103 protein-coding genes and 3 tRNA genes (2 of these 106 running past the window's edge) are annotated in these 115343 nt (G+C 71.9%); 42 read left to right on the forward strand and 64 right to left on the reverse strand.

The window, feature by feature from the left end:
• On the forward strand, positions 1-252 hold the 3' end of the coding sequence (locus IE311_RS12300) for an adenosine deaminase (RefSeq protein ID WP_189831658.1). It extends 768 nt beyond the left edge of the window; 252 of the gene's 1020 nt are visible here — the last part of the coding sequence; its start codon lies off the left edge, out of view; the stop codon is at positions 250-252.
• Between the two features lie 58 nt (positions 253-310).
• Here the strand turns inward: IE311_RS12300 and IE311_RS12305 are convergent, their stop codons facing one another.
• Positions 311-919: a TetR/AcrR family transcriptional regulator gene (locus IE311_RS12305; RefSeq protein ID WP_189831659.1), complete on the reverse strand. Its 609-nt coding sequence runs from the start codon at positions 917-919 to the stop codon at positions 311-313.
• An 87-nt stretch (positions 920-1006) separates the two neighbouring features.
• On the opposite strand from IE311_RS12305, the gene IE311_RS12310 reads away from it, so the two are divergent.
• Positions 1007-1639 carry an NAD(P)-dependent oxidoreductase gene (locus IE311_RS12310; RefSeq protein ID WP_189831660.1) on the forward strand — a complete coding sequence of 211 codons (633 nt, stop codon included), beginning with the start codon at positions 1007-1009 and terminating at the stop codon, positions 1637-1639.
• A 38-nt stretch (positions 1640-1677) separates the two neighbouring features.
• On the opposite strand, the gene IE311_RS12315 is transcribed toward IE311_RS12310, so the two are convergent.
• The 6 genes from IE311_RS12315 to IE311_RS12340 form a co-directional block, all read right to left on the reverse strand.
• On the reverse strand, positions 1678-2736 hold the full coding sequence (locus IE311_RS12315; protein ID WP_189831661.1) for a UDP-N-acetylmuramate dehydrogenase: 1059 nt from the start codon (positions 2734-2736) through the stop codon (positions 1678-1680).
• Between the two features lie 152 nt (positions 2737-2888).
• Positions 2889-3317, reverse strand: a complete 429-nt coding sequence (locus tag IE311_RS12320; protein ID WP_189831662.1) for a MaoC family dehydratase — start codon at positions 3315-3317, stop codon at positions 2889-2891.
• Positions 3318-3319: 2 nt separating this feature from the next.
• On the reverse strand, positions 3320-3772 hold the full coding sequence (locus IE311_RS12325) for a MaoC family dehydratase N-terminal domain-containing protein (protein ID WP_189831663.1): 453 nt from the start codon (positions 3770-3772) through the stop codon (positions 3320-3322).
• Positions 3773-3854: 82 nt separating this feature from the next.
• Entirely contained in the window at positions 3855-4019 is a 165-nt protein-coding gene (gene rpmG / locus IE311_RS12330) for a 50S ribosomal protein L33 (RefSeq protein ID WP_003956487.1), read from the reverse strand.
• An 86-nt stretch (positions 4020-4105) separates the two neighbouring features.
• Positions 4106-4178, reverse strand: a tRNA-Met gene (locus IE311_RS12335).
• A gap of 43 nt (positions 4179-4221) precedes the next feature.
• Positions 4222-4294 (reverse strand) — tRNA-Thr (locus tag IE311_RS12340).
• Between the two features lie 208 nt (positions 4295-4502).
• On the opposite strand from IE311_RS12340, the gene IE311_RS12345 reads away from it, so the two are divergent.
• The 4 genes from IE311_RS12345 to IE311_RS12360 all read left to right on the forward strand — a co-directional run bounded on the left by IE311_RS12345 (position 4503) and on the right by IE311_RS12360 (position 7728).
• Positions 4503-5780, forward strand: coding sequence for an amidohydrolase family protein (locus IE311_RS12345; RefSeq protein WP_189831664.1), 1278 nt, complete (start codon positions 4503-4505; stop codon positions 5778-5780).
• Positions 5781-5782: 2 nt separating this feature from the next.
• Complete coding sequence (locus tag IE311_RS12350; RefSeq protein ID WP_189831665.1) at positions 5783-6439, forward strand: NAD(P)H-binding protein; 657 nt, start codon at positions 5783-5785, stop codon at positions 6437-6439.
• Between the two features lie 347 nt (positions 6440-6786).
• Complete coding sequence (locus IE311_RS12355) at positions 6787-7347, forward strand: DUF6313 family protein (protein WP_229901870.1); 561 nt, start codon at positions 6787-6789, stop codon at positions 7345-7347.
• A 3-nt stretch (positions 7348-7350) separates the two neighbouring features.
• Positions 7351-7728 carry a hypothetical protein gene (locus IE311_RS12360; RefSeq protein ID WP_189831666.1) on the forward strand — a complete coding sequence of 126 codons (378 nt, stop codon included), beginning with the start codon at positions 7351-7353 and terminating at the stop codon, positions 7726-7728.
• Positions 7729-7974: 246 nt separating this feature from the next.
• Here IE311_RS12360 and IE311_RS12365 read toward each other — a convergent pair.
• Positions 7975-8056, reverse strand: a tRNA-Tyr gene (locus IE311_RS12365).
• A gap of 168 nt (positions 8057-8224) precedes the next feature.
• Between IE311_RS12365 and IE311_RS12370 the strand changes: the two genes are divergently transcribed.
• From IE311_RS12370 to IE311_RS12385, 4 genes are all read left to right on the forward strand, one after another.
• Entirely contained in the window at positions 8225-8716 is a 492-nt protein-coding gene (locus tag IE311_RS12370; RefSeq protein WP_189831667.1) for a YajQ family cyclic di-GMP-binding protein, read from the forward strand.
• Positions 8717-8819: 103 nt separating this feature from the next.
• Positions 8820-9317 carry a methylated-DNA--[protein]-cysteine S-methyltransferase gene (locus tag IE311_RS12375; RefSeq protein ID WP_189831668.1) on the forward strand — a complete coding sequence of 166 codons (498 nt, stop codon included), beginning with the start codon at positions 8820-8822 and terminating at the stop codon, positions 9315-9317.
• Positions 9314-9970 (forward strand): alpha-ketoglutarate-dependent dioxygenase AlkB family protein, encoded by a 657-nt coding sequence (locus tag IE311_RS12380; RefSeq protein WP_189831669.1) that lies wholly within the window; start codon positions 9314-9316, stop codon positions 9968-9970. Before IE311_RS12375 ends, IE311_RS12380 begins: the two co-directional genes overlap by 4 nt.
• 10 nt (positions 9971-9980) lie before the next feature.
• Entirely contained in the window at positions 9981-11219 is a 1239-nt protein-coding gene (locus IE311_RS12385) for an APC family permease (protein WP_189831670.1), read from the forward strand.
• Here IE311_RS12385 and IE311_RS12390 read toward each other — a convergent pair.
• From IE311_RS12390 to IE311_RS12455, 14 genes are all read right to left on the reverse strand, one after another.
• On the reverse strand, positions 11185-12201 hold the full coding sequence (locus IE311_RS12390) for a barstar family protein (RefSeq protein ID WP_189831671.1): 1017 nt from the start codon (positions 12199-12201) through the stop codon (positions 11185-11187). The genes IE311_RS12385 and IE311_RS12390 overlap by 35 nt on opposite strands.
• 7 nt (positions 12202-12208) lie before the next feature.
• Positions 12209-12616: a YccF domain-containing protein gene (locus IE311_RS12395; RefSeq protein WP_189831672.1), complete on the reverse strand. Its 408-nt coding sequence runs from the start codon at positions 12614-12616 to the stop codon at positions 12209-12211.
• Complete coding sequence (gene htpX / locus IE311_RS12400; protein ID WP_189831673.1) at positions 12613-13476, reverse strand: zinc metalloprotease HtpX; 864 nt, start codon at positions 13474-13476, stop codon at positions 12613-12615. The genes IE311_RS12395 and htpX overlap by 4 nt, the downstream gene beginning before the upstream one ends.
• A 185-nt stretch (positions 13477-13661) precedes the next feature.
• Positions 13662-14117, reverse strand: coding sequence for a large conductance mechanosensitive channel protein MscL (mscL, locus tag IE311_RS12405; protein WP_189831674.1), 456 nt, complete (start codon positions 14115-14117; stop codon positions 13662-13664).
• Between the two features lie 34 nt (positions 14118-14151).
• Positions 14152-15690, reverse strand: coding sequence for an NADH-quinone oxidoreductase subunit N (locus IE311_RS12410; RefSeq protein WP_189831675.1), 1539 nt, complete (start codon positions 15688-15690; stop codon positions 14152-14154).
• Entirely contained in the window at positions 15687-17240 is a 1554-nt protein-coding gene (locus tag IE311_RS12415; RefSeq protein WP_189831794.1) for a complex I subunit 4 family protein, read from the reverse strand. Before IE311_RS12415 ends, IE311_RS12410 begins: the two co-directional genes overlap by 4 nt.
• Positions 17241-17267: 27 nt before the next feature.
• The gene (locus tag IE311_RS12420) at positions 17268-19247 is read right to left on the reverse strand and encodes an NADH-quinone oxidoreductase subunit 5 family protein (RefSeq protein ID WP_189831676.1); all 1980 of its coding nucleotides are present in this window, start codon (positions 19245-19247) and stop codon (positions 17268-17270) included.
• Positions 19244-19627: an NADH-quinone oxidoreductase subunit NuoK gene (gene nuoK / locus IE311_RS12425; RefSeq protein WP_189831677.1), complete on the reverse strand. Its 384-nt coding sequence runs from the start codon at positions 19625-19627 to the stop codon at positions 19244-19246. Before nuoK (IE311_RS12425) ends, IE311_RS12420 begins: the two co-directional genes overlap by 4 nt.
• Positions 19627-20229, reverse strand: a complete 603-nt coding sequence (locus IE311_RS12430) for an NADH-quinone oxidoreductase subunit J family protein (RefSeq protein ID WP_189831795.1) — start codon at positions 20227-20229, stop codon at positions 19627-19629. The genes nuoK (IE311_RS12425) and IE311_RS12430 overlap by 1 nt, the downstream gene beginning before the upstream one ends.
• 2 nt (positions 20230-20231) lie before the next feature.
• Positions 20232-20843, reverse strand: coding sequence for a NuoI/complex I 23 kDa subunit family protein (locus tag IE311_RS12435; RefSeq protein ID WP_189831678.1), 612 nt, complete (start codon positions 20841-20843; stop codon positions 20232-20234).
• Positions 20843-21811: a complex I subunit 1/NuoH family protein gene (locus IE311_RS12440; protein WP_055599902.1), complete on the reverse strand. Its 969-nt coding sequence runs from the start codon at positions 21809-21811 to the stop codon at positions 20843-20845. Before IE311_RS12440 ends, IE311_RS12435 begins: the two co-directional genes overlap by 1 nt.
• The gene (locus tag IE311_RS12445) at positions 21808-23472 is read right to left on the reverse strand and encodes an NADH-quinone oxidoreductase subunit C (RefSeq protein ID WP_189831679.1); all 1665 of its coding nucleotides are present in this window, start codon (positions 23470-23472) and stop codon (positions 21808-21810) included. Before IE311_RS12445 ends, IE311_RS12440 begins: the two co-directional genes overlap by 4 nt.
• A complete protein-coding gene (locus IE311_RS12450) occupies positions 23469-24080 on the reverse strand; it encodes an NADH-quinone oxidoreductase subunit B (protein WP_189831680.1) in 612 nt (203 codons plus the stop codon). Before IE311_RS12450 ends, IE311_RS12445 begins: the two co-directional genes overlap by 4 nt.
• The gene (locus IE311_RS12455; protein ID WP_030208884.1) at positions 24071-24472 is read right to left on the reverse strand and encodes an NADH-quinone oxidoreductase subunit A; all 402 of its coding nucleotides are present in this window, start codon (positions 24470-24472) and stop codon (positions 24071-24073) included. Before IE311_RS12455 ends, IE311_RS12450 begins: the two co-directional genes overlap by 10 nt.
• Before the next feature lie 240 nt (positions 24473-24712).
• Here IE311_RS12455 and IE311_RS12460 point away from each other — a divergent pair, with 240 nt between their 5' ends.
• The 5 genes from IE311_RS12460 (at position 24713) to IE311_RS12480 (ending at position 31712) form a co-directional block, all read left to right on the forward strand.
• Positions 24713-25948, forward strand: a complete 1236-nt coding sequence (locus IE311_RS12460) for a sensor histidine kinase (RefSeq protein WP_229901871.1) — start codon at positions 24713-24715, stop codon at positions 25946-25948.
• Between the two features lie 283 nt (positions 25949-26231).
• Positions 26232-27518 (forward strand): sensor histidine kinase, encoded by a 1287-nt coding sequence (locus IE311_RS12465; protein ID WP_189831681.1) that lies wholly within the window; start codon positions 26232-26234, stop codon positions 27516-27518.
• A 249-nt stretch (positions 27519-27767) separates the two neighbouring features.
• A complete protein-coding gene (locus IE311_RS12470; protein ID WP_189831682.1) occupies positions 27768-28427 on the forward strand; it encodes a response regulator transcription factor in 660 nt (219 codons plus the stop codon).
• Between the two features lie 302 nt (positions 28428-28729).
• Complete coding sequence (locus IE311_RS12475) at positions 28730-30667, forward strand: 2-oxoacid:acceptor oxidoreductase subunit alpha (RefSeq protein ID WP_189831683.1); 1938 nt, start codon at positions 28730-28732, stop codon at positions 30665-30667.
• On the forward strand, positions 30660-31712 hold the full coding sequence (locus tag IE311_RS12480; protein ID WP_189831684.1) for a 2-oxoacid:ferredoxin oxidoreductase subunit beta: 1053 nt from the start codon (positions 30660-30662) through the stop codon (positions 31710-31712). Before IE311_RS12475 ends, IE311_RS12480 begins: the two co-directional genes overlap by 8 nt.
• 15 nt (positions 31713-31727) lie before the next feature.
• Here the strand turns inward: IE311_RS12480 and IE311_RS12485 are convergent, their stop codons facing one another.
• From IE311_RS12485 to IE311_RS12500, 4 genes are all read right to left on the reverse strand, one after another.
• Positions 31728-33911, reverse strand: a complete 2184-nt coding sequence (locus tag IE311_RS12485) for a bifunctional serine/threonine-protein kinase/ABC transporter substrate-binding protein (RefSeq protein ID WP_189831685.1) — start codon at positions 33909-33911, stop codon at positions 31728-31730.
• A gap of 2 nt (positions 33912-33913) precedes the next feature.
• Entirely contained in the window at positions 33914-36169 is a 2256-nt protein-coding gene (locus IE311_RS12490; protein ID WP_189831686.1) for a bifunctional serine/threonine-protein kinase/ABC transporter substrate-binding protein, read from the reverse strand.
• Positions 36166-36975: a hypothetical protein gene (locus IE311_RS12495; RefSeq protein WP_229901872.1), complete on the reverse strand. Its 810-nt coding sequence runs from the start codon at positions 36973-36975 to the stop codon at positions 36166-36168. Before IE311_RS12495 ends, IE311_RS12490 begins: the two co-directional genes overlap by 4 nt.
• Positions 36976-37060: 85 nt before the next feature.
• On the reverse strand, positions 37061-37462 hold the full coding sequence (locus tag IE311_RS12500) for a winged helix-turn-helix transcriptional regulator (protein ID WP_229901873.1): 402 nt from the start codon (positions 37460-37462) through the stop codon (positions 37061-37063).
• A gap of 107 nt (positions 37463-37569) precedes the next feature.
• On the opposite strand from IE311_RS12500, the gene IE311_RS12505 reads away from it, so the two are divergent.
• Positions 37570-38445: an SDR family oxidoreductase gene (locus IE311_RS12505; RefSeq protein ID WP_189831687.1), complete on the forward strand. Its 876-nt coding sequence runs from the start codon at positions 37570-37572 to the stop codon at positions 38443-38445.
• A gap of 104 nt (positions 38446-38549) precedes the next feature.
• Entirely contained in the window at positions 38550-39614 is a 1065-nt protein-coding gene (rarD, locus tag IE311_RS12510; RefSeq protein ID WP_189831688.1) for an EamA family transporter RarD, read from the forward strand.
• A 57-nt stretch (positions 39615-39671) separates the two neighbouring features.
• On the opposite strand, the gene IE311_RS12515 is transcribed toward rarD, so the two are convergent.
• On the reverse strand, positions 39672-39989 hold the full coding sequence (locus tag IE311_RS12515) for a DUF6401 family natural product biosynthesis protein (RefSeq protein WP_189831689.1): 318 nt from the start codon (positions 39987-39989) through the stop codon (positions 39672-39674).
• Between the two features lie 95 nt (positions 39990-40084).
• Here IE311_RS12515 and IE311_RS12520 point away from each other — a divergent pair, with 95 nt between their 5' ends.
• On the forward strand, positions 40085-40852 hold the full coding sequence (locus tag IE311_RS12520) for a DUF4291 domain-containing protein (protein ID WP_189831690.1): 768 nt from the start codon (positions 40085-40087) through the stop codon (positions 40850-40852).
• On the opposite strand, the gene IE311_RS12525 is transcribed toward IE311_RS12520, so the two are convergent.
• From IE311_RS12525 to IE311_RS36670, 3 genes are all read right to left on the reverse strand, one after another.
• On the reverse strand, positions 40765-41448 hold the full coding sequence (locus tag IE311_RS12525; protein WP_189831691.1) for an NADPH-dependent F420 reductase: 684 nt from the start codon (positions 41446-41448) through the stop codon (positions 40765-40767). The genes IE311_RS12520 and IE311_RS12525 overlap by 88 nt on opposite strands.
• 174 nt (positions 41449-41622) lie before the next feature.
• On the reverse strand, positions 41623-42240 hold the full coding sequence (locus tag IE311_RS12530) for a GNAT family N-acetyltransferase (protein WP_189831692.1): 618 nt from the start codon (positions 42238-42240) through the stop codon (positions 41623-41625).
• Between the two features lie 150 nt (positions 42241-42390).
• Positions 42391-44109: an FG-GAP repeat domain-containing protein gene (locus IE311_RS36670; protein ID WP_229901874.1), complete on the reverse strand. Its 1719-nt coding sequence runs from the start codon at positions 44107-44109 to the stop codon at positions 42391-42393.
• Between the two features lie 160 nt (positions 44110-44269).
• On the opposite strand from IE311_RS36670, the gene IE311_RS12540 reads away from it, so the two are divergent.
• Positions 44270-45055, forward strand: a complete 786-nt coding sequence (locus IE311_RS12540; protein WP_189831693.1) for a HEAT repeat domain-containing protein — start codon at positions 44270-44272, stop codon at positions 45053-45055.
• Positions 45056-45249: 194 nt separating this feature from the next.
• Positions 45250-46551: a M28 family metallopeptidase gene (locus tag IE311_RS12545; protein ID WP_189831694.1), complete on the forward strand. Its 1302-nt coding sequence runs from the start codon at positions 45250-45252 to the stop codon at positions 46549-46551.
• A gap of 89 nt (positions 46552-46640) precedes the next feature.
• On the opposite strand, the gene IE311_RS12550 is transcribed toward IE311_RS12545, so the two are convergent.
• Both IE311_RS12550 and IE311_RS12555 read right to left on the reverse strand, forming a co-directional pair.
• Entirely contained in the window at positions 46641-47858 is a 1218-nt protein-coding gene (locus IE311_RS12550) for a LolA family protein (protein WP_189831695.1), read from the reverse strand.
• A 186-nt stretch (positions 47859-48044) separates the two neighbouring features.
• Positions 48045-49055 (reverse strand): polyprenyl synthetase family protein, encoded by a 1011-nt coding sequence (locus IE311_RS12555; protein ID WP_189831696.1) that lies wholly within the window; start codon positions 49053-49055, stop codon positions 48045-48047.
• 198 nt (positions 49056-49253) lie between these two features.
• Between IE311_RS12555 and IE311_RS12560 the strand changes: the two genes are divergently transcribed.
• Positions 49254-50759, forward strand: coding sequence for a peptide MFS transporter (locus IE311_RS12560; protein WP_189831697.1), 1506 nt, complete (start codon positions 49254-49256; stop codon positions 50757-50759).
• A gap of 9 nt (positions 50760-50768) precedes the next feature.
• Positions 50769-52766, forward strand: coding sequence for a CocE/NonD family hydrolase (locus IE311_RS12565; RefSeq protein WP_189831698.1), 1998 nt, complete (start codon positions 50769-50771; stop codon positions 52764-52766).
• A gap of 52 nt (positions 52767-52818) precedes the next feature.
• Here IE311_RS12565 and IE311_RS12570 read toward each other — a convergent pair whose 3' ends face one another.
• Complete coding sequence (locus tag IE311_RS12570) at positions 52819-54159, reverse strand: peptidase (protein WP_189831699.1); 1341 nt, start codon at positions 54157-54159, stop codon at positions 52819-52821.
• 290 nt (positions 54160-54449) lie between these two features.
• Between IE311_RS12570 and fahA the strand changes: the two genes are divergently transcribed.
• Positions 54450-55676, forward strand: coding sequence for a fumarylacetoacetase (gene fahA / locus IE311_RS12575; RefSeq protein WP_189831700.1), 1227 nt, complete (start codon positions 54450-54452; stop codon positions 55674-55676).
• An 18-nt stretch (positions 55677-55694) separates the two neighbouring features.
• On the opposite strand, the gene IE311_RS12580 is transcribed toward fahA, so the two are convergent.
• The 16 genes from IE311_RS12580 to IE311_RS12655 all read right to left on the reverse strand — a co-directional run bounded on the left by IE311_RS12580 (position 55695) and on the right by IE311_RS12655 (position 73620).
• Complete coding sequence (locus IE311_RS12580) at positions 55695-56519, reverse strand: dioxygenase family protein (protein WP_189831701.1); 825 nt, start codon at positions 56517-56519, stop codon at positions 55695-55697.
• A 42-nt stretch (positions 56520-56561) separates the two neighbouring features.
• Positions 56562-57491: a helix-turn-helix transcriptional regulator gene (locus IE311_RS12585; protein WP_189831702.1), complete on the reverse strand. Its 930-nt coding sequence runs from the start codon at positions 57489-57491 to the stop codon at positions 56562-56564.
• Positions 57492-57694: 203 nt separating this feature from the next.
• A complete protein-coding gene (gene nuoN / locus IE311_RS12590; protein WP_189831703.1) occupies positions 57695-59356 on the reverse strand; it encodes an NADH-quinone oxidoreductase subunit NuoN in 1662 nt (553 codons plus the stop codon).
• Positions 59353-60924: an NADH-quinone oxidoreductase subunit M gene (locus IE311_RS12595; protein ID WP_189831704.1), complete on the reverse strand. Its 1572-nt coding sequence runs from the start codon at positions 60922-60924 to the stop codon at positions 59353-59355. The genes nuoN and IE311_RS12595 overlap by 4 nt, the downstream gene beginning before the upstream one ends.
• A 5-nt stretch (positions 60925-60929) precedes the next feature.
• Entirely contained in the window at positions 60930-62825 is a 1896-nt protein-coding gene (gene nuoL / locus IE311_RS12600; RefSeq protein WP_189831705.1) for an NADH-quinone oxidoreductase subunit L, read from the reverse strand.
• 10 nt (positions 62826-62835) lie between these two features.
• Positions 62836-63135 (reverse strand): NADH-quinone oxidoreductase subunit NuoK, encoded by a 300-nt coding sequence (nuoK, locus tag IE311_RS12605; RefSeq protein ID WP_030693539.1) that lies wholly within the window; start codon positions 63133-63135, stop codon positions 62836-62838.
• The gene (locus IE311_RS12610; RefSeq protein WP_189831706.1) at positions 63132-63974 is read right to left on the reverse strand and encodes an NADH-quinone oxidoreductase subunit J; all 843 of its coding nucleotides are present in this window, start codon (positions 63972-63974) and stop codon (positions 63132-63134) included. Before IE311_RS12610 ends, nuoK (IE311_RS12605) begins: the two co-directional genes overlap by 4 nt.
• Positions 63971-64567 carry an NADH-quinone oxidoreductase subunit NuoI gene (gene nuoI, locus IE311_RS12615; RefSeq protein WP_189831707.1) on the reverse strand — a complete coding sequence of 199 codons (597 nt, stop codon included), beginning with the start codon at positions 64565-64567 and terminating at the stop codon, positions 63971-63973. The genes IE311_RS12610 and nuoI overlap by 4 nt, the downstream gene beginning before the upstream one ends.
• Positions 64542-65933, reverse strand: a complete 1392-nt coding sequence (nuoH, locus tag IE311_RS12620; protein ID WP_189831708.1) for an NADH-quinone oxidoreductase subunit NuoH — start codon at positions 65931-65933, stop codon at positions 64542-64544. Before nuoH ends, nuoI begins: the two co-directional genes overlap by 26 nt.
• A gap of 127 nt (positions 65934-66060) precedes the next feature.
• Positions 66061-68559, reverse strand: coding sequence for an NADH-quinone oxidoreductase subunit G (locus IE311_RS12625; protein WP_189831709.1), 2499 nt, complete (start codon positions 68557-68559; stop codon positions 66061-66063).
• Positions 68556-69908: an NADH-quinone oxidoreductase subunit NuoF gene (gene nuoF / locus IE311_RS12630; protein WP_189831710.1), complete on the reverse strand. Its 1353-nt coding sequence runs from the start codon at positions 69906-69908 to the stop codon at positions 68556-68558. Before nuoF ends, IE311_RS12625 begins: the two co-directional genes overlap by 4 nt.
• Positions 69905-70645 carry an NADH-quinone oxidoreductase subunit NuoE gene (gene nuoE / locus IE311_RS12635; RefSeq protein WP_189831711.1) on the reverse strand — a complete coding sequence of 247 codons (741 nt, stop codon included), beginning with the start codon at positions 70643-70645 and terminating at the stop codon, positions 69905-69907. Before nuoE ends, nuoF begins: the two co-directional genes overlap by 4 nt.
• Complete coding sequence (locus IE311_RS12640) at positions 70642-71964, reverse strand: NADH-quinone oxidoreductase subunit D (RefSeq protein WP_189831712.1); 1323 nt, start codon at positions 71962-71964, stop codon at positions 70642-70644. Before IE311_RS12640 ends, nuoE begins: the two co-directional genes overlap by 4 nt.
• A complete protein-coding gene (locus IE311_RS12645) occupies positions 71961-72692 on the reverse strand; it encodes an NADH-quinone oxidoreductase subunit C (RefSeq protein ID WP_189831713.1) in 732 nt (243 codons plus the stop codon). Before IE311_RS12645 ends, IE311_RS12640 begins: the two co-directional genes overlap by 4 nt.
• Positions 72689-73243 (reverse strand): NuoB/complex I 20 kDa subunit family protein, encoded by a 555-nt coding sequence (locus tag IE311_RS12650; protein ID WP_024756031.1) that lies wholly within the window; start codon positions 73241-73243, stop codon positions 72689-72691. Before IE311_RS12650 ends, IE311_RS12645 begins: the two co-directional genes overlap by 4 nt.
• A 17-nt stretch (positions 73244-73260) precedes the next feature.
• A complete protein-coding gene (locus tag IE311_RS12655) occupies positions 73261-73620 on the reverse strand; it encodes an NADH-quinone oxidoreductase subunit A (RefSeq protein WP_019888619.1) in 360 nt (119 codons plus the stop codon).
• A gap of 670 nt (positions 73621-74290) precedes the next feature.
• On the opposite strand from IE311_RS12655, the gene IE311_RS12660 reads away from it, so the two are divergent.
• Complete coding sequence (locus IE311_RS12660; protein ID WP_189831714.1) at positions 74291-75172, forward strand: C40 family peptidase; 882 nt, start codon at positions 74291-74293, stop codon at positions 75170-75172.
• A gap of 91 nt (positions 75173-75263) precedes the next feature.
• On the opposite strand, the gene IE311_RS12665 is transcribed toward IE311_RS12660, so the two are convergent.
• On the reverse strand, positions 75264-76316 hold the full coding sequence (locus tag IE311_RS12665) for an NAD(P)-dependent oxidoreductase (RefSeq protein ID WP_308439805.1): 1053 nt from the start codon (positions 76314-76316) through the stop codon (positions 75264-75266).
• Here IE311_RS12665 and IE311_RS12670 point away from each other — a divergent pair.
• Positions 76213-77208, forward strand: coding sequence for a helix-turn-helix domain-containing protein (locus IE311_RS12670; RefSeq protein WP_189831715.1), 996 nt, complete (start codon positions 76213-76215; stop codon positions 77206-77208). The genes IE311_RS12665 and IE311_RS12670 overlap by 104 nt on opposite strands.
• Here IE311_RS12670 and IE311_RS12675 read toward each other — a convergent pair.
• Positions 77174-78460, reverse strand: coding sequence for a geranylgeranyl reductase family protein (locus tag IE311_RS12675; RefSeq protein WP_189831716.1), 1287 nt, complete (start codon positions 78458-78460; stop codon positions 77174-77176). The two genes, IE311_RS12670 and IE311_RS12675, sit on opposite strands and share 35 nt — an antisense overlap.
• A gap of 179 nt (positions 78461-78639) precedes the next feature.
• Between IE311_RS12675 and IE311_RS12680 the strand changes: the two genes are divergently transcribed.
• Both IE311_RS12680 and IE311_RS12685 read left to right on the forward strand, forming a co-directional pair.
• A complete protein-coding gene (locus IE311_RS12680) occupies positions 78640-79380 on the forward strand; it encodes a peptidase inhibitor family I36 protein (protein ID WP_229901876.1) in 741 nt (246 codons plus the stop codon).
• Complete coding sequence (locus tag IE311_RS12685; protein WP_189831717.1) at positions 79377-80756, forward strand: phosphodiester glycosidase family protein; 1380 nt, start codon at positions 79377-79379, stop codon at positions 80754-80756. The genes IE311_RS12680 and IE311_RS12685 overlap by 4 nt, the downstream gene beginning before the upstream one ends.
• A 27-nt stretch (positions 80757-80783) precedes the next feature.
• Here IE311_RS12685 and IE311_RS12690 read toward each other — a convergent pair whose 3' ends face one another.
• The 4 genes from IE311_RS12690 to IE311_RS12705 all read right to left on the reverse strand — a co-directional run bounded on the left by IE311_RS12690 (position 80784) and on the right by IE311_RS12705 (position 84528).
• Positions 80784-81479, reverse strand: a complete 696-nt coding sequence (locus IE311_RS12690; RefSeq protein ID WP_189831718.1) for a demethylmenaquinone methyltransferase — start codon at positions 81477-81479, stop codon at positions 80784-80786.
• Between the two features lie 82 nt (positions 81480-81561).
• A complete protein-coding gene (locus tag IE311_RS12695) occupies positions 81562-82161 on the reverse strand; it encodes an imidazolonepropionase-like domain-containing protein (protein ID WP_189831719.1) in 600 nt (199 codons plus the stop codon).
• A 7-nt stretch (positions 82162-82168) separates the two neighbouring features.
• On the reverse strand, positions 82169-83368 hold the full coding sequence (gene mqnC, locus IE311_RS12700; protein ID WP_189831720.1) for a cyclic dehypoxanthinyl futalosine synthase: 1200 nt from the start codon (positions 83366-83368) through the stop codon (positions 82169-82171).
• A 287-nt stretch (positions 83369-83655) separates the two neighbouring features.
• Positions 83656-84528: a menaquinone biosynthetic enzyme MqnA/MqnD family protein gene (locus IE311_RS12705; RefSeq protein WP_189831721.1), complete on the reverse strand. Its 873-nt coding sequence runs from the start codon at positions 84526-84528 to the stop codon at positions 83656-83658.
• Positions 84529-84789: 261 nt separating this feature from the next.
• On the opposite strand from IE311_RS12705, the gene IE311_RS12710 reads away from it, so the two are divergent.
• Positions 84790-84993 (forward strand): cold-shock protein, encoded by a 204-nt coding sequence (locus IE311_RS12710; protein WP_015035453.1) that lies wholly within the window; start codon positions 84790-84792, stop codon positions 84991-84993.
• Between the two features lie 121 nt (positions 84994-85114).
• Here the strand turns inward: IE311_RS12710 and IE311_RS12715 are convergent, their stop codons facing one another.
• On the reverse strand, positions 85115-85951 hold the full coding sequence (locus IE311_RS12715) for a M23 family metallopeptidase (protein ID WP_189831722.1): 837 nt from the start codon (positions 85949-85951) through the stop codon (positions 85115-85117).
• A gap of 140 nt (positions 85952-86091) precedes the next feature.
• Between IE311_RS12715 and IE311_RS12720 the strand changes: the two genes are divergently transcribed.
• From IE311_RS12720 to IE311_RS12745, 6 genes are all read left to right on the forward strand, one after another.
• Positions 86092-86490, forward strand: a complete 399-nt coding sequence (locus tag IE311_RS12720; RefSeq protein WP_189831723.1) for a DnaJ family domain-containing protein — start codon at positions 86092-86094, stop codon at positions 86488-86490.
• Positions 86491-86532: 42 nt separating this feature from the next.
• Positions 86533-87039 (forward strand): mycothiol transferase, encoded by a 507-nt coding sequence (locus tag IE311_RS12725; protein WP_189831724.1) that lies wholly within the window; start codon positions 86533-86535, stop codon positions 87037-87039.
• 103 nt (positions 87040-87142) lie between these two features.
• Positions 87143-89413 carry an FG-GAP repeat domain-containing protein gene (locus IE311_RS12730; protein ID WP_189831725.1) on the forward strand — a complete coding sequence of 757 codons (2271 nt, stop codon included), beginning with the start codon at positions 87143-87145 and terminating at the stop codon, positions 89411-89413.
• Positions 89414-89601: 188 nt separating this feature from the next.
• Positions 89602-91833: an FG-GAP repeat domain-containing protein gene (locus tag IE311_RS12735; protein ID WP_189831726.1), complete on the forward strand. Its 2232-nt coding sequence runs from the start codon at positions 89602-89604 to the stop codon at positions 91831-91833.
• A gap of 60 nt (positions 91834-91893) precedes the next feature.
• Positions 91894-94113: an FG-GAP repeat domain-containing protein gene (locus tag IE311_RS12740; RefSeq protein ID WP_189831727.1), complete on the forward strand. Its 2220-nt coding sequence runs from the start codon at positions 91894-91896 to the stop codon at positions 94111-94113.
• 73 nt (positions 94114-94186) lie between these two features.
• Positions 94187-96445, forward strand: a complete 2259-nt coding sequence (locus tag IE311_RS12745; protein WP_189831728.1) for an FG-GAP repeat domain-containing protein — start codon at positions 94187-94189, stop codon at positions 96443-96445.
• A 4-nt stretch (positions 96446-96449) separates the two neighbouring features.
• Here the strand turns inward: IE311_RS12745 and IE311_RS12750 are convergent, their stop codons facing one another.
• On the reverse strand, positions 96450-96860 hold the full coding sequence (locus IE311_RS12750) for an ATP-binding protein (protein WP_189831729.1): 411 nt from the start codon (positions 96858-96860) through the stop codon (positions 96450-96452).
• Positions 96861-96950: 90 nt separating this feature from the next.
• Here IE311_RS12750 and IE311_RS12755 point away from each other — a divergent pair, with 90 nt between their 5' ends.
• Together IE311_RS12755 and IE311_RS12760 are read left to right on the forward strand one after the other, a co-directional pair.
• A complete protein-coding gene (locus IE311_RS12755; RefSeq protein ID WP_189831730.1) occupies positions 96951-97814 on the forward strand; it encodes a helix-turn-helix domain-containing protein in 864 nt (287 codons plus the stop codon).
• Complete coding sequence (locus tag IE311_RS12760) at positions 97811-98047, forward strand: DUF397 domain-containing protein (RefSeq protein ID WP_189831731.1); 237 nt, start codon at positions 97811-97813, stop codon at positions 98045-98047. The genes IE311_RS12755 and IE311_RS12760 overlap by 4 nt, the downstream gene beginning before the upstream one ends.
• A gap of 31 nt (positions 98048-98078) precedes the next feature.
• Here IE311_RS12760 and IE311_RS12765 read toward each other — a convergent pair whose 3' ends face one another.
• Entirely contained in the window at positions 98079-99383 is a 1305-nt protein-coding gene (locus tag IE311_RS12765) for a hypothetical protein (RefSeq protein WP_189831732.1), read from the reverse strand.
• Between the two features lie 127 nt (positions 99384-99510).
• Positions 99511-100830, reverse strand: coding sequence for a hypothetical protein (locus IE311_RS12770; RefSeq protein WP_189831733.1), 1320 nt, complete (start codon positions 100828-100830; stop codon positions 99511-99513).
• Positions 100831-100988: 158 nt separating this feature from the next.
• Between IE311_RS12770 and IE311_RS12775 the strand changes: the two genes are divergently transcribed.
• A complete protein-coding gene (locus IE311_RS12775) occupies positions 100989-102962 on the forward strand; it encodes a serine/threonine-protein kinase (RefSeq protein WP_229901877.1) in 1974 nt (657 codons plus the stop codon).
• Here IE311_RS12775 and IE311_RS12780 read toward each other — a convergent pair.
• On the reverse strand, positions 102951-103343 hold the full coding sequence (locus IE311_RS12780) for a Zn-ribbon domain-containing OB-fold protein (RefSeq protein ID WP_189831803.1): 393 nt from the start codon (positions 103341-103343) through the stop codon (positions 102951-102953). The two genes, IE311_RS12775 and IE311_RS12780, sit on opposite strands and share 12 nt — an antisense overlap.
• Positions 103344-103438: 95 nt before the next feature.
• On the reverse strand, positions 103439-103891 hold the full coding sequence (locus IE311_RS12785) for a DoxX family membrane protein (RefSeq protein ID WP_189831734.1): 453 nt from the start codon (positions 103889-103891) through the stop codon (positions 103439-103441).
• A 159-nt stretch (positions 103892-104050) separates the two neighbouring features.
• On the opposite strand from IE311_RS12785, the gene IE311_RS12790 reads away from it, so the two are divergent.
• Complete coding sequence (locus IE311_RS12790; RefSeq protein WP_189831735.1) at positions 104051-105229, forward strand: flavin-containing monooxygenase; 1179 nt, start codon at positions 104051-104053, stop codon at positions 105227-105229.
• Between the two features lie 90 nt (positions 105230-105319).
• On the opposite strand, the gene IE311_RS12795 is transcribed toward IE311_RS12790, so the two are convergent.
• Positions 105320-107053, reverse strand: a complete 1734-nt coding sequence (locus IE311_RS12795; RefSeq protein WP_189831736.1) for a VCBS repeat-containing protein — start codon at positions 107051-107053, stop codon at positions 105320-105322.
• 306 nt (positions 107054-107359) lie between these two features.
• Here IE311_RS12795 and IE311_RS12800 point away from each other — a divergent pair, with 306 nt between their 5' ends.
• The 4 genes from IE311_RS12800 (at position 107360) to IE311_RS12815 (ending at position 113384) form a co-directional block, all read left to right on the forward strand.
• Positions 107360-109582, forward strand: a complete 2223-nt coding sequence (locus tag IE311_RS12800) for an acetate--CoA ligase family protein (protein ID WP_189831737.1) — start codon at positions 107360-107362, stop codon at positions 109580-109582.
• A gap of 11 nt (positions 109583-109593) precedes the next feature.
• Complete coding sequence (locus IE311_RS12805) at positions 109594-110379, forward strand: enoyl-CoA hydratase/isomerase family protein (protein WP_189831738.1); 786 nt, start codon at positions 109594-109596, stop codon at positions 110377-110379.
• Between the two features lie 165 nt (positions 110380-110544).
• Positions 110545-112695 carry a hypothetical protein gene (locus IE311_RS12810; protein ID WP_189831739.1) on the forward strand — a complete coding sequence of 717 codons (2151 nt, stop codon included), beginning with the start codon at positions 110545-110547 and terminating at the stop codon, positions 112693-112695.
• A gap of 107 nt (positions 112696-112802) precedes the next feature.
• Positions 112803-113384, forward strand: a complete 582-nt coding sequence (locus IE311_RS12815) for a flavin reductase family protein (RefSeq protein ID WP_189831804.1) — start codon at positions 112803-112805, stop codon at positions 113382-113384.
• A 214-nt stretch (positions 113385-113598) separates the two neighbouring features.
• Here IE311_RS12815 and IE311_RS12820 read toward each other — a convergent pair whose 3' ends face one another.
• Both IE311_RS12820 and IE311_RS12825 read right to left on the reverse strand, forming a co-directional pair.
• Positions 113599-114141, reverse strand: coding sequence for a hypothetical protein (locus IE311_RS12820; protein WP_189831740.1), 543 nt, complete (start codon positions 114139-114141; stop codon positions 113599-113601).
• A gap of 22 nt (positions 114142-114163) precedes the next feature.
• A protein-coding gene (locus IE311_RS12825; RefSeq protein WP_229901878.1) for an MFS transporter crosses the window boundary here: on the reverse strand, positions 114164-115343 show its 3' portion. It continues 146 nt past the right edge of the window; only the last 1180 of its 1326 coding nucleotides appear in the window; its start codon lies off the right edge, out of view; the stop codon is at positions 114164-114166.

Raw genomic sequence — 115343 nt, forward strand, 5'->3', positions numbered from 1 at the left:
GTGTACGAGAAGCACGAGGACGTACCGCTGCGCACCCTCTTCGACGCGGGGGTGCCGATGGCTCTGGGCGCGGACGACCCGCTGCTCTTCGGCTCACGGCTCGCGGCGCAGTACGAGATCGCCCGCCGGCACCACGGGTTCACGGACGGGGAGCTGGCGGAGCTGGCCCGGCAGTCGGTGCGGGGCTCGGCGGCGCCGGAGGACGTACAGGCGAAGCTGCTCGCGGGGATCGACGACTGGATCGCGGGCTGATCCCGCCCAGCGGTCCCTCCGGCCGGCTCCGCTCAGCGGTTCGTCCGGCCGACCCGGCTCAGTCGGTCCTCCGGCAGATCCCCGCCGTCAGGGTGCGCGCGATGCCGCGCGCGAAGTCGTCGAGGGAGTCCGGCGGTCGGCGGTCCGGGCTCATCTCCCAGACGAAGGCGCGCTGGACGCACGCCCCCAGGAGCAGGGCGGCGGCGGCCGCCGGATCGGCGTCGGCGGCGATGCGGCCGTGCCGCTGCTCGGCCCGCAGATAGGCGGTGAGGCCCTCGACGGGCTTGTGGGGGCCCTTGCCGTAGGCCCGCATGGCCTCCTCGTGGCGCTGCTTGAGCTGCGGTTCCGCGTAGAGGGAGGCGACGACCGGGAAGGTCTGCTCGTAGAAGAGGGCGGCCTGCCTGGCGATCTCCGTGAGGTTCTGCTCGACGGTACGGCCGCCGGGGTCGGCGGCGAGTGTGTCGAGGAGCCCGCCGAGCCGGGGAAGCCGCTCGTCGAGGACCGCGAGGAAGAGCTCCTCCTTGCTGGAGAAGTACTTGTAGAGCGCGGCTTCCGAGCAGCCGGCGGCCTTGGCGATCTCCTTGGTCGTGGTGCGGGCGAGGCCCACGGTCCGCATGAGGTCGCGGGCGGCGTCCACGATCCGCACCCGGGTCGGCTTCTGTTCCATGCATCCTCCAGCCACGCTTGACGCGTGAGTGAGTATCCACCCACCCTGGGGGTGAGTGAACACTTACCCACCCCTGGAGGGTGCGACATGAAGCTCACAGTCTTCGGCGCGACCGGCGGCATCGGCCGGGAGATCGTCGGCCAGGCACTGGCCTCGGGCCACGAGGTGACGGCGGTCGTACGGGACCCGGCGCGGCTCACGGCGACCGGCGGACGGCTGACGGTCCTCCGCGCCGACCTCTCCGACCCGGAGAGCCTGCGCGGGGCGCTCACCGGCCGGGACGCGGTGCTCTCGGGCCTCGGCGCCCGGAGCCGCGCGGACGCGGGCGTGGCCGCCCGGCTGACCCGCTCGGTGCTCACGGCCATGGAGGCGGAGAAGGTGCGCCGGCTCCTGGTGGTCAGCGCGGCCCCCGTCGGCCCGGTACCGGACGGCCAGGGCCTCGCGGACAAGGCCGTCCTCGCGATCGTCAACGCGGTCCTGAAGGACGTCTACGCCGATCTGCGGGCCATGGAGTCGGACCTCGCCGCGAGCACCGCGGACTGGACGTCCGTACGCCCGCCCAAGCTGACGGACAAGCAGGGCACCGGCCGCTACCGGACGGTCGTCGGCGGCACCCCGCCGCGGGGCCGGTCCCTCGCCCGCGCGGACGTGGCGCACGCGATGCTGGCGATGATCGACGACCCGGCCACGGTCAGGCAGGGCGTGGGCGTCGCGTACTAGCCGGGCCACGCGGGCCGGTCACGATCCGGAGAAGCGGCCTACAGCTCGACGCCCACCGTGACGGGTTCGTTGACGAGGGTGATCCCGAAGGCCTCGTGGACCCCGGCGACGACCTCGCGGGCCAGCGCCAGCAGGTCCTCGGTGGTCGCCTCGCCCCGGTTGGTCAGGGCGAGCGTGTGCTTGGTGGAGATCCGCGCGGGCCCGGAGCCGTACCCCTTGGTGAACCCGGCCCGGTCGATCAGCCAGGCGGCGGAGGTCTTCACCGCGCCGTCCTCGCCCGCGGGGAAGGCCGGCGGGGTGACGTCCGCGCCGAGCCGCCCGGCCACGCGCGCGAGGAAGGTCTCGTACTCCCCGGCCGTGAGGATCGGGTTGGTGAAGAAGGAGCCCGCCGACCAGGTGTCGTGGTCCTCCGGGTCCAGGACCATGCCCTTGCCGGCGCGCAGCCGCAGCACGGTCTCGCGGGCCTCGGCGAGCGGCACCCGGTCCCCCGCCCCGACGCCGAGGGCGCGGGCGGTCTCGGCGTACTTGATCGGCGCGGACATCCCGTCCGCGTCCTCCAGCTCGAAGCGGACCCGCAGCACCACATACCGCTCGGGGTGCTCCTTGAAGAGGCTGTGGCGGTACGAGAAGGCGCACTCGGCGTTGGTGAGGGTGACGGTCTCCTCCGTGCGCCGGTCGTAGGCGACGACCTCGGTCACGGTGGCGGAGACGTCCTGCCCGTAGGCACCGACGTTCTGGATCGGGGTCGCACCGGCCGAGCCGGGGATGCCGGCCAGGCACTCGATCCCGGCGAGTCCGGCCTCGACGGTCCGGGCGACGGCGTCGGTCCAGACCTCGCCGGCGGCGAGCTCCAGCTTCGTCCCGTCGAGGGCGAAGCCCTCGGTCGCGATCCGCAGCGCCGTGCCGTCGAAGCCCTTGTCCCCGATGACGAGGTTGGAGCCGCCGCCGACGACCAGCAGCGGCGTCCCCGTGGCGTCGGCCTCGCGGACGGCCGCGACCACTTCGTCGTCGGTGGTGGCGGTGACCAGCCGGGTGGCGGGACCGCCGAGCCGGAAGGTGGTCAGGGGCGCGAGGGGGGCGTCGAGGAGAGGCTGCACGGGCTCAAGGGTACGGGCCCGTCGCCGCGGCGACGGGCCCGTGACGCCCGTGAGGCGGGCTCGTGGCGCCGGACTCGGGGAGCCCGGATCGTGAGGCAGAGCTCGGAGTGCCCGGCTCGTGAGACAGGGCTCGTGGTGCCCGGCTCGTGGGATCAGGCGAGGCGGACGACGGCCCGGGACATGCCCAGCACCTTCTGCCCCGCGCACATCGCGGTCAGGTCGACCCGCACCCGCTGGTCGTCCAGCTTGGCGGCGACCTTGGCGCTGACCTCGATCAGCGCGCCCTCGTCGTCGTTGGGGACGACGACGGGCTTGGTGAAGCGGACGCCGTACTCGACGACCGCGGCGGGGTCGCCGGCCCAGTCGGTGACGACGCGGACGGCCTCGGCCATGGTGAACATGCCGTGGGCGATGACGTCGGGGAGGCCGACCTCCACCGCGAACTTCTCGTTCCAGTGGATGGGGTTGAAGTCCCCCGAGGCGCCGGCGTACCGGACGAGTGTGGCGCGCGTCACGGGGAAGGACTGCGCGGGCAGCTCGGTGCCGACCTCGACCTCGTCGTAGGCGATCTTGGCGGTCATGGTCAGGCCCCCTCGGGTGCGCGGGAGACGAGCTTCGTCCAGGCGGTGACGACGTGCTCGCCGGAGGCGTCGTGGACCTCGCCGCGGATGTCCAGGATGTCGTTGCCCGCCATCGACTTGATCGCCTCGATGGTGGAGGTGACCGAGAGACGGTCCCCGGCGCGTACGGGCCGGGTGTAGGCGAACTTCTGGTCGCCGTGGACGACCCGGCTGTAGTCGAGACCCAGCTGCGGATCCTCGATGACGGCGCCGGCCGCCTTGAATGTGATGGCGAACACAAACGTGGGCGGGGCGATCACATCGGAATGCCCGAGACCCTTGGCCGCCTCGATGTCGGTGTACGCGGGATTGGCGTCCCCGATCGCCTCGGCGAACTCGCGGATCTTCTCGCGGCCGACCTCGTAGGGCGGGGTGGGCGGATAGGTCCGGCCCACGAAGGACTGGTCGAGCGCCATGGACTCGATACCTCCTGGATTTGTTGCCGACAAACGACACGAGGCCGCCCCCGAGTGGGGACGGCCTCGTGTACGAGCCTGATTAGCGCGTCTCGCGGTGCGCAGTGTGCGAGTTGCAGCGGGGGCAGTGCTTCTTCATCTCAAGACGGTCCGGGTTGTTACGCCGGTTCTTCTTGGTGATGTAGTTCCGCTCCTTGCACTCCACGCAGGCCAGCGTGATCTTCGGGCGGACGTCGGTGGCAGCCACGTGAGTGCTCCTTGGACGGATGGGACGGATGAACGCATGAAAGAGTAGCCGATCGAAGGACCGACCCCACAATCGGCTACTGTGTGTAGCGGTGACCGGACTTGAACCGGTGACACAGCGATTATGAGCCGCTTGCTCTACCGACTGAGCTACACCGCTTTGATGATCCGGATCCCGCCCGAGGACGGGTCCTTCTCACCAGAGCCCCAATACGGAATCGAACCGTAGACCTTCTCCTTACCATGGAGACGCTCTACCGACTGAGCTATTGGGGCGAGCGAGGAAGACATTACACGGTCTCCCGCCCATCACCCAAATCCGTTTCCCGGCGCCCGTCCGACGGCCCTCACCAGGCGTCCCGTACGCCACTCGTGGCCTCATCGGTACGACTATTGCGCTCCTCCTCGAAGGTCGGTCCGAGCGCCCCTAGGCTCGGCCCCACGCTTCGTGATCTTGATCTGAGGAGCCTTGAAGGAGCCCCCGATGTCAGCCGAAAGCAAGCAGCCCCAGCCGCCCGAGGACGGGGCCGCCACGGCCGACTCGACCTCGCTCCTGCTCTCCCACGCCCGGCTCACCGACGGACGGAACGTCGACGTACGGCTCGCCGGCGGCCGGATCGAGGCGGTCGGGACGGCCGGCAGCCTCGCCGCCGTGGGCGCGCGCGTGGACCTGGCCGGCTATCTGCTGCTGCCCGCCGCCGCCGAACCCCACGCGCACGCCGACACCGCGCTCTCCGCCGACTCCCCCGGGCCGGTCTCCTACGCCCCCGAGGACGTCCAGCGCCGCGCCACCGAGGCGGCGCTCCTCCAGCTCGGCCACGGCGCCACCGCGCAGCGCGCGCACGTGCGGATCGGCGACGTGCACGCGCTCGGCCCGCTCGAAGCCGTCCTCCAGGCCCGGCGCTCCCTGCGCGGCCTGGTGGACCTGACCGCGGTCGCGGTGCCCCGGCTGCTCACCGGGGTGGCGGGCGCCGACGGTCTCGCGATGCTCAGGGACGCGGTGAAGATGGGCGCCGGGGTGGTCGGCGGCTGCCCGGACCTCGACCCCGATCCGGCCGGATACGTGGAGGCGGTCCTGGAGGTCGCGGCCGAGCACGGCGTCCCGGTCGACCTGCACACCGACGGCGACGACCCGGCCAGGCTCGCCCGGCTCGCCGCCATGGCCGGCGGGCTGCGGCCCGGTGTGACGATCGGCCCGTGCGCCGGGCTCGGCCGGCTCCCCGCCGACGCGGCACGGCGGACGGCGGACGGACTCGCCGCGGCCGGGGTGACCGTGGTCTGTCTGCCGCAGGGCGGCTGCGGAAGCACGGAACGGCGGGGCGCGGCCCCGGTACGGCTGCTGCGGGCGGCCGGGGTGCGGGTCGCGGCGGGCAGCGGGGCGATGCGGGACGTGGCCAACCCGGTGGGCCGCGGGGACCCGCTGGAGGCGGCGTACCTGCTGGCCTCGCTCGGCGGGTTGTCGCCGGAGGAGGCGTACGCGGCGGTGAGCGCCGAGGCGCGGTCCGCGACGGGCCTGCCGGAGGTACGGGTGGAGGCCGGCTTCCCGGCCGAGCTGCTCGCGGTGCGCGGCGAGCGCCTCTCGGGCGTGCTGTCCCTCGCGTACAGCCGGATCGTGGTGCACCGGGGGCGGGTGGTGGCCAGGACCAGCGCGGTGCGGGAGTACTGCGACTCGGCGGCGGCGCTCGATCTGCCGCGCCAGGCCCGCCCGGAGCGGCCCCCCGAGCCGGGAAGCCCTCCGGCCGGTCCCGTCGTACGGTCGTGAGTATGCGCATCGTCATCGCTGGAGGACACGGACAGATCGCCCTGCGCCTGGAGAGGCTGCTCTCGGCGCACGGGCACGAGGTCGCGGGAATCATCCGCAGACCGGAACAGGCCGGAGACCTGCGGGACGCGGGGGCCGAGCCGGTGATCCTGGACCTGGAGTCGGCGTCGGTCGAGATGGTCGCCGCCGTCCTCCAGGGCGCCGACGCGGCCGTCTTCGCCGCGGGCGCGGGGCCGGGCAGCGGCGTGGACCGCAAGGACACGGTGGACCGCGCGGCGGCGATCCTCTTCGCGGACGCGGCCGAACGGGCGGGCGTGCGGCGCTACATCGTCGTCTCGTCGATGGGCGCGGACGCGACGCACACGGGCGACGGGATCTTCGACGCGTACCTCCGCGCCAAGGGGGCGGCGGACGACGCGGTCCGCTCCCGCACGACCCTGGACTGGACGATCCTGCGCCCCGGCCAGCTGACGGACGACGCGGGCACCGGCCTGGTCCGCCTGGAGGCCCGCACGGGCCGTGGCCCGGTCCCCCGCGACGACGTGGCCGCGACCCTCGCCGAACTCCTGGACACCCCGGCGACGGCCGGCCTGACCCTGGAGCTCACCACGGGCCCGACCCCGCTGTCGGTCGCGGTGAAGGACGTGGCCGGCAACTGACCGACGGAACGGCGGCCGAGGCCCACGGGGGCGGGGCAGAGGCTCCTGGGAGGCCCAGGCGGCCCCGTCGGCCGCCGCAGGAACCCGCGAGACACGGAAGGTCCCCGGCGCACCGCGCCGGGGACCTTCCGCCGTCGTTTCCCTCCGCCCACCCCTCTGCGGCACAATCTGCCCACGCGTCACGCGAGTTGCTCGCGGCACGCGTGCGGGATTCACGACAGTCCGGGGGGTACGACGTGATCAATGGGCCTATTCCGATCCCACCCCAGCTCAATCTGCCACCCGGGCGCCGGCGCCTCCTCAAGCGTCTGCGTCGCGCCTGGCGGTCACGCAAGGCACTGAAGGGCGTGACCCAGTGGATCCTGGACTGGGGCGTGCCCATCGCCGCCGTCCTGGCGCTGGTGTACGTCCTGGCGGCGCGGGCGACCAGTCCCAGCCACGTCTATCGCTCGTTCACCCTGATCGACCCGCCGAAGCACGGCCTTCTGTGGACGTCGTCGCTGATCGGCTGGCTCGTCGTCCCGGCCATCATCGGTGGATTCGCCGGCCATGTGATCGCCGAGCGCATCAGCCGGGTGAAGTCCATCTCGACCAACACGCTCTTCCAGCAGCGGAAGTTGAGCCAGCGTCTCCGGCCGCCGGGCCTCATCGACGACCTGAGCTCGTACTTCCACGGCTCGTACGCGCGGCAGGAGTTCGTGGACGGCTGGGTTCGCGTCGCGCACCGCAACGACTGGGCCAAGGCCCAGGACCACTGGGAGGTCTACATCAGGGACATGATGTCGACGCAGCAGTACGCTCATCTCGACCGGCACGAGTGCCTCAGGCAGGCTCAGAACACGGGCAAGCTGGCCCTTGGCTACACGGCCCACACCGGGCTCTGCATCGTGTGCGAAAGAAGGCGGTGAGCCGTGCGTTCCGAAGACGCGGTCGAAATCGTGCGCGCCTCGCTCGCCCTGGCCTTTCCGACGGCCACCGCGGAGGGTCTGACCCGGGCGGCGGAGACCGTCATCCGCTGGGGCGCCGAGGACGTCGCGGACCACATGAACGGCCCGCTGACCAGTCAGATGCTGGTGGACCTGCTCGAAGTCGCCGGTGTCCCCGAGGAGGAGTTCCGCCCCGCGGAGCCGGAGACCTATCTCCCCGCCGAGCCGGCCGGCTACCGGACCTGGACCCGCACGGAGGGCATGACACCGCTGCCCATCCTGCCGAGACCGCCCGACGAGCCCCTGCCGTCGCACAACCCGGATAACCCCGACAACCCCGACAACCCGAACCGCCGGCGGTGAGCGTTGCCGCAGGTCGCAGCCGGTGTGTACTCGGACCGCAGTCAAAGGAGATACCGCCCGCCATGGCCGTGACCGTCTCCCCGGCCGCGGCGCGGCGGGCCGGAATTCCCGTCCACGGCCCGTCCGGACACGCTGGTGGACAGGGTGATTCAGCGGAACAGGGCGAGACAGTCGGCCCCGGTCACACCTTTACACGCAAACGGCCCCTGATCGCGTTTCCGCAGATCAGGGGCCGTTCATATCGCGTGGCGACGCCAGGATTCGAACCTGGGTAGGCTAAGCCGACGGATTTACAGTCCGCTCCCATTGGCCACTCGGGCACATCGCCATGAGATTGCTGCCGTGGAGCCGCTTTGCTGCGGTGTTCCGTGGCAACGACGTAAACAATACCTGATCCCGGGGGGTGCTACGCCACCGGATTGATCAGCCGTTCGGGCCGTGGTGCACCCCCTAGGCTTTGGGGGTACCCCAGCATCCGAGCAAGGAGCCACGAGTCATGGCCGACTCCAGTTTCGACATCGTGTCCAAGGTCGAGCGGCAGGAGGTCGACAACGCCCTCAACCAGGCCGTGAAGGAGATCTCGCAGCGTTACGACTTCAAGGGAACCAACGCCTCGATCGCGTGGTCGGGCGAGAAGATCCTCATGCAGGCGAACGGCGAGGAGCGCGTCCTGGCGATCCTCGACATCTTCCAGACCAAGCTGATCAAGCGCGGCATCTCGCTGAAGACGCTGGACGTCGAGGGTGACCCGCAGCTGTCCGGCAAGGAGTACAAGCTCTTCGCCTCGGTCACCGAGGGCATCTCCCAGGAGAACGCCAAGAAGGTCGCGAAGACCATCCGGGACGAGGGCCCCAAGGGCGTCAAGGCGCAGGTCCAGGGTGACGAGCTGCGGGTCAGCTCGAAGAGCCGGGACGACCTGCAGGCCGTGCAGGCGCTGCTCAAGGGCAAGGACTTCGACTTCGCGATCCAGTTCGTGAACTACCGCTGAGCTCTCGGCAGGTCCTGAGGCTCGTGTCCGAATTCCGCCAGCCCGAGGCTCGGCGGGCCCCGCACACTGGACGTGGAAGACCCGTGCGGGAGAGGAACCAGCCATGACCGTGTACGCGTACGCCGACGGCCCCCTGGGCGAGATGCTGCTGGTCGGGCAGCTCGCCGAAGGGGGCCGTGCCGTGCTGCGCTCGCTGTCCCTGCCGGGGCAGAAGGGCGCCGTCGAGGTCGAGGACGGGTGGACCCGGGCGCCCGAGGCGTTCGGCGAGGTCGTCGAGCAGCTCGGGGAGTACTTCGACGGGCGGCGGGACCGGTTCGAGCTGCCGCTCGCCACCGACGCCGGGACCGACTTCCAGCGGCGCGTCTGGCGGGCCCTGGAGGAGATCCCGTACGGCACGACCGTCTCGTACGGGGAGATCGCCCGGCGGGTCGGCTCCTCCGGCGCCGGGGTGCGGGCCGTGGGGACCGCCATCGGACGCAATCCGCTGCTCGTGGTCCGGCCCTGTCACCGGGTGGTCGGGGCCGACGGGTCCCTGCGCGGGTACGCCGCCGGGCTGGAGCGCAAGGAGCGGCTCCTCGGCCTGGAGGGAGCCCCGGTGTGACCGAGGGGCTCTTTCCCCGCGAGCGGGCCATGGTCGCGCCCGGCGCCGTGCACGTGCCCGGGTGGCTGCCGCCCGGGCGGCAGCGGGAGCTGGTGGACGCCTGCCGGGAGTGGGGGCGCGGGCCGGTTCCCTACCGGCAGACCGTGCTGCCCGGCGGCGGTGTCATGTCGGTCCGGTCGCTGTGCCTGGGCCGGCAGTGGGTGCCGTACCGCTATCTCGACTCCGTCGGTGTTCCCCTGCCCGAGTGGCTGGTCGCCCTCGGGCGGGAGGCGCTCGTCGAGGCGTACGGGGACGAGGCGTACGGCGGCGGTGACGGCGGCGCCTTCGCGCCCGACACCGCGCTCGTGAACTTCTACGCGCCGGGGGCGCGGATGGGGATGCACCAGGACCGCGAGGAGCGTTCGGGCGCGCCGGTGGTGTCGCTGAGCCTCGGGGACCGGTGTGTCTTCCGGTTCGGCAACGAGGAGGGCCGGGGGCGGCCGTACCGGGACGTCGAGCTGGCCTCCGGGGACCTCTTCGTGTTCGGCGGGCCGTCGAGGTGGGTGCACCACGGCGTGCCCAAGGTCTGGCCGGGGACGGCCGATCCGGCGCTCGGGCTCACCGGCCGGCTCAACATCACCCTCCGCGAGACCGGGCTCCGGGACTCCCCCTAGGCTGCGGCGCATGAGTGCTGAGCTGCGGCGGTCCCTCGGTCTTCTCGACGCTGTCGTGATCGGGCTCGGCGCCATGGTCGGCGCCGGGATCTTCGTCGCGCTCGGGCCGGCCGCGGGGGCGGCCGGGTCCGGGGGCGGGCTGCTCGTGGCGCTCGGGGTCGCCGCCGTGGTGGCGTACTGCAACGCGATGGCCTCGGCCCGGCTCGCGGCCCGGTACCCCCGTTCCGGCGGCACCTATGTGTACGGTCGCGAATGCCTGGGGTCGTTCTGGGGGTATCTGGCCGGCTGGGCGTTCGTGGTCGGCAAGACGGCCTCGTGCGCGGCCATGGCGCTGACCGTCGGGGCGTATGTGTGGCCGGAGCAGGCGCACGCCGTCGCGGTGGCCGCCGTGGTGGCCCTGACGGCCGTCAATTACAGGGGAGTTCAGAAGTCCGCGCTGCTCGTGCGGGTGATCGTGGGGCTCGTTCTCGCGGTGCTCGCCGCGGTCGTCGTGGTGACCCTGGAGGCCGGCGGGGCGGCACCGCTCGCGCCCGGCGGGGAGCTCACCGCCGGCGGCGTCCTCCAGGCGTCGGGTTTGCTCTTCTTCGCATTCGCGGGGTACGCGCGGATCGCGACGCTCGGCGAGGAGGTCCGAGATCCGGCCCGGACGATCCCCCGGGCCGTGCCGGTGGCGCTCGGGATCACGCTCGTGGTCTATGTGCTCGTCGCGGTGGGCGTGCTCGGTGTCCTCGGTGCCGACGCCCTCGCCGACTCCTCCGCCCCGCTGACGGACGCGGTCCGCGCGGCGGGCGCCGACGGGCTGGTGCCGGTGGTCGCGGTGGGCGCGGCCGTGGCGGCGCTCGGCTCGCTGCTCTCGCTGATCCTCGGGGTGTCCCGTACGACCCTGGCGATGGCCCGGGACGCCTATCTGCCGACCGCGCTCGCCGTGGTGCACCCCCGGTTCCAGGTGCCGCACCGGGCCGAGCTCGCGGTGGGCGCGGTGGTGGCCGTGGTGGCCGCGACCGTGGACGTGCGGGGTGCGATCGGCTTCTCGTCCTTCGGGGTGCTCGTCTACTACGGGATCGCGAACGCCGCCGTCTGGACCCTGGGCCCCGCCCACCGGCCGCTCGCGGCGGTGGGCCTCGCCGGGTGCGCGGCGCTGGCGTTCGCGCTGCCGCTCGGGTCCGTCCTCGCGGGGTCGGGGGTCGTCGCGGCCGGCGTGGTGGCGTGGGCGGTCAGTCGAGGACGAGCCGTACCCCCGCGTCCCTGAGTCCGTCGACGAACTCCTGGAACGTCGCGGGGCGGCGATCGCTCCACGGCTGGACTCCCAGGCATCTCCGGGCCACGTCCGCGTGCCGCCAGACGAGGGTGGTGCCCGCCAGCAGCTCGCCCACCGCCCGGGGCGCCCCGACGGCGAGGCCGCGGCCGGGGCCGAGGACGGCCTCTCCCAGGGCGCACAGGAAGGAGTCCTCGTCGACGACGTCGCCGCCGTCGAGGTGGTACGTGGCGTCCGGGGTGATCTCCGGGGCACCGTACGACCGGCGGGCGGCCTGGTTCAGCCACTCGCCGCGCGCCGCTCCGGTGAACCGCCGCCAGGTGCCGGGTTCGGCGGGCCGGTCGCGGTGCCACAGGTCCCAGACCTCGCGGGACTGGTGCGGGATCAGACCGGCCAGGGGGAAGGACACCGTCAGGTCGAGCAGTCCGTGGTGATGGGCGGAGGTGTCCCAGCCGGTGACGTGGCCCGCCTCGGCCTCGTGGTGGGTGTTCCCCACGTGATCGAGGACCTGGTAGCGGACGGCGGCGAACTCCTCCTCGCCGGCCGCCAGGGCGTCGCGGAGCTCCCCGCGCGGGGAGCAGCCGACGAAGGTGACCTCGGTGCGGGTCGGCTCCGGCGGTTCCGGGGGCGGGACGGGGACCAGGTTCCCGCAGGGGTGGGCGGCGGCGCCCGTGTACGACCGGCGGGGGCCCGAGGACTCGACGGTGACGACGTCGCCGCGGGCGCCGAGCACGCGGGCCTCCTCGAAGAGCCACGTGTGGCCGTCGGGCGTCCGGACGTGGAGCGTGCCGAGGGGGGCCGAGCCCTCGACGACGGCCTGGGTGACGGCGCGGGCCAGCTCGCCGCGCGGTTCGCAGCCGCGCAGCTCGTGGACCGAGCGGGGCGGCGGGACGGGGTTCCCGTACAGGCCGTCGACGTCCTTGCAGAGCGCGACCGCGTACGTGCCGGAGACCAGGGCGTACTTCGGGTGGTGCACCGGGCCCTCAGCGGCCCTGGTAGGTGTACCCGGCGTACGCCTGGTCCGTGGGGACGATCTCCTTGCCGAGGGGCAGCAGCGAGATCGGGATCATCTTGAAGTTCGCGATGCCCAGCGGGATGCCGATGATCGTGATGCAGAGGGCGATGCCGGTGGTGATGTGGCCGAGGGCGAGCCACCAGCCGGCGAGGATCAGCCACAGGACGTTGCCCACGCAGGAGGGCGCGCCCGCGTCCGCCCGGTCCACGACCGTGTGCCCGAAGGGCCACAGCGCGTAGATGCCGATACGGAAGGCGGCGAGACCGAAGGGGATGCCGATGATCGTGATGCAGAGCAGGACGCCCGCGAGCATGTAGCCCAGGAACATCCAGAATCCGCAGAGCACCAGCCATATGACGTTGAGGATCGTTTTCACGGGCGTCGACCTGCCATCTGTTCGAGCCGGGCGATCCGCTCGGCCATCGGCGGGTGGGTGGAGAACATCTTGGAGAGGCCCTTTCCCGGCCGGAACGGGTTCGCGATCATCATGTGGCTCGCGGTCTCGATCCTCGGCTCGGGGGGCAGCGGAAGCTGCTTGGTGCCCGCCTCCAGCTTCCGCAGGGCGCTGGCCAGGGCGAGCGGGTCGCCGGTGAGCTGGGCTCCGGAGGCGTCCGCCTCGTACTCGCGGGAGCGGGAGATGGCCAGCTGGATGACGGAGGCGGCGATCGGGCCGAGGATGAGCACCAGGAGGTAGCCGAGGATGCCCGGGCCGTCGTCGTCGCTGGAGCGGCCGACCGGGATCAGCCAGGCGAAGTTCACCAGGAACATGATCACGGAGGCGAGCGCTCCGGCCACCGACGAGATCAGGATGTCCCGGTTGTAGACATGGCTCAACTCGTGGCCGATGACTCCGCGCAGCTCCCTCTCGTCGAGGATCGCGAGGATGCCCTCGGTGCAGCAGACGGCGGCGTTGCGCGGGTTGCGGCCGGTCGCGAAGGCGTTCGGCGCCTGGGTCGGCGAGATGTAGAGCCGGGGCATGGGCTGACGCGCCTGGGTGGAGAGCTCCCGCACCATCCTGTAGAGCGCGGGCGCCTCGAACTCGCTGACCGGACGGGCGCGCATGGCCCGCAGTGCCAGCTTGTCGCTGTTCCAGTACGCGTACGCGTTGGTGCCGATCGCCACGAACAGCGCGACGATCAGCCCCGTACGACCGAAGAAGCTGCCGATGAGAATGATGAGGGCGGAGAGCCCTCCGAGGAGTACGGCGGTCCTCAGCCCGTTGTGCCGGCGGTGCACGGTACGCCCTCCAAGTGGTGCGGCAGGGGAACCCTTTACGTCGTGGTCGTCCTCCCCCGGACTTCTTCCGGGAGGGACCTCCAGGTCCAGTGGACCCTTCCGTACTGGTCAACGCCAGGCGGGAGGTTCGGGTTCCCCCGGCCGTACCGGGGGCCGCCGCGGGCGGGTGTGGGCCGTTCGGGTGATCAGCGGGGCGTCGGGACGCCGAACTTCTCCAGGGTGACGGCCACGGGCTCGACCTCGCTGGTGCAGTGGGCGCAGCGGGAGGCGATGGCCGGGATCTCGGTGAAGCAGCGGGGGCAGTCGCGCTTCTCGGTCTTGGGGTCGGCGGCCTCCTCCTTGGCGAACTTCGCCTGGACCTTCGCCAGCGGGGCGACGATCAGGAAGTAGAGCACCGCGGCGGTGATGACGAAGGCGATGGTCGCGGAGATCGCGAGGCCGTAGGGGAAGACGGTCTTGCCGACGTGGAACTGCGCGTCGTTGAAGTTGCCGACGGAGCCGGTGGCGAGTCCGATGAGGGGGGTGATGAAGGCCTTGCTGAAGCCGGTGACGACAGCGGTGAACGCCGTTCCGACGGCCAGACCGATGGCCATCGAGATGACGTTCCCGCGCAGTATGAAGTCCTTGAATCCGTTCAGCACGGGGTGTTGCTCCTCGGTGTCGCTCGTGGGGGGGTCAGAACAGGCTGTTCGCCGCGAAGCGAAGGGCGAACTGCGGGTAACCCGACAGCACGACTCCGGCGGCGGCGGTCAGCGCGATCGCCAGAGTGATCGACACGGGGGCCGTGTGGGGGACGGGGGCCCCGGCCGGTGCCTCCTCCACCGCGCCTTCCGGCGCGCGGAACAGCAGTGCCGTCCAGCGGAGGTAGTAGTACAGCGCGATCACGACGTTCACGGCCATGACCACGGCCAGCCAGCCGAGGCCCGCGTCGACGGCCGCCGAGAAGACGGTCACCTTGGCGAAGAGGCCGATGATACCCGGGGGCAGACCGGCCAAATTCAGGAGGAAGAACCCGAACGCCAGAGCCGTGGCGGGGCTCGTCGCGTACAGGCCGCGATAGTCCGCGACCCGGTTCCCGGGGTGTCTGCGGGCGACCAGCGCGACGACCGCGAAGGCGCCGAGGTTCACCACCGCGTACATCAGGGCGTACGCGACGGTCGCGCCGATCTGGTCGTCGCTGGAGTACGCGGCGGCCGCGATCGGCACCAGCAGATAGCCCGCCTGGGCGACCGAGGACCAGGCGAGCAGCCGGACCGCGCTCCACGCGCGCGTGGAGACCTGGCGGAGGGCGGCCACGTTGCCGGCGGTCATGGTCAGGGCGGCGAGCACCGCGAGCGCCGGACCCCACACGTCCGCGTACGAGGGGAAGGCGACGACCGTCACCAGGATCAGCCCGGTGAAGCCGACGGCCTTGCCGACCACCGAGAGGTAGGCGGCGACCGGCAGCGGGGCGCCGACGTACGTGTCGGGCACCCAGAAGTGGAAGGGAACGGCCGCGGTCTTGAAGGCGAAGCCGACGAGGGTGAGGGCCACGCCCGCCTCGGCGAGCGTCTGGAGCTGCCCCGGCACGTCGTCGAGGCGCTGGGCGAGCTCCGTGAGGTGGAGGGTGCCGGTCGCCGCGTACACGAAGCTGACGCCGAGCAGGGTGACGGCGGTCGCGGTCACCGAGGAGAGGAAGAACTTGAGCGCCGCCTCGCCCGACCTGCGGTCGCCGCGCTTGAGGCCGACGAGCGCGAAGGCCGGCAGCGAGGCCACTTCGAGGGCGACGACGAGGGTCGCGAGGTCACGGGAGGCCGGCAGCAGGGCGGCGCCCGCCGCCGAGGCGAGCAGCAGGAACCAGAACTCGCCGGCCGGGAGCCTCTCCCGGGTCTCCGTCAGCGACAGCAGCGCCGTGAGGAGCGCGCCGCCGAGGACGAGCAGCTGGATGACGAGGGTGAAGTGGTCGGCCGTGTAGCTGCACGCCCCCACCCCGGTGTCCGCGGTGAGGCAGAAGGTGGAGCGGTCACCGGCCCGCAGCGGTACGAGGAGGGCGAGGGCCGCGACGAGGCCGCCGATCGCGGTCAGGCCGAGGAACCGCTTGTGCTCCTCGGGGACGAAGAGGTCGGCGACGAGCACGACGAGGGCGACCACGGCCGTCAGGGTCGGGGGCGCGATCGTGAGCCAGTCGACGGACTGGACGAGCGAGTCGCCGGCGAGCGCCGTCACTGGGGTCATCGGGTGCCTCCGGCGAGGAGCTTCTGGACGGCCGGGTCGGTGAGGCCGAGGAGAACCGCGGGCCAGAGTCCGGCCAGGACGGTGAGGGCGACGAGCGGGGTCCAGGCGGCGAACTCGTAGCCCTGGACGTCGGCGATCGGTGTCTCCCCGGCGGGCCGTGGGCCGCCCATGCAGACGCGGCGGACGACGAGGAGGAGGTACGCGGCGGTGAGGAGGGTGCCGAAGGCGCCGATCGCCATGAAGGTGAGGAACGCGGGCCGGCTGAGGCCCTCGGCGGGCTCGAAGGCGCCGAACAGGGCGAGCATCTCGCCCCAGAAGCCGGCCAGCCCCGGCAGTCCGAGGGAGGCGACGGCGGCGAAGGCCAGCAGGGCGCCGAGGCGGGGGGCACGGCCGTAGAGGGCGGCGCCGGTGGCGCCCGCGAGGGTGTCGAGGTCGGCGGTGCCGTACCGGTCCTTGACCGCGCCGACCAGGAAGAAGAGCAGGCCGGTGACGAGGCCGTGGGCGACGTTGGCGAAGAGGGCGCCGTTGACCCCGGTGGGCGTCATGGTGGCGATGCCCAGGAGGACGAAGCCCATGTGGCCGACGGAGGAGTACGCGATGAGGCGCTTGAGGTCGCCCTTGCTGCCGGGCCTCACGAGGGCGAGGCAGGCGAGCGATCCGTAGATGATCCCGGCGACGGCGAAGGCCGCGAGGTACGGGGCGAAGGTCCGCATCCCGTCGGGGGCGACCGGCAGCAGGATGCGGACGAAGCCGTACGTGCCCATCTTCAGGAGGACACCGGCGAGGAGGACCGAGCCGACCGTCGGGGCGGCGGTGTGGGCGTCCGGCAGCCAGCTGTGCAGCGGCCACATCGGGGTCTTCACGGCGAGCCCGAGACCGATCGCGAGAACGGCGATGACCTGCACGGACGTGGTCAGTCCACGGCCGTTGTCGGCGGCCAGCGCCACCATGTCGAACGTGCCCGCCTTCACTCCGACGAGGAGCAGGCCGAGCAGCATGACGACGGAGCCGAGCAGCGTGTAGAGGATGAACTTCCAGGCCGCGGCCTGCCTCCCCTCGCCGCCCCAGCGGGCGATGAGGAAGTACATCGGGATGAGGACCGTCTCGAAGGCCAGGAAGAACAGGATCAGGTCGAGGACGGCGAAGGTGGCGAGGGTGCCGGACTCCAGGACGAGGAGCAGTGCGACGAAGGCCTTGGGGGACGGGCCCGCCGGCATCTTGAAGTAGCTGTACAGCGCGCAGAGGAAGCTCAGGAGCGCGGTCAGGACCAGGAGGGGCAGGGAGATGCCGTCGACACCGAGGTGGATCCGCACGTCGAGTGCCCGGATCCAGCTGACGTCCGTCGTGGCCTGCATCCTCGACGGCCGGTCGTGGTCGAAGCCGAGCGCGAGGACGATCGCGGCCAGCAGGATCACACCGGTGACGACGACACCGTGGCGGAGCACGGCCTGGTCCGGGGACTTCCCCTTCAGCCCCGGCGGAGCCGGCAGGAGGGCGGCGGCCGCGCCGAGGAGCGGTCCGGCGACGATCGCCACCAGAAGGAACTGCATCACGGATTCGCTGATATCGATCACGGCTCACGCTCCGGCGGCGGCGTTGGCGAGGGCGACGGCGACGATCGCCAGGACGACGGAGCCGGCGAGCAGGGCGCTGAGGTAGGTCTGCACATTGCCGGTCTGGGCGCGGCGGACGAGCCAGCCGAGTCCCTTGGCCGAGTTGCCCGCGGCCTGCACATAGGTGTCGACGACCTCGCGGTCCAGGAAGCGGACCAGGGAGGCGGCGGCGAGGACGGGCCGGACGAACGCCGCCCGGTAGACGGCGTCCAGGTGGAAGCCGTCGGCGGCGGGGCCGTGCAGCGGGCCGAGGAGGGCGCGGCCGGGGTCGGCCGGGTCCTCCGCGGGGTGCGGCAGACGCAGCGCCTCGGCCTCGACGAGACCCGCTTCGGCGTCCGGGTGGGCGACGTGCGGGGCGGCGGCGCCCACCGGGGTCCTGGCGGCCAGGGTGCGCCAGACCGCGTAGGTGATCACGGCTCCGGCGGCGGCGAGGCCCGTACCGAGGACGGCCGTGGTCAGGGTCGGGGTGAGGGCGTTCCCGTCGAACCAGTCGTCGAGGTACGTGACGGTCAGACCGAAGCCCAGGGAGGGGATCGCGAGCACCCACAGGACGGACGTCATCGCGAGGGGCTGACGGCCGTGGTCGGGGGCCTCCGCGCCCCGGCCGTGGAAGGTCCGCAGCCACAGGCGGAGCGCGTATGCGGCGGTCAGCAGCGCGGTCAGCAGACCGGCGACGAGGACGGTCCAGCCCGCCCCGGCGGGGGCGACCGTCCGGTCCCCGAGCGCGGTGTGCTCGGCGGCCACCAGCACGGCCTCCTTGGAGAAGAAGCCGGCGAACGGCGGGATCGCGGCGAGCGCGAGCAGGGCGACGGTCATCGTCCAGTACGCGTCCGGGATGCGCTTCGCGAGGCCGCTCATGCGGGACATGGCGGTCAGCGAGTTCGTACCCGCGGCGTGGATGACCGTACCGGCGGCGAGGAAGAGCAGCGCCTTGAACGCGGCGTGCGAGAGGAGGTGGAAGACGGCGGACCCGCGGTCGCCGACGGCGAGGGCACCGGCCATGTAGCCGAGCTGGCCGATCGTCGAATAGGCCAGGACCCGCTTGATGTCGTCCTGGGCGAGTGCGGCCAGCGCCGAGCCGACCATCGTGATCGCGGCCATCACGGCGAGCACCGTCATCGCGGCGGCGGACTCGGCGAAGACGGGCAGCAGCCGGGCCGTGAAGTAGATGCCGGCGGCGACCATCGTCGCCGCGTGGATGAGCGCGGAGACGGGGGTGGGACCGGCCATGGCGTCGGGGAGCCAGGTGTGCAGCGGGAACTGCGCCGACTTGCCCGCCACACCGGCGAGCAGCAGCAGCGCGATCAGGGTGGGGTGGTCGATGCCGCCGCTCGCGACGGCGCCGAGGACCCCCGTGATCCGGAAGGTGCCCGCGTCGGTGGCGAGCGCGAAGAGACCGATCAGGAAGGGGACGTCACCGAGCTTGGTGACGAGGAAGGCCTTCAGGGAGGCGGCCCGCGCCTCCGGGGTCTCCCAGTAGTGGCCGACGAGGAAGTACGAGCAGATGCCCATGATCTCCCAGCCGACCAGGAGCACCATCAGGTCGCCCGAGTAGACGACGAGCAGCATCGCGGAGGTGAAGAGGGAGACGAGCGCGGCGTACGAGGGGTAGCGCGGGTCCTCGCGGAGGTAGCCGGTCGAGTAGATCTGCACACAGGTGGCGACGACGCCGACCAGGACGGCGACGAGCGCGGCGAAGCCGTCGATGTACAGGGCCAGGTCGATGGGGACCGAGCCGGTGGGGGTGAGCTCGGTGGCGGCCTCGATCGCCTTCCCGCCGCCCTGGCGGACGGCCACGACCACGGCGAGGGCGGCGGCGGCGAGCGTCGGGAGTACGGCCAGCGGGCGGACGAAGCCGGGCGCGGTGCGGCCGAGCAGCAGTCCGGCGACGGCGCCGAGGAAGGGAAGGAGGGGGACGAGGACGGCGAGGGTCGTGGTGGTCACGCGGTGGCCTCGGCCTTCTCGCCGGTGGGCGTCTCGTCCGCGGACGCGTCGTCCGGGGAGTCCTGGGAATCCGGGCGCTCCGCCGTGTCGCGGAGGCGGTCGATGTCCGCGGTGCCCCTGTTGCGGTGCACCATCAGGACGATCGCCAGACCGATGCCGATCTCGGCCGCGGCGATGGCGATGGTGAAGAGGGTGAGGGCCTGGCCGGCGTGAAGGGTGTCGCGGAGCCAGACGTCGAAGGCGACCAGGTTGAGGTTGACGGCGTTGAGCATCAGCTCGACGGACATCAGGACCAGGATCGCGTTGCGGCGGGCGAGGACGCCGTACACGCCGACGGCGAAGAGGAGGGCGGCGAGGACGGCCGGGTAGGCGAGGTGCATCAGCGCCGCTCCTCGTTCTGGTCCGAGGGCTTCTTGCGGGAGAGCACGATCGCGCCGACCAGGGCCGCCAGGAGGAGGACGGACAGCGCCTCGAAGGGCAGCACCCAGTGGCGGAAGAGGCTCTCGCCCGAGACCTCGGTGGACCCCTGCACCGCTCCGTCCAGGTCGATCCACGTCGTACGGAACGCGTCGACGACGACCCAGACGAGCGCGGCCGCGGCGGCCAGGGCGACCGCGGCGGCGACCGGCTTGTTGCGGGAGTCGGCGTCCGGGGAGCGGCCGATGGGCGCCTTGGTGAGCATGAGCCCGAAGAGCAGGAGGACGACGACGGAACCGACGTAGATCAGGACCTGGACCCAGGCGATGAACTCGGCCGTCAGGAGCAGGTACTCGACGGCGAGCCCGCCCAGCGCCACGACCAGCCAGAGCGCGGCGTGGACCAGCTGGCGGGTGGTGACCGTGACGAGGGCGGCGCCGAGGGTCACGAGACCGACGAGGACGAAGGCGATCTCGACGCCGGTCGGCGAGAGGAAGCCGTGCTCCTCCGCCGCCCCGGCCGCCCGCACCGCCTGTGCCGCCGCTTGAGTTGTGTGTGCTGCCAGGATCACTGCTGCTCCCCCTCGGCGGGCCGGGCCTCGGCCTCGGCGGCCGCCGCCGCTTCCGCGGCCGCGGCGGTGGCGGCCTTCTCCGCCGCCTTGCGGGCCGCCGCGATCTCCTTCGGTTCCTCCGCGCGCGGATCGAGGGCGGGCGGCTCGGGAACCGTCCACATCCACTCGCGGAGCTTGTCGCGCTCGTGGGTGAGCTCGTGGATGTCGGTCTCCGCGTACTCGAACTCGGGCGACCAGAACAGCGCGTCGAACGGGCACACCTCGATGCAGATACCGCAGTACATGCAGAGCGAGAAGTCGATGGCGAACCGGTCGAGAACGTTCCGGCTGCGCTCGCGGCCGCCCGGCACCGCCGCCGGCACCGTCTCCTTGTGGGAGTCGATGTAGATGCACCAGTCGGGGCACTCACGGGCGCACAGCATGCAGACCGTGCAGTTCTCCTCGAACAGCCCGATCACCCCGCGCGTACGGGGCGGCAGCTCGGGCTGGACGTCCGGGTACTGCGCGGTGACGGTCTTCTTCGTCATCGTGCGGAGCGTGACGGCGAGGCCCTTGGCGAGGCCGGAGCCGGGGATGCCGGGCCGGGAGGGAGGGAGGAGGGGGGCCATTACTGGATCGCCACCTTCACGATGCCGGTGAGCGCGATCTGCGCGAGCGCGAGCGGGACGAGAGTCGTCCAGGCGAGCTTCTGGAGCTGGTCCTCACGCAGGCGCGGGTAGCTCACCCGCAGCCAGATCACGACGAACGCGAGGACCGCGGTCTTCAGGAGGGTCCAGACCCAGCCGAGCCCGTCCCCGCCGAAGGGGCCGTGCCAGCCGCCGAGGAACAGGACGGTGGTGAGACCGCACAGGACGACGATGCCGGCGTACTCGGCCAGCAGGAACAGCGCGAAACGGAGACCCGTGTACTCGGTGTACGCGCCGAAGATGATCTCCGAGTCGGCGACCGGCATGTCGAACGGCGGCCGCTGGAGCTCCGCCAGACCCGCCACGAAGAAGACGAGCGCGCCGACGATCTGCCAGGGCACCCACCACCACTCGAAGGCGTTCAGGATGCCCGGCAGGGACACCGTGCCGGCGGCCATCGCGACCGAGGCGGCGGCCAGCAGCATCGGGAGCTCGTACGCGAGGAGCTGGGCGGCGGTACGGAGACCACCGAGCAGCGAGAACTTGTTCGCGGACGCCCAGCCGGCCATGAGACTGCCGAGCACGCCGACGCCCATGACGGCGAGGACGAAGAAGATGCCCGCGTCGACGACCTGACCGACCGCGCCCTCGCTCGGCCCGATGGGGATCGCGACGAGCACGAGGAGATACGGCAGAAGGGCGACGGCCGGCGCGAGCTGGAAGACCCGCCGGTCGGCGTCCTTGGGGACCACGTCCTCCTTCTGCGCGAATTTCACCCCGTCGGCGACGAGCTGCGCCCAGCCGTGGAAGCCACCGGCGTACATCGGACCGAGACGGCCCTGCATATGAGCCATGACCTTGTGCTCGGTCTGCCCGACGACAAGCGGCAGAACGAGAAAGACGGCGAAGACGACGAGCAGCCGGAGGGCGACGTCGAGTACGTCGTTCACGCGGGATCGCCTCCGGCGGGGGTGGTGGGGTCGGTGTCGTCGGTGTCGGCGTCGCCCTGCGGGGCGGCGGGTCCGGGCTCCTGCCCTGCGGGCCGGGCGGCCGTCGCGGGACCGTCGTCCCCGCCATCGGGCCGCGCGGCCTCCGGCGACGCTTCCGGGGCCTTCGGCCCGGTGCCGGGCTGCGCCGGCTGCGGACCCACCGGCTTCGCCTCGGTCGAGGCGCCGGGCTTCGCCCCCGTGGCGGGAGTCGAAGCGCCGGGCTCGGCCTTCGTGGCGGGAGTCGTAGCGCCGGGCTCGGCCGCCGACGGCTCCGCCGGCGCGGTGCCGGAGCTGCCCGGCTCCGCCGGAGTGCCCGGCTTCGCCGGGGTCCGCGGGGTGGAGGGCTCCTCGTCGAAGGCCGGGCGGGCGTGGTGCCAGGGGGCGTCCGAGCTGCGCGTGCGCGGGGGCGTGGCCTCCGCGCGCGGCGCGGGGCCGTCCGGGGCCGCCTGGCTCGCCGAGCCTTCGGCGGCCGAGCGGGTGCGGCGCGGAGGGCGGCCCGCGGTGGGCGGGGTGGTCGTCGACCCGCCCGGCTCCTGGGCTGCGGCATCCGGCTCGGGAGCCGCGCCGGGCTCTGGGGACACCTGACTCGCCGAGCCGTCCGCCGCCGAACGGCTGCGGCGCGGCGGACGAGCCGCAGGTGCGGCAGCCTCACCCTCCGACTCGACGACCGGCTCGGGGGTCGCCTGGCTCGCCGAACCGTCCGCCGCCGAGCGACTACGGCGCGGCGGACGAGCCGCAGACCCCGAGGTCTCAGCCGTCTCCGCGCCGGGCTCCGGGGACACCTGGCTCGTCGAGCCGTCCGCCGCCGAGCGGCTGCGGCGTGGTGCGGGGGCCGTGGTCCCGGTGGGCTTCGTGGTCTCCGCGCCGGGCTCCGGGGGTGTCTGGCTCGCCGAGCCCTCGGAGGCCGTGCGGGTGCGGCGCGGCGTGGTCGGGGCCGGCGTCGGGGACTCCGGTCCGGTAGCCGAGCCCTCCGTCACCGAGCGGGCCCGGCGGACCGGGCGGTCGCCGGCCGCCGCGCGGGCGGGGCGGGTGGGCGCCGGGGGAAGCTGGCCCTTGAGGGGGCCCCATTCGTTGGGGTCCGGGACGCCGGGGGGCAGCATCTGCCGGCGCTTCGGGCCGCCGCCATCGTGGGACTCGCCCGGTTCCTTCGCTCCCGGCCACGCCTTGGCGACCCGCGCGGCGAGGACGAAGTCCTTGCGCAGCGGGTGGCCCTCGAAGTTCTCGGGGAGGAGCAGCGGCACCAGGTTCGGGTGGCCCGTGAAGACCACGCCGAACATCTCGTGGGTCTCCCGCTCGTGCCAGCCCGCGCCCGCGTACACCCCGAGCGCCGTCGGGAGGACGGGCTCGGAGTGCGGGACCGTCGTACGGACGAGGAGGCGACGCGGGCGGCCTTCCGCCAGGGCCACCACGTGGGCGCAGACACGGAAGCCCGTGCCGGGCTCGTCGACCGCGCTCAGCCAGTCGAAGTAGGTGCACCCGAGGGTGTCCCGGGCCGTTTCGAGGGCCGTGATCCAGGAGCCCGGCGGCACGTCGACCGTCAGCAGGTCGTACGCGTGCTCCGCCGTCGCCCCTTCGCCGAAGATCTCCGTCACGGCCCCGGGAAGGGAGTCGTACGTGGTCATGCCGTGCCTCCCGGCGGGGCCACCAGGGGGCTCGTGAGCTGCGAGACCGACGCGGCGGTCGCGTACCGCTCCGCCAGGCTCTCGCGCGCGATCTTCTCCTGGAGCTTGAGGATGCCCTGGAGCAGCGCTTCGGGGCGCGGCGGGCAGCCCGGCACGTACACGTCGACGGGGATGATCTGGTCGACGCCCTTGGTGACCGAGTACGAGTCCCAGTAGGGGCCGCCGCAGTTGGAGCAGGCGCCGAAGGAGATGACGTACTTCGGCTCCGGCATCTGCTCGTAGAGCCGCTTCACCGCCGGCGCCATCTTGTCGGTGACGGTGCCGGAGACGATCATCAGGTCGGCCTGTCGCGGGCCGGGCGCGAAGGGGATGACACCGAGGCGGATGAAGTCGTGCCGGGCCATCGACGCGGCGATGAACTCGATCGCGCAGCACGCGAGCCCGAAGTTGAAGACCCACAGGCTGTAGCGGCGGCCCCAGTTCAGGACCACCTTCATCGGCTCGGGCGCCAGACGGGCCAGCAGCCCCAGCTTCGGAGCGGGCACAGGATCCGGCAGAGCGGTCGGCTGGGCGGTCGGCCGGTCTGCGGGCAGGGGTGTTACGTCCATGCCAGGACGCCCTTCTTGTACGCGTAGAGCAGCCCCACGGCCAGGAAGCCGAGGAAGACGAACATCTCGACCAGGGTCGTGGCGCCGTAGCCGGGCGCGGCGAAGACCGTCGCCCAGGGGAAGAGGAAGATCGAGTCGACGGCGAAGATGACGTAGAGGAAGGCGTACACGTAGTAGCGGACCTGGGTGTGCGCCCAGCCCTCCCCCACGGGGTCGACACCGCACTCGTAGGTGAGGAGTTTCTCGGGCGTCGGCACGACGGGCCTCAGCAGCCGGCCCGCGCCGAACGCCACGGCGACGAAGAGCACGCCGACGACGGCGAGCAGGCCGACGACGGAGTACGTCTGGAAGTAGTCCGCCGCGTCGGCCGCGACAACGGTCGGTTCCCGCACGTCCGCCCCTCGGTCTCGTGTCTCATGAGTCACTTCTGTACGAACGCGAGTCTAGGCCCTGCTAAAGAGACCGTAAGCAGTCGCGCACGGGGTGCGTACGCGCGGTACGCCCCGGGAACGGACGCGGTCCGCGCGCGGTGCGCCGCCGGTGCGCCCGCGGTGCCGGTGGGGATATCCCCCCTGCCGCTCACCCACCTCCCCCATGGCGTCGCGCCGTCCCCGACCGGCAGTCTGGGGAACATGACCGCTGATCATGACTCCGTCGCCTTCTCCGGGAACCCCGGGGCCTCCGCGGCCTCCGCGGCTGCCGTGTCCGGCGGATCCGCCGGATCCGCCCTCGCCCCGCCTCCGCCGAAGCGCACCGCCTACGGGAAGGAGACCTGGAAGGAGATCGCCTTCCTCCTCTCCAATCTCTTCACCGCGCTGATCGGCTTCGTCTACGCGGTCGTGAGCGTGCTCCTCGGCGTCGGCCTGTCGGTCACCGTGATCGGCCTTCCCCTGCTCGCCCTCGGGCTGGGCGGCGCGCGCCTCGTCGGCCGGTCGGAGCGGGCGCGGGCCCGGGCGCTGCTCGGGCTCGAGATCGCCGAACCGTCCCCGCTGCCCGTACGCGGCGGTTTCTTCGGCTGGCTGTGGACCACGCTGAAGGACCCGGTGGCCTGGCGGACCCAGCTGTACGGGTTGATCCGGCTGCCCTGGGGGATCGTGACGTTCACGGTGGCCCTGGTCTCGCTCATCGTGCTCTGGCCCGTACTGCCCTTCATCGCCCGTGGTCTGGCGAGCGCCGACCGCGGCATGGTCCGGGGCCTGCTCTCGCCCTCGGACGAGCTGGAGCGGCGGATCGCCGAGCTGGAGTCGGACCGGGGTGTGGTCGTCGACACCGCCGCCGCCGACCTGCGGCGCATCGAACGCGACCTCCACGACGGGGCGCAGGCCCGGCTCGTCGCCCTCGCGATGGGCCTCGGCCTGGCGAAGGAGAAGCTCCTCGACGACCCCGAGACCGCCGCGGCGATGGTCGACGAGGCGCACGGCGAGGTGAAGCTCGCGCTTCAGGAGCTGCGGGACCTCGCCCGGGGCATCCACCCGGCGGTCCTCACCGACCGTGGGCTGAGCGCCGCCCTCTCGTCGGTCTCGGCGCGCTGCACGGTGCCGGTGAAGGTGACCGTGGAGCTCGCGGAGCGGCCGGCCGAGGCGATCGAGGGCATCGCGTACTTCACGGTGTCCGAACTGCTCCAGAACGTGTCCAAGCACTCCCGCGCCCGGTCCGCGTCCGTGGACGTGTGGCGGGCGGAGGACCGGCTGCTGCTCCAGGTCCGCGACGACGGGGCGGGCGGGGCGCGCTTCGACGGCGGCACGGGGCTCGCGGGGCTCGCGGAGCGGCTCGGGGCGGTGGACGGGCTGCTGGTCCTGGACTCGCCGGACGGCGGCCCGACGACGGTGACGGCGGAACTGCCGTGGCGCTCCCGCCCGGGCATGTGAGCCCCGGCGGCGGAAACGGCACGTGAGCCTGTCGGCAGCCGGGCGCGTGAGCTTGCCGGTGACCGGGCGCGTGAGCTGCCCGTACCCGCTGGGTCCCGTACTCCGTGGGCCCCGTACTCCGTGGGTCCCGTACCCCCTGGACTCCGTACCCCCTGGGTAGGGAAAACCCCCGCCCCCAGACGCCCACCTGCCTCATGGTCCGGCGGGGCGCGGGACGGAACCCTGGAACACGTACCGACCTCCCCCGACGACCGCACCTCCTGAGCAGAGAAGGACCCCCGCGATGGCCTCCCACCGACTCCCCGCCGCGATCCGCGCGCCGTTCGAGGCACGCACCTGGCGGGCCTTCCTCCACGTGCTGATCGGGCTGCCGCTGAGCGTCGTCTGGTTCGCGCTCTCCATCTCCTTCGTCTCGGCCGGCGCGGGGCTGCTCATCACCTTCCTCGGTGTGCCGATCCTGGCCGGCGCCCTCGCCATGTGCCGGGGCTTCGGCGCGGTCGAGCGGACCAGGGCGCGTGCGCTCCTCGGGCTCGACGTGCGGGCTCCCGAGCAGGTGCGGGGCAGGACCGGCGGGGCCTTCTCCTGGATGGGCGCCATGCTGAAGAGCGGGGCGTCCTGGCGGCACCTGCTGTACGCGGTCGTGCACATGCCGTGGGCGGTGTTCTCGTTCTCGGTGACGGTGGCGTTCTTCGCCTGGGGCTGGAGCCTCTTCACGTATCCGCTGTGGCAGTGGGTCTTCCCGATGTACGCGGGGCAGGCCGGACTCCAGCTGTACGGCGACGGGACGCACGACCTCTACCTGGACTCTTCCTTCGAGATCGCCGTCACCAGTGGGATCGGGCTGCTGTTCGTGATGGCCGGGCCCTGGCTGCTGCGCGGGTTCGTCGCCGTCGACCGGCTCCTGGTCTCGGGGCTGCTCGGCCCGTCCCGGCTCGCCTCCCGTGTCACCGAGCTGGAGTCGGACCGGGGTGTGGTCGTCGACACCGCCGCGGCCGACCTGCGGCGCATCGAGCGGGACCTGCACGACGGGGCGCAGGCCCGGCTGGCCGCGCTCGCCATGGATCTGGGGCTGGCGAAGGAGAAGCTCGCGGAGGACCCGCGGGCGGCGGCGGTGCTGGTCGACGAGGCGCACGGCGAGGTGAAGCTCGCGCTTCAGGAGCTGCGGGACCTCGCCCGGGGCATCCATCCTGCGGTCCTCACCGACCGTGGCCTGGACGCGGCGCTGTCCGCGATCGCCTCGCGGTGCGCGGTGCCGGTGTCGGTGTCGGTGGACCTGCCGGCGCGGCCGGTGCAGGCCATCGAGGGGATCGCGTACTTCACGGTCTCGGAGCTGCTCCAGAACGTGTCCAGGCACGCGCGGGCGCGGCGGGCCTGGGTGGATGTGTGGCGGACCGGGAACCGGCTGATGCTCCAGGTGCGGGACGACGGCGTCGGTGGGGCGGAGGCCGTGGCGGGACACGGGCTGTCCTCCCTCTCCGACCGGGTGGGGGCGGTGGACGGGGTGCTCGCGGTGGACTCGCCCACGGGTGGGCCCACGACCGTGACGGTGGAGCTGCCCTGGCGGGCGTAGCCGCGCCGGGGGTGGTCGCCCCGGGGCCTTCGGGCCTCGGGGCCTCTCCTCGTGCGCGCGGACCCTTGGCGCACGGGCCCTGGGGCACGCGGACCCTCGGGCGCGCGGACCCTCGGGCCGGGCGCGGCCCCGTTCGGCGCGTTGCCCGGAACAGGGTGGCCGCGGTGGCGGGGATGCCATGCTGGAGGCCTCAACGGGCAACAATCATGGGGGCTGTACGGCGTGGGTGCGGATCAAGGGGTCGGGCGCGTGCGGGTGGTCATCGCCGAGGATTCGGTGCTGTTGCGGGAGGGCCTGACCAGGCTTCTGACCGATCTGGGGCACGAGGTCGTCGCGGGTGTCGGGGACGGGGAGGCGCTCGTCGAGACCGTCGCGAAGCTCGCGGCGGAGGGTGCGCTGCCGGACGTCGTGGTCGCGGACGTGCGGATGCCGCCGACGCACACGGACGAGGGTGTCCGTGCGGCGGTGCGGCTGCGGAAGGAGCATCCGGGTCTCGGCGTCCTCGTGCTGTCGCAGTACGTGGAGGAGCAGTACGCCACCGAACTCCTGGCCGGTTCCAGCCGTGGTGTGGGGTATCTGCTGAAGGACCGGGTCGCGGAGGTCCGTGAGTTCGTGGACGCGGTCGTGCGGGTCGCCGGCGGCGGTACGGCGCTGGACCCGGAGGTCGTGCAGCAGCTGCTCGGCCGGAGCCGTCAGCAGGACGTGCTCGCGAATCTGACGCCGCGCGAGCGGGAGGTCCTGGGTCTGATGGCGGAGGGCCGGACGAACTCGGCGATCGCGAAAGCGCTGGTGGTGAGCGACGGCGCGGTGGAGAAGCACATCAGCAACATCTTCCTGAAGCTGGGCCTCTCGCCGAGTGACGGCGATCACCGGCGGGTACTGGCGGTGTTGACGTATCTGAAATCCTGACGATCTGACACTCTGTCAGATAGCACGGAGGCCGGGAGGGCGACCGTCGGCGCCCCGAAGGGCCCAGGACCGAGGGATGAGGCGGAATCCGACTTTCCGGAACACTCCGGGTGGCGACAGAACGTGACGATTCAGGGCAAGAGGGCGTCTCAAAAAGAGGTCCATGATGTGAGAAGTCCCGGGAGGGCCCCCCTTACCGTCGTAGGGTGGGCCTCGGGACGGACGGTGATCGGCCGACCGCATCCCGAGCCTTCTCCCGCCTCCGGCGGAGAGTCCCCTTGCCGCGAGGGAGGTCCAGTTCAGTGACCAGCCAGGTCAGTAGCGAGGCCGGTGAGGCCCTGCTCGGGGAGCAGCGCAGCGCCCCGGCGAAGCCCCACCACGGCACCGAGAAGGAAGTGCGCCGGCTCGACCGGGTGATCATCCGCTTCGCGGGTGACTCCGGTGACGGTATGCAGCTGACAGGTGACCGCTTCACCTCGGAGACGGCGTCCTTCGGGAACGACCTCTCCACGCTGCCGAACTTCCCGGCCGAGATCCGGGCACCCGCCGGAACCCTGCCGGGCGTCTCGTCCTTCCAGCTGCACTTCGCCGACCACGACATCCTGACCCCCGGCGACGCCCCGAACGTGCTGGTCGCGATGAACCCCGCCGCCCTGAAGGCCAACATCGGGGACGTACCGCGCGGCGGCGAGATCATCGTCAACACCGATGAATTCACCAAGCGCGCCATGGCCAAGGTCGGCTACGCGACCTCGCCCCTGGAGGACGGTTCGCTGGACGGCTACCGGGTCCACCCGGTGCCGCTGACCACGCTGACCGTCGAGGGCCTCAAGGACTTCGGTCTCTCCCGGAAGGAGGCCGAGCGCTCCAAGAACATGTTCGCGCTCGGGCTGCTGTCCTGGATGTACCACCGGCCGACCGAGGGCACCGAGACCTTCCTGCGGCAGAAGTTCGCGAAGAAGCCGCAGATCGCCGAGGCGAACATCGTCGCCTTCCGGGCGGGCTGGAACTTCGGCGAGACCACCGAGGACTTCGCCGTCTCCTACGAGATCGCCCCCGCGACCCGGGCCTTCCCCACCGGCACCTACCGGAACATCTCGGGGAACCTGGCCCTCTCGTACGGTCTGGTCGCCGCCTCCCGCCAGGCGGACCTGCCCCTCTACCTGGGCTCGTACCCGATCACGCCGGCCTCCGACATCCTCCACGAGCTCAGCAGGCACAAGAACTTCGGTGTCCGCACCTTCCAGGCCGAGGACGAGATCGCCGGCATCGGCGCGGCGCTCGGCGCGGCCTTCGGCGGCTCGCTCGCCGTGACGACGACCAGCGGCCCCGGTGTGGCGCTGAAGTCCGAGACGATCGGCCTCGCGGTCTCCCTGGAACTGCCGCTGCTCATCGTCGACATCCAGCGCGGCGGCCCGTCCACGGGACTGCCCACCAAGACCGAGCAGGCCGATCTCCTCCAGGCCATGTACGGCCGCAACGGCGAGGCCCCGGTACCGATCGTCGCCCCGCAGACGCCCGCCGACTGCTTCGACGCGGCGATCGAGGCGGCCCGGATCGCCCTCACGTACCGCACGCCCGTCTTCCTGCTCTCCGACGGCTACCTCGCCAACGGCTCCGAGCCCTGGCGCATCCCGGACGTCGAGGAGCTGCCCGACCTGCGGACCCTGTTCGCCACCGGTCCCAACCACGAACTGGCCGACGGCACCGAGGTCTTCTGGCCGTACAAGCGCGACCCGGAGACCCTCGCCCGCCCGTGGGCCGTACCCGGCACCCCCGGTCTCGAACACCGCATCGGCGGCATCGAGAAGCAGGACGGCACCGGCAACATCTCGTACGACCCCGCCAACCACGAGTTCATGGTCCGCACCCGGCAGGCCAAGATCGACGGCATCGACGTCCCCGACATCGAGGTCGACGACCCGGACGGCGCACGGACCCTGGTCCTCGGCTGGGGCTCCACCTACGGGCCGATCACGGCCGCCGTGCGCCGCATCCGCCGCGAGAACGGACACATCGCCCAGGCCCATCTGCGCCACCTCAACCCCTTCCCGAAGAACCTCGGCGAGGTCCTGAAGAGGTACGAGAAGGTCGTCGTCCCGGAGATGAACCTCGGCCAGCTCGCCACCCTCGTCCGGGCGAAGTACCTCGTCGACGCCCGCAGCCACACACAGGTCAACGGGATGCCGTTCAAGGCCGAGCAGCTCGCCGCCGCTCTCAAGGAGGCCATCGATGCCTGAGCCCCTCCTCCACCTGGTGCCCAAGGCCGAGGCCCAGCAGACGATGAAGGACTTCAAGTCCGACCAGGAGGTGCGGTGGTGCCCCGGCTGCGGTGATTACGCGGTCCTGGCCGCCGTCCAGGGCTTCATGCCCGAGCTCGGGCTGGCGAAGGAGAACATCGTCTTCGTCTCCGGCATCGGCTGCTCCTCCCGCTTCCCGTACTACATGAACACCTACGGGATGCACTCGATCCACGGCCGCGCCCCGGCCATCGCCACCGGCCTCGCCACCTCCCGCCGCGACCTGTCCGTCTGGGTCGTCACGGGCGACGGCGACGCGCTGTCCATCGGCGGCAACCACCTGATCCACGCCCTGCGCCGCAACGTCAACCTCAAGATCCTGCTGTTCAACAACCGGATCTACGGCCTCACCAAGGGCCAGTACTCGCCCACCTCCGAGGTCGGCAAGATCACCAAGTCGACACCGATGGGCTCGCTCGACGCGCCCTTCAACCCGGTGTCCCTCGCGCTCGGCGCGGAGGCCTCCTTCGTGGCCCGCACGGTCGACTCCGACCGCAAGCACCTCACCGAGGTGCTGCGGCAGGCCGCCGACCACAACGGCACGGCGCTCGTCGAGATCTACCAGAACTGCAACATCTTCAACGACGGCGCCTTCGAGGTCCTCAAGGACAAGGACCAGGCCAAGGAGGCGGTCATCCGCCTCGAACACGGGCAGCCGATCCGCTTCGGCGCCGAGAACGAGAAGGGCGTCGTCCGCGACCCGGCCACCGGCGACCTCCGGGTCGTCACGGTCACGGCGGAGAACGAGTCGCGGATCCTGGTCCACGACGCCCACGCCGCCACCCCCACCACGGCGTTCGCCCTCTCCCGCCTCGCGGACCCGGACACCCTCCACCAGACCCCCATCGGGGTGTTCCGGTCGGTGGACCGCCCGGTGTACGACACGTTGATGGCGGATCAGCTGGAGACGGCGGTGGAGCAGCACGGCAAGGGCGACCTGGGCCAGCTGCTGGCGGGGAACGACACATGGACGGTCGTCGGCTGACGCCCGTCCGCGCGGTCAGTCGCGTTTCGCTGCCTCGGTGTACGGACCGAGGCAGCGGGGCTTTCCGGACGTGATCCGCCAGAGGGTCAGCCCTTGCAGGACGGTCGTCGAGTTCTGGCTGGCCCTGGAGTGGTAGGACCTCGCCACCCCCTGGTACGTCTTGTGCTCCTCCATGAACGCGTACGACATCGCCGCGCCCGGGTACTTCGCGTTCCTCTCGACGGCGGTACGCAGCGCCTGCACCGTCCAGTACACGGCGTCGTACGACTCCACCGCGAACCGGTCGACCGGGTCCGTGACCGCGAGCCGCCAGCGCCTGCGGTACGCGGCCGCGAACTCCTTCGCGGCCGGGACCGTATCGGGGTCGGTGTAGCCCGCCCCGAAGTACCAGCCCTCGGCCGCCGCACCCGCCACGGTGAGGAACTCCGGCTGGAGCGCGGGCTCGACGCTTCCGCGCGGGCCCTCGTATCCCTGCCGCAGCAGCGCCTTGGCGCACAGGGCGGCCCGGCGCGGCGACTTCCCCAGGTACATCACGCCCGTCGGGGAGGTGGCGAGCGCGGCCCGGACCGCCGGGCCGAAGTCCTCGCTGTCCGCCGCGACCCGGTGCACGGTGACCGTGCCGCCGGCAGGCGGCGAGTCCTTCAGATTGCGGGCGGCGAGCCAGCTGTAGGTGCCGGCCGCCCGGTCCTCGATGACGGCGGTGCGGCCCAGACCGTGCTCGGTCAGGTAGCGGCCGAAGGGCGCCGACATCACATCGGGGTAGGGCCGCACCTCGAAGTAGGTGCGGGCCGGCGTCTGGCCCCGGATCACCCCGTCCGCGACCGACGGCACCACGCCGAGCACCGGCACCCTGGCATCGACGAGCGCGTTCGCCGCCCCGACGGCCGTCTCGGTGGTCGTCGGGCCGAGGACGGCGACCAGGGCCGGGTCCCGGAGGAGGGTGCGGGCCCCGGCGGCGGCCCGCTCGGGGGCTCCCCCGTCGTCCGTCACCTTGAGGATCAGGTCGAAGGGCCGGTCCGCGCGGGCGTTGAAGGTCTCCGCGGCGAGGCGCAGTCCGCGTTCCTGGGCGCGCCCGTCCGCCTTGCCGGGGCCGCTGAGATCGGTGAGGACACCGAGCGTGTACGCCGCTTTGGGCGCCCCCGTACCGCCGCCGGTGCCGCCGCCCGGTCCGGTGCCTTGGTCGCGGCCGAGCAGCCAGGCGGTGAGGCCGCCCGTGCCCGCGACGGCCCCGGCCGCTCCGAGCACCAGAAGACGGCGCCGCGAAGTCCCCTGCGTCTCGCCGGGGTTGAGGACGGTCGGATCGGCGACAGGCAGGTCCAGGACCCGCGAGGAGCGCTGGGCGATCAGGGCGGGCAGACCGGTCGGCAGCCAGTCGCCCGCCGCCGGGCCCTCGTGCGGGCCGAGGGCGTCCCGTACCTCGACGGTGCCCGGCCGGTCGGCGGCGTCCTTGGCGAGACAGGCCTCGACCAGGGGCAGCAGCGGCCCGGGCAGGCCGTCGAGGTCGGGCTCCTCGTGGACGGTGCGGTAGACGACCGAGGCCACCCCGCCCGTGCCGAAGGGGCGGCGTCCGGTCAGCGCGTACGCGAGGACGCAGCCGAGCGAGAAGACGTCGCTGGCCGGTCCGACCTCCCCGGCGCCCGCGACCCGGGCCTGTTCGGGGGCGAGGAAGCCGGGGGTGCCGATCATGGCGTCGGTGGCCGTGAGCGCGGTCGCCCCGGCGGTCCTGGCGATGCCGAAGTCGATCAGCCGGGGCCCGTCGAGGGCGAGCAGCACGTTCCCGGGCTTGACGTCCCGGTGGACGAGCCCGGCCGTGTGCATGTCGGCGAGGGCGTCGGCGAGTCGCGCGCCGAGCGCCCGCACGGTCGGCTCGGGCAGGGCGCCGTGCAGGGCGACGGCCTCGGCGAGCGAGGGCCCGGGCACGTACTCGGTCGCGAGCCACGGCTCGCGGGCCTCCGGATCGGCGCCGAGGACGCGGACGACCCAGCGGCCGGTGATCCTCTCGGCGGCCCGCGCCTCGCGGCGGAACCGCTCCCGGAAGCCGGGGTCGGTGGCGTGCTCGGCCCGGATGAGCTTGAGCGCGGCGAGCGCACCGCCGGCGGAACGGGCGAGGTAGACCACGCCCATGCCGCCGGCGCCGAGCCGCCCGAGCAGCCGGTAGCCGGCGATCGAGGAGGGATCGGCCTTCTTGAGTGGCTGCACGCTCAGGCCTTCTTGGGCTTCTTGGGCTTGTTGGGTTCCGCGGGCGCGGGACCCAGGAACTTGTAGGCCCCGTTCTGCACGCCGTAGAGGAAGGTGCCCATACCTCTGAGCTCGCCGTTGTCGGCGAACGAGTAACCGCCCATGGCCCCGGTGTACTCCTGCTTGCGCAGCGCCTCCCACAGGCCCTTGCGGGTGAGCGGGCCCTTGGCGGCGTTCGAGGAGAGCCAGGACGTGACCAGGTTGACCACGTCGAAGGACTCGCCGGTGTAGAAGGCGGGGGTGGTGCCGTAGCGCTTGCGGTGGGCGTCGAGGAAGTCCTGGGCGGCCTTGCGGTCGGCCGCCTTCTGCTTGGTGTCGGCGGCCCGCTGGACGGGGTCGACGACGGGCGCGCAGACGTACCAGCCCTCGGCGGCGGTCCCGGCCTCCTTCAGGAATTCCGACCCGAAGACGTGCTGGCCGGCGAACCGGGGCCCGGTGAAGCCGAGTTGCGTCAGGGCGCGGGCGGCGAGCACGGCCGTGGAGCGGAGACCGCAGTGGACGTACGCGTCGATGCCGGCGTCGACCATCTCGCCGATGACCCGGCGGTAGTCGGTGACCCCGGCCGGGACCACTCGGAAGTGCGGCTCGATGCCGGCGTACCGGAACCCGAAGCGGGCGCCGGCGGTGCACTGCCAGCCGTACTGGTCGTCGGAGCGTTCCTGGAGGACTCCCGGGCGCCGGATCTGCGGCAGCAGCGTGGCGGACCAGGCGAGGTAGGTGCCCGCCAGGATGTGGTTCGGGACGGCGCGGAGGACGGTCGTGTTCCGCGAGGAGCCGGCGTCTTCGCGCAGGGTGAAGAGGTTGTAGCCCGCCGAGGTGGTGAGGAGCGGCATGCCGGCCTCCTCGAAGGCGGGCAGCGCGGTGACGCCGGTGGCGTCGGAGGTGGGGCCGAGGGTGGCGATCACGGTGGGGTCGGAGGTGAGCCGACGGGCGGCGGCGAGGGCGCCGGCGACCTCCCCGCGGTCGTCGGAGACCTTGAGTTCGAGGGTGAAGGGCTTGCCCTTGTGCGCGGCGTTGAACAGCTCGACGGCGAGCCGGGCACCGCGCTCCTGGGCCCGGCCGATCTCCCGGGCGGGCCCGGAGAGGTCGGCGAGGACGCCGATGGCCCAGGTGTTCCGGGGCTTCGGCGCGGGGTGCTTCGCGTCGGTGTCGTCCCGCCCGGAGTCCCACAGGGCGTACCCGCCGCCGCCCGCCGCGAGCACCGCGGCACCGGCGCCGAGCAGCAGGAAGCCGCGCCTGCTGGGCCGGGCCGGGGCGGCGGCGTCCGTGCCGTGCGCGGTCGGGTCGATGTCGGGTAGGGCCAGCATGGCCGTCGAGCGGGTGGCGATGGTGGTGACGACGGGTGCGGGCAGCCAGTCGGAGGGGGCGCCGGGGGTGTCCTCGGTGAGCCGGGCGGCGATCTCCTCGGCGGTGGGGCGTGCGGCCGGTTCCTTGGCGAGGCACTGCCGTACGAGGTCGAGCAGCGGCTCCGGTACGCCGGCGAGGTCGGGCTCGTCGTGCACGGTCCGGTAGAGGAGGGCGTCCACGGCGCCCCTCCCGAACGGCGGGCGGCCGGTGGTCGCGAAGGCGAGCAGACAGCCGAGGGCGAAGACGTCTGAGGCGGGGCCGATCTCGGCGGCGCGGGCCTCGGCCTGTTCGGGGGCGAGGAAGCCGGGCGTGCCGACGATCATGTCGGCCGAGGTCAGCCCGGTCTCCCCGGTGGCACGGGCGATGCCGAAGTCGATCAGCCGGGGGCCGTCGACGGCGAGCAGGATGTTGCCGGGCTTCACGTCGCGGTGGACGATCCCGGCCGCGTGGACGGCGGCGAGCGCGCGGGCGACGGCGCCGCCGAGGATCCGTACGCTCCGCTCGGGCAGCGGACCGTGGGCGAGAACGGCCTCGCCGAGGGACGGGCCCGGCACGAAGGCGGTGGCCATCCACGGCTCGGGGGCGTCGGGATCGGCGCCGGTCACGGGGACGGCCCAGGGGCTGACGACCCGGCGGGCGGCCTCGACCTCGCGGCGGAAGCGGGCCCGGAAGTCGGCCTGGTCGGCCTGGTCGGCGTGGGTGACCTTGACGGCGGCGAGCTCGCCGCTGTCGGTGCGGCCGAGGTAGACGACGCCCATGCCGCCGGCGCCGAGGCGGCCCAGGAGGCGGTAGCCGGCGATCGACGAGGGGTCGGAGGGCAGGAGCGCCTGGAGGGCGCCGGGCTGGGGGCCGGGCTGGGCCATCGGGCTCATGACTGGGCTCCCCACTGCTTCTTGACGCGGTCCTGCATGATGACGTTGGCCCGGACCTGGGCGTCGGTGATGTTCGCCTCGGTGTAGCCGGGGGCTCCCTTGATGACGGTGGCGAAGCTGACCTGCCCGATGCGGGTCTGGAACCAGGTGTAGAACTGCGGTTTCTCGAAGGCGTCGTTGAGGTACGAGCCGCGCTCGACGATGAGGTCGTCCGTGGTGGAGTGTTCGTCGTAAGGGGGGCTGACCGACGTGAGGCCGCTGATGCGTTCGCCCTCGCTCAGCCGCTGGTCGGTGCAGCGCAGCGCCTCCTCCAGGGTCTCGGCCATCTCCCAGCCGGCGTCGGACCCGGTGCGGTGGATGGTGACGGTGGCGGCGACGCGCACGACTCCCTTGCCTCCCGCGGCCGGGATCTCGCTGTAGGAGGTGACGCTGTAGAGGACGGAGCCCGGCAGGCTGCCCGCTTCCCAGGTGCATTGCTCGTCGAGGACCGGCCAGGAGCCGGGGGCGCTGAGGAACGGGCTGCGCTCGACGTACTCGGGCCCCCAGGCGTCCGGCCCCGCCACGACGGCGAGTGCCAGCCGTTTCGCCTCGGCCGCGGTGCGCGGGGCCTTCTTCGGGTCCAGGGTGACGACCCGTCCGCTCGCTGTCGGGGACGGGGTCGGGGTCCCGGACGCGCTGGTGCTCGGTGTGCTTCGGGGCGGTTTCCCGTCGCCCCCGCCGTCTCCCGGCGAACAGGCCGCCAGGAGTGCCATGCCCGCCGCCACCACGGCACCGGTGCGCAGCGCTCTTCCGTACGTGTCCCTCACGATTCCCCCACGGTCGCTCACACGATCCCCCGGTCGGTGAAGGAGATCGTACGGCTCCGTGGATCAACCGGGCGGGGCTACAACGTCATTGGGACGCTTCTCGCACGGTGTCGTAACGCACACGCGCCTTCTCCACCTCGTCGAGACTGCTCGCGGTCCACCGGGCGAGCTCCCAGACCTGGCGGGCGGCCTCCTCGCCGAGTCCGGTGAGGCTGTAGTCGACGCGGGGCGGGATGACGGGCTTGGCGTCGCGGTGGACGAAGCCGTCGCGCTCCAGGGTCTGGAGGGTCTGGGTGAGCATCTTCTCGCTGACGCCGCCGACCGCGCGGCGCAGCTCGCTGAAGCGGTACGAGCGCTCCCGCAGGGCGATGAGGATGAGGACGCCCCAGCGGCTGGTGACGTGCTCCAGGACGCGGCGCTCCGGGCACATGGCGTCCGCCACGACGGTCCCCGGCAGGTCGTGCGGCACTTTGTCACTTACTCCCATACCAGTACCTTACTTCAAAGTGGGTACTTACGAAAGGTTAGCGCCAGCCGTACGGTAAGTGCATCGCCCGGCGCACCCCGCGCCTCCCACCGGAAGAAGGAAGCACCATGAGCATCGTCGTCACCGGAGCCACCGGACAGCTCGGCCGTCTCGTCGTCGACGCCCTCCTCGCCGGCGGGTCCGCCGTTCCCGCCGAGTCCGTCGTCGCCGTCGTCCGCGACAAGGAGAAGGCGGCCGACCTCGCGGAGCGCGGTGTCGAGCTGCGCATCGCCGACTACAGCCGCCCGGAGACCCTGGCCGAGGCCTTCGAGGCCGGTGACCGGGTGCTGCTCATCTCGGGCAGCGAGGTCGGCCGGCGCGTCGCCCAGCACGCCGCCGTGATCGACGCCGCCAAGGCCGCGGGCGTCGCCCAGCTCGCGTACACCGGCGTCCTCGGCGGCGACGAGGCCGACTTCGACCTGGCGGCGGAGCACAAGGAGACCGAGCGGCTGATCCTCGGCTCGGGCCTGCCGTACACCCTCCTCCGCAACGGCTGGTACACGGAGAACTACACCGCCAACCTCGCCCCCGTCCTGGCCCACGGCGCCGTCGTCGCCAACGCCGGCGAGGGCCGGATCGCCTCCGCGTCCCGCGCCGACTACGCCGCCGCGGCGGCCGCCGTCCTGACCGGCCCCGCCGAGGAGCACCTGAACAAGGCGTACGAGCTGAGCGGCGACACCGCCTGGTCGCTCGCCGAGTACGCGGCCGAGGTCGCCGCGCAGACCGGCCGGGAGATCACGTACAGCAACGTGCCCGCCGAGGCGCACCTCGCGATCCTCACCGGGGCCGGGGTGCCGGAGGCCTTCGCCGAGATCCTGGTCGACGTCGACCGGGCCGTCGAGCAGGGCGCGCTCGCCGTGCGGACCGGCGACCTGGCCCGCCTGATCGGCCGTCCGACCACCCCGATCGCCGTGACGATCAAGGAAGCGCTGAACGGCTCCTGACCCGCCCTCCCGGCCGTCATGACCGTATTGCGGTACGGGCATGACAACCTGCCCCGTGCGGCGCTACCTTCGACAGGACAGCGCGGCACAGGGCGGGAGGTCCGGTGAAGACGGAGAACGAGGACAGAGCAGGATTGCTCTACGGGATCGGCGCCTACGGCATGTGGGGTCTGGTCCCGCTCTTCTGGCCGCTGCTCAAGCCCGCCGGGGCGATCGAGATCCTCGCCCACCGGATGGTGTGGTCCCTGGCCTTCGTCGGCCTCGCCCTGCTCGCCCTGCGCCGCTGGGGCTGGATACGCGAGCTCCTCCGCAGCCCGCGCAAGCTCGGCCTCATCACCGTCGCCGCCGCCGTGATCACGGTGAACTGGGGCCTGTACATCTGGTCCGTGAACACGGGCCATGTCGTCGAGGCCTCCCTCGGCTACTTCATCAACCCGCTCGTCACCATCGCCCTCGGCGTCCTCGTCCTCCAGGAACGGCTGCGCCCCGCGCAGTGGGCCGCGGTCGGCATCGGCTTCGCCGCGGTCCTCGTCCTCGCGATCGGATACGGGCAGCCGCCCTGGATCTCGCTCACCCTCGCCTTCTCCTTCGCCCTCTACGGCCTGGTGAAGAAGAAGGTGAACATCGGCGGCCTGGAGTCGCTCGCCGCCGAGACGGCCGTCCAGTTCCTGCCCGCCCTCGGCTACCTCGTCTGGCTCGGCACCCAGGACTCCCTCGCCTTCGGCTCCCACGGCGCCGGCCACACGGCCCTGCTCGCCGCCACCGGCATCGTCACGGCGGTCCCGCTCGTCTGCTTCGGGGCTGCGGCGATCCGCGTCCCCCTGTCGACGCTCGGACTCCTCCAGTACCTGGCGCCGACCTTCCAGTTCCTGCTCGGGATCCTCTACTTCCACGAGGCGATGCCTCCGGAGCGCTGGGCGGGCTTCGCCCTCGTCTGGCTGGCCCTGACGATCCTGACCTGGGACGCCCTGCGGACGGCCCGCCGCAGCCGGGCCGCGGTCGAGGCGGCCAAGGCGACGGCCGCGGCGGACGAGTCCGTGGCGGTGGCGATGGCAGCCGGGGTGGCCGCGCCGTCGGTGGTGCCCACGACGGCAGCGGTGTCGGCGTCGGCACCGGCACCGGTCGAGGAGACCCCGGTCTCCGCGCCGTCCGCCCCTACGGGGCGCTGACGCCACTCCCCCGAGAACCGCCGCCCGAGACGCCCGCCGGAGGAATCCGCGGGCGTCTCACGCGTCCAGCAGGTCGTGCTCCCGGATCAGCCAGCAGACCGCCGTCAGACGCAGGGTCGCGAAGTCGTGGCCGCTGGGCTCGGTCCAGTCGACCCGGCTCAGCCAGTCGGTGAACCCGAGGACGTAGTCGGCGAGCTCCTCGCGCCGGACGGTCCGGCCCCCGGGGCCCCGCTGGGCGGGGATCAGCGCCTCGCGCACGGCGGCGGCGTGCTGGTCGACGGCGGCCGCGAGCCCGGGCTCGGAGGGGATCTCCGAGAGCCGGGGCATGTACGTGGCGGCGACATCGATCAGCGGGCAGCCGGGCGAATCGTTCATCCCTCCACGTTAGGGGCGTACGGGGGCGTTCGGACCGTGAGCTTGGTCGCACAATCCGGTGGCCCTTCCCCGGCGCTTCGGCCACCCTGAGGCCCATGGAAGAACCGTCCGTGGAAGAGCCGTCCGGCGCAGAACCGACCGTGAACGAACCGCCCGTGGAAGAACCGTCCGCGGAAGAGCTGTTCACGGAAGAGCCCGCGTACCGGATCCGCGCGTTCCACACCGACCGTACGGTCACCGTCTACCAGGCGTACCCACCCGCGATCGGCCTCCCCACGGCCCGGGACGGCCGCTTTCCGGCCTCCTGGAAGCGGGAGCGGATGACCTGGATCAAGCCGTCGTTCCTGTGGATGATGTACCGCTCCGGCTGGGGGACCAAGGAGGGCCAGGAGACCGTCCTCGCCGTGGAGATCACCCGCGAGGGCTTCGAATGGGCCCTCCGGCACGCCTGCCTCTCCCACTACGAGCAGGGTGTCCACGCCGACCGGCCCACCTGGCAGCGGCAGTCGGGGGAGTCGCCGGCACGGGTCCAGTGGGACCCGGAGCGCGACCCGCACCTGCGGCGGCTCCCGTACCGCTCGCTCCAGCTCGGGCTGTCCGGCGAGGCGGTCCGGCGGTACGCCGACGAGTGGATCGTCTCCGTCCGCGACGTGACACCGCTCGCCCACCGGGTCCGTGACCTCGTCCGGGCCGGTGACCTGGAGGCCGCCCGCCGGCTGCTCCCCCGCGAGGAGCCGTACGCCGAGCCCGCGGGGCTGCTGGACCACCTGCGGGCTCAGGGAGCGGCGGAGGCCGGGGAGGGAGGCGCGGCGGGGGCCGTGACGACCGAGAAGTTGAAGTCGCCGGTGCCGAGCACCCCGTAGAGCCGCAGCCACAGCTGGATCAGCTGCTCGGTGGCCCGGGCGCTCGTCAGGTCGCCGAGGTCGACGATCCGGTCGGCCGCCCAGCCGAAGGAACCGAGCAGCTCCGCGACCACGGCCTTGGCGTCCTCGTCGTCCCCGCCGAGGAACACGTTGTGGTGCCCCGGGACGCGGCCGGGCTCGACCATGACCGTGTTGGTCATGGTGTTGAGCGTCTTGACGACCCGCGCCTCGGGGAACGCCCGCTGGAGCTGCTCGGCGACGCTTCCGCCGTCCGGGGTGACGACCCTGGGCGGGAAACCCTCCGAGAAGTCGAGGGCGTTGGACACGTCGACGAGCACCTTGCCGCGCAGGGCGTCCGCGCCGACGGACTCCAGGACGGCGAGCGAGACGAGACCGCCGGTCGCGTTGACCACGAGTTCGGCGGGGGCGGCGGCGTCCGCGAAGGTGCCGTGCCCGCCGCCGTGCTCCTCGGCCCATTTCACGGCCGCGGCGTTGTCGGCGGTACGGGAGCCCATCGTGACCCGGTGACCCAGGGAGACGAGTGCGGTGGCGAGCCGGCGGCCGACCTCACCCGTCCCCAGTACGGCGATCTTCATGGCTGCGTGCGCTCCTTCGGGGGAGACGGCGTTCCGGGAGGCCGACCCTACGCCGACCCGCGCGGCCCCGCGCGGACCCGCCGCTCCGGGGCGTCCCGCGGTTTCCCGCGCCCGTCCCGCCCCGCCCCGCCCCACCGCCCCCATGCGAGACCCTCAGGAAGGAGGCCCGGCCGCTCAGACGGCGGACGGGTCCCGGGGTGCGCGCCGCATCGCCCACAGCGTCGGGCCGCCGCCCGGCAGGCTCGCCTCGCCGAGCACGACGAAGCCGAAGTGCTCGTACACGGGGAGGTTGTCCGGCTTGGAGGACTCCAGGTAGACGGGCATGCCCGCCGCGTCGGCCTTGGCCAGGCCGGAGCGCAGCAGCGCGGACCCGTGGCCCAGGCCCCGGGCGGCCGGGTCGGCGCCGATCACCGCCAGGTACCAGTGGGGCTCCGGCGGGGTGTGCTCGGCCGCCGCCTCGACGGCCTGCCGGAACAGCCCGGCCCGGTCGCCGAGTATCTCCACGAGCTCCTGGACGGTCTCCGCGTCCGGGACGGCCTTCTCCTGACCCTCCGGCGCCACCCAGAAGGCGGCGGCCGCGTCGGTGCGCTCGCACACGCCGTGCAGGCCGTACTGCCGGGTGAAGAGGGTGGTGAAGTAGCGGCCGAGGCCCGCCTCGCGCGAGGCGTCTTCGGGGAAGAACCAGCGCATCATCGGGTCGTCGCCGAAGGCGCGGGCCAGGACGCCGCCGATCATCGGCGCGTCGTCGATTATTGCCGTTTTCGGGGTGTTCGACTGAGGCATAGAGGTCATTCTGCACCCGCGATGATCTTGATCGACGGGCGGGGTTCCTCCGCCTCACGGAGCACCGGGTCCCGGACCCCGGCGACGGGAAGCGGCCCCCGCCCGCGGAGGGACGGAGGCCGCTCGCTGCCCGCTCTGCCCGGAGAGCGGGCCGTACTCCTAGAACAGCAGGTCGTACGTCTGCCAGCCGCCGCCGATCTTCGCGCGCGTGGCGTACGGCTTCGTCGCCACGCCCGTGCCCTGGTAGTACCAGAGCACGCCGGAGCCGTCGCGGGCCACCAGGTCCGCCTTGCCGTCCGAGTTCAGGTCGCCGGGCGCCACCATGGAGTTGTAGACCTGCCAGCCGGTGCCGATCTGCGTCCGGGCGCCGAACGGCCGGGTCGACACGCCCGTGCCCTGGTAGAGCCACTGCCTGCCCGCCGCGTCCCGCGCGACCAGGTCCGCCTTGCCGTCACCGGTGACGTCGGTGCCGCCGACCAGCGAGTTGTAGACGCTCCAGCCGCCGCCGACGCGCACCCGCGCGCCGAACGGGGTCGTGGTGTCACCCGTGCCCGGGTACAGCCACAGCGTGCCCGCGGTGTCCCGCGCGAGGAGGTCGGACTTCTTGTCGCCGGTCAGGTCCGAGGCGCCGGTCAGCAGGTTGTAGCTGTTCCAGCCGCCGCCGACCCGGAGCCGGTCCTTGAAGATGCCGCCGTCACCGGACATCCGGTAGAACCACAGCACGCCGCTCCTGTCCCGGGCGACACCGCCGGGGCCGGTGCTCTGCACGGTCACCGGACCGAGCCGGGTGATCGCCGAGTACAGGTTCCAGTCCAGGCTGTACCCGACGAGTCCGGCCTCGGAGAAGGGCCGGGCGGCCTTGCCCGTACCGCTGTACGCGTACAGGTCGCCCGCACGCCGGCCCACGAGCTGGTAGCGCTCGATCACCGGGATCGAGCTGCCGACCGCGAAGTCGGAGACCTTCTCCGGGTTGCCCGTGCCGAAGCTGTACACCTCGTAGACCGCGCTGTTCCGCAGGCGCCACGCGGGCGCGGTGGCCCCTGCCTTGAGGCCGTACGTGACCGTGTAGTCGCCGGGCTTCGTGATGTCGCAGCGGACCTCGCCGCCCCAGCCGATCTCACCGAGCGAGTGGTCGCACTCGGCGCCGGCGGCACCGCCCGCGTCGACACCGTCGGCACTGACCTTCAGCTCGCCCTCGTCCCAGCGCCGGAAGCCGGGCGCCGCGCCGAGGCTCATCATGAGGCGGCCCTTGTCGGCCGCGTGCAGCTTCACCGTGTGCTTGACCGTGCCACCGGCCGGCAGCGTCGGCGTCGACAGCGTGATGGTGTTCTTGGCGACCTGGGCCCTGGTCCTGGCCGTGATCGCCGCGTGCGCCCGACGCGGGCCGATGGCCTTGGAGGCGGCGGTCTGCGCCTCCTTGACGCCCGCGTCGACGCTGGCGCCGCGCGGCACGTAGACGAGGCCGTAGTAGGCCGTCGTGCCGTTGGCCGCGGTGCTCGTGGCCGAGACGACGGGCCCCGGGTTGTTCCAGTCCTTGACGTCGCACAGATAGACGCCGCTGATCCCGGCCTTCGGCTTGCAGCCGTCCGCACGGTCCACCTTGAGCCCGGCCGGCAGTCCGCCGCCGGACCAGCCGGCGTCCGTGAGCGGCTTCTTGCTCAGGGCGTAGACGTACGTGCCGTCCGGCCGGCCGTCGTTCTGTCCGCCGGTGCCCAGCGGCCTCAGTTCGCCCCAGCCCTCCCCCGGCATGAGGACGAGGTCGTCGACCGGGTCGAAGAAGAACGTGGGGTCCCCGGCCGCCACGGCCGTCCCCGCCCCCACGATGCCACCGGTGGCGAGCAGCACGGCTGCGACACCGGCCCCCAGAAACTTGCGCAAAATTACCCCCTGCTATGAACCGACCGGCGGACGCTAACATGCCCGCCCGACAACGGAAGTCGCAGGTCGGCCCCCGTGCGGGTGCCGGGCGCGGGCAGGTTCGCGAGGGGCGCCGAAAACACCCGGCCCCGCGCCCCGCTCCGGCCCTACGATCATGCCCATGGCGACCTTCGTGCACCTGACCCCCGCCGCCAACGCCGCCCGTGTCCGTCGCGCCGGGCTGCGGGCCGCCGGGTGCGGCGAGTGGCGCGGGGTGTTCCTGTTCCCCGTGCTCCCCTCGTACACCCTGACCCATCAGTGGCTGCGCGAGCTGGCCCGGCGCCCCGGCCCGCGCGGGCTCGTCGCCGTCCACGTACGCCTGCCGGACGACGAAGCGGTGACCGTAGGGCGGTACAGCGACCGGGAACCGGCCCGCGTGACGGCGGCGGTGGCCGTGCGGCGGGTGGCCGACGCGGCGGACGCCCGGGGCTGGGAGGTGTTCCTGCCGCGTTCCGTCACCCGCGCCGAGATACGGCACATCCGTCCCGTACGGCAGGTCAACGGCTGGCGATACCGGCCGGACGCCCACGGCACCCCGCCCTGCCTCTGCTTCGGATGCCGGGACCGCGGCGGCTACGGCGCGCGCCGTCTCGCGGAGCGGCGGCCGCATCCGCTGGACGGGCCGGCGCCCGCGCCGCGGGTGCTGCTCGCCCGGGTGGAGGCCGCGGAAGCGGCGGGTGACACGGCGGCGCTGCGCGATGCCCTCCGCTGGTTCGGGATGCGGCGCCGCGGGCCGCTGCCGCGGCTCTCCGGGCTCGCCGGGCATGCCGACCCCGCCGTACGGACCGCGCTGGTCGAAGCCGTGGCGTACTGGTCGACGCCCGGAGTCGCCTCGCTTCTGCGGGAGTTGGAGCGGGACGCCGATCCGGGAGTGCGGGAGGCGGCGACCGAGGCGCTTGTCCGGTGAGCGAACGCGCCTGACCGGTTTCCGCTCTTGACGCGGAGTCAAAATCTCGCTGAACATTCAGCACGCACACCAGAACACCTGAACAACTGAACACCGCACACGCACTCGTACAGCTCCAGCGCCTCGTGGCACCCAAGCCCGAGGCGTCTCGCACGTTCCGTCCCATCCCCGTTCGGAATCCGGAGCCCCCACAGATGAACATCTCCGTGCCCAGACGCGTCACCGCGGTCGCCGCTCTCGCGGCGCTCGCCCTCGGCGGACTCACCGGCACCACCGCCTCCGCCAACCCGGCTGCCGCCGCCGCGCCCGACATCCCGCTCGCCAACGTCAAGCAGCACTTGACGGACCTCCAGTCGATAGCCACCGCCAACGGCGGCAACCGCGCCCACGGCCGTACCGGCTACAAGGCGTCGATCGACTTCGTGAAGGCCAAGCTGGACGCCGCCGGCTACACCACCACCGTCCAGACGTTCACCTCCGGCGGATCCACCGGCTACAACCTGATAGCCGACTGGCCCGGCGGCGACCCCAACCAGGTCCTGATGGCCGGCTCGCACCTCGACTCGGTGACCTCGGGCCCCGGCATCAACGACAACGGTTCCGGCTCCGCGGCGGTCCTGGAGACCGCTCTCGCCGTGGCCCGCGCCGGCTACCAGCCCTCCAAGCACCTGCGGTTCGGCTGGTGGGGCGCGGAGGAGCTCGGTCTCGTCGGCTCGAAGTACTACGTGGCCCAGCTGCCCTCCACCGAGCGCGCCAAGCTCTCCGGCTACCTCAACTTCGACATGATCGGCTCGCCCAACCCGGGCTACTTCGTCTACGACGACGACCCGACGATCGAGACGACGTTCAAGAACTACTTCGCCGGGATCGGCGTCCCGACGGAGATCGAGACGGAGGGCGACGGCCGCTCCGACCACGCCTCGTTCAAGAACGTCGGCATCCCCGTCGGCGGTCTGTTCACGGGCGCGAGCCGGGTCAAGTCCAGCGCACAGGTGCAGAAGTGGGGCGGTACGGCCACGGCCTTCGACCGCTGCTACCACTCGTCCTGCGACACGACGTCGAACATCAACGACACGGCCCTGGACCGCAACAGCGACGCGATCGCGCACGCGATCTGGACGCTGTCCGCCGGCACGACCACGCCTCCCGGCACGGTCTTCGAGAACACGGCCGACGTGTCCGTCCCGGACAACGGCGCCGCGGTGACCTCCACGGTCAACGTCACCGGTGTCACCGGCAACGCCCCGAGCAACCTCGCCGTCGGCGTGGACATCGTCCACACCTACCGCGGTGACCTCGTCGTCGACCTCGTCGCCCCCGACGGCTCGGTCTACAGCCTGAGCAACCGGTCCGGCGGCAGCGCCGACAACATCGTCCAGACCTTCACCGTGAACGCCTCCTCCGAGGTCGCGAACGGCGCCTGGAAGCTCCGCGTCCAGGACAAGGCCTCGGCCGACACGGGCTACATCAACAACTTCAAGCTGACGTTCCCGTAGCTCCTCGTCCCACCCGAAGAACGCCCGGGCGGGTCGGTGACCATCGCCCCCGACCCGCCCGGGGTCCCAACCTGTCGTCGCTCCGACGGCTACTTGTCGGCGTTCGCCGCGTTCACCAGCGCGTCCTTCGTCACCGCGCCGACGTAGACCTTGCCGTCGTCGGTGAGGAGGGCGTTCACGATCTTCGTCTTGAAGACCGTGCCCGAGCCGAACTCTCCGCCGACCTTGTCGCCGAGGGAGTCCAGGAGCCCCTGGACCTCCTTCGGCGCCTCGTCGGTCTTGGGCGCCGGCGCGCCGGTGTCGAGCCTCGCGATCGTCGTCCAGCCCTCGCCGATGACGTTCACGCCGTCCTTGCCGGTGCCCGCGCCGAGGCCGAAGGCCTCCCCGAGGCCCCCGGGCAGCTCGTCGCCGAACGGGTGCCCCTTCGCGCCCTCGGCCTCCTCGGCCGCCTTCTCCGCCGCGCCCTCGGTCACCTTCGCGCCCTCCGGCACCTTGAAGGTGAAGTCGGAGGCCGCCGGCTTCGAGAAGTCGATCTTCGTGAAGCCCGCGTCGACGACGGGCTTGCCGCCCTCGACGGAGTTGAGGGTGAACTTCAGCGGGGTGCCGTTCGCCGCGTCCACCGCGATCTTCACCGACGCGACCGTCGAACCGGCCTGCTTCGGCTTGATCACCAGCTGGTACGCGTCCCGGCCGGCCACCTTGGCCGTGCCGTCGACGGTGATCGACGTGGTGTCGCCGGCCGCCTTCAGGACCTCGTCCGCGAGCTGCTTGGGCGTGCCGGGGAGCTCCTTGTCCTTCGGCCCCTCGTGGGCGCCGGGGGCGTCCGCGTCCGCCGGAGCCTTCTCGTGGAAGACCTCCTCGGACTTGCTGTCGTACGCCCAGACGTCGTCGCCGTTGTGGATCAGGCTGTACTCGTCGGAGCCGTCGAGCAGGGTCAGCCGCTGGCGCTCGGGGCCGTCCGCCGCGATCCGCAGGGTGTGGCTGCCGGAGACGAGCTCCGTGAGCTTCTCCGAGGGGTCGGCCGACGAGCTGCCGCCGGCGCCGCCGCCCATGCCGCCGGCGAGGCCGCCGAGGCCGGACGTCAGGCCCTCCAGGGGCAGGCCCAGGTCGGTGGAGATCCGGAACGTGCCGGAAAGGGTCTGGGTGTCCGAGGCGGCGATCTTCTCGATGAGCTGCTGGGCGGTGATCTCCGGCAGGTCGGGGTCGCCGGACGCCGCCAGCGCCGGGACCAGTCCGATGGTCGCCGCGGCCACTCCTGCCACCGCGACCGGGACGATGAACCGGCTCGCCTTACGGGTCTCTGCCATGGTCTTCCCTGCCTCCGTGCCCTTGACGGGCCCTCGTTGGTCGATGACTCCATCTCACCAAAGGGGAGGGGCCGAAACGTCAGTCCCGGGGATCAACCTCACGTACTGCTTCGGGATGACCCGACCCTGAGACCGACTCGGCCGCACGGTGGACGGACGGCGGCGGGGAAGAACCCGGTGCGGGGCCTAGCGCGCCCGGTGGACCACCGCGTCGCACATCTCCGCGAGGGCGGCCTTCGCGTAGCCGTCGGGCAGCGGCGCCAGCATCGCGCGCGCCTCCTCCGCGTACCGCACGGTGTCCCGGCGGGCCTGCTCCAGGGCGGGGTGGGCGCGCAGCCGGCGCAGGGCCTCGGCGTGCCGGGTGTCGTCGGTGAGGTCGCCGTCGACGAGCGCGACGAGTTCGAGGTCCTCGGGGCGTCCGTGGGCCGCCGCGGCGGCCCGCAGGTGCAGGACGGGCAGGGTCGGGATGCCCTCGCGCAGGTCGGTGCCGGGGGTCTTGCCGGACTCGTGGGAGTCGGAGGCGATGTCGAGGACGTCGTCGGCGAGCTGGAAGGCGACGCCGAGCCGCTCGCCGTACTGGGTGAGGGTGTCGACGACGCTCTGGTCGGCGCCGGCCATCATGGCGCCGAAGCGACAGGAGACGGCGACGAGGGAGCCGGTCTTGCCGCCGAGGACGTCGAGGTAGTGGTCGACGGGGTCACGGCCGTCGCTGGGACCCGCGGTCTCCAGGATCTGGCCGGTGACGAGACGTTCGAACGCCTCGGACTGGATGCGTACGGCCTCGGGGCCGAGGTCCGCGAGTGTGTGCGAGGCGCGGGCGAAGAGGAAGTCACCCGTGAGGACGGCGATCGAGTTGCCCCAGCGGGTGTTGGCGCTGTCGACCCCGCGCCGGACGTCGGCCTCGTCCATGACGTCGTCGTGGTACAGCGTGGCCAGGTGGGTGAGCTCGACGACGACGGCGGAGGGCACGACGCCCGGCGCGTAGGGGTCGCCGAACTGCGCGGCGAGCATCACGAGCAGGGGGCGGAACCGCTTGCCGCCGGCCAGGACGAGGTGCTGCGCGGCCTCCGTGATGAAGGGGACATCGCTCTTGGTGGCGTCGAGGAGGCCCGCCTCCACTGCCGCCAAACCGGTCTGGACATCGGCCTCAAGAGCCTGGTCCCGCACGCTAAGACCGAACGGCCCGACGACGGTCACGAGGGGGTCTCCTGTCTGCTGACGCCTGCTGACGTTCCCACGAATCGTCCACACGCACTGCCGACGATCGCAGGGATTGTCGATGTGTCGCTCGATTCACTCACGCCAGCGTATCCGGTCACCTTTCGATCACCGTGGGCGCCTTCCCGTCACCCCCGGTATGTTCGGGATCAGCTCATACGACCAGGAGTAGGCGTTTTGTCCCGAACAGAGATCGACACCGACACGAACGGCGAGCAACCTCCCCCCGAGGACGACCACGCCTTCTTCGGGCACCCCCGGGGACTGCTGACCCTCTCCGGTCTCGAGGTCTGGGAGCGGTTCTCCTTCCTCGGCATGCAGGCGATCCTCGTCCTCTACTTCGCGGCGGCCGTCTCCGACGGCGGCCTCGGCATGGCGCCCGGCACCGCCGCCTCGGTCTCCGCCGCCTACGGCACGCTCGTCTACCTGGTCTCGGTGGCCGGCGGCTGGCTCGCCGACCGCATCCTCGGCTCGTACCGCGCGGTCCTCTGGGGCGGCATCCTGATCGCCTGCGGCCACTACGCGATGGCCGTGCCGACGGCCGCCATGACCTGGGCGGGCCTCGGCCTGATCAGCGCCGGCACCGGACTGCTGAAGCCGAACGTGGCGACCATGGTCGGCAAGCTGTACCGCACGGACGACGACCGCCGGGACGCCGGTTTCGCGCTCTACTACATGGCGATCAACATCGGCGCCTTCGCCGGACCGCTGATCACCGGCTGGCTCGCCGACCACAAGGGCTACCACTGGGGCTTCTCGGCCGCCGCGCTCGGCATGACCCTCGGCCTGATCCAGTACGTCGCGGGCCGGCGTCACCTGGCCGGACGCAAGCACTCCGCCGAGTTCGCCCTGGCCCCGGAGGCGATGCGCCGGGCGGTCCGGCTGATGGCCGTCGGCGCGGTCGTCGTGGCCGTGGTGGCCACCGCCCTCGCGCTCGCGGGCTGGCTGACCATGGACCGCTTCGTGGACGTGCTGACGGTGATCTCGGTGATCGCCCCGGTCGTCTACTTCTGGGTGATGTTCACCAGCCCCCGGGTCACGACCGAGGAGCGCGGCCGCCTGAAGCCGTACATCGTGCTCTTCCTGGCCTCGGTCGTCTTCAACTTCATCCTCTTCCAGGCGTACTCGACGATGATCCTGCTGGCCTCCACCAACGCCCGCACGACCATCCTCGGCTTCGACTTCCCGGCGAGCTGGTACGCCTCCGCCCTCGGTGCCTTCGAGGTGGCCCTCGCGCCCGTCGTGGCCGCCGTCTGGGCCCGGATGGGGCACCGGCAGCCGCACGCCTCCAACAAGATCGCCTTCGGAGTGATCCTCGGCGGTCTCTCGTTCCTGCTGATGGTCCTGCCGACCTCCGGGCACGCCGACGACACCTACCGGATGGCCGCCTGGTGGATCGTCGGCTCCTATCTGCTGCTCGGCCTCGGCGACGTCCTCCTGGAGACCTCCGGGATGTCCGCCACCAGCAAGCTCGCCCCGAAGGCCTTCGCCAGCCAGACCATGTCGCTCTGGTTCCTCTCCCTGGCGCTCGCCAACGGCATCCAGGCGCAGACCGTGAAGCTCTACGACAACGTCTCCAAGCCCGTCTACTTCGGCGTGAACGGCGCCGTGGCCGTCGCCGTCGGCCTCGCCGTCATCGCCCTGGCGCCCTGGCTGCGCCGCACCATGCACCCCGTCCACTAGGGAGCCGAGATGAAGATCCGTACCGACTTCCCCCACGAGACCCGGCACGAGGACGTCCGGATCCCGCTGCCGGACGGAACGAGGCTGTACGCGCGCGTGTGGCGGCCGGTCACCGACGAACCCGTACCGGCGCTCCTGGAGTACCTGCCGTACCGCCTCACCGACTGGACCGCGCCCCGCGACTGGCAGCGCCACCCCTGGTACGCGGGCCACGGCTACGCCTCCGTACGGGTGGACGTCCGCGGCCACGGCAACAGCGACGGCCTGCCCGGCGACGAGTACGACCCGGTCGAGCTCGCCGACGGCGTCGCCGTCGTGAACTGGCTCGCCGAGCAGCCGTGGTGCACCGGCAGGGTCGGCATGTTCGGCATCTCCTGGGGCGGCTTCAACTCGCTCCAGATCGCCGCCCTCGCCCCCGAGCCGCTCAAGGCGATCGTCACCGTCTGCTCCACCGACGACCGCTACGACAACGACGTCCACTACATGGGCGGCTCGGTCCTCGGCGTCGACATGCACGCCTGGGCCGCCACCATGCTCGCCTTCGTCTGCCGCCCTCCCGACCCCGAGTACGTGGGCGAGGAGTGGCGGGCGATGTGGCTGAAGCGCCTGGAGGCCGTGGAGCCCTTCCTCCACACCTGGCTCTCCCACCAGACCCGCGACGACTACTGGCGGCACGGCAGCGTCTGCGAGGACTACGGCGCGATCCGGGCCGCCGTCCTCGCTGTCGGCGGCTGGCACGACCCGTACCGGGACACCGTCCTGCGGCTCGCCCAGCACCTCCCCCAGGACCGGGTGCGCGGCATCATCGGCCCCTGGTCGCACCAGTACCCGGACCGCGGCCTGCCGCCGGGACCCGCCATCGGCTTCCTCCAGGAGACCCTGCGCTGGTGGGACCACCACCTCAAGGACGTCGACAACGACGTGATGGCCGAACCCCTGCTCCGCTCCTGGATCAGCGACTCCCACCTCCCGGCCACCGTGTACGAGGAGCTGCCGGGCCGCTGGGTCACCGACCCCGCCTGGCCCTCCCCGAACGTCACCCCCGTCACCTACGCCTTCCAGGGCGCCCCGGTCGTGGTCGACTCCCCGCAGCAGACGGGGCTCGGCGCGGGCCGCTTCTTCCCCTTCGGCAACGACGCCGACCTGCCGCCCGACCAGCGCGACGAGGACGCCCACTCGGCCTGCTTCGACTTCCCCGTCCCCGAGGACGGCGGCCCCGTCGAGATCCTCGGCCGGCCGTCGGTGAGCCTCGCCCTGCGCACGGCCGCCCCCACCGGGCAGGTCGTCGCCCGGCTCTGCGACATCGCCCCCGACGGCTCCTCCACCCTGGTCACCCGCGGCGCGCTCAACTTCTCCGCCCGCTACGGCCGCGACCGGGCCGTGGAGGCCCAGATCGGCGAGACGGAGAGCTTCGTCTTCGAGCTGAACGGCATCGGCCACGCCTTCGCCCCCGGCCACCGGGTGCGCCTGGCGGTCTCCTCCACGTACTGGCCGTGGATCTGGCCGCAGCCGGACGCGGCCGGTTTCACCCTCGACCCGGCGGGCTCCTCCCTCACCCTGCCGGTCCGCGGGCCCTCCGTGGACGCGGTCACCTGGGAGGAGCCGGAGCAGTCCGAACCGCTCGGCGTGGTCTTCCCCCGCACCCTGGAGGAGCCCCGCCCGGAGCGGGTGGTGGTCAGGGACGTGGCGAAGGGCGAATGGACGCTGGAGGTCGACCCGAAGTACGGCGGCACGCGCGTGTACCCCGACGGCCTGGAGTACTCCGAGGACGCCGTGGAGACGTACACGATCGACGAGAGCGGCCCGCTCTCCGCCCGGACCCGCTCGGAGTGGGCGATCCGCCTGCACCGCCCCGAGGCGGCCTGGGACGTCACCGTGGACACCCGCTCGGAGATCACCTGCGACGCCGATGACTTCTTCACCACGAACGAGGTGGTGTGCAAGGAGGGCGGGGAGGTGGTCTTCCACCGGACGTGGGAGAAGCGGATCCCCCGGACCGCGGGCTGAGGACACGGAAAGCGCCCGTACCGGCGATCGGTACGGGCGCCTTCGCGTCGGATCAGACGCTCGCGCCGGCCTTGCGGCGGCGGGCGACGACCATCGCGCCGGCGCCGAGGGCGACGGTCGCGGCGGCGGCGAGGCCGAGCCCGGTCAGGTTCTCGTTCGCGCCCGTGGCGGCGAGGGTGCCCCGCACCGGGGTGTTCGACGAACCGCCCTGCTGGGTGGTGTTGTTGTTGCCGCCGTGGGTGGGCGCCGGGGTCGGCGTGGCGGTGGTCCCCGACGGGGTCGGCTTCGGCTCGGGCTTGTCGCCCTTGGCCGCGGTGATGTCGAAGTTGGCGTGGCCGAAGTCCTCGCCGATGCCGCAGGTCCCGTCGTTGTTCTCGAACTCGCCGTAGGCCCAGGCGACACCGGGGCCGACCGGGGCCTCGGGGTCGACCGTGAGGCGCAGCTTCACGTCGTAGTGGCCGCCCTTGACGAGCGTGCCGACCTCGATCGAGTCGAACTCCTCGGTGATCTTCGTCCACTCCAGGACGTCGGCGGAGGACCACTCGACGGTGATGTACCGCTTGAAGAAGCCGTCCTCGTCGAGCGGCTCCTTGCCGTCCGGGAGGACACCGGCGTCGGTGTACGCCTCGACCGCGTCCAGGCTCCGGTCGGAGGTGTTGGTGACGCGCAGGGTGAAGACGGCGCTGTCGCCGGCGGCGACCGTCTTCGGGCCGCTGAGCTCGATCCCGAGCGCCTCGTCCTCCGTGCACTCCCCGCCGATCTCCTCGAAGAACTCCAGCTCCTCCTTGGCCTCGGTGAGCGTCTCGGCGGCGGCCTTCTTCACCTTCTCGGCGAGCCCTACGACCTTGGAGGCGGCCTGGTTGGCGTCGAGAAGCTCCTTGCTCGCCTTCCCCAGCAGCGCGTCGGCGGCGGTCTTGGCCGCGTCGGCCTCGCCGGCGGTCTTCTTCGCCTCCGCGACGGCCGTGGTGGCGGCCGCCTTCTGCTCCTCGGTGGCGTCGGCGGGCAGCTCCGCGAGGGCCTTCTCTGCCTTGGCGAGCGCCTCGTCGGCGGCGGTCTTCGCGGTGGCGGCCGCAGCGGCGGCCTTCGTGGCATCGGCGGCGGCGACGACGAGAACGTGGTCCGGCTTCGAGAGGGCGTCCACGGCCGCCTTCGCCTCGGCGAGCCCGACGACGGCCTCGTCGTACTCCTTCTGCGCCAGGGCGACGGCGGCCTTCAGCTCTTCGAGCGTCGGCATGTCGTCCTTGTCGCCCTTGTCGTCCTCGCCCTGTGCGGGCTTCTGCGTCGACGCGGGCGAAGGCTTCGTGTCGGCGAACGCGGGCGCTGCCGAGAGGAACACGACCGGGGTGGTCACGGCGGCGGCCACAGCGGTCGCGAGAATGCGACGGATCTTCACAGTGCGGGACCTTTTCCTGGTCAGGGAAGGGTGAGAGAGAGTGCGGGGCGCGCGCCTGCGGCACCTTCACGCGGCGCGATACCACCGTGATCGTATGGCCAGGAACAGCCCCGCGGGAGTCCCGTGTTCGCGGCTCGGAACGGCGCCCGACACCCGCCCGCCCTACAAATCACGCGAAGGCGGACAGTTGCCCACGGAGGCCGCACTTTCTGTGTGATCCATGTCATCAGCGCCCGGCGGTCCGCCCCGTAACGTGTCCCCCACACACGTGGAAAGCGAGGCAAGCACCGATGTCCGAGCACAGCCCGCTCGACCTGGCCGAGGGCGATCCCTTCGGCCCGCACAACCTCCCGTACGGCGTCTTCTCGACCGCCGACGAGCCCGAGCGGCGCCGGGTCGGCGTCCGGATCGGCGGGTACGTGCTGGACGCGGGTGCCGCGGCGCACGCGCTCGGCTCCCCGTACGCGACACTGCTCGACCGGCCGAGCCTCAACCCGCTGCTCGCGGCCGGGCGGACCGCCTGGCGTGACGTCCGCCGGGCGCTCACCGCCTGGGTGTCGGTGCCCGCGCACCGCGCGGACATCGAGCCGCTGCTGCACCCGCTCGACACCGTGACCCTGCACCTGCCGTACGAGGTCGCCGACTACGTCGACTTCTACGCGAGCGAGCACCACGCGACGAACGTGGGCCGGATCTTCCGCCCCGACGGCGACGCGCTGACCCCCAACTGGAAGCACCTGCCGATCGGTTACCACGGTCGCGCGGGCACGGTCGTGGTCTCCGGCACCGACGTCGTGCGCCCCTCCGGGCAGCGCAAGGCGCCCGCCGACGCGGCCCCCGTCTTCGGCCCCTCGGTGAAGCTGGACATCGAGGCGGAGGTCGGCTTCCTGGTCGGCACCCCCTCGGAGCTGGGCACGCCGGTCGCGCTCGCCGACTTCCGGGAGCACGTCTTCGGCCTCACCCTGCTCAACGACTGGTCGGCGCGGGACGTGCAGGCCTGGGAGTACGTGCCGCTCGGCCCGTTCCTGGGCAAGTCGTTCCAGACCTCGGTGTCGGCGTGGGTGACGCCCCTGGAGGCGCTGGACGCCGCCCGGACCGCCCCGCCCGCGCGGGACTTCCCGCTCCTTCCGTACCTGGACGACGCGGGTGAGGAGGAGCCGGGCGGCTTCGACGTGCGGATCACGGTGGAGATCAACGGCGAGGTCGTGGCCGAGCCGCCGTTCTCCACCATGTACTGGACGGCGGCCCAGCAGCTCGCCCATATGACGGTGAACGGCGCCTCGCTGCGCACGGGCGACCTGTACGGCTCCGGGACGGTGTCCGGGCCGGAGGTGAACCAGCGCGGTTCGCTCCTGGAGCTCACCTGGAACGGCCGGGACGCGATCGAACTCGCCGGTGGCAAGCGGACGTTCCTGGAGGACGGCGACGAGGTCGTCCTGACGGCCTGGGCTCCGGGCCCGGACGGCACGCGGGTGGGTCTCGGCGAGGTCCGGGGCCGGATCGTTCCCTCGGCCTGAGGTGCCTGACGGGGTCGCTCAGCCGACGCGCCAGAGGGCGGGGACGTGGGGCGGCTCCCAGCCGGTCTGGCCCGTGTGTGCCTGGAGGCACACATAGGCCAGGCCGCCGTAGGTGACCCTGTCCCCCGCCCGGTAGGCGGTCCCGGCGGCCCAGCTGCCGCCGGGCGGCTGGGTGGTCGCGGTGGCCGTCGGGGTCGGGCCGGGGTTCTGCGGCACGTTGAGGACGAAGTCGAAGGCCGCCTCCCTGGCGCCGCCCGCGTCCCGCACGGTCATCAGGAGCCGGGGGTCGAAGATGCTGTCGGTGTTGTTGCGGGGCTCGTTCGGGAAGTACAGCTGGGTGGTGAGCACCGGGCGCCCGGGGGCCTGCAGCTTGACGTGGATGTGCCGGGTGCGGCCGGGGTAGAGGCCGGGCACGATCGTGGTGAGCCTGAAGGCGCCCTGCGCGTCGGTGAACTGGTGTCCGCGGAACCGGAAGCCGGTGTTGTCGTAGGCGCCGTTGGTGTCGGCCTGCCAGAAGTCGAGCAGGACGCCCGATATCGGCCGGCAGGCGAGCCCGAAGACATAGCCGCTGACCGTCAGCCGGACACCGGCCGTGCCGGCCTCCAACAGGCTCGTGCGCAGCGGCGAGTTGGGCTTGAAGTAGGGGCCCTCGGTCTGCGGCGGGGTGGGGTCGTCGCCGTCGTCGCACTCCGGGGTGAGCGCGGGCGCCGTGTCGCCCGCGGTGAGGGTACGGGCGAGTGCCGGTACGCCCATGAGGACCGCGGGTGCCGCGATTCCGGCCGCGATCGCGGCCCGCAGCACCGCCTTGCGGGTGACGTGCCCGGTGGTGGTCTCGTTGTCCATGCCTGCTCCTCGTGTGGGGGGCCTGGGGGATCGGCAACGAACCTAGGCGGGCGGGCCTCCGGCTTCGATGGACGGAGCGCGGCGGTCGTGGTGCTTCCGGAAGTCGCCGGGGCTGGTGCCCGTCTCCCTGCGGAAGAAGCGGCAGAAGTAGGCCGGGTCGCTGAACCCGGTGCGGGCCGCGATCTGCCGTACGGACAGTTCCGTACGGGCCAGCAGCCGTTGGGCCTCCCGCGTGCGGGCCTCACGGAGCAGGCTGCCGGGCGTCCGGCCCGTCGCGGCGCGGACGGCCTCGGTGAGATAGCCGGGGGTGACGCCGATCAGCTCGGCGTACGCGCGTACGGACCGGCCGTCCGGCCCGGTACGGGCGAGCAGCCGGTCGAACTCCTCGGCGACGGCCGCGGGCCGGCCCGGCGGGGGCGTGGGGGTGCCGTGGCCGCGCAGCCTCGCCGTACGGACCAGGAGGACGTGCAGCAGGGAGCGCAGGACGGTGGCGAAGCCGTCGGCGCCGTGCCCGTACTCCTCGACGAGTTCGGCCATCAGGCGGCCGGTGCGGGCGTGTGTGGGCCCGTCGAGGGTGAGCCAGGGGTGTTCGCCGAGGCGGCGCAGGAGGTCCCGGTCGCCGGGGTGGTCGAGGAGGAAGGCCTCGGTGAAGAGGACGACGTTGCCGTCGAGGCCGCGGGTGTCCTCCCAGTGGTGCAGCTGCCCGGGCAGGATCAGGCCCAGGTGGGGCGGGTGGAGCTGCCATCGGGCGAGGTCCACGACATGGGTGCCGGTGCCCGCGGTGACATGGACGATCTCGTAGAAGGTGTGCCGGTGCGGGAAGGCGGCGCGGGACATCGGGCCGATGGTGTCGAAGGTGCCGGCGGCGAAGGGCACCTGGTCGGGGAGCCGGACCTCCAGGCGGTGCATGGGCGGGTCGCCGGGTCTCGGGGTGGTGCGGGGGGTCCCCGGTAAGGCGGTGGTGTCGTTCATCGTGCCGCTTCTCCCTCCTGAGTGGTACAGACCATTGGGGTGTGCCCACGATGGCACGGGGACCTCCCACGGGTCACCCCCGCGTACGGAAGGGGAAGCGCCCGGCCCCGGTCGCCCCGAAGGGCCCGGGGGCGCGCGGGAGTCGGGGCACGCCGAAGGGCCCGGCTCGCCCCCGAGCCGGGCCCTTCGCGCCTGCGCCGTGACTACCGGACGAAGACGCTCGCCTGGTTCGCCAGGTTCAGGAAGTACTGCGGCGCGAGGCCGAGCACCAGGGTGACCGCCACACCCGCGGTGATGGTGACGGTCGTCAGCGCGGAGGGCACGGCGACCGTGGGGCCGTCCGCCTTCGGCTCGCTGAAGAACATGAGCACGATCACCCGGATGTAGAAGAACGCGGCGATCGCGGAGGAGATCACACCGACCACGACGAGGGCGCCCGCGCCGCCCTCCGCCGCCGCCTTGAAGACCGCGAACTTCCCGGAGAACCCGGAGGTCAGCGGGATGCCGGCGAAGGCGAGCAGGAAGACCGCGAAGACCGCCGCGACGAGCGGCGAACGACGCCCGAGCCCGGCCCACTTGGAGAGGTGGGTCGCCTCGCCGCCCGCGTCCCTGACCAGCGTGACGACGGCGAAGGCGCCGATGGTCACGAAGGAGTAGGCACCCAGGTAGAAGAGGACGGACGAGATCCCGCTCGGGGTGGCCGCGATGACACCCGCGAGCAGGAAGCCCGCGTGCGCGATCGACGAGTACGCGAGCAGCCGCTTGATGTCGGTCTGGGTGATGGCGACGATCGCACCGCCCAGCATGGTGACGATGGCGACGCCCCACATGACCGGACGCCAGTCCCAGGTGAGTCCCGGCAGCACCACGTAGAGCAGTCGGAGCAGCGCACCGAACGCGGCGACCTTGGTCGCGGCGGCCATGAAGCCGGTGACCGGGGTCGGGGCGCCCTGGTAGACGTCCGGGGTCCACATGTGGAACGGCACGGCGCCGACCTTGAAGAGGAGTCCCGTCAGGACCATGGCGAAGCCGATGAGCAGCAGTGCGTCGTTGCCCATGGTGTCGGCGAGCGCCGGGTTCACGGTGGAGATCGAGCCGTCGACGACCTTGGCGACGGTGTCGTACGAGACGGAGCCCGCGTAGCCGTAGAGCAGGGCGATCCCGAAGAGCAGGAAGGCCGAGGAGAAGGCGCCGAGCAGGAAGTACTTGACGGCCGCCTCCTGCGACATCAGCCGCTTGCGGCGGGCGACGGCGCAGAGCAGGTACAGCGGGAGGGAGAAGACCTCCAGGGCGACGAAGAGCGTCAGGAGGTCGTTGGCGGCCGGGAAGACCAGCATGCCGGCGATGGCGAACAGCGCCAGCGGGAAGACCTCGGTGGTGGTGAACCCGGCCTTGATCGCGGCCTTCTCGTGGTCGCTGCCGGGGACGGCGGCGGCCTCGGCGGCGAAGGAGTCGACCCTGTGGCCGTGGTCGGCCGGGTCCAGCCTGCGCTCGGCGAAGGTGAAGATCGCCACGACGGAGGCGAGGAGAATGGTGCCCTGGAGGAAGAGGGCGGGTCCGTCGACGGCGATGGCGCCCATGGCCGCGATGTGGGCCTTGGTGGAGCCGTAACCGCCCGCCGCCAGGCCGACGACGGCGGCGAAGGAGGCGACGAGCGCCACGACGCTGAGGAAGACCTGGCTGTGGTAGCGGGCCTTGCGGGGCACGAAGGCCTCGACGAGGACGCTGACGATCGCGGCGCCGACCACGATGAGTACGGGCGAGAGCTGGACGTACTCGATATGGGGTGCCGGGATCTTGTCCAGCGGTTCGGCAGCGGTCGTCCACAGGCTGTGGACAGAGGATGCGACGGCGGATGCAGTCACTTGGCCGCCTCCACTTCTGGCTGGGGGTCCTTCTGCTGTACGTCGGACATGGTGTGCTGCACCGCCGGGTTGACGACGTCCGTCAGCGGCTTCGGGAAGACTCCGAGGAAGATCAGGAGCGCGATCAGCGGGACGACCACGGCAAGTTCACGCACCCGCAGGTCGGGGAGCTCCCGCACCTCCTCCTTCACCGGCCCGGTCATCGTCCGCTGGTACAGGACGAGGGTGTAGAGCGCGGCGAGGACGATGCCGGTGGTGGCGATGACACCGGCCACCGGATAGCGGGCGTACGTGCCGACCAGCACCAGGAACTCGCTGACGAACGGGGCGAGTCCGGGCAGCGACAGGGTCGCGAGGCCACCGATCAGGAACGTGCCGGCGAGCACCGGGGCGACCTTCTGCACACCGCCGTAGTCGGCGATGAGCCGCGAGCCGCGCCGGGAGATCAGGAATCCGGCGACGAGCATCAGCGCGGCCGTCGAGATGCCGTGGTTGACCATGTAGAGCGTGGCACCGGACTGGCCCTGGGTGGTCATCGCGAAGATGCCCAGGACGATGAAGCCGAAGTGCGAGATCGACGCGTAGGCGACCAGGCGCTTGATGTCCCGCTGGCCGACGGCGAGCAGTGCCCCGTAGACGATGCTGATCAGGGCGAGGACGACGATCGCGGGGGTGGCCCACTTGCTCGCCTCCGGGAAGAGCCCGAGGCAGAAGCGGAGCATCGCGAAGGTGCCGACCTTGTCGACGACGGCGGTGATGAGGACGGCGACCGGGGCGGTCGCCTCCCCCATCGCGTTCGGCAGCCAGGTGTGCAGCGGCCAGAGCGGCGCCTTCACCGCGAAGGCGAAGAAGAAGCCGAGGAACAGCCACCGTTCGGTGCTGGTCGCCATCTCCAGTGAGCCGTTGGCGCGGGCCTCGGCGATCTCGGTGAGCGAGAAGTTCCCCGCGACCACGTAGAGCCCGATGACGGCGGCCAGCATGATCAGGCCGCCGACCAGGTTGTAGAGGAGGAACTTGACGGCCGCGTAGGAGCGCTGGGCCGCCGCGTTCTCGTCGGAGCCCGAGTGGGCCCGGTCGCCGAAGCCGCCGATGAGGAAGTACATCGGGATGAGCATGGCTTCGAACAGGATGTAGAAGAGGAAGACGTCGGTGGCCTCGAAGGAGAGGATGACCATCGCCTCGACCATGAGGATCAGGGCGAAGAAGCCCTGGGTCGGGCGCCACCGCTTGGAGGAGGTCTCCAGCGGGTCGGCGTCGTGCCAGCCGGCGAGCACGATGAACGGGATCAGCAGCGCGGTCAGCGCGATGAGCGCCACCCCGATGCCGTCGACCCCGAGCTCGTAGCGGACGCCGAAGTCCTTGATCCAGGAGTGCGACTCGGTCAGCTGGTACCGCTCGCCGCCGGGCTCGAACCGTACGAAGACGACGGCGGCGAGCACCAGGGTGGCGAGCGAGACGAGCAGCGCCAGCCATTTGGCGGCGGTGCGGCGGGCGGCGGGGACGGCGGCGGTGAGGATCGCACCGACCGCCGGAACCGCTGCCGTCACCGTAAGGAGCGGGAAGGACATGGGAGTTACACCGCCCTCATCAGCAGGGTCGCGGCGATCAGCACCGCCGTACCTCCGAACATGGAGACCGCGTACGAGCGGGCGTAGCCGTTCTGGAGCTTGCGCAGCCGGCCGGAGAGTCCGCCGACGGAGGCCGCGGTGCCGTTGACCACGCCGTCGACCAGGGTGTGGTCGACGTAGACGAGCGAGCGGGTCAGATGGGTGCCGCCGCGGACGAAGACGGCGTGGTTGAAGTCGTCCTGGAGGAGATCGCGGCGGGCGGCCCGGGTGAGCAGCGAGCCGCGCGGGGCGACGACCGGGACGGGCCTGCGCCCGTACTGGAGGTAGGCGATGCCGACGCCGACGACCATGACGGCGACGGTGGCGGAGGTGATCGCCCCGGCGCTGATCGGCGGGTGACCGTGCTCGAAGGAGGTGACGGGCTCCAGCCACTTCACGAACCGGTCGCCGATGCTGAAGAGGCCGCCCGCGAAGACCGACCCGAAGGCCAGCAGGATCATCGGGAGGGTCATGGACCTGGGCGACTCGTGCGGGTGCGGCTCGTGGCCCTCGGCGTCGGGCTGCCAGCGCTTCTCGCCGAAGAAGGTCATGAGCATCACGCGGGTCATGTAGTACGCCGTGATGGCCGCGCCGAGCAGGGTGACCGAGCCGAGGATCCAGCCCTCGGTGCCGCCCTTGGCGAAGGCCGCCTCGATGATCTTGTCCTTGGAGAAGAAGCCGGACAGGCCGGGGAAGCCGATGATCGCGAGGTAGCCGAGACCGAAGGTGACGAAGGTGACCGGCATGTACTTCCGCAGGCCGCCGTACTTCCGCATGTCGACCTCGTCGTTCATGCCGTGCATGACCGAACCGGCGCCGAGGAAGAGCCCGGCCTTGAAGAAGCCGTGGGTCACGAGGTGCATGATCGCGAACACGTAGCCGATGGGACCGAGGCCGGCCGCCAGGATCATGTAGCCGATCTGCGACATCGTCGAACCGGCGAGGGCCTTCTTGATGTCGTCCTTCGCGCAACCGACGATCGCACCGAAGAGGAGCGTGACCGCGCCGACCACGACGACCACGAGCTGGGCGTCCGGGGCGGCGTTGAAGATGTCGGCGGAGCGCACGATCAGATAGACACCGGCGGTCACCATCGTGGCCGCGTGGATGAGGGCCGAGACCGGGGTCGGGCCCTCCATCGCGTCCCCGAGCCAGGACTGCAGCGGCACCTGGGCCGACTTGCCGCAGGCGGCGAGGAGGAGCATCAGACCGATCGCGGTCAGCTTGCCCTCGCTGGTCTCCCCGGTCGCCCCGAGCACCGGCCCGAAGGCGAAGGTGCCGAAGGTGGTGAACATGATCATGATGGCGATCGACAGGCCCATGTCGCCGACCCGGTTGACCAGGAAGGCCTTCTTGGCGGCGGTGGCCGCGCTGGGCTTGTGCTGCCAGAAGCCGATCAGGAGGTACGAGGCGAGGCCGACGCCCTCCCAGCCGAAGTACAGGAGCAGGTAGTTGTCGGCGAGGACGAGGAGGAGCATCGCCGCGACGAACAGGTTGAGGTAGCCGAAGAAGCGGCGGCGGCGCTCGTCGTGCTCCATGTATCCGATGGAGTAGACGTGGATGAGCGTGCCGACCCCGCTGATCAGCAGGACGAAGGTCATCGACAGCTGGTCGAGCTGGAAGGCGATGTCCGCCTGGAAGCCCTCGACGGGGATCCAGGTGTAGAGCCGCTGGTACAGGGCCCGGTCGTCGGCGCTCCTGCCGAGCATGTCGGCGAAGAGCGCCAGACCGATGACGAAGGAGACGGCCGCGAGGAGCGTGCCGATCCAGTGCCCTGCCTTGTCGAGCCGCCGTCCGCCCAGGAGCAGGACGGCGGCGCCGAGCAGGGGTGCCCCGATGAGCAGCGCAATGAGATTTTCCACGGTCAGCCCCTCACAGCTTCATCAGGCTGGCGTCGTCGACCGAGGCCGAGTGGCGGGCACGGAAGACGGACACGATGATCGCGAGCCCGACGACGACCTCCGCGGCGGCGACGACCATCGTGAAGAAGGCGATGATCTGGCCGTCGAGGTTTCCGTGCATGCGGGAGAAGGTGACGAACGCGAGGTTGCAGGCGTTGAGCATCAGCTCGACGCACATGAAGACCACGATCGCGTTGCGCCGGATCAGCACCCCGGCCGCGCCGATGGTGAACAGCAGGGCGGAGAGATACAGGTAGTTGACGGGATTCACCGGTTGGCCTCCTCTTCGTCCCGGTCGCGGCCGAGCCGCTCCTCGGAGCGCTGCTCCAGGGCCTTGAGGTCGGCGAGTGCCTCGTCGGACACGTCCCGGATCTGGCCCCGCTTGCGCAGGGTCTGCATGACGGTGAGCTCGGAGGGGCTTCCGTCGGGCAGCAGACCGGCGATGTCCACGGCGTTGTGCCGGGCGTAGACACCGGGCGCCGGGAGCGGCGGAAGGTGCTTGCCTTCCCGTACGCGCTGCTCGGACAGCTCGCGCTGGGTGGCGGCCCGCTCGGTGCGCTCGCGGTGGGTGAGCACCATCGCGCCGACGGCGGCGGTGATCAGGAGCGCGCCGGTGATCTCGAAGGCGAAGACGTACTTGGTGAAGATGAGGGCGGCGAGGCCCTCGACGTTTCCGCCGTGGGCGCTGTTGGCGGCGCCCAGTCCGGCGAACTCGGTCAGCGAGGCGTTGCCGATGCCGGCGGTGAGCAGGATGCCGAAGCCGAGGCCGCAGACGACGGCCCACCAGCGCTGGCCCCTGATGGTCTCCTTCAGGGAGTCCGCCGCCGTGACACCGACCAGCATGACGACGAAGAGGAAGAGCATCATGATCGCGCCGGTGTAGACGACGATCTGGACGGCGCCGAGGAAGTACGCCCCGTTGGCCAGGTAGAAGACCGCCAGGATGATCATGGTTCCGGCGAGGCAGAGCGCCGAGTAGACGGCCTTCCTCATCAGGATCGTGCACAGGGCGCCGGCGACGGCGACGGTACCGAGGACCCAGAACTGGAAGGCCTCGCCCGAGGAGGTCGTGTACGCGGCGAGCGTCTCCGCCGCGAGGTTCGCGCTCATGCGTCCACCTCTTCCTCTTCGCCCTTCTCCCCCTTGGACACGGCGACCTGACGGACGGTCCCGGGTGCGGCTCCTTCGACGAGCCCCAGGTAGTAGTCCTGCTCGGTCATGCCGGGGAAGATCGCGTGCGGACTGTCGACCATGGTCTCCTCGAGCCCCGCGAGGAGCTGCTCCTTGGTGTAGATCAGGTTCTCGCGGGAGGAGTCGGCCAGTTCGAACTCGTTGGTCATCGTCAGCGCGCGCGTCGGGCAGGCCTCGATGCAGAGTCCGCAGAGGATGCAGCGGGCGTAGTTGATCTGGTAGACGCGGCCGTACCGCTCGCCGGGCGAGTAGCGCTCCTCGTCCGTGTTGTCCGCGCCCTCCACGTAGATGGCGTCGGCGGGACAGGCCCAGGCGCACAGCTCGCAGCCGACGCACTTCTCCAGACCGTCGGGGTGACGGTTGAGCTGGTGCCGGCCGTGGAAGCGGGGCGCCGTCGTCTTCTGCTGCTCCGGGTACTGCTCGGTCAGCCGCTTCTTGAACATGGCCTTGAAGGTCACGCCGAAGCCGGCCACCGGATTCTGGAAATCAGACACCGTCCGTCTCCTTTCCATCACTCGCAGTAGCAGTATCGGATGCGCCACTGACAACGAGGTCCCGGTCGTGCCGCGGCCTGCGCCGGGGCACGGGCGGCAGGGCCTGTCCGGGCTTGGGCGGTACGGGGAAGCCTCCGGCCATCGGGTCGAAGGAGCGCTCGTCGGCCGGCCCGGCCGCGCCCGCCTTCGCCCTGCGGTCGCGGAACAGGTCGACCACGAAGGAGAGCAGCAGCAGACCGAGGACGGCTCCGGCGACGTACAGCACGATGTTGGTGAAGGCGATGTTCTCGTTCCGCAGCGCCCGGACGGTGGCGACCAGCATCAGCCAGACCACGGAGACCGGGATGAGGACCTTCCAGCCGAGCTTCATCAGCTGGTCGTAGCGGACGCGGGGCAGGGTGCCGCGGAGCCAGATGAAGAAGAAGAGCAGCAGCTGCACCTTGACGACGAACCAGAGCATCGGCCACCAGCCGTGGTTCGCGCCCTCCCAGAAGGTGGAGATCGGGTACGGGGCCCGCCAGCCGCCCAGGAAGAGCGTCACCGACACGGCCGAGACCGTCACCATGTTCACGTACTCGGCGAGCATGAACATCGCGAACTTGATGGACGAGTACTCGGTGTTGAAGCCGCCGACGAGGTCACCCTCGGACTCCGGCATGTCGAAGGGGGCGCGGTTGGTCTCGCCGACCATCGTGATGATGTAGATGATGAAGGAGACCGGCAGCAGGATCACGAACCACCGGTCCGCCTGCGCCTCGACGATCGCCGAGGTCGACATCGACCCGGAGTAGAGGAAGACGGAGGCGAAGGCCGCGCCCATGGCGATCTCGTACGAGATCATCTGCGCGCAGGAGCGCAGGCCGCCGAGGAGCGGGTACGTGGAGCCGGACGACCAGCCCGCGAGGACGATGCCGTAGATGCCGACGGAGGCGATCGCGAGCACGTACAGCATCGCGATCGGCAGGTCGGTGAGCTGCATCGCGGTGCGGTGACCGAAGATCGAGACCTCGTTGCCGGCCGGTCCGAAGGGGATCACGGCGATCGCCATGAACGCCGGGATGGCGGCGATGATCGGAGCGAGGACGTAGACGACCTTGTCGGCCTTCTTGACGATCACGTCCTCCTTGAGCATCAGCTTGATGCCGTCCGCGAGGGACTGGAGGAGACCCCAGGGGCCGTGCCGGTTGGGGCCGACGCGCAGCTGCATCCAGGCGACGACCTTGCGCTCCCACACGATGGAGAAGAGCACGGTGATCATCAGGAAGGCGAAGCAGAAGACGGCCTTGATCAGGACGAGCCACCAGGGGTCCGTACCGAACATGGACAGGTCTTCGGCGGCGAGGACGCTGCGCTGAGCATCCGCGAGTGGAGCGAGGGCGGTCATGCGCGCACCTCCGGAGCAGCTGCGGTCCGGGCTGCGCCCGACCGGACGAGGGGGATGCGGGTGCGCGGCCCGGTGGGGCCGCGGTCCGCGACGGCCGGGGCTTCGCCCGGCCGGAGGGGGGTCCAGGTCATGAGCCCGCCTCCGCGTCGTTACCGGCCGCCGGCCCCGCCGGGCCGATGCGGACCAGGTCGCCGGGGTGGGCACCGGTGTCGGAGAGGACACCGCGGCCGGCCGAGTTCAGCGGGAGCCAGACGACACGGTCGGGCATCTCGGTGATCTGGAGCGGGAAGGCGACGGCGCCCGTGGGGCCGGCGACTTCGAGGGTGTCGCCGTCCTTGACGCCGGTGTCGGCGGCGGTGGCGGCGGAGAGCCGGGCGACCGCCGCGTGCCGGGTGCCGGCCAGGGCGGTGTCGCCCTCCTGGAGGCGGCCGAGGTCGAGCAGGAGACGGTGTCCGGCGAGGACGGCCTCGCCGTCGCCGGGCCGGGGCGCGGACCTGCCCGGCTCGACGGGCTCGGTGGCCCGCTCGCCGGTCCAGCCGCCGAGCCGGTCGAGCTCCCGGCGCACGGACCTGAGGTCGGGCAGCGCCAGGTGGACGTCGAGGGCGTCGGCGAGCATGTGGAGCACGCGCGCGTCCGCCGGCGCCAGGGGCCGGGTCATCTGCTCCGGCTTGAGCGCGGCCTCGAACATCCGGGCCCTGCCCTCCCAGTTGAGGAAGGTGCCGGGCTTCTCGGCGACCGCGGCGACCGGGAGGACGACGTCGGCGCGGGCGGTGACCTCGCTGGGCCGCAGCTCCAGGGAGACCACGAAGGCCGCGTCGAGGGCTTCCCGCGCGCGTGCCGGGTCCGGGAGGTCGGAGACCTCGACGCCGCCGACGAGCAGGGCGCCGAGTTCGCCGGTGGCGGCGGCCTCGACGATCTGGCCGGTGTCGCGGCCGTAGCCGTGCGGGAGTTCGCGGACGCCCCAGACTCCGGCGACCTCCTCACGCGCGCGGGGGTGGGTCGCGGGCCGGCCGCCGGGCAGCAGCGCGGGGAGCGCTCCGGCCTCGACGGCTCCGCGTTCGCCGGAGCGGCGCGGGATCCACACGAGCCGGGCGCCGGTGGCGGCGGAGGCGCGCAGTGCGGCGGTCAGGGCGCCGGGGACGCCCGCGAGGCGTTCGCCGACGACGAGGACGGCGCCTTCCCGGCGGAGGGCCTCTGCGGCGGCGGGGCCTTCGCCTTCGAGGCCGACCCGGGAGGTGAGGGCGTCGAGCCACTCGGTCTCGGTGCCGGGGGCGGCGGGCAGCAGGGTGCCGCCCGACTTCTCCAGGCCGCGGGTGGCGAAGGCGGCGACCGCGTAGGTCTTCTGCCCGTGCTTGCGCCAGGCCTTGCGGAGCCTCAGGAAGACGCCGGGGGCCTCCTCCTCGGACTCGATGCCGACGAGGACGACGGCCGGGGCGGCTTCGAGGGAGGTGTACGTGACACCCGTGCCGTCGAGGTCGCGGCCGCGTCCGGCGACGGCGGAGGCGAGGAAGTCGGCCTCCTCGCCGGAGTGGACCCGGGCCCGGAAGTCGATGTCGTTGGTGTCGAGGGCGACCCGGGCGAACTTGGCGTACGCGTAGGAGTCCTCGACGGTCAGCCTGCCGCCGGCGAGGACACCGGTGCGGCCGCGGACGAGTCCGCGGGCGGCCGCCTCGAGAGCCTCGGGCCAGGAGGCGGGCTCCAGCTCACCGGTGACGGTGTTCCGGACGAGCGGGGTGGTGAGCCGGTCGCGCTGCTGCGCGTACCGGAAGCCGAAGCGGCCCTTGTCGCAGATCCACTCCTCGTTGACCTCCGGGTCGTCGGCGGCAAGCCGCCGCATGACCTTGCCGCGCCGGTGGTCGGTGCGGGTGGCGCAGCCACCGGAGCACTGCTCGCAGACGGACGGCGAGGAGACCAGGTCGAAGGGGCGGGAGCGGAAGCGGTAGGCGGCCGAGGTGAGGGCGCCGACCGGGCAGATCTGGATGGTGTTGCCGGAGAAGTACGACTCGAAGGGGTCGCCCTCGCCGGTGCCGACCTGCTGGAGGGCGCCGCGCTCGATGAGCTCGATCATCGGGTCGCCGGCGACCTGGTTGGAGAAGCGGGTGCAGCGGGCGCAGAGCACGCAGCGCTCGCGGTCGAGGAGCACCTGGGTGGAGATCGGGACCGGCTTCTCGTAGGTGCGCTTGACGCCTTCGAAGCGGGACTCGGACTGTCCGTGGGACATGGCCTGGTTCTGCAGGGGGCACTCGCCGCCCTTGTCGCAGACCGGGCAGTCCAGCGGGTGGTTGACGAGGAGCAGCTCCATCACACCGTGCTGGGCCTTCTCGGCGACGGGGCTGGTGAGCTGCGACTTCACCACCATGCCGTCGGTGCAGGTGATGGTGCAGGAGGCCATCGGCTTGCGCTGGCCCTCGACCTCGACGATGCACTGGCGGCAGGCGCCGGCGGGGTCGAGGAGCGGGTGGTCGCAGAAGCGCGGGATCTCGATGCCGAGCTGTTCGGCGGCGCGGATGACCAGGGTCCCCTTGGGGACGGAGATCTCGATGCCGTCGATCGTCAGTGAGACGAGATCTGCCGGTGGTACGGCCGGGCTGCCGCCGCCGGCGGGCTGGGGCGTGGTGACGGTCATGCGGTCACCTCCTTGTGGTTGTCCGCCCAGGCGGTCGACTTGGCCGGGTCGAAGGGGCAGCCCCGGCCGGTGATGTGCTGCTCGTACTCCTCGCGGAAGTACTTGAGCGAGGAGAAGATCGGCGAGGCGGCGCCGTCGCCGAGGGCGCAGAACGACTTGCCGTTGATGTTGTCGGCGATGTCGTTGAGCTTGTCGAGGTCGGAGAGCTTGCCCTTGCCGGCCTCGATGTCGCGGAGCAGCTGCACGAGCCAGTAGGTGCCTTCCCGGCAGGGGGTGCACTTGCCGCAGGACTCGTGGGCGTAGAACTCGGTCCAGCGGGTGACGGCGCGGACGACGCAGGTGGTCTCGTCGAAGCACTGGAGCGCCTTGGTGCCGAGCATCGATCCGGCGGCGCCGACGCCCTCGTAGTCGAGGGGCACGTCGAGGTGCTCGTCGGTGAACATCGGGGTGGAGGAGCCGCCGGGGGTCCAGAACTTGAGCCGGTGGCCGGGGCGCATGCCGCCGCTCATGTCGAGGAGCTGGCGCAGGGTGATGCCGAGGGGGGCCTCGTACTGGCCGGGCGAGACGACGTGCCCGGAGAGGGAGTACAGCGTGAAGCCCGGGGACTTCTCGCTGCCCATCGAGGTGAACCACTCCTTGCCCCGGTTGAGGATCGCGGGAACGGACGCGATGGACTCGACGTTGTTCACCACGGTGGGGCAGGCGTACAGACCGGCGACCGCGGGGAAGGGCGGGCGCAGTCGGGGCTGGCCGCGGCGCCCTTCGAGGGAGTCGAGGAGCGCGGTCTCCTCGCCGCAGATGTACGCGCCGGCGCCGGCGTGCACGGTGATGTCGAGGTTCAGGCCGCTGCCGAGGATGTTCCGGCCGAGGTAGCCGGCGGCGTACGCCTCGCGCACGGCCTCGTGGAGGCGGCGCAGGACGGGCACGACCTCGCCGCGCAGGTAGATGAACGCGTGCTCGGAGCGGATCGCGTAGCAGGCGATGATCATTCCCTCGATGAGGGAGTGCGGGTTGGCGAAGAGGAGCGGGATGTCCTTGCAGGTGCCGGGCTCGGACTCGTCCGCGTTGACGACGAGGTAGTGGGGCTTGCCGTCGCCCTGCGGGATGAACTGCCACTTCATGCCGGTGGGGAAGCCGGCGCCGCCGCGTCCGCGGAGGCCGGATTCCTTGACGTACGCGATGAGGGCGTCGGGGCTCATCGCGAGGGCCCGCTTGAGTCCCTGGTATCCCTCGTGCCGCTCGTAGGTCTCCAGGGTCCAGGAGTTGGGCTGGTCCCAGAAGGCCGAGAGGACGGGGGAAAGGAGCTTCTCGGGGCTGCTGTTGTTGATCTCGGCGGCCAAGGTCATCACTCCCCCTCCTGACCGGAGGTCTCACCACGCGGGTGGACGATTCGGTGGTTCGGCTGCTCGCCCTTGGCGAGACGGAGTCCGACGAGGGAGGCCGGGCCGGCGCCGCCGGTGGCCTCGACGGCGCCCGGGCGCTCGTCGGGGAACCCGGCGAGGATGCGGGCGGTCTCCTTGAAGGTGCAGAGCGGGGCTCCGCGAGTGGGCTCGACGGTCCGGCCCGCCCTCAGGTCGTCCACCATCGCCTTGGCGGACTCGGGGGTCTGGTTGTCGAAGAACTCCCAGTTGACCATCACCACGGGGGCGAAGTCGCAGGCCGCGTTGCACTCGATGTGCTCGAGGGTGATCTTGCCGTCTTCGGTCGTCTCGTTGTTGCCGACGGCGAGGTGCTCCTTGAGCTCCTCGAAGATGGCGTCACCGCCCATGACGGCGCAGAGCGTGTTCGTACAGACGCCGACCTGGTAGTCGCCGGAGGGCTTGCGCCGGTACATCGTGTAGAAGGTGGCGACGGCGGTCACCTCGGCGGTGGTCAGGCCGAGGGTCTCGGCGCAGAACGCCATGCCGGTACGGGTCACATGGCCCTCCTCCGCCTGCACGAGGTGCAGCATCGGCAGGAGCGCGGAGCGGGAGTCCGGGTAGCGGTCGACGATCGCCCGCGCGTCCTCCGCCAGGCGTGCGCGGACCTCGGCCGGGTACGCGGGGGCGGGCAGCTGGGGCATCCCCAGGCTGACGTTCTCCGTCATCGGTCGACGCCTCCCATCACGGGGTCGATGGAGGCGACGGCGACGATGACGTCGGCGACCTGGCCGCCCTCGCACATCGCGGCCATGGCCTGGAGGTTGGTGAAGGACGGGTCGCGGAAGTGGACCCGGAAGGGGCGGGTGCCGCCGTCGGAGACGACGTGCACGCCGAGTTCGCCCTTGGGGGACTCGACGGCCGCGTAGGCCTGCCCGGCCGGGACCCGGAAGCCTTCGGTGACCAGCTTGAAGTGGTGGATCAGGGCCTCCATGGAGGTGCCCATGATCTTCTTGATGTGGTCCATGGAGTTGCCGAGGCCGTCGACGCCCAGGGCGAGCTGCGCCGGCCAGGCGATCTTCTTGTCGCCGACCATGACGTCGCCCGGCTCGAGACGGTCGAGGCACTGCTCGACGATCCGGAGGGACTGCCGCATCTCCTCCAGGCGGACGAGGAAGCGTCCGTAGGAGTCGCAGGTGTCGGCGGTCGGGATCTCGAAGTCGTAGTCCTCGTAGCCGCAGTACGGGTCGGTCTTGCGCAGGTCGTGCGGGAGGCCCGCCGAGCGCAGGATCGGTCCGGTGGCGCCGAGGGCCATGCAGCCGGTGAGGTCGAGGTAGCCGACGTCCTGCATGCGGGCCTTGAAGATGGGGTTGCCGGTGGCGAGCTTGTCGTACTCCGGCAGGTTCTTCTTCATGGTCTTCACGAACTCGCGGACGGCGTCGACGGCGCCGGGCGGCAGGTCCTGGGCGAGGCCGCCGGGGCGGATGAACGCGTGGTTCATGCGCAGGCCGGTGATCAGCTCGTACAGGTCCAGGATCATCTCGCGGTCCCGGAAGCCGTAGATCATGATCGTGGTGGCGCCGAGCTCCATGCCGCCGGTGGCGATGCACACCAGGTGGGAGGAGAGCCGGTTGAGCTCCATCAGCAGGACGCGGATGACGCTGGCCCGGTCCGGGATCTGGTCGGTGATGCCGAGCAGCTTCTCCACACCGAGGCAGTACGCCGTCTCGTTGTAGAACGAGGTGAGGTAGTCCATGCGCGTGACGAAGGTGGTGCCCTGCGTCCAGGTCCGGTACTCGAGGTTCTTCTCGATGCCGGTGTGGAGGTAGCCGATGCCGCAGCGGGCCTCGGTGACGGTCTCGCCGTCGATCTCCAGGATGAGCCGGAGCACGCCGTGGGTGGACGGGTGCTGGGGGCCCATGTTGACGATGATGCGCTCGTCGTCGGCCTTGGCGGCTGACTGGACGACCTCTTCCCAGTCGCCACCGGTCACCGTGTAGACGGCGCCTTCTGTCGTCTCACGGGGAGACGCATGGGAAGTGCTCACGAGTACGACCTCCGCTGGTCCGGAGCCGGGATCTGGGCGCCCTTGTACTCGACGGCGATGCCGCCGAGGGGGTAGTCCTTGCGCTGCGGGTGGCCCTGCCAGTCGTCCGGCATCATGATCCGGGTGAGGGCGGGGTGGCCGTCGAAGACGATGCCGAAGAAGTCGTACGTCTCGCGCTCGTGCCAGTCGTTCGTCGGATAGACCGCGACGAGCGACGGGATCCGCGGGTCGGCGTCGGGCGCCGAGACCTCCAGCCGGAGCAGCCGGCCGTGGGTGAGCGAGCGCAGGTGGTAGACGGCGTGGAGCTCGCGGCCCTTGTCGCCCGGGTAGTGGACGCCGGAGACGCCGGTGCAGAGCTCGAAGCGGAGCGCCGGGTCGTCGCGGAGCGTGCGGGCGACGCGGACGAGGTGCTCGCGCTCGATGTGGAAGGTGAGCTCGTCGCGGTCGACGACCGTCCTCTCGATGGCGTTCTCCGGGAGGAGACCCTGCTCCTCCAGTGCGCCCTCGAGTTCGTCGGCGACCTCGTCGAACCAGCCGCCGTAGGGGCGGGAGGCCGGTCCGGGGAGCCGGATCGAGCGGACGAGTCCGCCGTAGCCGGAGGTGTCGCCGCCGTTGTTGGCGCCGAACATGCCGCGCTGGACGCGGACCTCCTCGCCGTGCTCCCCGCGCTGCCCCGGCAGGTTCTGCGCGCTGAGGTCCTTCTCTGGGTTGGGTGTCTCGTCACTCAACGGAGCAGACCCTTCAGTTCAATCGTCGGCAGCGCCTTCAATGCCGCCTCCTCCGCCTCCCGGGCCGCCTCCTCGGCGTTCACGCCGAGCTTGGAGGTCTGGATCTTCTGGTGGAGCTTGAGGATCGCGTCGAGCAGCATCTCCGGGCGCGGCGGACAGCCGGGCAGGTAGATGTCGACCGGCACGATGTGGTCGACGCCCTGGACGATCGCGTAGTTGTTGAACATGCCGCCCGAGGAGGCGCAGACGCCCATGGAGATGACCCACTTGGGGTTGGGCATCTGGTCGTAGACCTGCCTCAGGACCGGCGCCATCTTCTGGCTGACCCGGCCGGCGACGATCATCAGGTCGGCCTGGCGCGGTGAGCCGCGGAAGACCTCCATGCCGAAGCGGGCCAGGTCGTACCGGCCGGCTCCGGTGGTCATCATCTCGATGGCGCAGCAGGCGAGGCCGAAGGTCGCGGGGAACACGGACGCCTTGCGCACCCAGCCCGCGGCCTGTTCGACCGTCGTCAGCAGAAAGCCGCTCGGGAGTTTCTCTTCGAGTCCCATAGGTGCCCCTCAGCCCCTCAGTCCCATTCCAGGCCGCCGCGACGCCACACGTAGGCGTAGGCGACGAAGACGGTGAGCACGAAGAGCAGCATCTCCACGAGCCCGAAAAGCCCCAGGGCGTCGAAGGTGACCGCCCAGGGGTAGAGGAAGACGATCTCGATGTCGAAGACGATGAAGAGCATCGCCGTCAGGTAGTACTTGATCGGGAAGCGGCCGCCTCCGGCGGGAGTGGGTGTCGGCTCGATGCCGCACTCGTACGCCTCAAGCTTTGCCCTGTTGTACCGCTTTGGCCCGATAAGCGTGGCCATGACCACGGAGAAGATCGCAAACCCCGCACCCAGGGCACCGAGCACGAGGACGGGCGCGTACGCATTCACGCTCCTCGCTCCTTCCAGTCGTCCTTGACCGTTGGATCGCACGGCCGGACCGTGAAAGATCGCCCCCATGTGAGGCAGTTCACAAGCCCGGCTGCCCCGCATCCTATGCCCGCCCCTCTGTGATCTGCGACACGGGGTACAGCAACGACTTTGTGATCTCCACCACCTGACGAAGGATCATGAAGTCGGATGAGCGGTGATCTTGTTGCGCGAAGCGCCCAGGTGATCACCAGATGTGACATCCGGACCGGAAATCGCTGATCGGAGGGGGTGTCGCTCTATCAAGCGATGGCCCCTACAGGCAAATTGGAGATGGACGCGTCCGGGTGATAAAGAACCCGGCCGTCGCCCGGTCGGGGGGTCCGGCGTACGGCGGTGGACGCGTGCGCGCTTTCACGAGCGTTCATGAGACGACAATGTGACCTGTGTCACGTTGTGAAGGTTCCGAAAAAACGGGGCTTGGCCACCGGCGTCAAGAGGTGGTAAGCGTCGGGCAATTCGGACCTTTCATTGAAAACCCGTGATCAAGGGCCAGATGGACCGTGCCCGTTTTGCCCGTTACGGCGTCAATAAGGGCTCCACATAACCGGATTAGACGGTTCCGAACGTAACTGTGGCGCAACCCACGTTTCTTGAAGGGAACCGTGAAGCCCTGATAGCGGTTGTCCTCATGTCCCACACCGCTCACATACCCAGCCACCGGAAGCCCCGCCGCAGCGCCTCGAAGCTCGCGCTGCGAGCCGGAGTTGCCGGTGGCGTCCTCGGCACCATCGCGGTGGCCGGTGCTGCCGGGCCGGCCAATGCCGAGCCGGTGACCGAGACCATCGAAATGCCCACCCTGGGCTCGCTCGAGACCGGCGCCGGTCTCGCCAGCGCCGTCGCGGCCTCCGCCGAGGCCTCCCAGCAGGAGGCGCTCGACCAGAGCCTCCAGACGCTGGAGAACACGGCGCTGCAGAAGGCCGCCAAGGAAGCCAAGACGGCCAAGGCCGAGGCGGACCGCAAGGCCGCGGCCGAACGCGCCGAGAAGGCCCGCCTCAAGGCCGAGCAGGAGCGCAAGGAAGCCGAGGAGCGCGCCTCCCGCGACCGTGCGCGCACCCAGCTCTCCACCACGTCCTCGAGCAACGACGGCTCGGGCTCCGGCTCCTCGGACAGCGGCTCCTCGACCGGCAGCAGCGAGACCACGACGCAGGCCCCCTCCGGCTCCGCCGCCGCGATCGTGGCCTTCGCCCGTGCCCAGATCGGCGACTCCTACGTCACCGGCGGCACCGGCCCCAACTCCTGGGACTGCTCCGGCCTCGTCCAGGCCGCCTACCGCCAGGCCGGCATCGACCTGCCCCGCATCTCGTACCAGCAGTCGAGCATGGGCACGTCGGTCTCCCTGAGCAACCTCCAGCCGGGCGACATCCTGTACTGGGGCAGCCGCAGCGGCTCGTACCACGTCGCCATCTACGTGGGCGGCGGCAAGTACGTCGGCGCGCAGAACTCCGCGACCGGTGTCGTCGAGCGCTCGCTGGACTGGGACACCCCCTCGGGCGCGGTCCGCATCCTCTGATCGGCCCGCACCTCTCGGCAGTCGAAAAGCCGTCACTCCTCGGGGGAGTGACGGCTTTTCTCGTTTCTGTCAGGAATGCGTACGTAAAGTCCTACTTTCGGAAGGACTCGATGATCCGGGCGTAGCTGTCCCCGCCGTGGCCCGCCCGGACCGCGGCGCGCATCAGCTCCAGATGCAGCTCGGGCAACCGGTTGTCGATGCCGCGCGCCTCCGCCGCGTGCAGGAGATGGCCGATGGCAACCGTCTGGACGTCGATCGTGGCGTCCTCTCCCGGGTACTCCCCCGCGTCGATCTGCTCGGCGTACCCGGTCATGAACCAGGAGACCGTCTTCAGCCAGCGGGTGGCCACCGCCGTGAAGTCCCGGGCGGGCACCCCGTCCGCGCCCGTGAGGGCGGTGGCGTGCAGCCAGCCGCCGAAGACGGACCACATGAGGCCGAGCAGCCCCGCGTCGTAGAGCGAGGCGCTCCCCGCGTCCGCCCCCAGGTCCACCGGGTCGCCGAGGACGGCGAGCGCCGCGCGGTGCTCGGCGAGAAGCCCGGGCCCGCCCGCGTACAGGATCATGTTGGCGCTGTCCCCGACCCCCGGCGGGGTCGTCATGACGGCGCCGTCGAGATAGCCGATGCCGTGCTCCGCCGCCCACTCCGCCTCCGCGCGGGCCTGCTCCGGCGATCCGGTGGTCAGGTTGACCAGGACGCGGCCCCGCAGCGAGTCGGCCACGGGCGCGAGGACCTCGCGGACGGCGGCGTAGTCGAGCACGCAGACCACGACGAGCTCGCTCGCCGTGACCGCCCCGGCGACGTCGGCGGCACGGACGGCGCCCCGCTCGACGAGGGCGTCGGCCTTCCCCGGGGTGCGGTTCCAGACGGTGGTGCGGTGGCCGGCGGTGAGGAAGGCGTCGGCGAGGGCGGTGCCCATCTGGCCGAGACCGATGACCGTGATGTTCTGTGCGTTCATGGAATCCACGCTCGCAGCGGCGGAATCCGGCCGACAGTGGCAGGACCGACGGCTGTCGCACGATTCCTGCCGTACGGTCGACGGCATGAACGCTGGGGTCGTCGCCATCGCCGTCGTACCGGACCGGCGGATCGGAACGTCGCTGTGGGAGCTGTACGAACTCTCCCTCGCGTGCGGGGTCTTCGGCATACCGCATCCCGACCTCGCCGACCCCTGGTACCAGCTGCGGCTGTGCGGGGACGCCGGCGACACCGGGGTCTTCTCGCTGCGGACCGACCACGGTCTCGAGGGGCTCGTGGACGCGGACACCGTCATCGTGCCGTCCGTGCCCGACGCGGTCGTGGAGGACGGCGAGGAGGTGCCCGCCGAACTCGTCGAGGCGCTGCGCGCGGCCGCCGCCTCGGGCGCCCGGATGGTGTCGCTGTGCACCGGCGCCTTCGCGCTCGCCGCCGCCGGGCTCCTCGACGGCCGCCGGGCCACCGCGCACTGGCAGCACACCGCGCAGCTGGCCGCCCGTCATCCCGAGGTGATCGTGGACGACTCGGTGCTCTACACGGACGAGGGGTCCGTCCTGACCAGCGCCGGGGCCACCGCCGCGCTCGACCTCTGTCTGCATCTGGTGCGCACCGACCTCGGCGCGACGGTCGCGGGGCAGCTCGCCCGGCGTCTGGTCGTCCCGGCCCACCGCCCCGGCGGGCAGGCCCAGTTCATCGAGGCGCCGCTGCCGCCGAGCGACGACGACAGCCTGGGACCGGTGCTGCAGTGGGCGACCGAGCACCTGTCGGAGCCGCTGACCGTGGAGGAGCTGGCGCGGCGGGCCCGGATGAGCCCGCGCACCTTCCACCGGCGGATACGGGAGGAGTACGGGACCACCCCGCTGCAGTGGCTGCTCCAGCAGCGGGTGGCGCGCGCCCAGACCCTGCTGGAGTCGACCGACCTGCCCGTGGAGCATGTCGGCGACCACAGCGGGCTGGGCTCGGCGGCCAATCTGCGCCGCCACTTCACCCGGGCCGTGGGGGTGTCCCCGTCCGGGTACCGGCAGGCGTTCAGGCCTTCGGGGCCACCTTCGAGAGGCCGTTGATGATGCGGTCCATCGCGTCGCCGCCCGTGGGGTCGGTGAGGTTGGCCAGCATCTTCAGCGTGAACTTCATGAGCATCGGGTGGGTCAGACCGCGCTGGGTCGCGATCTTCATGACCTTCGGGTTGCCGATGAGCTTCACGAAGGCGCGGCCGAGCGTGTAGTAGCCGCCGTAGGTGTCCTTGAGGATCTGCGGGTAGTTCCGCAGGGCCAGTTCGCGCTGGGCGGGGGTGGTGCGGGCGTGCGCCTGGACGATGACGTCGGCCGCGATCTGGCCGGACTCCATGGCGTAGGCGATGCCCTCGCCGTTGAACGGGTTGACCAGGCCGCCCGCGTCACCGACGAGCAGCAGGCCCTTGGTGTAGTGCGGCTGGCGGTTGAAGGCCATCGGGAGGGCTGCGCCGCGGATCGGGGTGGTCATGTTGTCCGGGGTGAAGCCCCAGTCCTCGGGCATCGAGGCGCACCAGGCCTTGAGGACCTCGCGCCAGTCCAGCTCGCGGAAGGCCTTCGAGGAGTTGAGGATGCCGAGGCCGACGTTGGAGGTGCCGTCGCCCATGCCGAAGACCCAGCCGTAGCCGGGCAGGAGGCGGTCCTGCGGGCCGCGGCGGTCCCACAGCTCCAGCCAGGACTCCAGGTAGTCGTCGTCGTGGCGGGGCGAGGTGAAGTAGGTCCGGACGGCGACGCCCATCGGCCGGTCCTCGCGCCGGTGCAGGCCCATGGCGAGGGAGATCCGGGTGGAGTTGCCGTCGGCGGCGACGACGAGCGGCGCGTGGAAGGTGACCTCGCGCTTCTCCTCGCCGAGCTTGGCGTGGACGCCGGTGATCCGGCCGGTACGGTCGTCGATGATCGGGGCGCCGACGTTGCAGCGCTCGTACAGGCGGGCTCCGGCCTTCTGCGCCTGGCGGGCGAGCTGCTCGTCGAAGTCGTCGCGCTTGCGGACGAGTCCGTAGTCCGGGTAGGAGGCGAGCTCCGGCCAGTCCAGCTCCAGGCGGACGCCACCGCCGATGATCCGCAGGCCCTTGTTCCGCAGCCAGCCGGCCTCTTCGGAGATGTCGATGCCCATGGAGACGAGCTGCTTGGTGGCGCGGGGGGTGAGGCCGTCGCCGCAGACCTTCTCGCGGGGGAACGCGGTCTTCTCCAGGAGGAGGACGTCGAGTCCGGCCTTGGCGAGGTAGTAGGCGGTGGTCGAGCCGGCCGGGCCCGCCCCGACGACGATCACATCTGCGCTGTGCTCGGAGAGGGGCTGCTCGGTCACGGCGGATTCTCCCGAAGACTCGACGGTAGGGGGGCGGTACGGACGTACCGGGGCAGTCTATGGGGGCGGGTCGCGGACCGTCCGGAGGGCCACCCGAAGGAGCGTGCGGAGGTCCACCCAGCGAGAGGGAACCCAACCGGAATTCGCACATCCGTGCGACGATGTCATGATCACCGGTCGTGACCATCATCCGTACGACCGACCTACGGCGGGGCTCGCTGATCACAGCCGTCCTCGCCCTCATCTGCTCGGCGTTCCTCGTCCTGCCCGCGAACGCCGACCCCGCCCCGTACGACGACTGCCCGCCCGCCACGTTCTGCCTCTACTCCGGGGCCGACGGGACCGGCGCGCGGCGGGACTTCACCGACCGGCAGGCCCTGCAGGGCTACGACGCGGCCTGGGACGGCACGAGCCTCTCGGCGAAGAACAACACCGCCCTGTGGGCCTGCGTCTACGGCGCCCCCGGCTACGGCGGGCTCCTGGAGACCGTCAAGCCGGGCAACAAGGACGCGTACACACCCGGCGCCGTCCGCGCCCACAAGCTGGTCCCGACCCGCGCCCTCTGCTTCACCGGCTACGAGCGCTGCCCCGACAACCGGGTCTGCACCTTCACGGAGCCGAACGGCCGGGGCGCGATGACCGTCCACCTCCCGGCGACCGACGCCACCACCAAGAACTACGGCAACAGTTACGGCGCCGAGGCCGCGCCCCGGTCCACCTGGAACCGGACGAAGAAGCACGTCTGCTTCTACCCCGAGCCGGCCTTCACCGGAAGCTGGGCCGACCCCGCCGACGCCTCGGGCCGCAAGAGGTTCGGCGCGTACGTCGTCCTGCGCGGCGACAGCACGACCGTTCCGGCGCCCTTCGCCGGCACCTTCCGCTCGCACGAGCTCGTCAACGGAACGGCGGACTGCCAGTGACCCGCAACCGACGCCCCTGGCTGGCCGCGGCCGCCGCCCTCGGCGCCGCCCTCGCCCTCACCTCGCCCGCCTCCGGCGCCGGCGAACCCGCCCCGAGCCCGCTCGCCGCCCGCTGGACCGCCGGTACCCCCGTCACGGTCACGACCGGCGTCACCCGCACCACCTGGACCGAGACGACCCTCGACAACCGCACGAAGGCCCGCGTCCTCCAGATCGTCGAGATCGACCCCACCGCAGGGGCACTCACCCTGGAAAGCGCCCTCGGCACCGACGACTCCACCGCCGAGACGCTCCCCGAGCAGCTCGCCCGGGTCACCACGGTCCCGACCCGCCACCCGTACGCGGGCGTCAACGGCGGCCTGTTCCAGCGGGAGCCCGCGGGCGCGGGCGCCGAGAAGACCATCGTGCACACCGGCGTCTCCGCCACCGACGGCACCCTGCACAGCTCCAGCTGCTGGAGCGCGGGCAAGGGCAGCACCGGCGCGGTGATCCAGTACGGCATTCCGCACATCACCAAGCTCCGCACGGACATGACGCTCATCGCACCCACCGGCGAGACCGTACGGATCGACGACGTCAACCGGGCCCCCGGCCGCGCCCCGCACTGCGCGCGCGACGCCGAGGACGTCCAGGTCAGCACCAGCCCGCCGGTCTACACCGACCCGGACGAGATCGTCGTCTTCACCGACGACTACGGGGCTCCCGTCCCCGGGCCCGGCACCGACCCGGCCGTCCCCGCCACCGCCGACCCCGGCTTCGAGGTCGTCGTCGACGCGCACGGGGTCGTCACCGAGGCCCGCGAGGGGCGCGGCGGCACCGTCGTCCCCGCGGGAGGCCGGATCATCCAGGGCATCGGCACCGGCGCCCAGTGGCTCCGCGCGCGACTCGTCCGCGACGACACGCCGACCGTCGACCAGAAGCTCCACGACATGACCGCGGACCGGGACATCCCGCTGGACGACTCGGTCGACGTCGTCAGTTCCTTCCACCACCTGCTGCGCTCCGGCGACATCCCCGCCGAACTGCCCGACTCGTGCAGCGGCAAGGAGAAGGGAGCCGACGGCACGACCCTGATCTGCACCGACTCGCGCACGGCCCTCGGCACCAACTCCCGCGGCCGCCCGGTGCTCGTCACCCTCACCGGGCAGGACAACGAGGACGGCGACTACCTCCGGAGCTTCGCCGCGCTGCTGGACTCCCCCGAGCTCGGCATCATCGACGCCCTCAATCTGGACGGCGGCGGTTCCACGACCCTGCAGACGGGCGCGCAGGTGCACACCCCGCCGACGGACCTGGTGGACGGAACGCCCGTGCACCGGGACGTGGCGGACGCGGTGTACACGGGCGTGGGCGGCTACGGCCTCTACGTGAAGTAGGGCGCCCCGGCCGACGAGCGGAACGGGTCAGGCGGGCTTGAAGCCCCGGTGGAGGGCGACGATGCCGCCGGACAGGTTCCGCCAGGCCACCTTCGACCAGCCGGCCTTCTGGAGCATCCCCGCCAGGGTCGGCTGGTCCGGCCAGGAGCGGATGGACTCGGCCAGGTACACATAGGCGTCCGGGTTCGAGGACACCGCGCGGGCCACCGGGGGCAGCGCGCGCATCAGGTACTCCTCGTACACCGTGCGGAACGGCGCCCAGGTGGCGTGGGAGAACTCGCTGATGACGACCCGGCCGCCGGGCTTCGTCACCCGGTACAGCTCGCGCAGCGCCTGGTCGGTGTCCTGGATGTTCCGGAGCCCGAAGGAGATGGTGACGGCGTCGAAGACGTCGTCGCGGAAGGGCAGCTTCGTGCCGTCGCCCGCCGTGAACGGCATCCACGGGTGGTTCTTCTTGCCGACCCGGAGCATCCCCAGCGAGAAGTCGCAGGGCACGACGTACGCGCCCGCGCGGGCGAAGGGCTGCGAGGAGGTGGCCGTACCGGCCGCCAGGTCCAGGATCTTCTGCGCGGGGCGCGCGTCGACCGCCTTGGCGACCTCCTTGCGCCAGCGCCGGTCCTGGCCGAGGGAGAGGACGTCGTTGGTGAGGTCGTAGTTCGCCGCCACGTCGTCGAACATCGAGGCGACTTCGTGCGGCTGCTTGTCCAGGGTGGCGCGGGTCACTGGCTTCGGCCTCGCAGACTCGGGTACGGGCGGGCGCGTCCATTGTCTCAGGGCCGCTCCCGCCCCGACCGGCAGGGCGCGCTCAGCCGGCCCGGTAGACCAGCTTGCCGCCGATGACGGTGGCGACGCAGGTCGAGGGACCGAGGCGGACCAGGGCGGCCCGGTCGGGAACGTCGAACACGGCGAAACGGGCGGGGCCTCCCGGCATCAGTCCGGGCAGGAGCACCAGCGGCGCCGGAGCGAGGGACGGGACGCCGGAGAGCTTGTCCGGGCGGCGGCCGACGGCGAGACCGACCCGGCGTACGGCGTCCACGGCGGCCCGGCTGCGCAGTTCGCCCCCGACGGCGACCGTGCCGTGGGCGAGGAGCCGCTGCACGCCGCGGCGCGCGGAGGCGGCGCGGCGGGCGGGGTCGGCCCGGAAGATCCGCTGGGCCCGCTCGCCGGGGATCGGCTCGGTGCCGAACCCCTCGGCCTCCCGGGGGTCCGGGTGGTACATGCCTTCGAGGAGCTCGGGGCCGTACGGGTTGAGGAGTCCGGGGGTGAGGATGCCGGACCACCGCCGCACCCGTGCCTCGGGCCTGACGGCGACCAGGTCCTCGTACGGGCCGACGGCGGCGACGCGGTCGCCGTCGATCAGGACGGCGGTCTCGGGGGTCGCCTCGGCGACGTGGATCGTGAGCACGGCCGCGTCAGTTGGCGTCGAGGAGCTTCAGCTCGGGGTGAGCCGTGCCGCCCTCGATCGCCGTGGACGAGATGTGCGAGGCGACGCGCTCGTCGACCGGGTCGTTCGCCGGGTCGTCGTGGACGACGATGTGCTCGTAGGTGGTGGTGCGCTGGGCCGGGACGCGGTCCGCCGTGCGGATCATCTCGATCATCTCGCGCAGGTTGGAGCGGTGCTTGGCGCCGGCCGAGGAGACGACGTTCTCCTCCAGCATGATCGAGCCGAGGTCGTCCGCGCCGTAGTGCAGGGTCAGCTGGCCGATCTCCTTGCCCGTGGTGAGCCACGAGCCCTGGATGTGGGCGACGTTGTCGAGGAACAGCCGGCCGATGGCGATCATCCGCAGGTACTCGAGGAGCGTGGCCTGCGTGCGGCCCTTGAGGTGGTTGTTCTCGGGCTGGTACGTGTACGGGATGAAGGCCCGGAAGCCACCCGTCCGGTCCTGCACGTCACGGATCATGCGGAGGTGCTCGATCCGCTCGGCGTTGGTCTCGCCGGTGCCCATGAGCATGGTGGAGGTGGACTCGACGCCCAGCCCGTGGGCGATCTCCATGATCTCCAGCCAGCGCTCGCCGCTCTCCTTGAGCGGGGCGATGGCCTTGCGCGGCCGCTCCGGGAGCAGCTCGGCGCCGGCGCCCGCGAAGGAGTCGAGGCCGGCGGTGTGGATGCGGGTGATGGCCTCCTCGACGGAGACCCCGCTGATCCGGGCCATGTGCTCGACCTCGGACGCGCCGAGGGAGTGGATGACCAGCTGGGGGAACTCCGCCTTGATCGCGGCGAAGTGCTTCTCGTAGTACTCGACGCCGTAGTCCGGGTGGTGGCCGCCCTGGAACATGATCTGGGTGCCGCCGAGCTCCACGGTCTCCGCGCAACGGCGCAGGATGTCGTCGAGGTCTCGGGTCCAGCCCTTCTTCGTGTCCTTGGGGGCGGCGTAGAAGGCGCAGAACTTGCAGGCCGTGACGCAGACGTTCGTGTAGTTGATGTTGCGTTCGATGATGTACGTCGCGATGTGCTCGGTCCCCGCGTAACGGCGGCGGCGCACGGCGTCGGCGGCGGAGCCGAGCGCGTGCAGCGGCGCCGAGCGGTAGAGGTCGAGCGCCTCCTCGGGGGTGATCCGGCCACCCGCGGCAGCGCGGTCGAGAACAGACTGGAGTTCGGCCTTCTCGGTCACCGGGTGTGTCCCTTTCGGAGGGGTACTGACTGTCCGAACCAGCCTACGCCAGCGCTCCTCAGGGCTTCCCTCGGGTGGCGTGCGGGAGGCGCGGCGGTAAGCGGCGGCAATACGGGTGGTCCGGACGCGGATAAAGGGGTGAATTACCGAACGGGGACACGAAGGCGAATTCCGGGAAGCCTTGGGGAAGCCTTCGGGAAGGCGGTGCGAAGCCTTCGGGAAGTCGACGGGAACTCGGCGCGAAGGCGTCGGGAAGGCCAATGGGGAACCCGGAACGCGCGCCCCCGCTAATCCCGCGCGGGCGGCAGCAGTTCGACGGCGACGTCCGCCGGGAATCCGGTCGTGGGCCCGGTGCGGCGGGCGAACTCACGGACCCCGGCGAGCTGCTCGGGCCCGAAGCGGAAGTCGAGCGTGCGGAAGTACCGCTCCAGGAGCTCGGCGTCGAAGGTCTCCCAGCGGGCGGCCTGCTCGGCGACCTTGGCGACCTCCTCGAGGGAGAGGTCCCGGGAGGCCAGGAACGCCTGGTGCACCTCGTGGACGGTCTCCGGCTCGCGCGCCAGGAAGTCCTTGCGCGCGGCCCACACGGCGAAGACGAACGGGAGGCCCGTCCACTCCTTCCACATGAGCCCGAGGTCGTGGACCTGGAGGCCCAGCCGGGGAGCGTCGTGCAGCGAGGCGCGGAGTGCGGCGTCGCCGATGAGGACGGCCGCCTCCGCCTCCTGCATCATCAGCCCCAGGTCAGGGGGGCAGGTGTAGTAGTCCGGCGCCACCCCGTACCGCTCGGCGAGCAGCAGCTGGGCGAGGCGTACGGAGGTGCGGGAGGTGGAGCCGAGGGCGACACGGGCGCCGTCCAGATCCTCCAGGGGCCGCTGGGAGACGATCACGCAGGACATGACGGGCCCGTCGCAGCCGACGGCGATGTCGGGGAGCGCGACCAGGTCCGACGCGTTGCGGAGGTACTCGACGAGGGTGATGGGGCCGATGTCCAGGTCACCGCGGACGAGCCGCTCACTGAGCTTCTCCGGGGTGTCCTTGGTGAGCTCGAGGTCGAGGAGCGTTCCGGTCCTGGCCAGGCCCCAGTACAGGGGGAGGCAGTTCAGGAACTGGATGTGCCCGACGCGGGGCCGGCTGCGCTGCTGGTCGTCGGTTGCATTGTCCACATCGTGAGGCTAGACCCGTCTCGTACCGTGGGCATCGCCGGGGCACGCGCGTCAGCACACGGAGCGAGATCAAACATGTGAGTGAAGTGATCTTTCCCTCTACCGCCGGGCGCACCCTGCGTGCTACGCTCAACGCAAGTTGCAGTTTGGTTTCCCTTGCAGTACAGAGCCTGCGGAGCATGTGACCCGCAGGCTTTTGTAGTTTTCAGACTTGTTTGCAGGTTCTGGAGCAGGGCGACCCTTTGGCCCATAGGAGGGCTCATGGCTACCGGAACCGTGAAGTGGTTCAACGCTGAAAAGGGCTTCGGCTTCATCGCCCAGGACGGCGGCGGCCCGGATGTCTTCGTCCACTACTCCGCGATCAACGCGAACGGCTTCCGTTCGCTCGAGGAGAACCAGCTCGTGACCTTCGACGTCACGCAGGGCCCGAAGGGCCCGCAGGCGGAGAACGTCTCCCCGGCCTAAGGTGCCTGGGTCGGCGAAGCACGACTAGAGCAGTACCCAAGGAGCCCCGCTCCGTGCCCTCGGGCACGAGCGGGGCTCCTGCCTTTTCGGACCCCGGGGCCCTTCCGGACCCCGGGAGTCCTCAGCAGTTCGGGATGACGGTCCCGTTGTTGTCGCGGGCCTCGTCGTTGCCCCAGCGGGACAGGTAGTAGGCCGAGACGTACGCTCCGTAGCCGTTCTTCCCGGCGTACACGGTGTCGAGGTCGGTCTTCAGCCACCAGTGGTTGTAGTTGCCGGAGGCGTCCCTGATCTCCTGGCCCCAGACCTTGCAGTAGACGTAGTTGGTGCCCTTGTTCAGGACGCCCTGCGCGTCGGCGGTGTTCGCCTGGGCGTAGCCGGTGGCGTTGGCGAAGGTGTCCACCCAGTACTTTCCGCCTCCGCCGCCCGAGCAGCCGTTGTCGCTGGTCAGGGACTTGGAGCCGTAGGAGCCCGGATAAGGGGCGAGAGACGCTCCGTTGATCACGATCGACTGGCCGACGCCGTTGAGGAGCTGCTCGTAGTGGATGTGGGCGCCGGAGCTGTTGCCCGTGCTGCCGGTGGTGCCGATCTGCTGGCCCTGGGCGACCGCGGCGCCGTTGGCCACGGAGTAGGCGTTCAGGTGGAAGTAGTAGGTCTTCCAGCCGCCACCGTGGTCGACCACGATGTAGTTGCCCGCGCCGGACGGCTGGGAGTAGCGGTAGGCGGTGCCGGACGCGGAGGCGAGGACCGGGGTGCCGGCCGTCGCGCCGCCGTCGGAGCGGATGAAGTCGAGGGCCTGGCGGACCTCGGCCGAGTGGTGGCTGTAGGTCCAGGTCTGGCCGCAGGGGAAGGGCGCCTTGAAGAGGGGCGCGGCCTGGGCGGGGGTGGTGGTGACGAGCGCGGTGAGCAGGCCCGCGACGAGCGCGAGCAGGGTGCCGAGAGGGGTGATCCGGGCACGCATGCGTCCTCCGGTACGTGGGGTGGGGGCCAGGGAACATGGGTCGACGCGCGTGGAACGGACCACAGCGTGCCGGAAGATCGCGTGTCGCAGTAGACCGCGAGGACCACACGCGTACCGCCGGGCTTACGTAGTCTGGACACATGACCGAACGCAAACCGCCCGGAGTCGGCTTCGAGTCGTTCGTGGACAAGCAGATCCGCGAGGCGTCGGAACGGGGTGAGTTCAGCAGCCTGCCGGGCTTCGGCAAGCCGCTCGCCGACGACTCCGCCCCGTACGACGAGCTGTGGTGGATCAAGGGCAAGATGCACCGCGAGGGCGCGGCCGTACTGCCCCCCTCGCTGGCCCTGCGCAAGGCGGCCGAGGACGCTGAGGCGGCGGTGGCCGCGGCGGTCTCGGAGAGCCAGGTCCGCCGGATCCTCGGGGAGATCAACACCAGGATCGCCGAGGCCCTGCTCCGTCCGCCGGCCGGTCCCCCGCTGAATCTGAAGCCCTTCGACGTCGAGGCGACGGTCGAGCGGTGGCGGGCGGAGCGTTCCTGACCCCTGGCTCGCCGGGCCGCCCGGCGACCGGAAGGAGCCCCCATGAACAGCGCCGGTCTGCTGGTCGACTCGTTCGGCCGGGTGCGTGAGGTCGTCCACGAGGCGGTGGAGGGCCTCACCGAGGACGAGCTCGCCGCACGGATCGATCCGGACGCCAACTCGATCGCCTGGCTCGTCTGGCATCTCACCCGGATCCAGGACGATCACCTCGCGGGCGCCTTCGGCGGGGAGCAGCTGTGGGAGACGGCAGGCTGGCGCGACCGCTTCGGCCTGCCCTTCCCCGAACGGGCCACCGGCTACGGCCAGACGAGCGCCCAGGTGGCCTCGGTGCGTGCCCCCGCGGAGCTGCTGCTCGGCTATCACGACGCGGTGTACGAGCGGACCCTCGATCTGGTGGGACCGCTGACCGACTCGGAGCTGGACCGGGTCGTCGACACCGCCTGGGATCCCCCGGTGACCCTGGGCGTCCGGCTGGTCTCGGTGATCGCGGACGACCTCCAGCACGCGGGTCAGGCGGCGTACGTACGGGGTGCGGTGGAACGGCGGTGACCTCGGGAGGCGGAGGCTGATAGCCTCCGGCCGATCTTGACGTGAGGCGATGTTCCGGTCGGGGGGCACCACCGGCCGCCTCAGCTCCAGGGGGAGGCCTTCGATGGACCACCGCACGCGCACATCCGTTTTCCGTCCACGCCGCCGTCTCGGCGCGGCCGTTCTCGTCGCACTCGCCGTCACGGCCGGTGCACTGGGCACTCCCGCCGTCGCCGCGCCGCCCACGGGCGTCACCACCGGCACCACCGGCACCACCGACACCGCGGCCACCGCCGGAAGTTCCGCCACCGCCGCCGCCGTGTACCCGCGTCAGGCGGGCCTCTGGAGCCTGGGCCGTACCGGCTTCCTCACCTGGTCGTCAGAAGGCTTCGACGCCCGCTGGACCCGGCTCTCGGACGGCGCCGTCACCGCCTTCCCGGCCGGTCACACGGTCTTCGGCTCGCGCGACTCCGACGTCGTCATCGACCAAGTGGGCCGGACCGTCACCCTCAGGGACATGGCGGCGGGCACGAAACTGTTCGATCTCGACCTCGCGCAGTCGGGTTCGGACAGCCAGGTCGCGGGCGCCGTGCGCTCGGCCCTCTTCGTCTCCGCCTCCAACGGACTCGGTGGCAAGAGCCTCCGCGTGTACACCCCGGTCGACGGCCTGCCCTCGTCCCGGTCCGTGACCGGGCTGCCCACGGACGCCACCGACCCCTGGGTCATGGGTGTCGCCGGCGACAGCGCCCTGATCAGGTACCGGACCGGCTCGGGCAGCCACTGGGCGCTCGTCGACCTCAGGACCGGCGCCGTGACCGCCCACCGCGCGGCCCCGAACCTCCAGGACGCGTCCGTGTCCGCGACATACGTCGCCTGGACCGAGCAGACCGACGGCGGGGCCGCCACCGTGGTGGCCCTGAACCGCTCCACCGGCACGGTCCAGCGCATCCCTCTCGCCGCGCAGAACCGCGTGTCCCTGGGGCTGGTGGGGAACTGGGTCACCTACGGCGAGACCGACGGACTGCGCGCCTACGAGCCCGGCGCGCTCCTCGCGCTCACCGCCCGCGACCTGAGCACCGGCACGACCCGCAAGCTGCTCGACCACGTCGTCTCGGACGTCGACGGGCCCGACGGCACGAACGCCGTCCACGGCGGCACGTCCGCCCAGGGCCAGGGCCTCTACCGGATCTCCCCGGGAACCGGCGGGATACCGGTCGCCACGCTCCTCGCGCCCAGCGGCGAACCGACCAAGGTCGACCTGCTCGGTCACAGCGTTCCGGCGACGATCGACCTGAGCCGCAACCGCAGCTTCGACCTGAAGTGGCGGCTCTCGCGCATCAATGTCGAGATGACCGTCACCCTGCGCAACACCCGCACCGGCGACACCATGGTCGAGCACGTGTACCCGCTCGCCGAGCAGGCCACGGACTTCACGTACGCCCACTACGTCTGGCAGGGCGATGTCGGCTGGCCGGGCGAACCGGGCCGGTCGACGGGCGCTCCGGCGGGCCCGTACACCTGGCGGATCGACGCCAGGCCGCTCAACGGCATCGGCCCGACGATGACGAAGACCGGTTCCTTCACGGTGGTCCGCAGCAAGGCGCAGCCGCACGACTTCGACGGCGACGGGTCGCCCGACCTGCTCATGAGGGACACCGCGGGCCGGCTGCTGCTCGCGGACACCTTCCGCGCCACCGACTGGGGCAGCGGCTACGAGTGGTTCCAGGAACACCACTTCAAGGTCGTCGGGCAGGGCTACGGCATCTACGACAAGATCGAGGCCACCGGCGACCTGGGCGGCTCGGGCGTCGGTGACTTCGTCGCCCGCGACAGGGCCGGGGTCCTGTGGCTGTACAAGGGGCGCGGCGGACACTCCTTCAGTGCCCGCATCCGGATCGGCGGCGGCTGGGGCACGTACACCCGGCTCACCGGCGGCAGCGACCTGACCGGGGACGGCCGCGCCGACCTCGTCGCCGCCGACAAGGCAGGTGTCCTGTGGCTGTACCGGGGCACCGGCAGGGACACCGCACCCTTCGCCGCCCGCGTCCGGATCGGCGGCGGCTGGGGCGTCTACGACCAGCTCACCGCCGTCGGAAACCTCGCGGGAGGCGCTGCCGGAGACCTCGTCGCGCGGGACCGGGCAGGCGTCCTCTGGCTCTACCTCGGCAACGGGAACGGGACCTTCGCGCCCCGGACCCGGATCGGCGGCGGCTGGGGCGGTTACGGCCGACTGGTCGGGATCGGGGACGCGGACCGGGACGGCCGTCCGGACCTGTACACCGAGGGGTCCCTCTACCGGGGAACGGGCGACTACCGGAGCCCGCTGCGGCCGCGCGAGGAGACGTCCCCGTACCACTTCTGGGCCACGGACGTCACGTACGACCATTTCGTCTGACACGGCGTCGGACCACCTGCTCCGGGTGATCGCGGGCCGGGCTCCCGGCTCCGTCGACCGGTTCGTCAGGGTCTGATCGATCTTGTCGGCGCACTCGAAAATCGACGTACAACCTTTCGAACTCCCCGTGAGTCATGCGGGCGTGGCGTGTCGCGCCACGCTCGCGCTTCATGAGGGGGAACACCGCTTTGTCCCGAGTACGCACCTCCCGTCGCCGACTCGCGCTGGCCGTCACCGCCGCGCTCGCCGTCACGACCGGAGCCCTCACGGCCGGTCCCGCCGCCGCGACCACCGGCGGCGTGGCGGCCGGTGCCGTGGCAGCGCCGGCGCAGGCCGCGCAGAACGCCGTCGCGATGCTGCCCGGCTCCATCGTCATCGGCAACGGCCCGTCCGGCTTCCTGACCCGCACCCAGGAGAGGACGGGCTACGTCTACCGCTGGACTCGGTACGCCGACGGGGTCACGACCACGCTGCCCGGCAGCGGGTACGCGGGAACCCTCGGCACCGACCTCGTCGTGCGGTCCGAGGGCAATGTCCGCACCATCCTGGACATGTCCTCCGGCGCCGAACCCGTGGTGATCGACACCGCGTTCCTCGGCACGTCCGCCCAGTTGATCAGGCTCGCCGGTTCCACCCTCGTCATGCGCGTCAACCGCCCGGACGGCCCCGGCGGCGACGTGCATCTCGTCTCCAAGCCCGGGGACACGGTCGTCGACCACAAGGTGACCGGGCTCCCCGCCGACGCGGCGATCCGCCGGTACGACATGAGCACGCCCGAAACCCTCGCCCTCCTGTACACCGGCACGGTCGACGGGGTCACGGGAAGCCGCGTGGCGCTGGTGGACGTCGCCACGGCCGCGATCGTCGAGGACCGCCCCGCGTCCGGCGCCGGCCTGAGCGGTGACGTCAGCGTCTCCGCCACGCACCTGGCATGGGCCGAGAAGTCCCCGTCCGGCGACGCGACGACCCTCGCGGTGGCCCGCCGGGGTCAGCCCGACGTCGAGCGCGTCCCCCTCGGAACGGGCACGCTCCTCACCGAGCTGACGGGCGACTGGGTCACCTACGGTGTGCCCGGTGGGGTGACCGCGTCCGTACCCAACCCGCTGTACGCCCTGGCTGCACGCTCGCTGACGACCGGGCAGACGGTCAAGCTCCTGGACACCGTGACCATCATCCGCCCCGAGGCGGACGGCGGCCTCCTCGTCCAGGGCGGCACGATCGAGCACGGCGAAGGCCTCTACCGGATCGCCCCCGGCGCCGACGGCACCCCGGCCGCCACCCTCGTGGCGAGCACCGGCCTGCCCATCGTGCCCCAGCTGACGGGCCAGACGGTCCCCGGCACCTTCGACTTCCGGACGAGCCGCGGCGACGGCTATCTGACGTGGCAGTTCGCCGCGTACACCGGCGCGAAGGTGGACGTCGTACTGACGCACACCGCGACCGGGCAGCGGTGGACCAGCACGGCCCCGGTGGACGTCGCCGCCCGCGGCCTCGCCTACTGGACGGGCCTGTTCGACGACTTCACCACGGCGGCCAACGGGGCCTACACCTGGAAGATGACGGCGACGCCCACCAACGGCATCGGCGCCCCGGTGGAGCGGACCGGCACCCTCACGGTCGACAACGGGCAGGCCCCGCACGGCTTCTCGGACACCGGCTCCCCGGACCTGGTCGTCCGCGACGGCGGCGCGCTGTTCCTCTACGACGGCCGTCAGGCCCTCTACCACAACGCCCAGAGCGAGCTGCGGGAGACGGACATCGGGTCGGGCTGGGGCGCGTACGACCAGATCCTGACGCCCGGCAACGTCGCCGGCGCCCGGTTCGCCGACCTGGTGGCCCGCGACACGACCGGGGCGCTCTGGCTGCACACGGGCACGGGCAAGAACGCCTTCTCGGCCCGTACGAAGATCGGCGGCGGCTGGCAGATCTACAACAAGATCACCGGCGGCAGCGACCTCGACGGCGACGGCCGCCCCGACCTGGTCGCCACCGACACGGCCGGCGACCTCTGGTTCTACAAGGGCACCGGCTCCGCCACCGCGCCGTTCGCACCGCGCGTCAAGACCGGCCACGGCTGGGGCATCTACAACAAGATCGTCGCCACCGGCCAGATCGGCGGCGGCGCCGCCGGAGACCTCGTCGCCCGCGACACCGCCGGCGACCTCTGGCTCTACCTCGGCAACGGCGACGGCACCTTCGCCGCACGCACCAGGATCGGCGGCGGCTGGTACGCCTACGACGAGATCGTCGCCATCGGCGACGCCGACCGCGACGGCCGCCCCGACCTGCTGGCCACCGGACCGGGGAGCGACGAACTGGCCCTGTACTCGGGCACCGGCAACTGGAGCGCGCCCTTCGCGCCCCGCTCCATGCTCCACGCCCCGGCTCCGGTGTCGAACTGGACCAGCACCCTGTTCTGATCCCCGTCCCTGCCCCCTCCTGATCCCCGCCCGACGGTCCTTCCGAGAAAGAGCGCGACCTTGATTCATGTACGAACGCACCGGCGGCGAATCGCCACGGCCGTCACGGTCGCGCTCACCGTCACCCTGGGCACGCTGACGGCCGTCCCGGCGGTGGCGACGGCGCCCGCCGTCGCCACCGCCACGCAGGCGGCGCGGCAGGACGCCGTCACCCTGCCAGCGGACGCCCGGGTGTTCGGCAACGGCCCGTCGGGGTTCCTCACCCGTGCGAGCGGGGCCGGCGCCTGGGTATACCGCTGGACGCGGTACGCGGACGGGGTCACGACCACACTGCCGGCGGGCACCTACACGGGCAGCGTCCGGTCGGACGTGGTCGTGAGGTCCGAGGGCGGCACCCACACGCTGTACGACATGGCCACGGGGGCCGATCCCGTCGTGATCGACACGGCGTTCCTGGGCGCGTCCGCCAGGTTCGTCCGACTGGCGGGCTCCACCCTCGTCATGGAGGTCCCGCGCGCCGGCGGCGGCTCCGACGTCCACCTCGTCGCCAGGGCGGGCGGGGCCCTCGTCGACCGCAAGGTCCCCGAGCTGCCCGCGAACACCACGTATCGCTGGTACGACCTGTCCGCGCCCGACACGATGATCTTCCACTACAAGTCGGCCGAGTCGGCCGCCGTCCGCGTGGCCCTGGTGGACATCGCCACCGCCACCGTCGTCGAGGACCGGGTCCTCACCGGGGCCGTCCAGGGCTCCGACGCGAGCGCGTCGGCCACCCACCTGGCCTGGGTCGAGAGGGACGCCACCGGTTCCGCGGCACTCCAGGTGGCCCGGCGGGGGCAGACCGCGACCAGCCGCGTCCCCCTCGGGTCGGGAGAGTCGGTCGCCGTCGAGCTGATGGGCGACTGGGTCACGTACGGCGTGACCGGCGGGGCCGCCGCCACGGCACCCAACCCGCTCCACACCCTGACCGCACGTTCGCTGACGGACGGCCGCACGGTCGAGCTCCTCGACGTCGTGGACCGCGTCCGCGCCGACGGTGACGGCGCGCTGCTGGTCCAGGGCGGCACGGTCGAGCACGGCCAGGGCCTCTACCGCATAGCCCCCGGCGCGGACGGCACACCCTCGGCGACGCTCGTGGCGAGCATCGGAGAGCCGCTCGCGCCCGACGTCGTGGAGCAGCACGTCCCCTCCACCGTCGACTTCAGCACCCACAGCGGTGACGTGGACCTGCTGTGGCGACTCAACCACTCCCGTCCCGTCACGTCGTACGTCGAACTGACCCACACCGCGTCCGGGAAGCGCTGGACCTCGTACTCCTCCTACAGGTCGAACTACGTGGGAGCGACGTGGAAGGGCCTGTTCGGCGACTACACGGCCGCCTACAACGGGGCGTACACCTGGCGGTTGACCGTGAAGCCCGCCAACGGCATCGGCCCCGACCTCGTGCGCACCGGCGGGCTCACCGTGGCGAACAAGCCGCACCCGCACGACTTCTCCGACAGCGGCTCCCCGGACCTGCTCTACCGGCACGGCGGGCGGTTGCTCGCCGTCGACGCCCGCCGCGCCCTGTACTTCGGCCACTACTCGACCCCGCTGGAGATGACGGTCATCGGTACCGGCTGGGACGCCTACGACCAGATCGTCACGCCCGGAAACGTCGCCGGCGCCGCGTTCGCCGACGTCGTCGCCCGCGACAGGAGCGGTGCGCTCTGGCTGCACACGGGCACCGGCAGGACGGCCTTCTCGCCCCGTACGAAGATCGGCGGCGGCTGGCAGATCTACAACAAGATCACCGGCGGCAGCGACCTCGACGGCGACGGCCGCCCCGACCTCGTCGCCACCGACAAGGCCGGCGACCTGTGGTTCTACAAGGGCACGGGGAACGCCTCCGCGCCCTTCGCCGCGCGCGTGAAGACCGGCCACGGCTGGGGCGTCTACAACAAGATCGTCGCCACCGGGAACATCGGCGGCGGCCCCGCCGGAGACCTCGTCGCCCGCGACACCGCCGGCGTCCTCTGGCTCTACCTCGGCAAGGGCGACCGCACCTTCGCCGCCCGGACGAGGATCGGCGGCGGCTGGGACCGGTACGCGGAGATCGTCGCCATCGGCGACGCCGACCGCGACGGCCGCCCCGACCTGCTGGCCAACGGGCACACCGGCGGTACCCACGACAGCCTCGCCCTCTACCGAGGCACCGGCACGTGGAACGCGCCGTTCTCGGGCCGCGACGGGATCTACACCCCGTACGACCTCACCCGCATGTCCGTCACCCTCTTCTGACGCACCGCCCTCGCACGTCCGATCGGGCGCGGCGGAGACCGCCGCGCCCCGCTCCCGGAGAGAGACCACCTCCTTGGTACACAGACAGAGGACCCCGCGCCGGCTCACCGCCGCCGTCGTCGTGACGCTCGCCGTCACGACGGGCACGCTCACGGCGGGACCAGCCGTCGCCGGACCGGTCACGGCCGGACCGGTCACGGCGGCGCCGGGTGCGGTGGCAGCCCCCGCGCAGTCCGCCGACCAGGACGTCGTCCCGTTCCCGGTCGATGCCGTGGTGGTGAACGTCGGCCCGACGGGCTTCCTGAGTTTCCAGAGCAGCCCCACGGGAGTCTGGCGCTGGACGCGGTTCGCGGACGGCGTCTCGACGGTCCTCGACGGCAAGCCCGGGTGGGCCGACCGGACGGACGTCCTGTCGCGCGCCGAGAACGGCGTCTTCACCCTGTACGACATGGGGACCGGCGCCGACCCTGTGGTGATCGACATCAACCCCCTCGGCGGCGGTCACACCGTCGCCGGGTTCGCCGGCACCGACATCGTGACGAAGAAGGCCAACGCGACCGGCGGCACCGACCTCCATGTCATCGGGCTGCGAGAAGGCGTCCTGGTCGATCACACGGTGACGGGACTGCCCGCGGACACCGTGTTCACCGCCTTCAACATGGACTCGCCCGGCAGCGCCGTGATCCGGTACACGGGCACCGTCGACGGAGTGCAGCGGAACCGCGCCGCCGTCGTCGACATCGCCGCCCACGCGGTCGTCGAGGAGTACGAGACGCCCGCGACGTCGGTGACCACCACGGCCCTGTCCGCCACCCACATCGCCTGGGTCGAGGTGGGCAAGGACTCCTCCACCACGAAGGTGGCCGTGACCCGGCGCGGCACCGACGAGACCGTCCGCCACGACGTGGGCACCACGAACTCCGTCGCCGTCGAGCTGGTCGGCGACTGGCTGACGTACCGACAGTTCAGCCAGTACTCGTACGGAACCTGGAACGCCAGGTACGCCCTGTACGCGCGCTCCCTGACGACCGGCGAGACGGTAAAGCTCCTTGAGCACACGACGAGTTCCGCCTCCGGCCCCGACGGAACGCAGCTGGCGCGGGGAGGGACCTTCGAGCACGACGAGGGTCTCTACCGGATCGCCCCCGGCGCCGACGGCGGCCGGCCGGTCGTCACGCTCGTGGCGTCGACCGGCGAACCCACCGCGCTGACACTGGTGAGCCACGGCATCCCCGAGACGATCGACTTCGACCGCGAGACCGATCCGGTCCAGCTGAACTGGACGCTCAGCAGGTACGCGGCGAGGACGAGCATCGAGCTGGTGCACACCGCGACCGGAAGGACGTGGAAGCCCGGCGTCTCCCACTACGAGGGGAACGTCGTCGGCTTCCAGTGGGACGGTATGTACGCCGCCTCCTGGAACGGGGTCCGCAACTACAGGGACGGCGTCCCCGCCCCCAACGGCGCGTACACCTGGCGCCTGACGGCGAAGCCCGTGGACGGCATCGGTCCCGCCGTGGAGGAGACCGGCACCTTCACGGTCGTCCGCAAGGCCGTCCCGCACGACTTCAACGACAACGGCACCCCGGACCTGCTCATACGGGAGCCCTCCGGCAGCCACCTCTCCCTCTACAACACGAGCACGCCCCTCGGGGCGTGGCCCGTCACCCCCTCCGAGCCGCTCGGCACCGGCTGGAACATCTACGACGCGCTCCTCTCCCCCGGCGACGTGGCCGGTGCCGCCCACTCCGACGTCCTCGCCCGCGACACCAACGGCGTCCTCTGGCTCCACCAGGGCACCGGCCGCGCCCTCGCGCCCCGGGTGAGGGTCGGCGGCGGCTGGCAGATCTACAAGCAACTGACGGGCGGCAGCGACCTGACCGGCGACGGCCGCGCCGACCTCGTCGCCACCGACAAGGCCGGCGACCTCTGGCTCTACAAGGGCACGGGGAACGCGACCGCGCCCTTCGCCCCGCGCGTGAAGACCGGCCACGGCTGGGGCGTCTACAACAAGCTCGTCGCCACCGGGAACATCGGCGGCGGCCCGGCCGGAGACCTCGTCGCCCGCGACACCGCCGGCGTCCTCTGGCTCTACCTCGGCAAGGGCGACGGCACCTTCGCCGCCCGGACGAAGATCGGCGGCGGCTGGAACACCTACTCCGACGTCGTCGGCTTCGGCGACGCCGACCGCGACGGCCGCCCCGACCTGATCGCCCTCACCGCCTGGGACGGCGTCCCGTACTTCTACGAGGGAACCGGCGACTGGAAGGCCCCGTTCGCGGCCCGCAGCGAGGCCTACGGCTACGCCCACCTGGGCGGCACCGCGTTCTGACGGGTCAGCGAGGCGTCAGCGGGACGGTCGCCCAGACCGTCTTGCCGACGCACCGGTCCTTCACGCCCCACGCCGTCGCGAGGGCGGCCACGAGCAGCAGCCCGTAGCCGCCCTCGTCCGGTCTCCCGACCGGCACGGGCCGCCGTTCGCCGCGCGCGTCGGACAGCTCGATCCTTACGTGGTCCTCGCCCCGCTCCATCCGCACCTCGAAGTCCCGGCCGGGCACCCGACCGTGACGGACCGCGTTGGCGGCGAGTTCGGCGACGACCAGTTCGACGGCCTCGGCCGGGGAGCCGGTCACGCCCCAGTCGTGGAGCTGCTGCACGGCGAGTAACCGCGCCAGACGTGCGCCCCGGCGCGTGGACGAGAGCCGGAGCGTGAACTCACCGGTTGGGGTGGAGGTTTCGGACTTCATGCCCCGAGCCTGAAGCCCCCGCCCTACGCTGACCAGCAGGGACGCGACGACGCTGAGTCACTGTACGGGTGCGCCAAGAGGGCGGTACGGATGTCGGGGAATGAAGCGGATCGGCCGGAACGGCCGTCCGAGGTGGACGGGACGGCGCACCTCTTCCGTGCGCTCGGGAAGATCATCAAGGTCCTGCGCAAGAACGCGGGTCTGAGCCAGACGGAACTGGCGGAGATCACCCACTGCAGCGAGGACTTGATCTCCTCGATCGAGCGGGGCGTACGGACGCCACAGCCGGACTTCCTGATCAGAGTGGACCCGGTGCTGCGAGCGGGAGGGGTTCTGATCGCGGCGGTGGACGACGTACGGGAGGCGCTGGCGCGAGCGCGGGTACGGCATCCGGACTGGTTCCGGAGTTTCGCGAGGGCCGAGGCGGAGGCGGTGGCGCTGCACTACTACGCGGTGCAGGCGGTACCGGGCGTTCTCCAGACGCCCTCTTACGCGCTGTCGCTCTTCAGAGACCGCCGTCCGATGCTGGACGAGGCGACCATCGAGAAGCGGGTGGCCGACCAGATCTCCCGCCAGGTGCTGTTCGACAAGTGGCCCGCACCGACGATCAGCTTCGTCTTGGAGGCAGCCGTTCTGCTCCGGCCGTTCGGCGGACCGGAGATCCACCGCGAGCAGTTGCGGCGAATCCTGGACGTGGCCCGGCGGCGGACGGTCGACTTCCAGATCATGCCTCTGGACGGTTACGAACACCCCTACCTGGACGGCGCTTTCACTCTGCTCACGCCCAAGGGCCGACGGGAGGCGGCGTACACCGAGATCTACGGGCATCCCCGGCTCATCACGGACCCGGAGGAGGTCCGTCAGTACACCGAGCGCTATGGCATCATCCGGGCGCAGGCGCTCGCGCAACAAGAGTCGCTCACATGGCTCGAAAAACTGCTGGGAGAACGATGAACACTGCGGATCTGGCCTGGTTCAAGAGCAGCTATAGCAGCGCGGAAGGCGGCGAGTGCATCGAAGTCGCCTACGACTGGCGCAAGTCCAGCTACAGCGGCCCCGAAGGCGGCAACTGCGTCGAGGTCGCCGCCCACCCCTCCGCCGTCCACGTCCGGGACTCCAAGGACCCCCACGGCCCGCAGTTCGCCGTCACCCCCGCCGCCTGGGCCGCGTTCGTGGACGCGGCGTAGCGTCGCGGCCCTCGACGGCGGGGCCGCCGGGTCAGAGGATCGTGTCGTAGATGCCCCAGCCGTGACCGATCTGCCTGCGGGTCGACGTCGGGACGACGGCGCCGAGATCGTAGTCGCGGTCGAAGCCTTCGTAGAGCCAGAGGCGGCCCTGTGTGTCGCGGGCGAGGAAGTCGTTGACGGGGGAGCCGCTGAGCTGCCCCGCGGTCGCGATGCGGTCGTAGACGTTCCAGCCGCCGCCCACCCGCACGCGAGGCGCGTACTTGGGGTCGAAGCCCGGCGGCGGGGTGTTGAAGCCGTACGACCAGAGCACGCCGGCCCGGTCGCGCGCCACGGCGGTGAGATCGGTCCAGCTCCCCACGAGGGCGGTGTAGGAGTTCCAGCCACCGCCGATGTTCTGGCGCGGCTCGAAGGGCACCCGGGGGGCGTCGTGGTGGGTGGCGTTGTACCACCAGAGCACGCCCGCCTTGTCGCGGGCCACGAGGCCGCCGCCACGGCTGGTGATCGCCGTGTACACGTTCCAGCCGCCGCCGACGCGCACGCGTGATTCGAAGGGGGCGTCCGGGTTCCCGGAGCCCTTGTAGAGCCAGAGGACACCGGCCTTGTCCCGGGCCACGAGGTCGCCCTCGCCCGCCGCCGTCCGCTGCGTGAGGGTCGTGATCGAGGTGTAGGCGTTCCAGCCGCCACCGATGCGCTCGCGGGCCTTGAGGGGCTTGTCGGCGCGGCCCGTGCTCTCGTACTGCCAGAGCACACCCGCCCTGTCGCGGCCGAGGACCGTGGTCCGCCGGTGGTTCTCGGGGGTGCCCCTGGTGAAGTGGAAGGCGACGGTTCCGCTGCCGATGACGGCCCCGGTCGCGTCGGTCACTTCGAGGGTGGCCGCCAGCTTTCCCATCACCGCGGCGCGGGTGTCGGCGTCTACCCGGACGTCGTAGGTGAGGGTCGAGCCGGCCGCGGTGACGGGGAACAGGACCTCGTTGCCCGGGCTGTCCCACGGGCAGGGCCAGAAGGCCCCGCCGTTGACGGAACAGGTCGGGGTGACGGGCTCGTAGGCGGGTGTGTCGAAGTCGGGAAGGTCCCAGGTCGGGTTCGGCAGGAGCAGCCGCGCCTTGACGGGGCCGGTGAGGCCCGCCGGGAGCGTGACCCTGATCCGGGTCGTCACCGCACCTTCCTCACCGGAGGGCACCACCAGCGGGCCGCCCTCCTGGACGACCGTCGCGGTCCCCGTCGCCGCGACGGCCGTCAGGGGCGCGGCGACGGCCGCCGTCCCGCCCAGCGCCGCGGGCGCGACGCCGACGGCGAGGGCCGTCGCGATCGCCAGGGTCACACGCTTTCCTGCCACGAATCTCCCCCAGGAGTCTTGGGACGCGACGGGGAGCGGGAGCCGCTCCCCGGACGTCCGGGTCACCTCTTGGACCGTCGACCGGCCCCGAGGGTTGTGTGCCGGCGTCGGTCCGACCGCCGCGAGGTCAGAGGATCATGTCGTAGATGCCCCAGCCCCAGCCGATCTCCCTGCGGGTCGGGGACGGGACGAGGTTGCCGTCGCGCTGGAGGCCCTCGTAGAACCAGAGGTGGCCCGCCTTGTCGCGGGCGAGGTAGTCCCCGCTCTTGGAGCCGGCGAGGTTCCGGGCGTAGGTGATGCGGTCGTAGGCGTTCCATCCACCGCCCAGGCGCGTCCTCGACATGAATCCCACGTTCTGCCAGGCCTCCCGGTGCGACCAGAGCACTCCGGCCGTGTCGCGCGCCACGATCCCGCCGCCGAGAGTCCGGCCCACGAGGGTGCTGTAGGCGTTCCAGTTGCCGTCGACCGCCTCACGCGGCCGGAAGGGGGCCGAGGGCGACCCGGAGCTCGGCGGGTAGTACCAGAGGACCCCGGCCTTGTCCCGGGCCATGAGGCCTTCCCACCCACGGGAGCTGATCGCGGTGTACACGTTCCAGCCGCCGCCGACGCGCACGCGCGGCTTGAAGGGGGCGGCCGGGTTCCCGGAGCCCTCGTAGAACCAGAGGACCCCGGCCTTGTCCCGGGCCACGAGGTCGCCCTCGCCCGACGCGGTCCGCTCACCGACGGACGTGATCGACGTGTAGGCGTTCCAGCCGCCGCCGATCCGCGCCCGCGACGTGAGGGGCTTCTCGTGGAGGCCGGTGCTCTCGTACTGCCAGAGCACACCCGCCGTGTCGCGGGCCAGCACCGTCGTCCGCAGGGGGGCGGCCGGGGTGTTCCGGGCGAACCGGAAGACCACGGGCCCGCTCGCGAGGTCGGGGGCACCGCCCGCGCCGACTTCGAGAGTGCCGTGGACATCCCCGTACCGGCGCGCGCCGATACCGGACTCGATGCGGATGTCGTAGGTATGGGTGGTCGCGGCCTCGACGGCGGGCAGCGTGGCGACGTAGGGGCCGTGGTTGGCCCCCTCGGCGGGCTGCAGCCAGTCGCAGGGCTGGAAGGCGCCGCCGTCGACCGAGCAGGTCGCCTTGACGTCCTCGTGGAAGTCCCACGCGTCACCCGCGAACTCCCAGGTGAGCGGCAGGAGGAGCCGCGCCTTCACGGGGCCGCTCGCGCCCTCCGGAAGGGTGACGGTGACACGGGTGGTCACCACCTCCTCGCCCGAGGGCACCACCAGCGGGCCGCCCTCCTGGACGACCGTCCCGGTCTCCGTCGTCTCCCCGGCCGTCGCCCCGGCCGTCGGGGGCGGGGTGGCGGCGACCGCCGTCGCCCCGGCCGGTGCGGCAGGCGCGACTCCGGCGGCCAGAGCCACCACGATCGCCACGGCCACGCGTCGCGCATGTGCCACTTGTCTCCCCTTGGGTTCGTTCGGCCAGCGGTTCACGCGTTTGACCTCCGAAGGGCCCGGAGGGTTGCACCGGGACGGTCATGGATCTCAACCCCGCTGCGGAGCCAGGCACTTGACCACCGTTCAGTTCGAAATGAGGCTCGGATACTGTGTCGCCCATGCAGGGGGAACCGAAAGACAACTCCAGTCCGGGCAGTCTGAGCGGCAGCGGGGCCATGCCGCTGGAGTCGGGCGACCCCCGGCAGATCGGGGCGTTCAGGCTTCTCGGTGTGCTCGGGTCGGGCGGCATGGGGAGGGTCTATCTCGGCGCCGTGCCGGGGAAGTTCGCGGCGGTGAAGCGGGTGCTGCCGATGCTCGCCGAGGACGTGGACTTCCTCCGCCACTTCGGCCACGAGCTGGACAACCTCGCCCGGCTGCCCGCCGGCGCCAACACCAAGCTCCTCGCCAGCGACCGGACGGCGAAGCCCCCGTGGTTCGCGACCGAGTTCATCCCGGGGATCACCCTGAACGAGGCCGTCCGCCTGCACGGCGGCCCGCTGCCCGGTGAGGCTCTCTGGCGGCTGCTGCGCGAGGCCGCCGCCGGGCTGGGTGTCGTCCACGGCGCCGACATGGTGCACCGCGACCTCAAGCCGTCCAACGTCATGCTCACCTCCTCGGGTCTCTCCCTCATCGACTTCGGCGTGGCCCGCGCCGCCGACCAGAGCCGTCTCACCAAGACCGGCATGGTCATCGGCACCCCCGCCTACATGGCCCCCGAGCAGGCCGTCGCCGACCGCGGGCTGACCGGCGCCGCCGATGTCTTCGCCCTCGGCAGCCTCCTGTTGTACGCGGCGAACGGGCGGCCGCCGTTCGGCGACGGCTCCGGCCCCGACCTGCTCTACCGGGTCGTCCACGGCGAGCCGGACTTCGGCCGGCTCACGGAGACCGAGCCGGAGCTCGCCGGGCTTCTCCGGAGCTGCCTCGCCAAGGACCCGGACGACCGTCCGACCGCCGCGGAGCTGGTGGAGCGGGCCTCAGCCCGTGCCGAGGGCGTGCTCTGGCCCGCCGCCGTCGGCGAACGGATAGCCGAGCGGGCCGGCTTCGCCGCCGAGGCGCCCTCGGCGGAGCACCTGGCGGAGCTGGCGAAGGCCGAGCCCGCCGAGGACGTCGCCACGGCGTCCCTGACTCCGCAGGCGAAGGCGGCGGAGCCCGCGACCGCCTCGCCCGATCCGCTCGCCGTCACCGGCTCGGCCGCTCCCCGCCGCGAGAAGCGGCGGAACCGTTTCGTCATGCTGGCCGTGCCCGTCGTCGTGGCGACGGGCACCACCCTGACCGTCGCCCTCGGCCCGTACGAGATCGGCCGTCTCGGCGCCGCGCCGGACACCTCCTCGTCGCCGTCCGTGGTCGCCTCGCAGCCGGCGGCCGTACCGCCGTCGTCGGCATCGCCCGGGTCGCCCTCCGCCAAGACCCCGCCCGGCTCCAAGCCCCCCTCGTCGAAGCCGCCGGGCTCCTCGCCCGGCGCGCCCCTCCCGCCCGCGAACGGCGGTGGCGGCGGTGACGCGGGCGGCACCGGCACGCAGCCCGGGGGCGGCGGGTCCGGCAGCGATTCCGGCAGCGGGTCCGGCGGTGGGTCCGACCCCACCACCCCCTCCGGCGGCGGCACGACGACCCGTCCGCCCGCGCAGCCCCGACCCACGCAGACGACCGGGAAGCCCGCGCCTCCGCCGACGAGCGGCGGCGGGGGTTCGGCGCCCTCGGGGACGTACTCCCTGGAGAACGGGTCCACCGGCAACTGCATGGCGGAGTTCGACGGAGGCTTCGGCCCCCTCGTCACCTCCGCCGCGTGCGGCTCCCAGGGGAACGGCACGTACTGGTACGCCTGGACCTACTCCCCCGGAGCGAACGGCACCTTCCGCCTGATCAACAGGACGAGCGGACGCTGCCTCCAGCCGGGCGGCAACATGAGCGTCACCGTCGTCGCGTGCAACGGCTCCTCCCCGCAGTCCTGGAAGGTCCTCTCCTCGACGTCCGCCGGGCGGACCATCAAGAACATGAGTGACGGAAAGTGCCTGTCGGCCGGGTCGTTCGTGACGACCTACACCTGCGGCGGCGCCGAGAGCAGTCAGGTGTGGCGGAACATCTCAGCCCTCTGAGCCCGCCGACGGCAGCCCGAACACCGGCACCGTCACGTCCCCGTCCCGCCGGAAGGCGACCTCCAGCTCCATCCCGATCCGGAGGTCGCCCTCCGGCACGCGCACGACCTCGGTCATCATGCGCGGCCCCTCGGCGAGATCGACGACCGCCGCCACGTACGGGACCCGCTCGCCGAAGGGCGGGAGGTCGTTCCGGTGGACGACCGACCAGGTGTAGAGGGTGGCCCGGCCGCTCGCCCGCTCCCAGCCCACGTCCTCGCTCCAGCAGTGCGGGCAGAACTCGCGCGGATAGTGGTGGACACGGTCGCAGGCCGCGCAACGGCGGACGAGGAGCCGCCCTTCGGCCGCCGCGTCCCAGTACGGGCGGGTGAAGGCGTCGATGTCCGGGGTGGCGGCGGTGGCCGGGGTGGCGGCGGTGGCCGGGGTGACCGGACTCGCCGGAGTCGCCGGGGTGGCCGGGGTCGCCGGGGTCGCCGTCACAGGAAGAGTCCGATCGCGTGGTCGAGGGACCAGGTCTGCCAGGACATCGCGAAGAGCGCCACGAGGGAGATGAGCGCCATCATCGCGTTCTGCCCCTGCTCGGCCCAGTCGTGGATCATGAGGACGAGGTAGAGAAGGTTGAGGAGCAGGCCGCCGATCAGGGCGACGGGGGTCAGGAGGCCGACGACCAGGCCGAGGCCCAGGGCGAGTTCGGCGTAGACCACGACGTACGCCATGAGTCGGGGGCGCGGTGCGACGACCGCGTCGAAGCCCTTCTTGACCGGCGGCCACTTGTGCTTGCCGGCGACGTCGGCGGCCCAGGCGATGCCCGTGCCGCGCTCGAACCAGCCCTTCCTGTCCTTGTGGCGCCAGCTCTCCAGCCACCACAGGCCGAGGCCGATGCGGAGGACGGCGAGCCATTCGGCGCCGGTGAGCCAGACGGTCTGCATGCGCGCCCCCTTCGGCGGGCTGAAGCTGGATCTGACGGTACGTCAGTTCAGCGCAGCCCGGACGCCGAGCGCAAGGGGTCGGCGCACGTGACCGATTCGCAACCGAAATCCCGCCCGGTCGAGACCCACTACGTGTACACGTCATTACGCTCAGCATTCATGGCCACCACCCCCCTTGCACACTCTCCACAACCCGACCACCCCGTGTACGTCATCGGGGGAGGCCCCGGCGGGCTCGCGGTCGCCGCCGCCCTGCGCGATCGGGGCGTCCGCGCCGTCGTCCTGGAGAAGTCCGACGCCGTCGGCGCCTCTTGGCGCGCCCACTACGACCGGCTCCGGCTGCACACCACCCGGCGGCTCTCCGCCCTCCCCGGCCTGAAGATCCCCCGCTCGTTCGGGCGCTGGGTCGCCCGCGCCGACGTGGTCCGCTACCTGGAGAAGTACGCCGAGAAGCACGAGCTGGAGATCGTGACCGGCGTCGAGGTCTTCCGCGTCGAGCGGTCCGGGGCGGACTGGGTCCTGCACGCGACCGGCGGACGCCGGCTCGTCGGCAGCGCGGTCGTCGTGGCCACCGGCTTCAACCACACCCCGCGGCTGCCCGAATGGCCCGGCCGCGACACGTACGAGGGCGAGCTGAGCCACGCCCGGACCTACCGCAACCCGGAGGCGTACGCCGGGAAGGACGTCCTCGTCGTCGGCATCGGCAACACCGGCGCCGAGATCGCCGCCGACCTCGCCGACGGCGGCGCGAAGCGGGTCCGGCTCGCGGTGCGCACGGCCCCGCACATCGTGAAGCGCACGACGGCCGGCTGGCCCGCACAGCGCACCGGCATCCTGGTCCGCCGCCTGCCCAGGGCCCTCGTGGACCGGATGGGCGCCGTGATGGCCCGGGTCGGGACGCCGGACCTCACCGCGTACGGACTGCCCCGGCCGGACACCGGCCTCGCGACGCGCATGCGGGAGGGCGCCGTGCCCGTGCAGGACGTGGGACTGATCGCGGCCGTGCGGGCGGGGAAGGTCGAGATCGTCGGCGCCGTGGAGGCCTTCGAGGACGGCGAGGTGATCCTCGCGGACGGCACCCGGATCGCCCCGGACGCGGTGATCGCGGCGACCGGCTACCGGCGCGCCCTGGAACCACTGGTCGGACACCTGGACGTGCTCGACGGGCGCGGCCGTCCGGTGGTGCACGGGGCGCGTTGCCCGCGCGAGGCCCAGGGCCTCTATTTCACCGGGTTCACCAACCCGATCAGCGGAATGCTCCGTGAACTGGCGATCGACGCGGAGAGGATCGCGCGGCGGATCGCGCGTACGGCGAAGTCGGGGGCGATGCCGGGCTGAGTCGGGGGCGAGGGCGGGCGCGAGATGACGACGGCGTCCCGCCCCCCAGGGGAGTGGGGACGGGACGCCTGCCGATCCGAGGGGTCCGGATCAGAACGTGGTGAGGCCCTGCCAGCCCCAGCCGATCTTCACGCGCGTCTTCAGGCCGCCCGCGCCGTCACCGTCGTACCGCCACAGGACACCGGCGGTGTCACGGGCGAGGACGTCCGGCGTGCCGTCGTTGCCGAGGTCGCCGACGCCGGTCAGGGTCAGGTCCTTCCAACCCCAGCCGATCTTCTCCAGGGTGCCGTTTTCGTAGCGGCGCAGTTCGCCGTCGTACTTCTGTCCGAGGTAGGACTGGTCGCCCGTCCCGGAGAGGGCACCCACGCCGGTCACCCGGTAGCCCTGGTACAGGATGCCCTGGTTGACGCGCGGCTTGAGACCGCCGCGGCCGTCCCCGCCGTACACCCACAGGTCGCCCTTGCCGTCGAGGGCGAGGAGGTCCGAGAATCCGTCGGCCGGGAGGTCGCCGGTGTCGAGGTCACCCGCGCCGGACAGCGTCAGCCCCTGCCAGCCCCAGCCGATCTTCACCTTCGCCCGGAGCCCGCCGGCCCCGTTCCCGTCGACCCGCCAGAGGTTGCCCGCGGTGTCCTGGGCGACCACGTCGGGGATGCCGTCCGCGCTGAGGTCGCCGGCCACCGTGAAGCGGTACCCGGTCCAGCCCCACCCGATCTTGACCCGGGCCTTCAGGCCGCCCGCGCCGTTCCCGTCGTAGCGCCAGAGGACACCGGCGGCGTCCACGGCGAGGACGTCGGGGCGGCCGTCGCCGGTGAAGTCGTGACGGAAGGTGCCGCGGGGGCTCCAGCCGCGCGGGGCGATCCAGGAGATGTCGTCGACACGGGTGCCGGGCGTCGAGAGGACCGTGTGCGCGTCGTGGGGCCCGGTGGCGCTGCCGACGACCGCCTGCGCGCCGGTGACGTACGCGATCCGGCTGCCGTCCGGGGACCACTCGGCACCGAACCCTCCGCCCTCGCCCGTGGGCAGCTCGTAATCGCGGCCGCCGTCGAGGACGTGGGCGCGGGCGGGTCCCGCTCCGAAGCCCGCGTAGGAGATCTGCTCGCCGTCCGGCGAGAACCTCGGGTTCACGCCCTCGGCGACGAGCTTCGGCTCGTCTCCGACGCGCGGGTCCCAGAGGTAGACCTTGGACTCGGTCCTCCAGCCCTTCGTGAAGGCGATCTTCCCGTTCCAGGCCACGTCGGCCTGAGAGGCCCCGCTGAAGGAGAGGGGGAGGGCGCTCTGGACTTCGCCGCTCGCGATGTCGACGCGATAGACGGAGAGACGCTCGTGGGTGCTGTCGTCGGACCCGGCCGCGGGCACGTAGCTCACGACGACCTGGCGGCCGTCGGCGGTCCAGTCGAGGCTGTCGGGCCGGACATCGGGTTCCATGAGGCTCTTGCGGACCAGGCGGGCGTTCCCGCCGTCGGCGTCCGCGACCCAGAGGGCGCTGCCGGTGAGGAAGGTCATGCGCAGACCGTCGGGCGAGAAGGCGACGCCGGAGATCGCGGCCACGGCCGGGGCCGTCAGCCCCCCGCCGGTGGGCACCAGCACGCGGCGGTCGCTGCCGTCGGTGTTGACCGTGACGATGCTGCTGTGGCGGACGCCGTCGACGTCCTTGTACTCGGTGAAGACCACCCGGGGCTTCGGCGCGCCCTCGGCGGCCTGGGCCGGGGTCGCCCCGGTCGCCGCGAGCGCGGCGGAGGAGGCGAGGACGGCCAGCGCCGTGCCGAGGGCACGGCGGCGGCCCGGGGTGCGGGTGGTGCGGGTGGTGCGGGTGGTGCGGTTCAAAGGTCCCCCCAGGGCAATTCGTCGGAGGCGGCCGGCCGCGGTCGCTCGCATCTCCCGTAGCGATCGTGTCGCTCGTGTCGCTCATGTCGCTCGCGGAGCGCGTGCCACTCGTGCCGTCCGGGGGGTGAGACAGCCCGGTGACCCGAATGGTTGTACGGAATCCCCGGGCTCGATCGCACCGCCCCGCACTCCTCCGCACAGGACCGATCACGCTTCCCCGCGCACACCCATTCCTGACTGGCCGTCAGTTCTGTAATCTGACTGAGCGTCAGCTGTATACGGATGGGTGAAGGGCGGGCGGAACACATGCTTGGATCGACTCACGGCACCTTCACCACCGATCTCCGCGCCCGCGTGGTCGCCTGCGGGGAGTCGCCCCGCACGACCGTGCACGGCGTCACCGCCGCCCCCGGCGACCAGGACGTCAGCGGGCGCCCGCTGCACGCCCCCGTCCCCGACCTCGACCGGTTCTTCCGGCCCGAGTCCGTCGCCGTCGTCGGCGCCTCCGACGCCGAGGGCCGGCCCAACACCGGGATCACCCGGCAGCTGATCGCCTGGGCCGAGCGGGTCGGGGCCCGGCTCGTGCCCGTCCACCCCACCCGTACCAGCGTGTTCGGGATCGACTGCGTACCCTCCGTCGGCGCGCTGACCGAACCCGTCGACCTCGCCGTCCTCCTCGTCGCCGACCCGCTGCCCGTCATCGAGCAGCTCGCCGAGACCAAGGTCAGGTTCGCGGTCGCCTTCGCCTCCGGCTTCGCCGAGACCGGCGAGGCCGGAGCCGCCGCGCAGGAACGTCTCGCCGCCGCCGTACGCCGCTCCGGAATCCGCCTCCTCGGCCCCAACACCAACCTCAACGCCTTCGAGCGCTTCCGCGAGGACCTCGAAGGCCCCGCCGTCGCCCTCATCACCCAGTCCGGCCACCAGGGACGGCCCGTCTTCACCCTCCAGGAGCTCGGCGTCCGCCTCTCCCACTGGGCACCCACCGGCAACGAGGCCGACCTGGAGACCTCCGACTTCATCTCGTACTTCGCCGGACGGCCCGAGGTCGGAGCCATCGCCTGTTACGTGGAAGGGCTCAAGGACGGCCGCTCCTTCCTCCTCGCCGCCGACCGGGCCGCCCGTCACGGAGTCCCCGTCGTCGCCGTGAAGGTCGGCCGCACCGAGACCGGGGCCCGTACCGCCGCCTCCCACACCGGCAAGCTCACCGGCGCCGACCAGGTCGTCGACGCCGCCATGCGCCAGTACGGGGTGATCCGCGTCGACGGGCTCGACCAGCTCCAGGACACCGCCACCCTGCTCGCCCGCGCCCGCCGCCCGCACGCCGACGGCGTCGTCGTGTACTCGATCTCCGGTGGTACGGGAGCCCACTTCGCCGACCTGGCCACGGCCGCGGGGCTCGCGCTCCCCACCCTCCCGGCGGCCAAGCAGGACGAACTCCACCAGTGGATACCGGAGTACCTGAGCGTCTCCAACCCCGTCGACAACGGCGGCCACCCGGTGGGCGACTGGCGCGGCCGGAAGATCATCGACGCGATCCTCGCCGACCCCTCCGTCGGCGTCCTCATCTGTCCCATCACCGGCCCCTTCCCTCCCATGAGCGACAAGCTCGCCCAGGACCTGGTGGAGGCGGCCGAGGCGACGGACAAACTGGTCTGCGTGGTGTGGGGCTCCCCCGTCGGCACCGAGGACGCCTACCGCACGACCCTTCTCGGCTCCTCGCGCGTCGCCACCTTCCGCACCTTCGCCAACTGCATCGGGGCCGTGAAGGCCTACCTCGACCACCACCGCTTCACCACCGGCTACCGCTCACCCTTCGACGAGGCACCCCGCACCCCCTCCCCGTCCTTCCGCAAGGCCCAGGCCCTCATGCGGCCCGGCCGGCGGCTCAGCGAGCACGCGGCGAAGCAGCTCCTGCGGGCGTACGGGATACGGGTGCCGCGCGAGCAGCTCGTCACCAGCGCGGCGGCGGCCGTCCGGGCCGCCGGACTCGTCGGCTACCCGGTGGTGATGAAGGCCTCGGGCGCGCAGCTCGCCCACAAGACGGAACTGGGCCTGGTGAAGGTCGGGCTGACCTCGGCGAGCCAGGTCCGGGACGCGTACCGCGAACTCACCGACATCGCCCGCTTCGAGTCGATCGACCTCGACGGCATCCTGGTCTGCCAGATGGTCGGCCGGGGGGTCGAGATGGTGGTGGGCGTGACCCGCGACGAGCTGTTCGGCCCGACGGTCACCGTCGGCCTCGGCGGGGTCCTGGTGGAGGTCCTGAACGACACGGCCGTACGCGTCCCGCCCTTCGGGGAGCGCGAGGCCCGGTCGATGCTCGCCGAACTGCGCGGCCGGGCCCTCCTCGACGGGGTGCGGGGCGCCCCGCCGGCCGACGTGGACGCGCTCGTCGAGGTCGTGTTGCGGGTGCAGCGGATGGCCCTCGAACTCGACGGCGACCTCGCCGAACTCGACATCAACCCGCTGATGGTGCTGCCGCGCGGTCAGGGCGCGGTGGCCCTGGACGCGCTGGCGGTCTGCCGCTGAGGAGACTCGTCATGGCCGATGTACTGCACACCGTCGAGAACGGCGTCTCGTGGATCACCCTCAACCGCCCCGAGGCGATGAACGCGGTCACCTGGGACCAGCGGGAACGGATCATCGCGCTGCTCGACGAGGCCTCCGCCGACCCGGACGTCCGGGCGGTGGTGGTGACGGCCACCGGCCGGGGCTTCTGCGCGGGGGCCGACCTGCGGGGCGCGCCGTCGCTCGGCGACCAGGTCCCCGGGGACGTGGCGCGCACGATCCGGCGCGGGGCCCAGCGGTTCGTCGGAGCCGTACTGGACTGTGAGAAGCCGGTGATCGCGGCGGTGAACGGAACGGCGGCGGGCATCGGCGCGCACCTCGCCTTCGCGTGCGACCTGGTCCTGGCGTCGGAATCGGCCCGGTTCATCGAGGTGTTCGTGCGCCGTGGGCTCGTCCCGGACGGCGGCGGGGCCTACCTCCTCCCCCGGCTGATCGGGCCGCAGCGGGCGAAGGAGCTGATGTTCTTCGGGGACGCGGTGCGGGCGGCGGAGGCCCGGGAGCTGGGCCTGGTGAACCGGGTCGTCCCGCCGGAGGACCTGGAGAAGACGGCCCGGGAGTGGGCGGAACGCCTCGCCCAGGGCCCCACCCGCGCCCTGGCCCTCACGAAGCAGCTGGTGAACTCGTCCCTGGACACGGACCGCGCGACCGCGTTCGCGGCGGAGGCCGCGGCCCAGGAGATCAACATGACGACACGGGACGCCCGGGAGGGCGTGGCGAGCTTCGTGGAACGGCGGGAGGCGCGGTACGAGGGGCGGTAGCGGAGGCTGTCGCACCGGGGCCCTAGGGTGTGTCGCGCATATGCCACACACTGCCGCTCCGGGGGGAACGGAATGCTCAACTCCGCGCTTTCGCGCACAAGATCCCGAAGATCCGGAAGATCCCTTCTTCTGGTTCCCGCCCTGCTCACCGCACTGCTGGGCCCGATGCTCCCGGCGGGCACGGCACTGGCGGCGGCGCCCGCCGCCCAGGACGACTGTCTGCCCTTCCCCGCCGGCGACTTCGGCGCGAACCCGGCCGGGGTGACCCTGCCGGCCGGCGGCCCCGCCACCTGCCTCACGATCCCGGCGGACGGCCACTCCACCCGCGAGCTGCTCACCTCCACGCTGATCGACCCCTCCTACGGCTTCAGCGTGCTCGACGAGAGCGGCACGACGGTCTGCGAGTTCGCCGATTGGGGAGGCTCCCCGGAGGGCTGCTCCCTGACACCCGGCGAGGCGTACACGGTCCTCGTCCCGGGAGACGTGCCCTGGGACCAGACCCTCGTCCGCCGGGACGTCACCGCCACCGCGCACGGCTGTGTCGACACCCCGGCCGGCAAGGTCGGCACCCCGTCCGCCGAAGGCGTACCGGCCTCGTCCGACGACTACGTCTGCCACCGGGTGACCACGGCCGACGCCCGGGACACCCTGCACCTGTACGCCCGCTACACCTCGGCCGGTCTCGCGAACGGCTTCGCGGTCTACGACGCCGACGGCGAGGTCGCCTGCGAGAACGCGGGCGCCGGCTGCGCCGTCACCGGCTCCACCACCTACCGGGCGATCGTCCACGTCGGGAACGGCGACCCCACCGCCCCCGTCTACCGCCTGGACGCCGTCCGTATCGGCACCGCCGCCGGCCCCGCGCCGGAGTGCGGGAAGGTCCCGGACGTCACCTACGGCTTCGGACCGCTCACGAGCACGCTGTCCGAGCAGCGGCCCACCCTCTGCGCGGTGCTCCCCACGGCCGCGAACGACTGGCTGAACCTGTCGTTCGCGCCGGAGCAGGAGCTCCACAAGTCGCCGACCCCCTGGCTGTACGACGGGGTGACCCGACAGAACGCCTGCTATCCCCTGCGCGGCAGCGGTTACCACCAGTGCAAGGTGCCGGCCGAGGACGGTGAGTACGGGGCCCGGCCCACCACCCTCGTGATCGGACTGCCGTCGGTTCCCCCGCAGGCACCCGTCGAGGTGCGGGCCACGGCCTACTGCCCGCTGCTCTGCGGCACCGTGACCCCCGCCGTCACCGCCGTCACCCCCGGCACCGTGGGCGCCGGAAAGGTCACGATGAGGGTCACCGGTGCGGCCCTGCACGAGAAGGACGTCGTCGAGGTCTCCGGCAGCGGCTACCGCGCCCGGTCGACGACGGTCTCCGTGGCGCCCGACCGCCGGAGCATGGACGTCGCGCTGGACCTGACGAACGCGCCGCGCACGGCGCTGGACCTGAGCGTGGTCACGCACGACGGGGACACGTACCGGCGCGGCCGGGTCACCGTCGTCGCCCCGATCCGCGCCACCGCCGCCCCCACCGTCACCGGCACCGCCGTCGTCGGTGGCAGGGTGACGGCGAACACCGGGACCTGGACGCCCGCCGCCGACACGTACACGTACCAGTGGCGGTCCGGCGGCGTCGCCGTCGCGGGAGCCACGACAGCCGCGTACACGCCGCCGTCGACGCTCCTCGGCAAGCAGCTGTCCGTGGCCGTGACCGCCCACAAGGCCGGGCACCCGGTCGTCACGGCGGTCAGCGGGTCCGTGGTGGTGAAGGGCCTCGCGCCCAAGCCCACCAAGGTGCCGTACATGTCCGGCGCCACCCGGGTCGGGAACAGGATGACGGCCGTGGTCGGCAGCTGGTCGCCCGCGCCGACCTCCTACGCCTACCAGTGGCGGGCGAACGGTGTGGCGATCACGGGCGCGACCGGTTCGACGTATGTCGTCCCCGCGTCCGTCGTCGGCAAGAAGCTCACCGTGACCGTGACGGCCCACCGCACCGGGCACCTGAGCGGGACCCACACGACGATCGGGTACACGGTCGCCGCGGGCCTCGCGCCGAAGGCGACCACGGCCCCGTACCTCACGGGCACGGTCAAGGTCGGGCGGACGCTCACCCTGAACCGGGGGACGTGGACTCCGGCGCCGACCTCGTACGCCTACCAGTGGTACGCGAACGGGCGGGCGATCAGCGGGGCCACGAAGACCTCGTTCACGCCCGCCGCGGCGCAGCGCGGGACGCGGATCACCGTCAGGGTGACCGCCTACCGGACCGGCCACACGGCGGGGGTCGCCTGGACCCGGTCGACGGGGGCCGTCGCCGGCTGATCCCTCGTGCTCACGTGCCCCCGGGGCGGCGGTCGGTCCGTCGCCCCGGGGGCTTCCTATCTGACGGATCGTCAGTTTCAATGGGTGATGTGATGGGACACGCGGGGATGGCGGCCACCGTCGTCCGACACCTGAGAGCGGCCGGTTCGCCGACGGCCGTCGAACCACTGCCCAGGCCGGTACTGCGCGCGGTACGGGAGGACGAGCGACCGCCGGTCGACCCGGCCGAATTCCGCCGCGTCCTCGGCCACTTCGCGAGCGGGGTCACGATCGTGACCGCCCTCGACGCGGAAGGACCGGCCGGGTTCGCCTGCCAGTCCTTCGCCTCCCTCTCCCTCGACCCGCCCCTGGTCGCCTTCATGGTCGCCCGCACCTCGACGACCTGGCCCCGGATCGCGGGCGCGGGCACCTTCTGCGTCAACATCCTCGGGGACGACCAGGGCCCGCTGTGCCGGTCCTTCGCCGTGAGCGGCGCGGACAAGTTCGCGGGCGTGGACTGGGTTCCGGCCCCGGCCACGGGCTCCCCCCGACTGCCCGCCGCCCCCGCCTGGCTGGACTGCGCGATCACCGCCGTCCACACCGGGGGCGACCACCTGATCGTGGTGGGCCGGGTGGAGGCACTCGACGCGACCGAGCACGGGGACCCGCTGCTGTTCCACCGGGGGAGATTCGGGCGGTTCAGCGACTAGGTCGTCTCTTTCGGATCTTGCCGGTCAGGCCCACGTCGTCCGGTGCCGTACATCGCAAGGCGGAGGGGCACCCGTGTACTGGATGTACTCGGGTGTCCCGACAACGCGGCGAGGTGCGGTGCCGGGCGGCGCGGGCCAGGCAAGATCCGGAAGAGACGGCCTAGGGGGTCTCGGGCGGCGAGGACGCCCCCGGTTCGGCGGACGGGCGCCTGGCTCAGGCTTCGATGACGCCCGTGAGCAGGCCCGCCACGCCGAGGAGGTACACGGTCAGGACGACGACCGTGCCCCACACCAGCAGCCCCACGAAGTAGCCCCGCCGCGCGTGGCGCGTGACGAGGACCGCCACGGCCAGGCACACCGTGCCCACCAGCCAGCCGGGCCCGCGGAAGAGCGGCCACGCCAGGGCCCCGGCCGCGGTCGAGAGCAGCAGCTGCCAGCCCGTCGCGCGCCCGCCCAGCCGGCGCGTCAGCCGCTCGCCGAGGAGCACGGCCGGCAGGACGAGGAACGCGGAGACCACGACGGCCGGAATCAGCGCCGGCACCATCAGGAACGGGAGCGCGACGAGAGTCAGCGCGCTGACGCGCTCCTCCCCCGGCTCCGGCTGCCCCGCGTCCCCGAACAGCGCGAGCAGGAGCAGTGCCAGCGCCGCCTCCAGGGCCAGCGCCAGCATCGAGGCCCACAGCATCCGGAGGGTCGTACGCCCCTCGCCGCGCACCTTCCCGGGATCCTCCGCGGGACCTGCCTCAGGACCGCTCATCACGATCACCCCCCGGTGATCATCATGCTCCCGCCGACGGCAGCGGCTCGGTCCGGGTCCGCCTGATCACCAGCGCCATCAGCGCCGCCGCCGCGCACAGCGCGCCCGAGGCGTACCAGACGACGTCGTACGAGCCGAAGACGTCACGGGCCACACCGCCCGCGAAGGCGACGACCGCCGCGCCGACCTGGTGGGAGGCGAGGACCCAGCCGAAGACGATCGCCGAGTCCTCGCCGTAGTGCTCGCGGCACAGGGCGATCGTCGGCGGCACCGTGGCCACCCAGTCCAGGCCGTAGAAGACGATGAAGAACAGCATCGGCGGGTGCACGGTCGGCGCGAGCAGCATCGGCAGGAAGAGCAGGGAGACCCCGCGGAGCGCGTAGTAGACCGCGAGGAGACGGCGGGCCTCGAAACGGTCGGTGAACCAGCCCGAGGCGATCGTGCCGACGACGTCGAAGACCCCGATGACCGCGAGCAGTCCGGCCGCCGCCGTCACCGGCATCCCGTGGTCGTGGGCCGCCGGTACGAAGTGGGTCTTCACCAGGCCGTTCGTGGACGCGCCGCAGATCGCGAAGGTGCCCGCGAGGAGCCAGAAGGGGCCGGTGCGGGCCGCCTTGAACAGGACCGTGACCGCGCGGCGGGCCGCGCCCGTGACCGGGGCGGGCTTCTCCGCGTACTCCCCGCCGTACGGGGCGAGCCCGACGTCCGCCGGGTGGTCGCGGAGCAGCAGCCACACGAAGGGGACGACCGCGAGCGCGGCCAGCGCCACGGTCACGGCCGCCGGGCGCCAGCCGTGGTGCTCGACCAGCCAGGAGAGCAGCGGCAGGAAGACGAGCTGTCCGGAGGCGCCGGCGGCCGTGAGGATGCCGGTCACCAGGCCCCGGCGGGCGACGAACCAGCGGTTGGTGACGGTCGCGGCGAAGGCGAGGGCCATGGAGCCGCTGCCGAGGCCGACGAGGACGCCCCAGAAGAGGACGAGCTGCCAGGCGGCCGTCATCCACACGGTGAGGAGGGAGCCGACGGAGATGATCGTCAGGGCGACGGCGACGACCCGGCGGATGCCGAAGCGGTCCATGAGGGCGGCGGCGAAGGGGGCCGTGAGGCCGTAGAGGGCGAGGTTCACCGAGACGGCGAAGCCGATCGTGCCCCGCGACCAGTCGAACTCGTCGTGCAGCGGCTCGATCAGCAGGCCCGGGAGGGAG

The organism is Streptomyces zaomyceticus, assembly GCF_014656215.1.
Lineage (GTDB): Bacteria > Actinomycetota > Actinomycetes > Streptomycetales > Streptomycetaceae > Streptomyces > Streptomyces zaomyceticus.

Coding starts and splice junctions, on each gene's coding strand:
- IE311_RS12305 (WP_189831659.1), bottom strand. CDS start 919: ATGGAACAGAAGCCGACCCGGGTGCGGATCGTGGACGCCGCCCGCGAC.
- IE311_RS12310 (WP_189831660.1), top strand. CDS start 1,007: ATGAAGCTCACAGTCTTCGGCGCGACCGGCGGCATCGGCCGGGAGATC.
- IE311_RS12320 (WP_189831662.1), bottom strand. CDS start 3,317: ATGACCGCCAAGATCGCCTACGACGAGGTCGAGGTCGGCACCGAGCTG.
- IE311_RS12325 (WP_189831663.1), bottom strand. CDS start 3,772: ATGGCGCTCGACCAGTCCTTCGTGGGCCGGACCTATCCGCCCACCCCG.
- IE311_RS12345 (WP_189831664.1), top strand. CDS start 4,503: ATGTCAGCCGAAAGCAAGCAGCCCCAGCCGCCCGAGGACGGGGCCGCC.
- IE311_RS12350 (WP_189831665.1), top strand. CDS start 5,783: ATGCGCATCGTCATCGCTGGAGGACACGGACAGATCGCCCTGCGCCTG.
- IE311_RS12370 (WP_189831667.1), top strand. CDS start 8,225: ATGGCCGACTCCAGTTTCGACATCGTGTCCAAGGTCGAGCGGCAGGAG.
- IE311_RS12375 (WP_189831668.1), top strand. CDS start 8,820: ATGACCGTGTACGCGTACGCCGACGGCCCCCTGGGCGAGATGCTGCTG.
- IE311_RS12385 (WP_189831670.1), top strand. CDS start 9,981: ATGAGTGCTGAGCTGCGGCGGTCCCTCGGTCTTCTCGACGCTGTCGTG.
- IE311_RS12410 (WP_189831675.1), bottom strand. CDS start 15,690: ATGACCCCAGTGACGGCGCTCGCCGGCGACTCGCTCGTCCAGTCCGTC.
- IE311_RS12415 (WP_189831794.1), bottom strand. CDS start 17,240: ATGCAGTTCCTTCTGGTGGCGATCGTCGCCGGACCGCTCCTCGGCGCG.
- nuoK (WP_189831677.1), bottom strand. CDS start 19,627: ATGCACCTCGCCTACCCGGCCGTCCTCGCCGCCCTCCTCTTCGCCGTC.
- IE311_RS12435 (WP_189831678.1), bottom strand. CDS start 20,843: ATGGCCCCCCTCCTCCCTCCCTCCCGGCCCGGCATCCCCGGCTCCGGC.
- IE311_RS12445 (WP_189831679.1), bottom strand. CDS start 23,472: ATGACCACGTACGACTCCCTTCCCGGGGCCGTGACGGAGATCTTCGGC.
- IE311_RS12450 (WP_189831680.1), bottom strand. CDS start 24,080: ATGGACGTAACACCCCTGCCCGCAGACCGGCCGACCGCCCAGCCGACC.
- IE311_RS12460 (WP_229901871.1), top strand. CDS start 24,713: ATGACCGCTGATCATGACTCCGTCGCCTTCTCCGGGAACCCCGGGGCC.
- IE311_RS12465 (WP_189831681.1), top strand. CDS start 26,232: ATGGCCTCCCACCGACTCCCCGCCGCGATCCGCGCGCCGTTCGAGGCA.
- IE311_RS12480 (WP_189831684.1), top strand. CDS start 30,660: ATGCCTGAGCCCCTCCTCCACCTGGTGCCCAAGGCCGAGGCCCAGCAG.
- IE311_RS12490 (WP_189831686.1), bottom strand. CDS start 36,169: ATGAGCCCGATGGCCCAGCCCGGCCCCCAGCCCGGCGCCCTCCAGGCG.
- IE311_RS12500 (WP_229901873.1), bottom strand. CDS start 37,462: ATGGGAGTAAGTGACAAAGTGCCGCACGACCTGCCGGGGACCGTCGTG.
- IE311_RS12505 (WP_189831687.1), top strand. CDS start 37,570: ATGAGCATCGTCGTCACCGGAGCCACCGGACAGCTCGGCCGTCTCGTC.
- IE311_RS12515 (WP_189831689.1), bottom strand. CDS start 39,989: ATGAACGATTCGCCCGGCTGCCCGCTGATCGATGTCGCCGCCACGTAC.
- IE311_RS12520 (WP_189831690.1), top strand. CDS start 40,085: ATGGAAGAACCGTCCGTGGAAGAGCCGTCCGGCGCAGAACCGACCGTG.
- IE311_RS12525 (WP_189831691.1), bottom strand. CDS start 41,448: ATGAAGATCGCCGTACTGGGGACGGGTGAGGTCGGCCGCCGGCTCGCC.
- IE311_RS12530 (WP_189831692.1), bottom strand. CDS start 42,240: ATGACCTCTATGCCTCAGTCGAACACCCCGAAAACGGCAATAATCGAC.
- IE311_RS12540 (WP_189831693.1), top strand. CDS start 44,270: ATGGCGACCTTCGTGCACCTGACCCCCGCCGCCAACGCCGCCCGTGTC.
- IE311_RS12545 (WP_189831694.1), top strand. CDS start 45,250: ATGAACATCTCCGTGCCCAGACGCGTCACCGCGGTCGCCGCTCTCGCG.
- IE311_RS12550 (WP_189831695.1), bottom strand. CDS start 47,858: ATGGCAGAGACCCGTAAGGCGAGCCGGTTCATCGTCCCGGTCGCGGTG.
- IE311_RS12565 (WP_189831698.1), top strand. CDS start 50,769: ATGAAGATCCGTACCGACTTCCCCCACGAGACCCGGCACGAGGACGTC.
- fahA (WP_189831700.1), top strand. CDS start 54,450: ATGTCCGAGCACAGCCCGCTCGACCTGGCCGAGGGCGATCCCTTCGGC.
- IE311_RS12580 (WP_189831701.1), bottom strand. CDS start 56,519: ATGGACAACGAGACCACCACCGGGCACGTCACCCGCAAGGCGGTGCTG.
- IE311_RS12585 (WP_189831702.1), bottom strand. CDS start 57,491: ATGAACGACACCACCGCCTTACCGGGGACCCCCCGCACCACCCCGAGA.
- IE311_RS12595 (WP_189831704.1), bottom strand. CDS start 60,924: ATGTCCTTCCCGCTCCTTACGGTGACGGCAGCGGTTCCGGCGGTCGGT.
- IE311_RS12610 (WP_189831706.1), bottom strand. CDS start 63,974: ATGAGCGCGAACCTCGCGGCGGAGACGCTCGCCGCGTACACGACCTCC.
- nuoI (WP_189831707.1), bottom strand. CDS start 64,567: ATGGAAAGGAGACGGACGGTGTCTGATTTCCAGAATCCGGTGGCCGGC.
- nuoH (WP_189831708.1), bottom strand. CDS start 65,933: ATGACCGCCCTCGCTCCACTCGCGGATGCTCAGCGCAGCGTCCTCGCC.
- IE311_RS12625 (WP_189831709.1), bottom strand. CDS start 68,559: ATGACCGTCACCACGCCCCAGCCCGCCGGCGGCGGCAGCCCGGCCGTA.
- nuoE (WP_189831711.1), bottom strand. CDS start 70,645: ATGACGGAGAACGTCAGCCTGGGGATGCCCCAGCTGCCCGCCCCCGCG.
- IE311_RS12650 (WP_024756031.1), bottom strand. CDS start 73,243: ATGGGACTCGAAGAGAAACTCCCGAGCGGCTTTCTGCTGACGACGGTC.
- IE311_RS12660 (WP_189831714.1), top strand. CDS start 74,291: ATGTCCCACACCGCTCACATACCCAGCCACCGGAAGCCCCGCCGCAGC.
- IE311_RS12670 (WP_189831715.1), top strand. CDS start 76,213: ATGAACGCTGGGGTCGTCGCCATCGCCGTCGTACCGGACCGGCGGATC.
- IE311_RS12665 (WP_308439805.1), bottom strand. CDS start 76,316: ATGCCGAAGACCCCGCACGCGAGGGAGAGTTCGTACAGCTCCCACAGC.
- IE311_RS12710 (WP_015035453.1), top strand. CDS start 84,790: ATGGCTACCGGAACCGTGAAGTGGTTCAACGCTGAAAAGGGCTTCGGC.
- IE311_RS12715 (WP_189831722.1), bottom strand. CDS start 85,951: ATGCGTGCCCGGATCACCCCTCTCGGCACCCTGCTCGCGCTCGTCGCG.
- IE311_RS12720 (WP_189831723.1), top strand. CDS start 86,092: ATGACCGAACGCAAACCGCCCGGAGTCGGCTTCGAGTCGTTCGTGGAC.
- IE311_RS12725 (WP_189831724.1), top strand. CDS start 86,533: ATGAACAGCGCCGGTCTGCTGGTCGACTCGTTCGGCCGGGTGCGTGAG.
- IE311_RS12730 (WP_189831725.1), top strand. CDS start 87,143: ATGGACCACCGCACGCGCACATCCGTTTTCCGTCCACGCCGCCGTCTC.
- IE311_RS12750 (WP_189831729.1), bottom strand. CDS start 96,860: ATGAAGTCCGAAACCTCCACCCCAACCGGTGAGTTCACGCTCCGGCTC.
- IE311_RS12755 (WP_189831730.1), top strand. CDS start 96,951: ATGTCGGGGAATGAAGCGGATCGGCCGGAACGGCCGTCCGAGGTGGAC.
- IE311_RS12760 (WP_189831731.1), top strand. CDS start 97,811: ATGAACACTGCGGATCTGGCCTGGTTCAAGAGCAGCTATAGCAGCGCG.
- IE311_RS12775 (WP_229901877.1), top strand. CDS start 100,989: ATGCAGGGGGAACCGAAAGACAACTCCAGTCCGGGCAGTCTGAGCGGC.
- IE311_RS12785 (WP_189831734.1), bottom strand. CDS start 103,891: ATGCAGACCGTCTGGCTCACCGGCGCCGAATGGCTCGCCGTCCTCCGC.
- IE311_RS12790 (WP_189831735.1), top strand. CDS start 104,051: ATGGCCACCACCCCCCTTGCACACTCTCCACAACCCGACCACCCCGTG.
- IE311_RS12800 (WP_189831737.1), top strand. CDS start 107,360: ATGCTTGGATCGACTCACGGCACCTTCACCACCGATCTCCGCGCCCGC.
- IE311_RS12805 (WP_189831738.1), top strand. CDS start 109,594: ATGGCCGATGTACTGCACACCGTCGAGAACGGCGTCTCGTGGATCACC.
- IE311_RS12810 (WP_189831739.1), top strand. CDS start 110,545: ATGCTCCCGGCGGGCACGGCACTGGCGGCGGCGCCCGCCGCCCAGGAC.
- IE311_RS12815 (WP_189831804.1), top strand. CDS start 112,803: ATGGCGGCCACCGTCGTCCGACACCTGAGAGCGGCCGGTTCGCCGACG.
- IE311_RS12820 (WP_189831740.1), bottom strand. CDS start 114,141: ATGAGCGGTCCTGAGGCAGGTCCCGCGGAGGATCCCGGGAAGGTGCGC.